This window comes from Acinetobacter zhairuonensis (assembly GCF_022601715.1).
GTDB lineage: Bacteria > Pseudomonadota > Gammaproteobacteria > Pseudomonadales > Moraxellaceae > Acinetobacter.
In genome coordinates, this window is sequence record NZ_JAKVIM010000002.1 from 1 (window position 1) to 115343 (window position 115343).

Below are 115343 nucleotides of genomic sequence, written 5' to 3' on the forward strand. Positions count from 1 at the left end.
CCATCGATCAGTTCAGCAGGCTGTCCTGCTGTGCCAAAACCACCAATCATGATGGTTGAGCCGTCGGTGATTTGGGAGAGCACTTCCTCGAGGGATGCCGCACTTTTATCTATCATTAGATAACTCCATTGTGCATCAAGCAAATTTGAAAAGGCGCGGAAATCTCACTTATACTGGAAGATGATTGAGCTAAAACAACATTCCCTAGTCTTTTAGTTTGATTTCCTTATGTGTTCATTTTTTATCATTTATGGGGTTTAAGCTAGATGGTCAGACCGGTTATTGTTCGATCATCGAACTTTTTTACCTACTATCGAACAAAACCTGATTTTTTCAGTCTGATTTCACGCTATAGTAAAAAAAGCGAATACTTAAAAATTTAGGGAAACCAGTCATGGATTCGGATTTAAATAAAACTGAAAAGCTGCTGCAAAATAAAGACAATAAAAAAATTATTCGCCATGAAGACTTTGTGGCAGGAATCAGTAAAGGCATGGCTATTCTGGATTGTTTTGGTGCCGACCGTCATCGCTTGAATATTTCCATGGCTGCCGAACGTACAGGAATGACCCGAGCAGCTGCACGGCGTCATTTACTCACGCTTGAATATTTAGGCTATTTAGAATCGGATGGTCATTATTTTTATCTGACTCCTAAAATTCTAAAGTTTTCAGGTGCTTATCTGAGTGGCGCACAACTTCCGAAAATCTCTCAACCCCTGCTAAATCTACTCACCAATCAAACATCACTGATTTTTTCCGTGATGGTGCTGGATGGTTATGAAGCCATTACCATTGCCCGTAGTGCAGCACATCAGCAAACAGACCGCGTCAATCCTTATGGTTTACATTTGGGTAACCGCTTGCCTGCACATGCCACCTCTGCAGGTAAAATTTTACTGGCACATTTAGAGCCTAATGAACAGAGCGAATGGCTAGAGAAATATCCACTGCAACGTTTAACCAAATATACCCATACAGACAACGCAACTTTTTTAAACTTACTGCATGAGATTAAAGAACAGGATTGGTGCTATTCCAGTGAAGAACATGAATTAGGGGTACATGCACTGGCTGTACCCATTTATGCGCAATCATCCAAAGTCATTGCTGCACTGAATATTGTGTCTCCAACGACCCGCACCACCAAAGAATACCTGATCCAACATATTCTGCCTTTGTTACAGGAAACGGCGCGGGAATTACGCAATATTTTATAAAAAAGCAGAAGTACACCTTGTGATAGTTAAATGTGCTTGCTTTTTCCATAACCATCTAAAATAAAAAGACCGCTTTAATGAAGCGGTCTTTTATATTTAGAGACTCACTCTAATGCCACTTTTTTATAGCTTAATCGGCTATAGAAAAAGATCAGTAAGCCCAATAAATACAAGCATCCTGATAACAAAAGCAATGAAACCCCTGCTGCATAAAGCAACCAAGCCGCATAAATCACTGCGACTGCTGCAATCCAAATATGTTTGCTGCGTTTATTCCTGACCGATTCTTTTAAATAGAATGCTGAAACCAAGAAATATGGCAAAAGAATCATTACAGATGAAATCAGCAATAATTGCGTGTAGTTCTTGTCAAAGAAGCACACGGCGATGAGGGAAACCTGTACCACAATTGAAGTTAACCATAGCGATGCAATTGGCACACCGTTTTGATTAGTCTTTAAAAACACAGCAGGAAATGCTTTGTTTTTAGCCGCCAAAAATGGAATTTCTGTGGCGAACAAAGTCCAACTTAAATAAGAAGAACTCACCGAAATAATCAAACCAAGGGTAATAATAATGGTCCCAGGCAGTCCAATCAGTTGCTCCAAAATGGTTGCCATAGAGGGGTTAGGCATATTGGCAATTTCAGCACGCCCCGTTACCCCATAAGCCAGCACAGTGACCATCACATAAAAACTGAGTGCTAACAACACACCCAACACGGTAGCACGACCAATATCACTTCGTTTCTTGGCACGGGAGGATAACACCACTGCCCCTTCAATCCCTGTAAAAACCCATAGGGTAATGAGCATCAGATTACGGACTTGATCCCAAACCGGCACTTGCAAAGTAAAATCGCTAAAATTCAGTTTAAATAGATCCAGTTTAAACGCGACAAAACTACAAGCAATAAAGATCACCAAAGGCACAATCTTGGCAATGGTTGCAATTAAGTTGACCAATGCTGCTTCTTTAATGCCCTGACTCACCAACCAATGTACAATCCAGACAAAAATGGATGAACCAATCAGCGCATATATCGTATTGCCTTCACCGAAATACACATGTTCAGGACTATCGGTAAATAAACCCACACCTGCAAAGGCAATCACAACATATCCGACAATCCCAATGGTGGTACATAACCAATAGCCCCAAGCAGAACAGAAGCCAATCAGTTCACCAAAGCCCTCTCGGGCATAGTTATAAATACCACCATCAAGGTCAGGGCGTTGTCGGGTTAAAAAAAGCAGTGCAAAGGCTAGGAAAAGAATGCCGACTCCAGTAATGAGCCAAGCAAGCAGTAATGCCTGACCATTTGCCACTGCAGCCATATTTTGTGGCAGGCTAAATACTCCCGAACCCACCATAGAACTAAACACTAAGGCGGTGAGGGAAAGTAAGCCAATTTTAGCTGTAGACATAGGAAAGTATTACTGTTTAAAAAATTGAGAAAGTTCTGCAATATGTTCAGGACCAATACCACAGCAGCCCCCAATTAAAGTTGCACCTGCGGCTTGCCATTGTCGTGCAAAGTTCAAATACAACTCAGGATTCAGATCGGCACGGATTTCATCCAAACCATCATTTGCAGTGGCTTCGCTGTTCTGTGGAGGAAAGGCATTGGCATAAGCCCCAATTTGCACTGTCTCAGGCAAGAGTGTCTTAATTTCTCGAATGGCTTGTAATACCACTTCTGGCTGACAACAATTAAACAATACAGCATTCACATTCAAACGTGTAATCAGCTCAGCAGCTTGTTCTAGGCTTTCACCCGAACGCAACAAAGGATGTTCAAGTCGAATTTCATCTTGCAAGGTAAACGAGACCCAAAATTCACGGTCATCTTGCGGTAATAACGCATGTACTGTTTCAACTTCTTTAAGACAAGATTGTGTCTCTGCCAGCCAAAAATCTACATCTGGCGAAAGCGCTGCAATAATTGGCTTTGCTAAAGTTTGAGCTTCAGCTTCTTTGAATAAGTCAGCACGGTAAGAACCAAATAACGGCGGCAGACAACCCGCGATGCGAACATCTTTACCACTCTCTGCCACAGCATTTTTCGCCTGCGTTACCGCAACTTTCACCAAGCTCGTCACTTCATTTGCAAAGCGTTGCTCACCAATATGAAATGGAACCACCGCATAATTATTGGTGGTGATGACTTCTGCACCCGCTTTAATAAAGTCTAAATGAACCTGTTTAACAATTTCTGGCGCTTCCGTTAAAGCCAAAGCCGACCATTCAGGTTGTCTAAAAGGTGCGCCTCTACGCGCAAGCTCACGACCGAAACCACCATCTAATATTTTCATAAAGTTAAGTTATATTAAAGAAAGATGCTGATTATAGAGAATTTCTGAAAAGTATTAATGCTTGAATCCTCCAAACAATATCTTTATTTCAGCTAATCAAAATTCATTTTTCTAATAATTAAAGTCCATAATCTACATGCTAAATGCATCAGCTTCATTCAAAATCATGGTAATTAGGAAACATAAAAATCACGAATGTATCATTCAACAAATGATTTTCTTCATTGTGAAAGAATCTTCCAGCAAAATGCTAGATCAACAAAAACCCATGCTGAATCAAGCTAAAATAAATTAATCCAGTACCAATAATGCTGTATGACCTCTCAGGCAAGCCCATGAATCAACCTCCTCTACCACCCTCCGAAAGTTCAGATGTCCAGACTATTCCTTTTTGGAACGCCCTAAAATTTTGGTGGAAATTGGGTTGGATCAGTTTCGGTGGTCCAGCGGGGCAAATTGCATTAATGCATCAGGAGCTGGTGGAAAACAAAAAATGGATTTCTGAAAAACGTTTTTTACATGCACTCAATTACTGCATGTTGTTACCTGGTCCAGAAGCACAACAATTGGCGACCTATATTGGCTGGTTAATGCATAAAACCATGGGGGCGCTTGTGGCTGGGCTGCTGTTTATTTTGCCTTCATTGTTTTTAATCATCGGGCTTTCTTGGATTTACATTCAGTTTGGTGATGTTCCCTTCATTGCGGGCTTATTTTATGGCATTAAGCCTGCGGTCACGGCGATTGTGTTTCACGCCACCTATCGTATTGCCAAACGTTCATTAAAAAATAGAATTTTATGGATAATTGCCGCTATGGCTTTTATCTCAATTTTTATCCTCAAGCTGCCCTTCCCGTTAATTATTTTAGCGGCTGCCCTTCTAGGCTTTATTTTGGGTCAATATTTCCCGCAATATTTAAGTGACACTTCACAACACGCCACACCAACTCAAGATTATGGTCCAGCCTATATTGATGATCATACTCCTACGCCAGCACATGCCATGTTCAAATGGTCACGGCTGTTCAAAGTCGTGCTATTTGGTGCAATCTTATGGTGTCTACCCATGTTGAGCTTAAGTCTCAGTTTGGGATGGGAGCATCCTTATACGCAAATGGCTTGGTTTTTTACCAAAGCCGCTTTACTGACCTTTGGCGGTGCTTATGCGGTCTTGCCTTATGTGTATCAGGGTGCTGTGCATCATTATGGCTGGCTCAGTGCCAGTCAAATGATCGATGGTCTGGCTTTAGGTGAAAGCACCCCGGGGCCTTTAATTATGATTGTTGCCTATGTCGGGTTTTTAGGCGGATTTAGTCAAGCTGTACTCGGCAATGAGCATGTGTTTTTGGCAGGTGTCATCGGGGCTTGTATCGCGACTTGGTTTACCTTTTTATTTTCATTTATTTTTATTTTAGCTGGTGCACCCCTAATTGAATCTACACAGCATCAAATCAAGTTAACCGCACCCTTAACCGCCATTACCGCAGCGGTGGTGGGTGTGATTCTGAATCTGGCATTATTTTTTGCCTATCATGTGTTGTGGCCGCAAGGCTTTTCGGCAGAGCTCGACTGGATTGCCCTACTCTTAACTCTAATGGCAACTGCCTTACTGTTCTATTTTGAATGGAATGTAATGAAAGTGCTGTTCATCTCTGCGGTTTTGGGCTTGCTGGTTTATCTCTTTTAGGGGAATGATTCAGTCTGAAAATGGATTTGATCCAATATCATCTCGCATGATTATTTCCATCGGACTTAATACAGAAAATTTAAACCTGCTCACTTGAGTTGTTGGTTTTTAAGGCATTGGCATCCATTTTGCTTAAAAGTATTACGCTTTTAAAAATTCGTAATACTAGGTGGGCAAGCACTATGGGCTATGTTGCAACTGAACTTAACCACAAAAACAAGCTGATTCTGGGCTTTTGCTCGTTTCTCATTCCAATCTTAATCTGGTGTGCGGTTAGCTATTTACCCTTTATTTGGCATCCACAAGTTCAAATTACCGATTCTGGCAGTGTGTCTTACTTCCAAGTCGACAGTCGGGTCGATAAAACTCTGTTCTATAATGAAGCACAAAGTGCAGTCAATCAGGGTGATGCGCCACCTCAAGGCAAACTGGTCAATCCCATTTATCTGCCTGCACCCGATGAAGTTGCAACCGCATTATTTACCGCTTTTACCACCCCACCTGTGCAAGCGGATGCGCCTTGGTTTCATCAAAGTCTCTGGCATAGTATCAAGCTGGTGTTTACCGCTTTTTTCTTATCTTCTTTAGTCGGTATTCCTTTAGGCATTTTGTGTGGTTTCTCATTCAAAATTTCAACACTGACCGAACCTTTTGTCGAGTTCTTCCGTTACCTTCCGGCACCTGCTTTTGGCGCACTGGCGGTTGCCATTCTTGGCATTAATGATGCACCTAAAGTCGCAATTATTGTAATTGGCACGCTGTTCCAACAAATCCTGATTATTGCCAATACTACACGCATGGTCGATCGCGGTTTGATTGAAGCAGGCTATACCCTTGGCACCAATAAAATGAAAAGCCTATTCCATGTGGTGATTCCTGCTGCAATGCCCGATATATACCGTGATTTACGCGTATTACTGGGTTGGGCATGGACCTATTTAATTGTGTCTGAATTGATTGGCACCACCTCGGGGATCACTTGGTTTATTACCCAACAAGCGCGCTACCAAAATTTTGACAATGTCTATGCCGCCATCCTGATTATTGGTGTGATTGGACTGGTCTGTGACGTAATTTTAATGAAACTGGGCGAACGCATGTTCACATGGAAAGCAGGAGCAAAATAATGACGACCCACTCAAATTTTGATGCGAAACAACATTTTGAACAGATTTATCAACGCCCTGTGATTTTAGAAGCCAAACAACTCACGCAAGTATTTCAGCATGGCAAGACCCAACGGACTATCTTGAATCAACTGGATCTTAAAATTCATAAGCGCGAGTTTATCTGTGTCATTGGTCCTTCAGGTTGTGGTAAATCGACTTTTAGCCGTGTGGTGGCGGGACTCGACCCCTATCACAGCGGTGAATTATTGGTGGATGGTTTGCCTATTACTGGACCAAGTCCTGAACGTGGCATGGTGTTTCAGGGTTATACCCTGTTTCCGTGGAAAACCGTAAAAGAAAACGTGATGTTCGGTCCACTAATGAAAGGTGCCAGTCATGCCTCCGCAGAAGCACATGCGCGGGAATGGATTAATATTATCGGCTTAGAAAAATATGAAAATCAGTACCCGCACCAACTTTCAGGCGGGATGAAACAACGGGTTGCGATTGCCCGCGCACTGGTCAATCAACCGAAAATATTGCTCATGGATGAACCTTTTGGTGCACTCGACCCGCATACCCGACAAAAAATGCAAAGGCATTTAATGGATTTATGGCAGAACATCGACATCACCATTATTTTTGTTACCCATGATATGGACGAAGCCATTTTACTGGCAGATCGAATTGTCGCACTAAAAGCCAATCCAGGGGAAATTAAAGAAATTATTGAGGTGGATTTACCGCGACCACGCAATGCAGAACTGATGCTTACGCCCGAATTTAAACGCTTACGCGAACGTGTCGATGCCTTGGTCCATGCACAGGAAGATGAACTCGATCCCGCACTTGAAGAACTGCCTAAAATTCCACGTATGACACAAGTCAGTACACACAAATAAGACACTTATAAATAATCATAACCTTTGGGACGACCCAAAGTGTTGAACAATACGTTGGACGACCAACTTTTGGTGATGATCATGCAATCGGATTATGTATTACCACTGGTAGAAATTTCAAAACTCAACAGCCCCAATCTTGAAGATCGTTCATCTGTTGCACAGGCACTCGATCAAGCCTGTAAAGAAGTCGGATTTTTATATTTAAAAGGTGAGCAATTCCAACCCGAACTCTTTGAGAATTTATGTCGGATTAGTGCGCAATATTTTGCCCGTGAAGAGCACATTAAAATGCAGCACTACATTGGTTTTTCCGAAAATCATAGTGGCTATGTTCCGATTGGAGAGGAACAATTTGTCAAAAATGTCTATGACCTTAAAGAATCTTATGATGTGAATTATGACTATTTGGGCACAGAACAACGGCGCCCTTTAGTGGGACCGACCCAGTGGCCCGAAGATGCAGAATTTAAACAGCATGTATCGGAGTATTATCAACATCTAAAAGATATTGGTCAGCAATTGTTCCAGTGTTTTGCTCTAGCCCTAGGTTTAAAGGAAACCTATTTTGATGCACATATTGCCCATGCGCCAAGTCAACTGCGACTGATTCACTATCCGTTCAATCCACAGGCACAAGACCAAGAAGGTATGGGAGCACATACCGATTATGAATGTTTTACCTTACTCCTTCCGACAGCGCCTGGTCTACAAGTTCTGAATAAACAAGGGGAATGGATCGATATTCCCTTACTTGAAAACACATTAGTGATGAACATTGGTGACATGATGGAAATTCTGTCCAATGGACGTTACTTAGCCACCAAACATCGTGTGAAAAAAGTGCAACAAGAGCGTTATTCCTTCCCGTTATTCTTCTCGTGTGATTACGACTATGTGATTCAACCTGTGATCGATACCGATCAACCTCTTTATGCCCCTTTGAAAGGCGGTGAACACCTATTCAATCAAACTGCACAGACCTTTCATTATTTAAAGCAAAAAGTCGCATCGGGGGAAATCGTGCTGCAAAATGCACGTCCGTTGTATTCCTTTGGTCTCAATGAACAAAAGGAATTGTCATGAATCTCATCGAATTATCTGCTGAACTGCCCCCAACGGATCTTGCCACATTACAACTTCCAACTGCTTTACTGGGTACATTCCGACGCAAAAGCATCAGCTTTTGTAATGGTGCGACGGATGAGAAAACCATCGTCTACTGGTTTCAATCCAAATCTTTTACCATAGATTTACGGCTTAAAGATGTCACTCAAACCCCAATACTGCAACGACAAGGCTGGCTTGGACAAACCCATTGGGACAGTCAACAGCAACTGCTGTCTTGGCAGGTTGAGCCACATGCCAACTATCAAAACCACATTCAATGGCCTGAACCTGCAACACTGCATTGCATTGGCAACTGTATTTTGGAGTTTTCACCCAGTAATGCCTATGTAGAAGATTGGCGTCAGCAAGCCAGTCAAGGCATGTACTTAGGCTTACGTTTAGAAAAAGCCATTCATCTCAAATCAAATACCCTCATTCAGCTCGATGCTGGTCTGATTATTTGTGGTGATTGGGTGGCTTATGCGCAGTCTCGACTACCACAAAATCAGCAAGCCTTAGAATCCTTTAGCGATCTAGCAGAGGCACATGCTGCTGGGGTTAGTTTAGAACAGATCAATCAATTTGAAGTTTCAGTCGGCACCCTGTCACAAGGCGTTCAATTCAGTACTCAGAATCATCGTTTACATCAGCCCGTTCAACTAGAGAGTTTTGAACGCGTCAGTGAAAATAAATTAAGACAGGTGAAAGAGATTGAAGGTGAAGCTTATGCCTTATATTTCAACGTAGACATGTATCAGCCACACCACACTTTTCAAACTCAAACGACCACTTCGGATGCAAGTCAAACTTGGCTCGCTCAAGAAGCTGAGCATCTGTTACACCATGCTCAAGCCACATTATAAATAGGTGATTTCTTGATAGCATTCATTTATTTAGGTATTGCAATTATTGCTGAAGTGATTGCCACTTCAGCCTTAAAAGCCTCACAAGGCTTTAGTGTCCTGATTCCATCTGCGATAACAGTATTGGGTTATGCCATAGCCTTGTATTTTCTATCTTTAACCTTAAAAACCATCCCAATGGGCATTGCTTACGCCATTTGGTCAGGTGCAGGGATTATCCTCATTTCGCTGGTGGGCTGGTTTGGCTTTAAACAACAACTCGATTTTCCTGCCTTAATTGGTTTAGCTTTAATGATTTCAGGCATTTTGGTGATTAATATTTTTTCTCAAAGTACCCACCTTTAATTTTTATTTAGTTCATCCAACAAAAAGCCCAGATCAATTCTGGGCTTTTCGTATTCTGACTTTACTTATTGCGCTGCTTGCACCAACTCTGGATAAATTAAGCCATCCACGTCCAATTTAGTTTTATAAATCCCGTTGGTCACATTAAATTCATTCACATGATAAGTTGAACCATAAAGCGATTCAAAGCCAGAGCTTTTGGTAAATACTTTCTTGTTTGCAGCCAAATCTAATAAATTCGTACCGCCAATAAACTGTTCATACTGCTGCGGATCAACCCCAACGCGATTCGACATGATTTTTACAGCATCGGCATGAGTTGCTGGGTCATTAATATATTTTACCGTTTTATCCCAGACTTGAATCAGCTTCGCCCACTGTTCTTTATTGGCAGCCAAATGACTCATATTCACAGTCAAGGTGTCATAAATCAGACCCGGTTTATCTTTAGAGGTATAAATAATTTTCGAACCCGCCACCGATTTTAATGCCTGATTCGCCACAGGTTGCCATACCGCAATTGCATCAATATCTTTGCTTGCAAATACTTGTGGTAATTCATTGGTCATTGAATTAACCAGCTTCACATCTGCAAATGGAATTTTGGCATCAGTTAATGCAGTTGAAAGTAACAGGTGATCCACCAAGCCTTTTTCAGTCGCAATCGATTTCCCTTTTAAATCTGCAATGCTGTTAATGCCTTCTTTGGCAATAATCACATCATTCCCCGCAGAATAGTCGGTTGCCATAATCATGATGCCTTTGGTTCCGCCCGATGCCGTCACCAAATTATCACCATTGGTGACCAAAACCGCATCTAACTGGTTCGCTGCAAATGCCGACAATGAAGCCGAATAATCAAACCATTTAAATTCGACAATTAAGCCTGCATCTTTTAACCAGCCTTTTTCAATGGCAACTTGCCAAGCCACAAAACCAGGCCAGTCACTATAGCCAATGGTCATTGCCTGAGTCGCTGCTGCTGTTTCAGTCTTCTTTTCAGCTTCAGGTACTTTGGCGGTATTGTCACAACCTGAGAGTAAAATACCCGCAACTACTGACATTGATAACACTGCTTTTTTCATCATTTTCAGGTTCCCCTAAGATTATTCGACATTTTGTGGGATTGGTGGCATCACCGCATCCATCAGTTCAAGGTGTCCGTTAATGACCCCTTTCAAGGCAATAAATTGCTGGCTCATTAATTTTAATTCTGCACTTTTGCCCTGCATGAGCATGACTTCCATAATTTTTTGCTCATCCAATTGGATATGCAGCGAGCTAATCACTTGTTCTAAATATTGCTGTTGCAAATCCATCAACTGCACCCGTAATGGCATGGAACTGGCGTCATACAGCAAGGTTAGCGTTCCCACCATGACCGCATTTTGTTGTTCTTCTACCGCAATTAAGTGTTTGTGAATCATGTCGACAATGGCTTGCGAACGGCTTTCATAGCCTTGATCGACAATTTTCTGATCCAGCGCACTTAAGGTACTTTCTGGCACCGTGACACTGATTCGGGCAAGTTTAGGTTTAGGCACAGTTCACTTCCGCAATGATTCAGGGTGATGAGGGTCTTGCTTGATATAAAAGCCAGCTCTCACACTCAACAACTCCAGTAAAAACTGTTTAAAGAACTGTGATGTCTTCTTGGCTTGATTCTGCGGCTTTTGCATCTGTGGCTCCTCTTTGGTATTACCAAATTCGAATTTTGTATTACTCGAATAAATGCAGAAAGCGTGCCAGTTTGATGGAGGATATTTACGGTTTTATGGACTGAAAAAGCTTATTATTTGTGCAGAAAATTTAGTCTTGTGCTAATACGGGGCATGACAATTAATTAGACATAATTTGAGATTTTCTTGATTAGATTCAACTTTCTATTTTTATGTAATATCATGTGTTTATAAAAAACTTACGTATATTTAAAGATGAACAACAAACTCTATTATTGGGCTGAAAATTTAGAAGACTATAGTGCTTACAATGAAGAAGACTATGATCAGGTGATAGAAATAAAACGATTGAACTTTTTTATTGGTAAAAATAATGCTGGTAAGAGTCGGTTTTTAAGAAAATTATTTCAAGCAAAGAAAACTTTTAAAGAATTTCAAAAATATGATCTTCAAATTGAAATAGATAATCTAATTTATTTTTTAGAAAAAAATAAGTTTCATAGACCTACGCAACATGGCACAGATAACTCGTGGAGGTCAGATGGGTTTTCACCTCTACCTCACACAGAAAAAGTAAAAATAATAGAAGATTTAAGATATTTAGACTCTTTGAAATTTAAGTTTGAAGTATTGAAAAACTGGTTTTCACAAATTTTAACTACACTTAATCGTTATCAATTAGATTCTCATACATCTAATTCGGATTTTAGAAATCTTTTAACAAAGATCGAAAATAACATACTTCAAATTGAATCACGGAACTGTTTCTCAGATGACAAGCTATATTTACCAATACTACGTGGAATGCGTCCCGTTACAGAAATAGAAAATAAGCTACCCTACATCGAACGTGCACAGAAAGACTATTTTCAGGATCGAGAAAAATACAATTCATCAAATATTATTACAGGTGAATGCCTTTATCATGAGCTAAAAATCCATCTACTTGGTGAGCCTGAACAACGTGACTTGATTAAAAGTTATGAAGAAAAGCTCAGTCAGTATTTTTTTGATAATGACCCTGTTTCACTCATTCCTAAACATGACCAAGATGTAGTCAATATTAAAATTGGTAAAGACAAACAATTCCCAATTTCACAACTTGGGGATGGATTACAACAAGCAATTATCTTGACCTATGAGACTTTTATAAAAAGACAAGATTTAGAAGGCAATGAACAAGTTCACGCATTTTTTATTGAAGAGCCTGAATTACACATGCATGCAGGCATGGTTCGTCAATTGATGAATTTCTACCTAAACGAAACCAAACACTATTATTTCTTTACGACTCATTCCAATCATCTATTAGATATGGCTGATGAATCCGATCAAGTGATCATCCAAAAGTTTGTCAAAGAGCTAAATCAATCTGATTCATCTAAGTTTGATTTTAAAATTTATCGCTGTGACCGTGATCGAGACTTACTTGCTTCTTTAGGGGTTAAACCCTCTTCTGTGTACTTAGCCAATTGCACAATTTGGGTCGAGGGCATTACAGATCGTCTCTATATTACTAAGTATATGGAGAAGTATCTAAGTGAACTAAAAAAATCCAACGAAGTGTTATATAAGAAATATCTCCGCTTTATGCCAAATTATCACTATACCTTTGTGGAGTATGCAGGTAGTAACTTAGTGCATTGGGACTTTAGTGATGAATTTACAGAACATCTTAATAATCAAGGTATGAATGCCCTACTTACCACAAGTAGTGTTCTTTTGATTGCAGATGGTGATATTCAATCTAAAGGCAACCGTGTAGAACAACTGAATCAAACACTAGGTAAACGATTTGTATTATTACAATGTAAAGAAACTGAAAATACACTACCAACAAATTTAATTAATATGGCTTGTCATATTAAATTCTCTGGTTTGAATAAAGCTCTAGAGAGTGATGAAAATCTAAAAACAAGACTAAATAATTTCCTTTCAATAGAAGGAATGCAGACTGTCACTAAAGATGGATTTAATATTAATTTATTACTAGAGGACACAAATTATTTTCATAAATCAAATGGTATTGGAAAAACCATTGATACAAAAATTAAGGTTGGAGACCCCAGAACTGCTGATGATAAACCCAAAAAATGCTTTTCTGATGCATCTGGAACAATTAAAGAGAAACTAAAATTTTGCCGTTTAGTCTTAACCTTAATGGATCATGTTGAATGGGAATTAACTGACTCTGCAAGAGATCTTTGCGAACGAATCTTTACTCATATTGAATCTAGCAACCAATAGAACCAAATAGAAAACCACTTCTAAAATAAAATTATTTCTATTCTAGAAGTGGAACAAAAACAATCTAAGCCACCGGCGCCAATGTAAACAACACTTGCCCTGTTTTCACAGTTTGCCCTTTTTCAATGGTAATGGCTTCAACTTTCATACGTTCAGGTGCCAAAATTGGAATCTCAATTTTCATGGCTTCTATCACTGCCAAAGTTGCACCTTCTTCCACCACATCCCCCGCCTGACATTCAATTTTCCAAATTGAACCTGGCATATGCGACTCTACCGCACAGCCACCGTCTGGAATCAGTACTGCTTCGCCATCATCCACCGCATCTAGACTTTCCGAGACATATTCTGACAAACCAGCTTCATGCCAGCGACGGCGTTCGGCTTCAAAGTTACTTTGTTGCGTGTGCTTAAAAGCTTGAATGGTATCAGCATTTTCCTGCAAGAACTGATTGTATTCTTTCAGGTTCAACACGCCTTCTTCAACGCGAAGGTTTAAACGTCCTGCTTTAAAATCTTCACGCATCTGCATCAATTCAACTTCAGACACTTCATAGAATTTAATCTGGTCAAAGAAGCGCAGTAACCACGGTTTACCATCCTCAAAATTGGCATTTTTACGGTAGCGACTCCACATTTGCGTGGTACGACCTACAAACTGATAACCGCCCGGACCTTCCATGCCGTACACGCACATATAAGCACCGCCAATGCCGACGGCATTTTCAGGTGTCCAAGTTCGTGCAGGGTTATATTTGGTGGTCACTAATCGTTGACGCGGGTCTAAAGGCGTTGCCACAGGCGCGCCCAAATACACATCGCCCAGTCCCATCACCAAATAACTGGCGTTATAGACCACATCTTTCACCGCCTGTTTGGAGTCCAAACCATTAATACGGCGAATAAACTCGATGTTATCAGGACACCACGGTGCATCGGCACGCACAATTTGGCTATAGCGTTCAGTTGCCAATTGAGTTTGCGAATCTTCCCACGCCAAAGGCAAATACACGGTCCGCGATGGCACCTGCATTTCAGCAATATCTGGGAGTTGTTCTTCCGCGACTTCCAGCAATCGCAGTAAATCGGTTTGATCCAGCACCAAACAGTCATAATGAATTTGCAGTGAACGAATACCCGGAGTCAAATCAATAATGCCCTTGATATTTTGCGCTTTCATCCACTGCATTAATGCATGAATACGGAAGCGCAGATTCAAATCCAGCACTAGCTCACCATATTCCACCAACAGGTAATGGTTCCCCGCAGGACGATAAACCACGTCTGGGCGTACTCCATTCCCCTTACAAGTATCCAGAATTACATGATTTAAAGTGATCGGTTCGGCTTGCACCGCTTGCGCATAGTGAATGTTTTCAGGTGATGCAGCATCCAGCATGGCTTGATAGTCTTGATTGAGCTGCTTGGCTTGGTGATAACTGACAGGTACAAATTTGACTTTGTCTCCCGCTTTTAATTGTCCTAATTTCCATAATTCAGAATGAATCACCACCGCAGGACAGACGAAACCACCCAAACTCGGACCATCAGGACCCAAGATAATCGGCATATCACCAGTAAAGTCGATTGCGCCAATGGCATAAGCATTATCGTGAATATTGGATGGGTGTAAGCCCGCCTCGCCACCATCTTCACGCGCCCATTCAGGTTTTGGTCCAATCAGACGAATACCTGTACGGCTTGAGTTGAAGTGAATTTCAAATTCATGTTCAAAAAAGGTTTCAATATCTTGCTTGGTGAAAAAGTCAGGTGCACCATGCGGACCATACATCACCGCAATTTCCCAATGCGAATTGAATATAGGGATTTGCTCCTGATTTAAAGCATGTATAGGCTGATCGCTAAAAGATCTGATCGGCAACATATCCCCGACTAGCAAATTACGACCTGCGTGACCACCAAACTGACCTAAGGTAAATGTCGCTTGCGAGCCTAAATACTCAGGAACTTTAAAGCCACCTTTGATCCCGATATAACTGCGACAACCTGAGCTAATTTTGCCACATTTCAGGATTTGCCCTTTCTTCACATTGATGGTTTGCCACATTGGAATGCTGACACCATCCAGTGTGCTTGGCATCTCGCCACCCGTGAGGACAATTTGACTATCGCAATGAAATTTCAGGCTTGGACCTTGCAGAGTACATTCCAAACCCGCAGTATTTTTCTCATTTCCCAACAGTTGATTGGCAACATTCAAAGAAAAGGGATCAATCGCACCTGATGGTGGTACACCTACATCCCAATATCCTAAGCGCCCTGTAACATCCTGAATCGAAGTTTGAATACCCGCCTGTAACACCTCAATCTTTTGAGTTTTCCAAGTAAAGCTATTTAAGAAACGTGTAGTCTGCGTGCCTGCTTGAAACACCTCACCGGCAACAATATTTTGTAAATACTCTAGATTGGTTTCAATTCCTGCTACTTGCGTATTTGCCAACCCCGCGCTCATGGCTTGAATCGCGGTATTACGATCTGCTGCTGTCACAATAATTTTGGCAATCATTGGGTCATAATAGGAAGAGACATTCGAGCCTGTTTCCACCCAAGTTTCAACGCGACAATCTGGATCAAATTCTACTTCAGTGAGTACTCCTGCACTCGGTTGGAAGTTTTTAATCGGGTCTTCCGCATATAAGCGCACTTGAATGGAATGCCCTTGAGACTGTAATGCTGCCGTTGGAGCAATCCAATCACCACTGGCTAAAGTCACCATCCATTCCACCAAGTCCACGGCATAAACCTGCTCGGTCACACCATGTTCGACTTGTAAGCGGGTATTCACTTCCAAGAAGTAGAACTCTTGGGTATCGGTATCCATCACAAATTCAACCGTACCCGCAGAACGGTAGTGCACCGATTGCATCAGTTGAATTGCCACCTGTTGCAGATAATCACGCTGTTCGTCTGACAAATGTGGTGCAGGCGTTTCTTCAATCACTTTCTGGTTACGGCGTTGTACCGAACAATCACGCTCACCTAGTGCCAAGACCTGACCTTGACCATCCCCAAAGATTTGCACTTCAATGTGACGGGCGTTTTGCACAAATTTTTCTAAATACAAGCCCGCATCTTTAAAGTTGGCTTGTGCCAAATAGGAAACAGTTTGATAGGCATCTTTCAGTTCTTCTGCATTCCAGACCAAACGCATGCCAATTCCGCCACCACCCGCGGTACTTTTTAGCATCACGGGGTAGCCAATCAGTTCAGCTTGTGCCAAAGCCTCAGCTTCATCAGCCAACAAGCCACTCCCCGGTAAAAGCGGGACTCGGTTCTGAATCGCCAATTCACGTGCGGTATGTTTTAACCCAAAATCTCGCATTTGTGCAGAAGTTGGACCAATAAAGGCAATTCCTACGGCTTCACATAAATCAGAAAACTCGGCATTTTCCGATAAAAAACCATAACCAGGATGAATCGCTTCTGCGCCTGTTTGCTTGGCTACTTCGAGGATTTTTTCAATATTTAAATAACTTTGGCTGGCGGGTGCAGCACCAATACAGATGGCTTCATCTGCCATGGTTACATGCAAAGAATCTTGATCCGCTTCTGAATAAACCGCTACAGATTGAATCCCCAATTTTTGGAGGGTTCTGATAATACGGCAGGCAATTGCACCACGGTTCGCAATGAGGACTTTATTAAACATAGGTCTTACTCCGCAGCTTCACGCACAATCAGTTGGATGGGCGTTGGGTTATAGGCATTACACGGATTATTCAGTTGTGGGCAATTTGAAATCAGCACAATCAAATCCATCTGTGCTTGAATTTCCACATATTTCCCTGCGGCTGAAATGCCATCATCAAATTTCAAATGACCATCTGCGGTAACAGGTACATTCATAAAGAAATTAATGTTCGGACCAATATGGCGCACATTTAAACCATGCTTTAATGCAACAGGATGCTTGGCTAAGGCATACATAAAATTATTGCGGCAGCTATGCATTGGGTAGGTGTCATGCGCATAACGAACCGTATTGCTTTCACATGAACATGCACCACCGAGTGTGTCATGCCGACCACAGTTGTCATCGTGAATCACGGCCATTGGACGTGCCAAATTACTGTATAACGTGGTGCCTTTTTCTAAATAAATCTGACGGTTCATCGCCAAGGTATCGGTTGCGCTATAGCGCTCTTCTGGGTTTTCAGCACTGATAAACAATGTATCGACGGCCTGATTTCCTTCTAAATCGATAATGCGGAAATATTGCCCTTGTTTAACCTCGCACATCCATGCTTCGCCCGCAGAACACACTTCACTTAATACTGTTTTTTCAAAATTTTGTAATACTGTCATGACTGTTCTCCCGTGTGATTAGCAAGCATCAGATAATGCGAAATAACGTGCATTGTTTTGAAATGCGCGCTGGTTTTGGGCACATGAATCACGACAAATATCATGCTCACTCAAAGGATTGGCTTTAAACAGAGACAGCTGAATGTCCGCAGGTTGATAGCGAGGATTTTGATCTAACGCATGCGGTGCAGCAGACAAGAACAGCAAACAGTCCATTTCAAAGCGCAGCTCAATCACCTGATCGGTATTGTCAGCAGTCACATAAGAGAGTTCGCCTGCATCGTTCGGCGCAACTTTGGAAAATAAATTCAAGGTGGCACTTAAGTCAGTTTGTCCTAAAGAACTCTTCACCATTTCCACCAATAAGCCATCCACCCCACTTTGATACATGGCATTGCGTGCAGATTGAAAGTTTTGCTGACCATATTGTGCTGCAATCTGTTCAGCACGGCTTGCACCACATAGCACGTCATTCCAGCCATGCTCATCCGTGACGATAGAAGCCATGACACGTCCAAGGTCTGAATACAGTACATGACCAACAGTTAAATACGCGGTATGTTGTCCCTTCAAACTGTCTGGCATGTTAAAGCGCTCCAGTTTATCGGCAGCATTAACACAGAACAGCGAAACATTGGCATGTTTCGAGCGTGCTTTAAAACGAAGAACCGCACCTTTTTGAATACGTCCCGACCAGTGATGCCCGCCCGGCAAAACCTCAGTCCAGAGAGTTTGATTATTATGATATTGCTGTAAGCCCATTGCTGTTACCTCTTCGGTGGATTCGCATGACCTCCCGGGCTTTTATCCCGCCGTGTAGTTCTCTCGAACCGTGAACTCTCGGTCTCGGACATACGCGCACGTATCGGAACCCTAGATCACTTTTTTTCATAGTCATGATTAAGCAAAGGCTGTGCCAATTTAGTATTACGATTTTTATCATCCGTAATACTGTTTTGAACAAAGATGAGGCAAAAGAAAGAAATTGGTACTTTTATGCACCACAAAAACAGCAATTTTAAAATTAATGATGAAAGGAAAGGATGATCTCTATTAACTCATTTCACAAATGTATTGCACACCATCACGTCCTTGGCGTTTTACTTCATATAAAGCCTGATCTGCCATCTTGAGCCAGTCGGTCGTCGAACCCGCTGCTGCCGCAGAAGAAATTCCAATACTGATACTCATGCGAAAATCTGGATTACTGGGTAATCGAAAATGGCGTACTTTGTCCAAAATGGTTTGAGACAATTGCATAATTTCCTGCGAGCTACTATCCAGTACAATTACCGCCAATTCATCGCCTCCAAATCGGGCTGGAATATCCTTAGTTTGAATCGATTCTCTTAGAATATTAGACAGCTCAATCAGTACATAATCCCCCATTTCATGACCATAGGTATCATTAATGTCCTTAAAATGATCCACATCTATCAACATTAAAAATGCCGTATGATTGCCGCGTTGAGTTTGTACAAAGGTACTGGCTAGACGCTGCTCGAACAAGCGGCGGTTGGGAATATGTAAGCGCGGATCCATCAAGGCAATCCGTTCAAATTGACGATTTTTCTGGCTTAAATTGGTTGATAATTTTCGAGACAAAATACTCAGTGCAATTAAATATAAAGTGGCTAATGGAATGGTCAGCCAAACGGTATGTGGACTAAAGGTGAGCGTCAAAGGCATGCCAACCAATAACCAAATGCCAAACAATGAAATAGTAAAGCCTAGAATTGAAGGCGCTAACAGTTTCCATCCGCCTGCGGCATAACGGTCTGCAATAAACACCGCCAGAATGATAAAAGATGGCATAGGACTTAAACCCATCACGCCAATCCATGCTCCACCAAACATGGTGTCTAAAATCAAACTGGTTTGTTCTGTTTTAACAGGATCACTTGAATTTTTACTAATTAGATAAGCCAAACTCGGCCAGATAAATGCATTCACCGCCAACAAAGTTAAATAGGTATTGCCATAATGCATGTCATGCAATACAGACAGAATAGGAAAAAAACACAAAATCGTTCCAAGCTGACGCATAACAAAAATTCGCTTGAGGAATTTTTTCGTTCGCGTTTGTAATAATTCTTCATCTGGAACGATGTAAGACATATTTAACCTAATGCTAAATGAGAATAATTTTCTATAATGTAGCAAATTTTACTCACTAATCTATCCCTCTAATTTAAAAAAAGTTGATATTTATCACTTTTTGAGAGTGCAACTCATTCTTATAATTTTATAAATACAATACCTTAAGTTTTAAGTTACAGTCTTATGAGCAAAGTCAATAAAAAAAGCACAAGTGCAAATCATCACACCTGTGCTTTTATTTTTTTCACAGTTAACGTTTTATCACACGCTTTCATTCTGCTCTTGTTTGGCTTTAAAGCGTGATAACGAAGTGACGGCAATGGCTGAAAGCACAATCCCCGGTGCACTTGCCATCAAGATACCTGTGGTTCCTAATCCTAATGCCAGAATCTTACCTGTCAGCAATGGTCCTGTCATTGCCCCTAACCGACCTAAAGAAATGGCGCTACCCACCCCAGTCACTTTGCCTGAGCCTGAGTAAAAGATTGGAGAAATACCGTAAAGGATCGATTGACCGCCCGTAGAGAAAATGCCGCCCAATACCCCTGCTATAACTAATACCGTAACCACTTTACTGGTAAACAGTAAACACAGTGCAATGAATAACCCTAAGTAAATAATCATAGCCATTTGCCATAATTTTAGACGGTCTAGCAAATAACCAAAACCCAAAGTCCCAATGACTGCACCAACTTGAAACACCAGCATGACTAAAAATGCTTGTTGCTTTTCTAAGCCTTGTTCCATCAGTAAGTTCGGTAACCAGCTAATTAAAATATAGTTCACCATTAAGGTAAAAAAGAAGCTGACCCAGAGCGGTAAAGTCTGTTTAAATTTTTGCTGTTGAAATAACACTTCTGTCATTGCAGGCACAGATGCTGTGTCTGTTTGCTCTGAAAGTACTGCTGGCTTCGGTTTATCTTTTAAAATAAATGCCATGAAGGGAATCAGGACCAATGGCGTTATTCCACCAATCAGGAACAGGGTTTGCCATGGAATATCTTTAAAATAAATCGCTAATCCTGCTACAAAGATTGCCCCAACAGGCAAACCACAATACATCAAACTGTTTAATTTTCCTCGGTTGGCTTCAGTCGCTTCATCACCCACCACTGAAATCATAGTCGGCATAGCGGCACCTAAACCCAGCCCCGTGAAAAAGCGCGCAAGATATAAAATTTCAATATTGGGTGCAACCGCACTAATGCTAAAAAATACCCCAAAAATCGCAATCGAGAGCATGAGTACTTTCTTTTGCCCTAAATAATCTGCAGCGCGTCCACCAAAGAATGCGCCAAACAGCATGCCAAATACACCAAGGCTAAACACATACCCCATTTGTACTTGGTCTAATCCAAAGGTTGCTGCGATTCCTTTTGCTACAATACCAGGTGCTTGTAGGTCAAAGCCTTCAAAAAATGCCACCCAGAAACACAAAAATACGGTTAGAAATTTCTGCATTTTTCCCGTGTTTGTTTGAGCCATAATTGATCTCCATTCAATAGTTTGCAAGTTGGCTAAAACTTGTGGGGCTATTTTGAAAGGTATCACTGGCGAGAAATAGCACGACAATGGTCGGGATTGCTTCAAGGTATACAACATCAAACCTATTAAATAAGAGTCTAACTCTATAATTAAATGGAAAAAGTAGACTTCACTAAATTTTATTATTATAAATTTCAATAATTTAAAATTAAGCTAGTTTTAGGCTATTGAACCATTAGAACTGACTATACTTATCAATTTTTATCTAAAATCATTAATACATTGCATCTCTTTATTTGCACTCTACTTTTATTATTCAAATTCATCGTATAATCGAATAAGTCATCAATTTTAATAACTTAAAGATAATGAGTTTTAACGTACAAGAAGTCGCACAGCTTTTAAAACAAGCAAAAGAAAATGAAAAACCTTATGTATTCTTTACTGGTGCTGGTTGCTCCGTGAAAGCAGATGTTCCAACTGCAACTGCACTCATTCAAGAGATTTGCAAAAAATTCCCAATCCAAGTCAAAAATATTGACCCTGAAAAAGACAAATATAATTACGGCAAGTATATGTCTGCTCTAGATAAAGACGAGCGAAGAAGACTACTTAAACCACATATCATCGACAATAAGAAAATTAATTGGTCGCATATTGCCCTCGCGTGTCTTATGCAAGGCGGATATATTCAACGTGTTCTCACCTTTAATTTTGACAGCATACTGTCACGTGCTTGTAATCTTCTTGGCTTACATCCTTCTATTTATGATTTTGCAACTGCTAACCCACATCTTTATCATTTGATTAACGATCCCTCTATTGTTCACCTACATGGACAAGGAACTGGTTTCGTCCAACTAAACACAGGCGAAGAAACAGAAAAACATACTGCCAAATTAGGAGAATTTATTGCAGCAACTTTAAACTCAAATCCGAGTTTATTTATTGGTTACAGTGGAAATGCAGATGCATTTTTTCCATTACTAGAAGAAAAATATTCAGAACAGCATCGCCTTATTTGGACAGGCACTAGGGAAACTTGTGATGATCTCGAAGCTGAAAGTGTTAAAACCTTTTTGAAGAAAAATAAAAATATTACGCATTATATTGGAAAAGTTTTTGCAGATGATTTTTTAATTCAGTTAGCAAAAGAACTTGAATGTTTTCCTCCAGAACTTTTTTCAAATCCGTATAGGTTCCTAGACCAACAACTTGAAAATATTCAATCCTACCCATTAGGGGATGGATTAGATATCCTTGCCAATCTAACTGGTTATCTTAAAGAACAAGCTGAAAAACCCGTAAATAAAAGCTTATATACCGCAGTCATCCATAAATATCCAAACAAAGAATCTACTGAAGGACTTGCTGAAAAAGCCATTGATGACATTATGTGGGCATATAATCAACAGGCTCAGTTATTAAATAATAACCATGAATATGAAAAAAGCTCTGACCTCTATATACAAGCTTTAAATATTAAATATGATCATCTTGGTTGTAATGCCAATTATAGCAATACTCTATTAGCCTTTGCTAAACAAGAAAAAAATGAACTTATCTTTCAAAGAGCTAATCAGCAATATGAGAATACATTAAAAATCCAATCAAATAACATCGATATTCTTGGTAATTATGGTATTTCACTGCAAGAGCTAGGAATATTAAAGCAAGATGAAATTTCACTCAAAAATAGTTGCAAACAATTTGAAAAAATTTTAGATATAGAGCCGAATCATGTATTGACTCTTAGATACTATGCAATTTCTTTATCACAACTTGCTCAATTAAAACAAGACGTAAGTTTTTTTGAAGCTGCTTGTATACAATATGAGAAATTACTAATAATTCAACCTGATCATGTTAATATTCTTAGTAACTATGCGATAACACTGTTGAAATATTCAATATTAAATTCAGATACTAGCTTAAATTCCCAAGCGAGTTCTTTTCTAGAAAAATCTTTATTATTAAATCCAAATGAAACTTATTATAATGCATCTTGTTATTATGCCCTATCCAATAATACTGAATCAGCTAAAAAATACTTACTTGAAGCTGAAAAAAATTCCACACTCCCTAGAAGTTCATTTAAACATTTATCAGATGATAAAGATCTAAATAATGTTCGATATGAACAATGGTTTATAGACCTTCTCAAGCGCCTAAAAGAAGAAGAAATAGCTGAAACTGCCTAAATAAAAAACCCGCTCTAAAGCGGGTTTTTTTCAAATCAAATTAGCTTAAGCCGATTTCTTGGTTTGTGCATTCTTACGAATCGTGATCATCACCAACTGTACTGCTGCTGGTGTCACACCAGGAATACGGCTAGCTTGTGCCAACGTATCTGGACGTACATCTTTCAGCTTTAAAGTAATTTCACGTGAAAGACCTGAAACCACATCATAGTTAAAGTCTGCTGGAATTTTGGTTTCTTCCAGACGCTTCATTTGTGCCACATCTTCATGCTGACGGTTAATATAACCTTCGTACTTCACCGCAATTTCAATTTGGTCACCTACTTGTGGTGACACTTCGGAACCAGTCAATTCTGCAATTTGAGCAAATGAAATATTTGGACGTTTTAACAGGTCAATCGCGCTACATTCTTTAGACAAGTCAGCACCTGTCATTTCAACAAACTTTTTACCCATTGGGTTGTTTGGTGCCGCCCAAAGATGCTGTAAACGACCTGTTTCTTTTTCAACAGCTTCCATTTTTTCACAGTAAGCCGCCCAACGAACATCATCCACCAAGCCCATTTCACGACCTACTGGCGTTAAACGTTGATCCGCATTGTCTTCACGCAACATCAAACGGTATTCCGCACGTGAAGTAAACATACGGTACGGTTCTTTTGTGCCCAATGTAATCAAGTCGTCAACCAAGACGCCCATGTACGCTTCATCACGTTTCGGCGTCCATTGTTCTTGATCCCACGCACGACGTGCAGCGTTTAGACCAGCCAATAGACCCTGTGCACCCGCTTCTTCATAACCTGTCGTACCATTAATCTGACCTGCGAAATACAGGTTGTTAATTGCCTTGGTTTCTAAAGTAAATTTAAGTGCTTGCGGGTTGAAATAGTCATATTCAATCGCATAACCAGGACGCAAAATATGCGCATTCTCCATACCACGAATTGAACGTACCAATTCAAATTGCACATCAAATGGTAAAGAGGTCGAAATACCATTTGGATAAAGCTCGTGTGTATCTAAACCTTCTGGCTCTAAGAATACTTGGTGCGAATCTTTATCTGAGAAACGGTGAATTTTATCTTCAATCGATGGACAGTAACGCGGACCAACACCTTCAATCACACCAGTGTACATTGGTGAACGGTCTAAACCGCCACGAATAATGTCATGAGTTTTTTCATTGGTATGAGTGATATAACAGTTCACTTGTTCAGGGTGCATAGAGGCGTCACCCATAAACGACATCACTGGAGATGGAAAATCACCTGGTTGTGGCGTCATCACAGAGAAGTCTACTGAACGTGCATCAATACGTGGTGGTGTACCTGTTTTTAAACGACCTACAGGAAGATTTAATTCACGTAAACGTGCTGCAAGCGCAATAGAAGGAGGATCACCTGCACGACCACCGCTCGATTTTTCCAAACCAACGTGAATCACGCCACCCAAGAATGTACCTGTAGTCAGTACAACCGTTTTCGCATCAAAGCGAATACCCATTTGCGTTACCACACCTTTAACGGTATCGCCTTCTACAATCAGGTCATCAGCCGCTTGCTGGAAAATATCCAAATTGGCTTGGTTTTCTAAAGTCTCGCGAATTGCAGCTTTATAACGCACACGGTCAGCCTGCGCACGTGTTGCACGTACTGCTGCACCTTTACGCGAGTTCAGAATACGGAACTGAATACCACCTTTATCGGCAGCCAATGCCATTGCACCGCCTAAGGCATCAATTTCACGAACGAGATGTGATTTACCAATACCACCAATGGCTGGGTTACAGCTCATCTGCCCTAAAGTCTCAATGTTATGAGTCAAGAGTAAAGTCTGTCGACCCATACGCGCTGCAGCAAGCGCTGCTTCCGTACCTGCGTGACCGCCACCGATAACAATGACATCGTAAACTTTAGGATAATGCATAGTGGTATAGAGAGAAGTAAAAAGAATGACAGAACATTATATCAAATTTTGCTGGATAAGTTGACTAAGCGAGTCAATTTTATTTTTAAACCTTCCAACTTCTATGTTGCATATCACTACATAAACACTATTGATTCGTCTAACAATTAAGCAATTAAACACAAATTCTCAGCACTTTTTACCTGATTTACACTGTTTTATTTTGGTTATTTTTTATGCTATTAACTAGTAGCATTCAAATAAAGGAACAAGGTATACATCATGAATAAGAATATTCTACTCTCTGCTGTTCTCTGCGGCTTATGTCTCGCGCCATTTGCAACCCAAGCAAATGATAAAGTTGAAACCACCTACAACGCACAAAAATACATGCAACTTTGTAAAGGTAAGTCTCAAGGCACTTGGGTGAGTTTTGCCTACCGCGGAATTATTTGGAATGGTACCTGCGAACCACAGTTTTTTAGCATGAATAAAGCCGTCAAAGGCAATGAAACCGAATTAATGACTGCATGTCAAATGGATATGGCAACCAAATCTGTCATGATCAATGGTATGGAAGTCAAAGGTAAATGCGCACTTGGCTTTACCGCACCATATCCTAAATAAATACTGCTCTCTCCAGAGTTACTCTCCACAAAGTGGTCATCGGTTTTTCACCTATGACCGCTTAATTTTATATTCATTGTACTATTTAAAATTAAATCACTTTAAAGATGATTAGTATGCAGGGACAGTGAGATGAGATTTCTCTCATCTCCCCAAAATCTTCATATATAGTTAATAAAATTGATATAGTTAGCAGCTCATACCTCTTTGAAATGATGCTGGGCTGAGTGACAGTGATATGAAGAATTCTAGTTTTTTTAAAAGGATTTTGTAGCGTAGTCTATGGATGTACAACAGCATCATGGAATATTCATTATTTTTCGATAAAATTCTCAATCTTTTCCCTTTACCCCTATTTGTAGTTAGCTATTTTAAATGTCCGGCTTCCTCCCTAACTCACTATCCTCCTCAATAAAGATAATGATCAAATCAATTCAAGAACCATACAGTCACGATTTACCGTCATTTTGAGCACAATTTGCACTTGCTAAATCTATAAATATCTAATTTTGAAGATAATATGCATTACTAAGCGACCACTCTTAAAATCTGTATAAATTTAAATACTGTCCATTAATCATTTAAAAATAATTACTTATAGAAATGACATAAGTCTCAATAAAAATGAGTATTGAATAAAGCGTGTCTTTCATCACATTAACCAGCAAAAATCGCAAAATGGATATCCACTCTCTATCCAGCATAGCACTGCGCATAAATGTCATTTGCAATTGATTTGAATTGATTATGATCAAAGGAATTGTGTATCGCTGAGAGCGAAAGACTCTCACAACAACACCTCACACAATCTCAATCATAAAAACTCAGGATCGGGTTTGACTGATTTTAAAAATTATATTGATTTAACAATAGGAATAAAGAATGGATGCTGGATTGATTACCGTTGTTTTACCATTGGCACTAGGAATAGTCATGATGGGTTTAGGGTTAGAACTCACTCCCAAAGATTTCGCACGTGTCACACAACAACCTAAAGCTGTACTAATTTCACTGTTTAGCCAACTTTTCTTGCTGGTCGGTGTTGCCTTCCTGCTCTGTAAACTCTTTGCTCTACCACCACTTCTTGCAGTAGGCTTAATGTTACTCGCTGCATCACCTGGTGGTAGTACGGCTAACTTATTCAGCTATTTATTCAAAGGCGATGTCGCCTTAAATATTACCCTCACCGCTATTAACTCTGTTTTGGCCGCAGTAACCTTGCCATTAATAGTCAATTTCTCGATCAATCATTTTATGAGTGACGGGCAACAAGTAAGCTTACAGTTTAGTAAAATTATTCAGGTTTTTAGCATTATTATCGTGCCTGTTTGCATCGGCATGCTCATTCGTCATTTTGCGCCGAATTTCACCCATAAAATGAACAAGCCTGTTCGTATCTTTGCTGTCGTATTCTTGATTCTGATTATTATCGCTGCCTTTATTAAAGAACGCTCAAACATCATGGAATACTTTACCCAAATTGGTGCAGTAACCATTCTTTTCTGTATCATCAGTTTATCTATCGGCTACTTTGTACCACGTTTGATGGGCGTGCATACCACTCAGGCGCGTGCCTGTGCCTTTGAAATTGGCATCCATAACGGCACCTTAGCCATAACCATTGCACTAACAGTTTTAGACAATACCACTATATCTATTCCAGCAGCCGTATATTCATTATTTATGTATTTCATCGCCGCTGGTTTTGGCATGTTATTGAATAAATTTGATCGTACCGCAGCACCTGTCAGTAACTCACTCAAACTTGAATCTTAATTGCAAATGAGAGGATGCTTCGGCATCCTTTTTTACAGTTGCATGAAAGTGTAGCTGTCTGGACTGCACTCCGCTACAATGGGCGTTTTAGAAAAGCAAAGTTTGGGTTCTCTCCGTGAAGTGGTTACAAATTCATATTACTGTTGATCAAGCACAAGTCGATTTTACAGAAACATTATTAAGTTCTTTGGGCGCAGTAAGCGTGACTTTGGACGATGCTGAAAATCAAGACTTACTTGAGCCACTTCCAGGCGAAACACCGCTTTGGAATAAAGTCATTGTGACAGGCATCTATGCCCAAGAAGAAAACGAAGAAATTGATGTCGCGGCATTAGAAACCTTCATTCGCACCCAAATGCCCGATGCACCGATGCGTAGCGAATTCTTGGAAGATCAAGTTTGGGAAAGATCTTGGATGGACTACTACGAGCCAATTCAAATTGGTGAAAAATTCTGGATCGTGCCTGAATGGTTAGAACCACCTGAAGCGGATGCAGTCAACATTAAACTCGACCCAGGTTTGGCTTTTGGTACAGGTAATCACGCAAGTACTTTCTTATGCTTACAATGGCTTGGCAAAACTGACCTGAAAGATAAAATCGTCATCGACTACGGTTGTGGTTCAGGCATCCTTGGGGTTGCAGCCTTACTTTTAGGCGCGAAAAAAGTTTATGCAACAGATATTGATCCACAAGCTATTTTGGCAACCCAACAAAATGCTGATTTAAATGGTGTACTCGACAAGATTTTTGTGGGCTTACCAGATGAATTCAATGAAACTTTCGGCAGCCAAAAAGCAGATGTTTTGGTTGCAAATATTTTAGCAGGTCCACTGATGGCACTTGCACCAGAGTTTGCAACTTTAACCAAATTTGATGCGGAGTTTGCACTTGCAGGCGTAATCGAAGAGCAAGTTTCTGATGTTTCTAGTATTTACTCAGAATTTTTTGATATATTAGACGTCGAGAAACGTGAAGAAAACTGGTGCCGTATTTCAGGCAAACGCCATAAAGTCTAACTATCTAAATTAAAAAACTATGAGTGAAAAGCAAACCAGCTGTCCTGAGTGCCTAACAATATATCGAGTCTCTGTGGCTCAACTCACTGTTGCTCAGGGCATGGTTTGTTGCCCAAAGTGTTCCACGACCTTTAATGCTTTAACGTATTTGGTCAATCAGCCCTTCGGTCAGCTCGCAACTTCCCCTTCTTCAGACGATCATTTCGATACACATTCTCAGAACGAAGATTATCGTCCGCAAATGACCAGTATTGCTTTTGATCACTCTTTATCAAATCGTCAGCAGCTCCTCGAAATTTTTGACCGGAAAATTGAACACTCCAACATTGATTTAAAGACCTACTTAAACAACCTTAATTATTTTAGTACCGACCCGATTGGTAACTTCCCTGCACTTAACTTGGCAGACAAAGATGTTGAGCGCAAACCACGTAGTCCTGCCTACTATGTAATGTGGGGTATGATTAATGTTGCTTTAATTCTTTTATTGTTATTCCAATTCTTTTGGTTTAATCCACATTACTTAAGAAGCAGTCCAGCTTTGGCAGCCAGTTTTAACCAAGTTTGTGCATTATTTAAATGCGAATTCTTGCAAGAAAACTATAGCCAGCTTGCCATCAACAAAGTTAAAGTCAAACGGATTGGTAAAAAAGAGACCCTATTTACAGGTGAATTGGTCAATTCACATGACAAAAGCCTACCTTTACCTATTATTAAAGTTATTTTAAAAGATCAAGGTGTAGAAACAGGCAGCTATAGCCTACATCCAAATGAATATTTGGCGGACAGCTTAGTCGGTATTCAACGTATTCCACAAAAAAGACCATTTAAAATCCATTTTGAGCTTCCTGTCGACCGAAAAAGCTTTGATGACTATCGTTTAGAAATCATTGGACCTTAAAAAAAGTAAAAACTACAAAAAAAGTAAAAAAAAAGTAAAAAAAAAGTAAAAAAAATGCAGTTTTCTTGCTCACTTTTTCTAAGACAATGGTATCATACGCGCCACGAAAGCTTTGTGCTGCAAACTCCTCGCTAAATTTCACAACAACTACTAGTTTTGCCAATGCGCTTTATTCCAGATAATGCGTAGGGTATCTATTTTTTGTTTTGATTTGATCTGTAACAAATATTAAATTATTGTTACGTATGTTTTTTGATCAATCTAGCTAAGTTGTGGCAAGCTAAATGTACGAGTTTTAGAACTCCTCGTTTTAGGATCTAAAACGGAGTTCATTTATTTTTATAGACAACATTAATATACCGCTTTACCCAAGTGGTATCTGATTTTTCGGATTAATTCGCATGAATAGCAAATCTCCTATTTTTACTGCACAATCTGATGTTGCTCTACGTATTCACGTAGATCGCGCAGTTCGCCATTACTTTGCTCAATTGCAAGGCGAGCAACCTTCTCAGGTATATGACATGGTGCTAGCAGAAATGGAGAAACCTCTTTTATCTGTAGTTCTTGAGTATACACGTGGTAACCAAACGCGTGCTGCTGAGATCCTAGGACTGAACCGTGGTACTTTACGTAAAAAGTTGAAAGCTCACGGTTTAATGAGTGAATAAATGATAAAATGCTTGCGGCTTCCGCGGGCATTTTTTTTACCTGCTATTTTAGCTTTTTTGTTTTAATTCTTGATAACTGTGACGAAGATCATGACCATTAAACGCGCGTTAATCTCTGTTTCCGATAAAACTGGCATTGTTGAGTTCGCTCAAAACCTTTCTGCTCTAGGGGTAGAAATTTTATCAACAGGCGGTACATATAAGTTGCTTAAAGACAACAATATCGCAGTTGTTGAAGTTTCAGAGCACACTGGTTTCCCAGAAATGATGGATGGTCGTGTAAAAACTTTACATCCGAAAATTCATGGCGGTATCTTGGCTCGTCGTGGTCTAGATGAAGCTGTAATGACTGAACACAACATCGACGCGATTGACTTGGTAGTTGTGAACCTTTATCCATTTGCTGCAACAGTAGCAAAACCAAACTGTTCACTTGCAGATGCAATTGAGAACATCGATATCGGTGGTCCAACGATGGTTCGCGCTGCTGCGAAAAACCATGCTTCTGTCGGTATTGTGGTAAATGCTTATGACTATGACACAGTTGTAGCCGAGCTTAAAGCAAATGGCGCGTTGTCTTATGAAACTCGTTTTGATTTAGCAGTAAAAGCTTTCGAACACACTGCTCAGTACGACGGTATGATCGCTTCTTACCTTGGTGCCCGCGTAGGTAAAGCTGAAGGTAAAGCGGATAAATTTGCTCGCACTTTCAATACACAATTGAATAAAGCACAAGATTTACGTTACGGTGAAAACCCACACCAAGCTGCAGCGTTCTATGTCGATCCTGCTGCAACTGAAGCCTCTGTTTCAACTGCAAAGCAGCTTCAAGGTAAAGAACTCTCTTATAACAACATCGCGGATACTGATGCTGCTCTAGAATGCGTAAAATCATTCGCCAAACCAGCCTGCGTCATTGTGAAACATGCCAACCCATGTGGCGTTGCAGTTTCATTAGATGGCATTCAAGCAGCTTATGATCTTGCGTATGCAACTGACCCTGAATCTGCTTTCGGTGGCATTATTGCATTCAACCGTGAACTTGATGTTGCAACTGCACAAGCAATTGTTGACCGTCAATTCGTTGAAGTGATCATTGCACCAAGTATTGCTGAAGGCGTACTTGAAGTGACTGGCGCGAAGAAAAATGTTCGTGTTCTAGTATGTGGTGAATTCCCTGCAATTGATGAACGTGCTGCACAACTCGACTACAAACGTGTAAACGGTGGTTTATTGGTTCAAGATCAAGACTTGGGCATGATCACGAAAGATGATCTAAAAGTTGTGACGAAGCGTGCACCGACTGAACAAGAAATTGACGACCTAATTTTTGCTTGGAAAGTTGCAAAATATGTGAAATCAAATGCGATTGTTTATGCGAAAAACCGTCAGACGATTGGTGTGGGCGCAGGTCAAATGAGCCGCGTAAACTCAGCTCGTATTGCAGCCATTAAAGCTGAACATGCTGGTTTAGTGGTTGAAGGTGCAGTAATGGCATCTGACGCATTCTTCCCATTCCGTGATGGTATTGATAATGCTGCGAAAGCGGGCATTAAATGCATTATCCAACCAGGTGGTTCAATGCGTGATGAAGAAACAATTGCTGCTGCTGATGAAGCAGGTATTGCAATGGTCTTCACTGGTATGCGTCATTTCCGTCATTAATTTCGGATTTTGACTGCAATGACTTTGTCATTCGTATCAATTCAAACAGATTTCTAAATCTTGCATAAAGTCTTCGGCATTTCAGCGGAAGACTTTATGTCATTTCGATTCATGGAGTATGAACCGATGAATATTTTAGTTTTGGGTAGCGGCGGTCGTGAACATGCATTGTCATGGAAAATCGCTCAAGATGAAAAAGTTGCCAAAGTATTCGTTGCCCCAGGTAACGCAGGTACAGCAACTGAAAATAAATGCGAAAACGTTGCTTTAGATATTCAAAACAATCCTGCAATTATTGAATTTGCTAAAAATAATGCGGTGGATTTAATTATTGTTGGCCCAGAAGCGCCATTAGTAAACGGTGTTGTTGATGCTTGCCGTGAAGCAGGATTAAAAATTTGGGGTCCAACTCAATTTGCTGCACAGTTAGAAGGCTCAAAGGCATTCGCTAAGCACTTCTTAAAGCGCCACAACATTCCAACTGCATTTTACGATGTATTCACTGAAGTTGATGCTGCAAAAGCTTATGTTGCAGAACATGGTGCACCAATTGTGATTAAGGCAGACGGTCTGGCCGCGGGCAAAGGTGTGATCGTTGCAATGAGCAATGAAGAAGCATTTGCTGCGATTGATGACATGCTGGCAGGTAACAAGTTTGGTGATGCTGGTTCACGTGTTGTAATCGAGCAATTCCTTGCAGGTGAAGAAGCTTCTTTCATTTGTATGATCGATGGCGACAACATCTTGCCAATGGCGACTTCACAAGATCACAAACGTATCTTTGAAGGTGACCAAGGTCCAAACACAGGTGGTATGGGTGCTTACTCTCCTGCTCCTGTTGTTACCAGCGAAGTATTTGAGCGCGTTATGACTGAAGTCATGCGCCCAACTGTTGAAGGCATGAAAAAAGATGGTCATGTCTACACAGGCTTCTTGTATGCTGGTTTAATGATTGATGAACAAGGTCAACCACGTGTGATCGAGTTCAACTGTCGTTTTGGTGATCCTGAAACTCAACCTATTATGATGCGTTTAAAATCTTCATTGGTTGATTTAGTTGAAGCTGGTATTGTGGGCAATCTTCCAGCAGAAGCCGAGTGGGATCAGCGTAAAACTGTAGGTATCGTACTTGCATCTAAAGGCTACCCTGAAACTTCAAGCAAAGATGATGTGATTTCTGGTTTAGATACTGAAATGACTGATGCAAAAGTATTCCACGCGGGTACAGCAACCAATGCCAATGGCGAAATTGTGACTGCGGGTGGTCGTGTACTTTGCGTAACTGCATTGGGTAACACCATTGGTGAAGCACAAGCCAAAGCCTTAGAACTTTGTGAAAAAGTGACGTTTGATGGTGTTCAATATCGTAAAGATATTGGTTACCGTGCCATTGCGCGTGAAAATGCATAATACGCATTAAAACGACCCAAAAAACCCGCAAAATCTTGCGGGTTTTTTTAATTTTATCATTCATTTAAAACTATGGAACTTGTAACAAAGCCATCATGATTCATTCGGAAAGCTAATCGCTTTTTCACTCACGAGTTTTATTGGCTGTGAACTTTCAACTTTAATTTTGAGCTCTCTTGGTGACATACCAAACCATTTTTTACACGCCCGACTTAAAGTAGATTGTTCAGAAAAACCGAGTGCTGAGGTAATTTGAGTCATTGTCGCCTTAGAATCGACCAAATACTGCAAAAAAAGCTGTTGTCTTAACTGATCTTTAATTTCATCAAAACTGGTTCCAGATTCACTTAACTTCCGCTGTAAACTTCTCGGATGCATTGCCAACAACTTTGCGACATCAATTTTATTGGCTTTAGGGCTAGATAAATTAATCCGAATGGCATGCTGTACACGCTCGACAATAGAACCTTGTTGACTGCGAAAACTCTGCTCCAGATAACTATCTACAATTTCACGTAACCCACGATCAGCACTATTAAATTGAATATTTAACATGCTTTTATGAAGATACAATGCAGCACGACTCTGCCCTACAACTACATCCGCATTAAAAAACCGCTTATAGGTATTTAGTGATGCAATTGGATGATGGGGTAAAGCCACCTTTAGTAATTGATACTGCTCACCACTTAAATATTTTAATACGCGATGACATACGGCCAATCCTAGATCGAGTGATTGACGTTTACTAAAAATATTCACGGACTGAGTGGGTTGTATATCAAAACTGATTTCAATAACCTCATGATTTTGATCCAACAAATCAGCCACTTGTTCATTCATATGCAATTGAAGCGCTGGACCATGTAAAAATAAAAGGTCCGTTGAAAATTTAATCATCTCACGAAATGTAGTCGCACTCTGCATGATCACACCAAGTACACCTAAAATCCTGATATCTTGATGTGCTGAAATACGCAGACCTAGATCAGGACAATTCGCTCGTTGTGAGCTTTCTTCTAGCAGCTGGATTAAAGATGTGTGCTTAATCCAGCTATTTTCATCCTGTAAATCCGCCAGTGAAATCTCATGCTTATCGAATAAAGGCATGGGGTCAGTACCAAGCTGCTGCATGACATCCACATAACCACGCAATGCAGAGCTGTGCACCATATCTCGATGTGCTTTTTTATTCTGTGCAAAATCTATTGAATCTACAAAAACCATTCAAACAATCCTTGTCTCAATATGTCAAAAAATAGGCTCTTTATGTCAAGTTAGCATAAATTCGTGAAGGCACAATAGCCAAAATGGACATTCAACCAAGCCGACTGAGCTCATTAATTGATGCAGTATCGGTGAGGATTAAGGAAAAGCATGCTCCATTTTCCAACAAGGATAAAACAAGGACAATGAAATGAATTTTAAGAATGTAACTGTTGCAGGCAGTGGTGTACTCGGATATCAAATTGCGTTTCAAACCGCTTTTCATGGTTTTAAAGTTTCAGTATATGACATCAATGATGAAGTTCTTGGCAAAGCTAAAGCGAAGTTTTCTGAATTAAGCGAATGCTATAAACGTGATTTGAATGCCACTCAAGAACAACTAGACAATACATTTAATAATCTTAGCTATCATTCTAATCTAGCTGAAGCAGTTCAAGATGCAGATTTAGTAATTGAAGCTGTGCCTGAAGACGTCGCAATTAAAACTGAATTTTATAAGCAGCTTAGTCAAGTGGCTCCAGCCAAAACTGTTTTTGCAACTAATACCTCAACTTTATTGCCTAGCCAATTCCGTGACTTGACTGGTCGCCCCGAGAAATTTCTGGCACTGCATTTTGCCAATTTAATTTGGGTGAACAACATGGCTGAAATCATGGGTCATGACACCACTGATAAGCAAGTATTTGATGATTTAGTTGAATTTGCCAAAGCAATTGGCATGGTAGCCTTACCCATTTATAAAGAGCAACCTGGTCACATTCTAAATTCAATGCTCGTTCCTTACTGTGTTTCGGCCTTAGAACTTTGGGTAAAAGAAGTATCTGACCCTCATACCATCGATAAAACATGGATGAAGTCATTTGGCTCACCGAAAGGACCATTTGCAATTTTAGATATTATTGGTATTACTACTGTTTACAATGTCGCAAAATTACATGCAGACGCGAGCCCAATGATGGCACGCATTATGGAAAGATTGGAACAGGAATATATCAGTCAAAATAAATTAGGTCTTCCTACAGGACAAGGTTTTTATAGCTATCCTAATCCTGCTTATGAAGCTGATAACTTCTTAAAATAATCGCCTTCGAAGTACTGCCGTACAGGTAGAACGAGACTAAGCTAAAGCTGGTAACTTTTTAAGTATCGCTTTAGCTTTTGCAACTGAAACAATGATTTACTTTATTGATATAGGCTTAGCTTCATACACTCAAATTAGACTTTAGTCTCTAATATGAAAAAGCCCCTCATGTAGATCAATCACTTGCATAATCAAAATAGACACAAAGGAGATTAAATATTTCATAGATTCATATATTTATAAGATTACAATACATTCAATTTTCATCAATTATTCATTTTTCATATGTCTATTTGATAAAATCTTATAAAGCATAATTTTTCAGCACAATTAACAAATTCAACAGATTAAGTTAAAACAATATATTGTTTTTTATTGTTATTTTATTTAAAACTCGTATTTTCTTTTGCGCCTAAACAGATAAACATTGCATTCTTATTCACTATATTGAATATAGTTTTATTGTTATCATAGCGTAACTTTTTAAGATGTCAAAAGCTGCCTTTACAGTAATACGATTTGATTTCAATATCATAACGTGAAAATTTTGAACTTCTTAATACGAAATTATTTTGGTCTTGTTGGGATGAAGCGAATGTCTAGCTCTATATAAGGCTAGAAGTCGCAAAGTACCGAATTTTTAATCAGACAATTTCATTCATCGTCATCATCGCACATTTATTTAGCATGTCTTTATAATGCATATACGATGAAGTTATGTCTGCACTAGGAAATATTCATGAAAAAGCTATTTAGCGTTTTATTGAGTGCATCTGTATTAACACTCAGTGCTTGCAGCAAACAGGAAGCTCCTGCTACTGAAGCAAAAACCGATACAACAACAACGACAGAGCAAACTGTTGTTATGGCATCAACAGGTTCTGATGCTGATATCTGGCGTTATATTGCAACCCTACCTGAAACTAAACAGGCGGGTATTAAGCTTGAAGTTAAAAACTTTACCGACTACGTTGCAATGAACACTGCTGTAGCCAACAAAGAAATTGACATCAATGCCTTCCAGTCTTATGCCTACCTTGTAGCATTCAATGCCAACAACAAAGACAAGATTGCGCCAGTTTCGACCACTTACCTTGAGCCAATGGGTATTTACTCAAGCAAAGTAAAAAAATTGGATGAGTTCCAGAATGGTGCAACTATTGCCATTCCTAATGATGGTGCGAACGAATCACGCGCATTGTTATTACTTCAATCTGCTGGCTTAGTAAAATTAAAAGCTGGTTTTGATGATGTAAAAGGCACACCTGCTGACATCACTGAAAATAGCAAGCAACTTGTGATCAAACCAATTCAAATGGCAACTGCAGTTCGCGTGAAAGATGAAGTTGATGCAATTGTATTGGGCAACACTTTAGCAATGGAAGGTGGTTTAAACGTATTGAAAGATGCAGTTTTCTACGAACCAGTAGACCAAACTACGAAAATGAATGTTAACGTTTTAGCGGTAGCAGAATCACGTAAAGATGACCCGATCTTGAAAAAAGTGGGTGAGCTTTACCACACTAAAGCTGTAGAACAATATGTTCAACAACATTTTGGTGGCACTAAAATTGATGTAAACAAACCTGTTAGCTATCTTACCGAAAGCAAATAGTAATATAATGCTGCAAACAAAACAGGCAAAGTGACTTTGCCTGTTTTTTCATTTTGTACAGTTTTTGACGCTATGATTGAATTTAAAGACATTTCAAAACACTACGAGCTCAAGGGTCAAACCATACGTGCTCTGGATAACATTAACCTGACTATTCCAGATGGCAGTATTTTTGGCATTATTGGCTATAGTGGTGCAGGTAAAAGTACCTTAATCCGTCTGATTAATTTGCTTGAACGTCCGACGCAAGGTCAGGTCATTATTCGTGACACCGACTTCACTGCTTTGGATGCACGCTCATTACGTCAAGAACGTGCAAATATAGGCATGATTTTCCAGCACTTCAACTTGCTACAAACCAAAACGGTTGCGGCAAATATTGAAATGCCACTGAAGCTGTTGGGCTTTTCCAAAGCTGAACGCGAAAAGCGCCTGAATGAACTGCTTGATTTCATCGACCTGAAGCATAAAAAAGATGCCTTCCCAGATGAACTTTCAGGTGGTCAAAAACAGCGTGTGGGTATTGCACGTGCCTTGGCGAATCATCCTAAAATTTTACTCTGTGATGAAGCGACATCTGCTCTTGATCCGCAAACCACCAAATCAGTTTTAGCCCTGCTCAAAAAGATCAATCAAGAACAAGGCATTACCATTGTCATGGTGACCCATGAAATGGATGTGATTGAGTCGGTCTGTGATTATGTAGCGGTGATGGAACAAGGCAAGGTGATTGAAACGGGTCCTACCCTTGATATTTTCAGTCAACCTCAGCATCCGACCACCAAAAACTTCATTCAAACTGTTTTACAGCAGCAATTGCCGATTAATATTCTGAAAAATTTAGAAAATCAAAATCAGCACAGTATTTATAGTCTGCAATTCTTAGGGACTTCTGCACAAGAAACTGTGGTGCAAGCTGCGATTAAACAATTTGATATCAGTTTGAATATCTTGTTCGCCAACATGACTGAAATTAATGGTTCAGTGATTGGACAAATGTTTATTCAATTATTGGGTGATCCAAACATCATTCAAGACGCGATTGCTTTCTTTGAACAGCACGGCGTGAAAGTTGAACAATCTGGAGTCTGCGAATGAGAGATTTAATCGTACAATGGCTTACAGATCTTACAGCGCCTTTCTGGCATAGCTCGCTCAGCATTGACCAATTTGTTACAGCCATGCAAGAAACCTTTCACATGGTGTTTTTTGCGATGTTGTTTGGTTCGATTTGGGGCTTTATTCAAGCTATTACCTTATTAGTAACACGCCCAGATGGTATTTTGCCAAATAAATTGGTTTACCATGTGCTCAATCCGATTGTGAATGCCCTGCGCTCACTGCCTTTTATTATTTTACTGATTGCCGTTATTCCACTGACCAAATTTATTGTGGGAACCTCAATTGGGACTTGGGCAGCGATTGTTCCTCTTACTATTTACGTGGGTCCATATATTGGTCGTCTGATTGAAACTTCGTTACTTGAAGTGAATGAAGGAATTATTGAATCTGCACAAGCGATGGGTGCAAGTCCTTGGCAAATCATTTTCAAGTTTATTGTGCCTGAAGCACGTAGCTCACTGATTCTGAATCTAACCACTGCAACCATTAGCCTGATTGGTGCAACTGCAATGGCGGGTGCTGTCGGTGCAGGCGGTATTGGTGACCTAGCAATTTCTTATGGTTACCAACGTTTTGACACCAGTGTCGTTATCCTGACTGTGATTGTACTGTTGATTTTAGTACAGTTAGTCCAAAGCCTAGGTGACTGGTTGTCCCGCTTAAGATAAGCAGAATTTTTAAAAGCTCCCTGAATGGGGGCTTTTTTTATGTCTAAATTTTATATACTGAACATCACAACAAAGCTGAACAATAGACTTTCATGAAAATAAACACGATATTAATAAGCCTCTGCTCTGTTTCATTTTTAGGCTACGCACATGCTGCGGAATACGACTATGTCACCAGTGTTAAGGTGAATCAGATCGAGCTGAATGCTGCGGTATCGGCAGATCAAGTCAGTCAATTGATGAAAACTGAGAATAGCAAGACCCTTAAAGTCTATTCAGAATGTACGGGAAATTATGAATACAGCCAAAATCCCACACCCAATAGAACCTTAACATTTGAAATTTTTGCTGAAGATAATCCTCAAATCAAAAATGAACAATTTTATCAAAATAAATCCACTTTCAAGCAATTGGGGCAAACTCAAGGTCGTGTCTGGCTGAGTTGGAACAATACCAAAGACATGAGTGAGAAAATTGTTGCTAACAATATTCAAATCACACAGCACTATACATTGCAGCAATTTAAACAAGATTTTAAACACAGTGCACAAACCATAAGTCCTTCAGGAGAAGCACAAGTTCTTATTTTAGAAAAAGATCAAGCCAAAGAATTCCAGAAGCATCCACAAGATTTTAGCCCACCCTATACCGCATATCTCAATTTCGGTTTTAAAAATGGGAAACTAACACAATTTGCCATTCAACAAGCACTTGCTTGTTAAAAGCCCATCAACTCGTCCGCCCTTTTTTCAATCAATGTAGAAATGGCGGGCTAGTTTGGATAAGTCAAAATAAAATCAACTTACAGAAGCCTTTAGGCTATTAAAACTTAACCAATTCATTTCAATTAAACTCAGAATAAGCGCAGAGCATGCTAAACTATTGAGTGGTTTTCGCTGGGACTCATTTATGCACTTTGTTCATCTTGGTATTCATACCGAATTTTCAATTACTGAATCTATCGTTCGGATACCTGATCTAATTAAAGCTGCGATAAATGATGAAATGCCAGCTTTAGCTTTGACTGACTTGTCAAACCTGCACGCAGCTGTCAAATTTTACGGTTCCTGCCAGTCGAAAGGCATTAAACCGATTTTAGGTTCAGTCATACGACTTAATGATGCCGAACATCGCGTGACCTTATTGGCGATGACCAATAAGGGTTGGCGTGGGCTGACGGAAATTGTTTCCCGCGGCTTTATTGAAGGTCAGCAACTGGATATCCCTTGCGTACAAAAAGACTGGGTGCTCGAACAGCATGATGACATTATTGCCTTATTGGGCATGCAAAGTGATGTCGGTAAAATGCTCTGCTCATCTAATCCGCAAAAAGCGGAACCTCTACTCGAGCAGTGGATCGAAAAATTTGGGAATCGTGTTTACCTGTCATTAACCCGAACTGATCGCCCATTTGAAGAAGATTACATTGTAGAAGCGGTCAAACTCGCTAAAAAATATAATATTGGTGTTGTGGCACACAATGATGTGCACTTTATTACCCGTGAAGATTTTGATGCGCATGAGGCACGCGTCTGTATTGCCGATGGATACGTTTTGGGAGATAGCCGTCGTCCAAAACCTTATAGCCCAGAGCAATATTTCAAAACCGCTGAGGAAATGACTGAACTGTTTTCAGACCTTCCGACTGCTATTGAAAACAGCTACCACATTGCACGACGTTGTAATGTCACCCTGCAACTTGGGAAATACTTCCTTCCCGACTATCCAATTCCTGAAGGTCATACCATTGATACCTTCTTTGAGCATTTATCCAAAGAAGGTCTGGAAGAACGCCTGAACCACTTATACCCAGTAGAACAACGTGGCGATGACTGGGCTGAAATCCGCAAACCTTATGATGACCGTATTACTTACGAAATTAACATCATTAACTCGATGGGGTTCCCTGGTTACTTTCTCATCGTCATGGACTTCATTCAATGGTCGAAAAATAACGGCGTACCAGTCGGACCTGGACGTGGTTCAGGTGCAGGCTCATTGGTCGCGTACAGTTTAAAAATTACCGACCTAGACCCACTCCGTTATGACCTGCTGTTTGAACGTTTCTTGAACCCAGAACGTGTTTCCATGCCCGACTTTGACGTCGACTTCTGTATTGCAGGGCGCGATAAAGTTATTGATTATGTGGCACGCAACTATGGACGTGATGCGGTTTCCCAGATTGCGACTTTCGGAACCATGGCAGCAAAAGGTGCTATTCGTGACGTTGCTCGTGTCTTGGGTAAATCTTATGGCTTAGCCGACCGTATTTCTAAAATGATTCCGACCAAACCTTTAGGTTTGTCGTTAGAAGAATCGATTGAAGCTGAACCACAGCTCAAAGACATTGTCACCAACCCATCCAACCCAGACAATGATGATGCCTCAGAAATTTGGGAAATGGCACTCAAGTTAGAAGGGATTACTCGTAATACAGGTAAACATGCGGGTGGTGTGGTGATTGCACCAACCAAAATTACCGACTTCTCTGCGGTCATTTGCGATGCCGATGGTACAGGTCGTGTGGCGCAATACGATAAAGACGATGTCGAAGCCGCAGGACTGGTCAAATTCGACTTCTTGGGTCTACGTAACTTAACCGTGATTGAAGATGCGGTTCAGAACATCAATAAGCATTATCCATCTGAGATACCACTGGATATTGTCAACATCCCATTGGATGATAAAGACGCTTACTTGGTTTTCGCAAATGCCAATACCACTGCGGTCTTCCAGTTTGAATCCGTCGGCATGAAAAAAATGCTCAAAGAAGCTCGTCCGAGCAAATTTGAGGAAATTATTGCCTTCGTATCTTTATATCGTCCTGGTCCAATGGATCTGATTCCTGACTTTATTCACCGTATGCATGGCGGCGAATTTGAGTACTTGCATCCTTTACTTGAAGGTGTACTCGAACCCACCTACGGTATTATGGTTTATCAAGAACAGGTGATGCAGGCTGCACAGTATTGTGCGGGTTATACCCTCGGTGGTGCGGACTTACTGCGTCGTGCCATGGGTAAAAAGAAACCTGAAGAAATGGTAAAACAGCGCCAGATCTTTATTGAAGGTGCTGCGAAAAAAGACATTGATGAAGCCACTGCCAACCATATCTTCGACTATATGGAAAAGTTTGCAGGTTATGGTTTTAACAAATCGCATGCAGCAGCCTATGCACTGGTTGCTTATCAAACCGCATGGTTAAAAGCCCACTATCCTGCAGAATTCTTATCGGCAGTAATGTCTTCGGAAATGCAGAACACCGACAACGTGGTGTTCCTGATCGATGACTGCCGTAATAATAACTTAGATGTGTTACCACCATCCGTGAATATGTCGCTGTATCAATTCCATGCGACAGATGAAAAAACCATTGTCTATGGTTTAGGTGCCATTAAAGGCGTAGGCGAACAAGCAATGCAGTCGGTGATTGACTCACGCCTGCAAGATGGTCCGTATAAAGACTTGTTTGATTTCTGCCATCGTATTGATTTAAAGAAAATCAACAAGCGCACCCTTGAAGCCTTGATTCGTGCAGGTGCGTTAGATTGTCTAGGCATTGAACGTTCAAGCTTGATGGCGCAGTTGCCTGAAGCAGTGCAAGCAGCCGAACAAGCACGCAGCAACCGTGAAACCGGCATCATGGATTTATTTGGTGAGGTTGAGGAAGTACAACGTAAGCCAGCTAAACCCGTAAAACCATGGTCAGATGAAGTGCGCTTGAAGGGTGAGAAAGACACCTTAGGCTTGTATTTAACAGGTCACCCGATTGATGTGTATCGTCCAGAATTAAAGTCGTTTATTCCTGCAAAAATTAGTGAATTGACGCCAACCCGTCGTGGTGTAACCACCGTTTTTGCTGGATTGGTGGTCGATGTAGCCAACTTCCCGAATCGTGTGATGATTACGTTGGATGATGGGACAGCACGAATTGAAGTCTCTGCCAATCACGAACGTTTTCAACGCTTTAAAGACATCATTGTGAATGAGCACGTGGTGGTGATTGAAGGTGAAATTTACGAGCGCGAGGGTTTTGACCGTCCAATGGGACGCTTAACCAAAGCCTTTACCTTAAATGAAATCCGCCAAAAACGTGCCAACAGTATCCAGATCAAGTTGCAAGCTGAACATTTAAATAAAACCTTAAGTCAGGATCTGCAAAAGATCTTGCTGCCATATTGTAATGTCGATTTATGCAATCACATCCCTATGTTGTTGCAACTGGATTATGCCTACGCCACTGCCGATTTACATTTAGGCATGCAATGGAAAGTTGCACCTTTGGATGAACTACTGTGTAAATTACGTGATTATTTTGGTAAAGAAGCCATTTATATTGAATATCAGGTCAAGTCGAAAGCAGCTAAAGCAGTCAGTTACGAACAAGCTAAACCTGCACAAATACCCCCTCCACCTGCCGACTTGAGCATGGATGAGGCAATGGATTTATATCAAGCTGAAGCAAACCAATACTCTTAAAGATTAAGGTCTCTCAGCGATTTAACAAAATTGGAAATGCGATGAATCAATTTGATAATACTGCCGTTGCAGCACATCTTTCCCATGTACGTATTGTCATGGTAAATACCACCCTGCCTGCCAATATTGGTAGTGCACTGCGAGCCATGAAAACCATGGGACTCAGCCAATTGGTGCTGGTCGCACCAAAAACATATCCGCATCCTGATATTGATGCACTCGCGGCTGGTGCAATAGACCTGATTCCACAGATTAAAATTGTGGATACGCTAGAACAAGCCATCCAAGACTGTCATATTGTGTTTGGTACCAGTGCACGTAGCCGTACCATACCTTGGCCGTTACTCGATGCACGACCTGCGGCTGAAATGTCACTCAAAGCCGTGGTTACTCAGCAACAAAATATTGCCGTAGTTTTTGGTCGTGAAGACCGCGGGTTAACCAATGAAGAACTGGCTTTAGCAAACTACCATGTCACGATTCCAGTCAATACCGATTATGGCGTGTTAAATGTCGCGCAAGCCATTCAAGTGATTTGTTATGAAATGCGTATGGCTGCACTGGCACTTGTGGAAAAAACTGAAGATCCTGAAGCAACCATGCCAGTCACGGAAACAGCTCAAATGCATTGGGATGAACCATTGGTGACGCATGATCAGATGCAACAGTTTTATCCGCATTTAGAGAAAATGCTTGAAGATATTGATTTTTTAGATCCAAATAATCCAAGATTATTGCCTTTACGCTTGCGTCGCTTATTTGGGCGTATACAATTAGATAAAATGGAATACCATTTACTACGCGGCATTTTTAGCCGTGTACAAGCCTTGAATAAAGGGACATGGAAACCATCTACACCTAAGACCCAAGACAAAGAGGATCCGTCTGATGCTTAAACAGCTCAAAGAGGATATACAAGCTGTCTTCGCGCGCGATCCCGCTGCTCGAAACACTTTAGAAGTTTTAACGACCTACCCAGGCATTCATGCCTTAATCATGCACCGTATGGCACATGAGTTATGGAAGAAAGACTGTAAAGGTTCTGCGCGACTGCTTTCCTCATTTAGCCGTTTTGCAACAGGGATTGAAATTCACCCTGGTGCAAAAATCGGTCGCCGCTTTTTTATCGACCATGGCATGGGTGTGGTGATTGGTGAAACTGCTGAAATTGGTGATGATGTTACCCTCTATCATGGTGTTACGCTTGGTGGAACCACGTGGAATAAAGGCAAGCGCCACCCTACGCTTGAAGATGGCGTAATTGTCGGTGCAGGGGCGAAAATTTTAGGACCGTTTACTGTAGGTAAAGGTGCTAAAGTCGGCTCAAATGCCGTAGTGACCAAAGCGGTACCTGACGGCACCACTGCGGTTGGTAATCCTGCACGCTACATCAGCAAAGACCGTCCAAAAGATGAAGATGAAGCACGTCGTCGTGACTATGCAGAAAGTATCGGCTTTCAAGCCTATGCAGCTACACAAGATCAATCTGATCCAATGCTGGAAGGAATGCGTGTTTTACTAGATCGTATTCAGAATAATGAAAAACGTATGAACACGTTGTGCCAGCGTTTATCCTTACTCGATCCAACTTTTAAAAAGCAGCAATTGAAGGAACAGCCGTATAGCGAAGAAGAATTAAAAATTATTGAAGACGTACGCCGCGAATGCGAGGCACAAAGTAGTCAATCAAATCCATAACGACATAATTAAAAACCAACTGTAACACGCACTATATTGCATGTTCGTCCGAGTTTTCTTAGACTGACGAACATGCAATTTTTTATTACTTTTAAAAGAAAGAATGGATGAATACTATGACGTTAAAGCCTCTGGCAATTGCTCTAATTGCCGCATCATTTCTAACGGCTTGTAGCACAACACCAACCAAAGATAAGAACTCTAAAGAACCAATTATTTTCACAGAACCAGATCTTACACCACCATTTTATGCACTAAACCCATTTAATTATTCTGCACCGCCTTCTTTTGAATTAGAACTACAACAGGCCGCTGCGCAACCTGTGACAAAAATGGTGGTGACCAATTCTGAAAATCCAAATGAAAAGATCACTTTAGACACCAATCGTTTGATTATTCCAACGGTGAATAATAATCAACGCAGCATGAAATATGCGGTACTGGCAGGTGAAAACGAAATTGATATCACTGATATTGACGAATTTTTGCAAATGGTGGAAGGCAAAGCCCGTCATTACCCACCTCGTTTTATTGAGCGTAAGGAACGTAAAGGTTTTGAAGCAAAATTAAAACTTGTGACGCAACAGCTGGACACACTTGCTGTGCGTGAAGATGCTTCTTTTGATATTTTAGTTCGTGCATTTAAAGCCAGTGTCATGGCACGTAACCTTGACTTGGGTTCTGTTTACACCACCAAATCACTCACTTATGCACAACGCATTTTGAAAATTAATCAAGATGACCCAGAAGCCAACTTCTGGTTCGGTTTTGGCTTGTCTGAAGGTGGTGGTCAACGTGAAGCCATTCCATATTTAGACAAAGCCATGAAAGCTGGTGTGCAAGAGGCGTATTTATCTGCTGCCAATAACTATATTGCGATGGAACAAAAGAAAAGTGCAATTCAGATTTTGAAGAACTATAAGCTTAAGTATCCGCAAGAAGGAGCTGTCGCTGATCGTTTAATTAGTGAAATTGAAACACAAGGTCGCTGGAACGTATGGCAGGTTTTAAATCCACCTAAAGTGCCATAATTGATTAAATCCGATAAATAGACCGTCTTGTACGGTCTATTTTTTTAATGATTGAAAAAGCTGACAATTACCGTATGATTTAAAAAAATAGAAACAAAACATTATCTTTAGATCTCGCTATGCCAAAATACTTTAACCGTTTTGCCTTACTCGCTGTATTGTCCACGACTTTGCTTTCGGGCTGCCAAGTTGTAACTGTCAAAAATCAAGCGGTGAAAGTTACGATTACCAATGAGCGTGAAAGTATTCTGACGCGAGACAAGCTCAGTGAAGCAAGTTTAAATGTTTTATCCATGACAGGACGCGAAGCGAAAGTCTGCACTACTCAGCCCACCCAATGTGTGCAGGAGTTACAGCAAATCCCACAAATTCAGGATGAACAATTATATTCTGCTGCAAGTGAACTCTATCTGGCGCGAGCACTGGCATTAGAAGAATCTTCAAACTGTAAGATTGGATTACTAGCGAGCCATAAATCAGAAGAAAAGCAAAAAATTCAGCAAGAAAATTATCATCAATGTCTGGATCAGCAATTAGACATGCTGGATAAAAGTATCCGCTATAGCTATGCCTACATGTTTAAAACACAACGGGGACCTGAAGATCGGATTTTTGATAACCGCCAAGTGCAAATCCGAGATTTCTATAACCTCGCAATTGCCAAGCTTTCGAGTGCTTATAGTCTACGTCACCCGCAAAAAGAAGCTCACCATCAAATTAAGGTCGGTCAAAGTGTTTATCAACTGGATTTCAGCAATTATGCTTTATTGAAAGACCAGAAAATTGAGCAATTGATGTCGAGTTATAATCTGAATTTCTCGGGTCTACGCTCGATTAACCGTCGAGATGGCTTTGGTTCCGAATTTGTAGCAGTACTCCCAGACTCTAATGAGCAGCAAAAAGAATCCAATAAATATATTCTCGATCCTTTGCATTTTTCCTATGCAAGTGGAGTCAATCCCAATATTCATAAAGCTCGTTATTTAGCGGCAACATTTACCGCCGAGCCTAAATCAGCAACTTCGGTGAATGATATTTTGACCAAACCTGAGTTTGTAATTCGTGCTTATGATCCATATAAATATGAACGTATAGAGTTGGCTGGGCAGCAATATCCACTCGCTGCGAACTTCTCTACCCCTTATGGATTATGGCTAGCACAAAATAATTTGGGTAAATCGGCTTATCTCACCTTGATTGACCGAGATAACCATTTAACGATGCCGCATTTGTATATGTTAGAGCCTTACAATCCAAATAAAAAAGTGATTGTTTTGGTTCATGGTTTGGCTAGTAGTCCTGAAGCGTGGATTCGTCTAACCAACGATATTATGGGTGATAAAGTCTTAAGAGAAAATTACCAAGTCTGGCAAGTATTCTATTCAACCAATATGCCCATAATTGAAAGTCGTTTGCAAATTTATGCTTTGTTAAATCAAAGTTTTGCACAAGTTAAAGCAAATGCCTCAGCCAAAAATGATGCTGTACTGATTGGACATAGTATGGGAGGAATTATCACACGCCTACTGGTTAGTGATGCCGATGTCACCAAAAAAGCGCTGTCAATGATGAGCAACCGACAATTGAACAAATATAAAAATGTTCCAATTGTTGCGCAGCGTATGCAAATCCAAGATATTCCGAATTTTAGCCGTGCCATTTTTATTTCTGCACCACATCACGGCACACCCTATGCAGATTTGTGGTTCACTCGCGCTGCGCGTAAAGTCATCAAGCTTCCTGGCGCATTCTTGACTGCAGTAGGTGATACCCTGCAAAGCCAAGATCTTGATTTTTCAGACCTAGCCAAACAGATTGATCAAGGTTTAATTCAGAATGGACCCAGTGACTTAAGTTATAAATCTAAGTTTATGGCTATTACTTCAGATATCATGCCACGCAAGGGTTTACTGTTTCATTCAATTATGGGCAATGATACCGATAGTGATGATCCAAATGTAATTACCGATGGAATCGTTCCTTATAAAAGTGCTCATCTGGATGGTGCAGTGTCTGAGAAAATTATCAAAGGTGGTCATTCTATTCAGGAGACACCAGAAGCGGTTCTTGAATTAAGACGCATCCTGCGTTTACATCTGATGCAACTTGGACTTTATAAGCCATAATTCACCGATCAGCCCATGTTCTCATACTTAAACATGGGCTGACTTAGTTTACTCTTCAACTATTTTACCTACTCCCCATTCATTAGAATGGTTTTAAATTACTATTCTTTTCATTTGATTCTACAAGCGCTAATGTAAATCCCATCAGCTTAAACTGAACACAATTAAGGGATTGAAACATGGAAGCGTTCAACACAAAAATGTTTGAGAACAAAGTTGCTGTCGTAACAGGCGGAACTTCAGGGATTGGTCAAGCAGTCGCAATTGCTTTTGCTGAAAAGGGTGCAAAAGTTTGGGCACTCGGACTAAATTCACAGAAAGCTGTTTTCCCAGCAGGCTTAGATATCGAAGCCGTTGAAATGGATGTCACCGACAAAGCTGCGGTTGATGCTTTCTTTACCAAAGTTGATCGTATTGATACTTTATTTAATGGCGCAGGTATGGGCTCTGTTGCAGAACATGAGTTAGATACTTATAAAAAAGTCCTTGAAGTCAACTTAACTTCTGTTTTCTATATCAGTGAAGTTGCAGCGAAAGCCTTAGCGAAATCTGACAACCCATCAATTATTAACGTATCTTCTCTTTATGCTCAATTTGGTTCAGCACTTGCACCAGCTTATTCTTGCTCTAAAGGTGCGATTGACCAGTTAACATTCTCACATGCACTGAGCATGTCAGCAGCAAAAATTCGTGTGAATGCAGTTGCACCAGGTTGGATTGATACTCCACTCATTCAACCACTGAAAGATATGCCAGAAGTATTTGGTGGCATCATGGCACGTTCTCCAATGCAACGCCTAGGCAAGCCTGAAGAAATCGCTAATGTGGTGCTTTTCTTGGCTTCTGATGCAGCAAGCTTTGTAAATGGTGCAATTATCAAAGTTGATGGTGCATATTCTATTTTCTAAGTTGCAGGCATAAGCAAGCTTTGAAAGTAGATTCCAACCGTTTCTCAGTATGCTGGGAAACGGGATGAATTTTGAAGATGCAGATTATTTGCGCATGATCTTTATCTTCAAAGTTTAAACAGGCTTAGGGATTTAAATCTCCAAGTTCTACTTTTGCTAGATCTTCAAATAAAAAACAAAATTAAAATACTACCAGTTCCCTATCTTGCCCATGTCTTAGCGTTTAGACATGGGCATCTTTTTTTAATCTTTCTACTGGATTTTGGGTTATGGAATCAGACCTTGCTTTTTAGCTTCCGTCACCGCCTCGAGTCTTGAGCGCACACCAAGTTTGGTATAAATGTTACGTAGATGCCACTTCACTGTATTCACTGATAAAAACACTTTATCTGCCAACTCAATATCGGTACAACCTTCGCTCACCTTAAGTAAAATTTGCAATTCGCGCTTGGACAATAATTCTGCCTGAATTGCACTGGCAGCTTCATCTTCTTGCACAACTTCAGTATGTGGTATCGGACAAATTGAAGTGAGCACTTCAGCAAAAGCCAAAATTGAATGGTCTTTTTTCTGTTTCGATTTCAAAATAAATTTTACGTAGTCTGCTAACAGCTGAAACAGTAATGGATGTTCATCTAAAACTATTCGAACCGCTTTGGTTGGTTCTAACAGAACCAAGGCTTGTTCAAACCAGTTAAATGCCGCATCAATCTGATTCTGACGATAATCTGCCAATGCCAATAACAAAAGAATTCGAACACGACGTAACGGATAAGTCATAATACGAGCCAGTTCTTGCTCTAAAAATGCTTTGGCTTGCTGTTCATGCCCCATAAAAATCAATTGGCGATACAGTGCTAAATCATCTCCCGTGATTACATTAGAGATATTTAAGGTCTTCTCTAAATGCTTTTGGCATAACTGCTCTAAATCTTGTGCATCGGCATCCAGCAACTTATGCTTTTTATCAAACCATTGATATTGTTCGTAAATAGTCTGAATCGTGTGACTCAGTCTTGGCATCGCCCAATCATTGGTACAAATTTGAGATTGAGTGAGACATGCCTGCTCTGCCTGCACATTGCCTTGAATGTGTGCCAGACGTAATAACAACTCAAATCCGACAATCGCAAGGTCAGGAATAATCAGTTGTTCACCATTATTAAAATACTGCATGGTATTTTCAGCGAGTGAGATTTCATTCAGATCATAATAAAGACTGCCTTTAACACTACTGGTAATCATTTTGATGACTGGTCTGAGAAACTCATCTGAACTCAGTTTCAAATAATCATCACTTTTCCCGATATATTCAAGTTTGACTAAAGCTTTATCTAAATTGCCTTCTAAATAATCACACAAGGCTTCGATACAATCCGTGACACTCAGACCGAAAACATTCTGCCCCTGTATATATGCCGCACGTGTCTGAATGATAATTTTTCTAGCTTCAGTCATCTTCCCTAGACAAATGTGATACAAAGCCCCGATCCCAATTAAGGGCGCGCGAACAAAATAAGATGCATCTTCTAATTTTAAGACATTCTCGTGTGCTAATTCTGATGCTGTTTTAATGTCATCACTCATCAATGCAACCATAGGTGCCAGAGCTAACTGATCATCTCCGACAATACTTTCATTAGGATCAACCTTGAGCCAAAGTTGTAAATAATGATTTCCCAATAAGTGCTGATGGGTAATGGTTAATGACCAAATCACGTCATAGAGTAATGTTGTACGCTGAATCAAAAGCGAATCAGGTATTAACTTCACCAATTCAATCAAACTATAAAAGCGCCCTTCCAATACCAAATCACGACTCACTTCAGTGAGCAGATCCAAAACTAGCATCTGGTTCTCTGCATGTTGCGCATGATAAATCGCTTCCATGAGATAATTCTGCTGTTTATACCAATTTGCTGCACGAAGATGCGCTGCTTTATATTGTTCTAAATTTAAAATCTTAAAGCGATTTTCAAGGAATTCACGAAATAAGTGGTGAATTCGATACCAAGTTCGCTGCTCATCCAAGGCTTGAAAAAACAAGCCCTTCTGAACTGTAATCTCAAGAAGATTAGACGAAGCTGGATTCTGAGCCACTTCTAGAATATTCGATAAACTGATTTTTCTTAATACACTAATATTAAGAAGAAAATCCTGCATGTCTTCGGAAAGCTGAATAAAGACCTGTTCACTCAAATAATCGACAATTTGATTATGAGCACCACTTAAGCTTTCTATGACGGCACCCGCATCATGATAATTTTTTAGGTACAAATTCGTCAGCTGTATCCCCGTTAACCAGCCTTCCGTTTTTTCTATTAGTTGCGCTGCCAAAGCAGGCGTTAAAGTCACATGATCAAAATTCTGTTGCTTTAAAAAATCAATTAACTGTGCGCTGTCGGAAGGTTTAATACTCAGATGAGCTTCAGTCACCAGTTTTAAACGACCTAACAAGTACTCTTTAGTAAAACTCCAATTTGGCTTAACCCGTGATGAAATCACCAAATGACAATTTAACGGCAGATATTGATACAACCACCACAATATATTTAAGCACTCAGTATTCTCAATGACCTCAAATTCATCAATAAAGAACACTGTTTCAGCACTCATATCTGAAACTTTGTGGGTTAATTCAAGAATGTTTTGCTTGTGAACCTGACCATCAGGAATCGAACTGAGTTGTTCTAAACCTAAAAGCGCAACCCAAAGATATTGATAAAGTCGAATTGGATCATTGTCATCGTTATCGAGGGTTAGCCAGCTGACACGTTTGCCTTGGGCAATCAGTTCTTCACTCAACTGGTACATCAGCGTGGTTTTACCATAGCCCGCTGCTGCATGAATAAAGACGAGAGAAGATTGGCTATATTCCAGCATATGGCTTAACAACTCTGGGCGTTGCATGGCCTTATCGCTCATAATACTTGGACGGCTGAGTTTAGTTTTTAATACTTTCATTTCAAATCATCCAATCTTTCTTATCCAGTTCCGTCAGCAAATTTCTACTCCTTGAAATTTAACAGCTAATTTATATAATCATCAAAAAAGTATTACGCTAGTATAAAAGCGTCCGTAAATTAAAATAAGGTGAACAATCTCACGATGTGAAATTGCATCATCATAAGGATTGGAAATACCGTTTTCACACGAACCAATCGAACAATAATCAAACAATCTTAAATCCATTCTTTTGAATGGTTTGCTAATTCTGAAACATTGCTATGCTCAAGTACATGGAAATAGCAGATATTCGCTGCTCTAAGCGTTCTGATATCTCACTCTCAAATAAAGACATACATGGAGTTTGTCATGAGTATTGCACAATCAATTAAACATCAAGATCGTTTATTAACTATCAACATTAATGATGGCGAAATTCAAAACGCATTACCAGGCGTGCATGTTACCCCTTGCTTCTTAGATCCAGACAATGGTACTTGGGTAATCCGTGCTCGTTTTGATGCTGGTGTAGTTTTACCACGCCATTTCCACACTGGTGTTGTACATTTCTATACAACAGCGGGTTCATGGCATTATGTCGAATATCCAGAAGATGTTCAAACTGCTGGTAGCTATTTATTTGAACCAGCGGGTTCTATCCATACGCTATCAACTCCTGAAGGTGCTGAAGGCTTCATGGTTATCGAAGGTGCTAATGTTAACTTGAACGATGATGACACACTTATGTTCATCATGGATGCAGGTTGGATCGAACGTACCCTGCATGCAGTTGCGCAACAAACTGGTCAAAAAATGCCACGCTATATTAAGCCAGGCTCTGAAGTTGCATTTAACAACAATTAAGTTCATAAAAGACTTTTAGTGCCTGCTAAAAGTCTTTCTTTATTTTAATAAAAAACAGCTACCAAGGATGAATGAAATGTTTGGCAAAATGATGCATCAATCTTTGTTGATTAGTAATTTACTAGAGCACGCAGCAAAGTATCACTCCGACACCACCGTTATTTCACGTGAAGTGAATGGTCAAATTACTACGACTAACTGGTTACAAGTTCAACAGAACAGTAAACGTTTAGCGAATGCTTTTACCACATTTGGTCTTGAAGAAGGTGATCGTATTGCGACGATTGCTTGGAATAACCATCGTCATTTAGAAACTTGGTACGCAACCTCGGGCAGTGGTTATGTTTGTCATACCATTAACCCTCGTCTATTCCCTGAGCAACTGATCTTTATTATTAATGATGCTGAAGATAAAGCGATTTTCTTCGATTCAACGTTCTTACCTTTAATCCTTGCTGTGCAAGGTAAGGTTCCGTCTGTTGAACGTTTCATCTGCTATGGCTCACACGATGAAAAAATCGTTGAAGCATTACCAGACGTACTTTTCTATGATGAATTAATTCAACATCAATCTACAGAATATAACTGGCCACAGTTTAGCGAAGAAACGCCAAGCTCATTGTGCTATACCTCTGGTACTACTGGTAACCCGAAAGGCGTACTGTATAGCCACCGTTCTACGCTATTACACACGATGGCAATCTGCTTACCAGACTGTCTGAATTTATCTGCACGCGACATCGTGATGCCAGTGGTACCAATGTTCCATGTCAATGCTTGGGGTGTTCCTTATGCAGCAGCAATGGTTGGTAGCACAATTGTACTTCCTGGTCCAAATTTAGATGGTGACAGCCTCGTTAGCTTAATTGATGACTATAAAGTAACTGTCGCTTTAGGTGTTCCTACCATCTGGCAAGGTCTATTGGCGGCAGCGAAAAATCGTGGCACCAAATTAGAAAGTATGAACCGAAATGTAGTGGGTGGCGCAGCTTGCCCTCCATCTATTATTCGTGAGTTCAAAAACAATTACGATTGTGACACGATTCATGCTTGGGGTATGTCAGAGACTAGTCCTGTGGGTACAGTCAACCACCCCAAAGCCAAACACTCGGCTTTAAATGAAGCAGAGTTTGAAAACCTTCGTTTAACTCAAGGTCGTCCTCCTTTTGGTGTTGAATTACGCATTGTGGATGGCGATAGCCTCGCTGCATTACCAAATGATGGTCACACTCAAGGCAACCTACAAGTCCGTGGTCCTTGGATTGTCGAAACCTACTTCAACCAAGAGAAAAGCGCAACAACTGCAGACGGTTGGTTCGATACAGGTGACATCGCAACAATTGATGCTGATGGCTATATGACCATTTGTGACCGCGCGAAAGATTTAATTAAGTCTGGCGGTGAATGGATTTCTTCTGTTGAAATTGAAAATATTGCAGTTGGTCATCCAGAAATTCGCATGGCTGCGGCAATTGCAGCGCGTCATCCAAAATGGGATGAGCGCCCAATTTTAATTGCAGTGAAACAAGAAGACTCTACACTTTCTGAAGATGATGCGCGTGCATACTTTGAAAACAAGCTTGCTCGCTGGCAGATTCCTGATGTCGTGATTTTTGTGGATGCGCTTCCAATTAATGGTACAGGTAAAATTGTAAAAGCTGAGTTACGTAAACAATTTGCTGATGTCTTACTGAAAGACGAAGTGGTTTAACTCTTCGTTTCAAAACACTCACAAGGATATTGAGATGAAAAATAATGCGATGAAAACAGCTTGGGTTACTGGTGGCAGTAGCGGTATTGGTCTTGAACTGACCAAGCGTCTACTCAAAGATAAATTCCAAGTGTGCATTTTTGCTCACGCTGGTATTGAACAGGCTGTTGCCGAGCTGCAAAAACTCTCGCCTTCAGTGTGTGGTTTTGAAGTTGACGTACAAAATGAAAGTACGATGGAAGCAAAATTTGCTGAAGCGACAGCTGCATTTGGTGCACCAGACCTTCTTATTAACTCTGCTGGTATCAGTATTGCAAAGAACTTCGATGAGATGTCATCACAAGAGTTCGAAAGACAGATCAACATTAACCTGATCGGTAGTCGTAATGTTGCTCATGCTGCATTACCTCACTTAAAGCAGGCTGCACAACAAGGTAAACGTCCTAAGATTGTGTTTATTGCATCTGCAGCGGGTCTAGTAGGTTGCTATGGTTATACAGGCTATTGTGCATCTAAGTTTGGTGTGATTGGCTTAGCTGAAGTACTGCGTATGGAATTGCGTAGCCAAAACATTGATGTTGCTGTGGTTTGCCCACCAGAAGTGGACACACCACTTGTGACTGAAGAGCGTAAAACTGGCTCACAAGTTACAGCTGCGTTAAAGCAACTTGGTGGTGGTACGATGCCAGTGGATAAAGCCTGCAAAGAAATCTATGAAGGTATTTTCTCAAATGATTTCATGATTATTGTTGGTACCCAACTGCGCATTCTGACCAAAATTTCTCGTATCTTGCCTGATACTTATCGTGGTCAAATCGATAAGAAATTAGACCAGATTATGAAGAAATTTGCATCTTAATGACTACCTTGGTTCAGCTGCGACATGTAGCAGCTGAACCAAAACTTATAAAAGACAGAATCCTATTTTATACATTCGGTTTCTCTGTCAGTGCAAAACAGTCTATATGGATGTTCAAGTAAGAACACTAAGTTACATTGCAGTAAAACAAAAAATTATTCAGATTCAACAATGAAACAACCGCCTATTACTCCCAAATGAGTGATTGGAGAACTGATGCCTTAATTCCTTAGAAATCGGGAAATAAATATTCTATACGCTTGTTTCTATCTAATTGCTGATTCTGAATACACCTATTTATTACAACCCTCATAAGGATAATGAGATGCAAAATAATACGTCAAAAACAGCATGGGTTACGGGTGGTAGTAGCGGTATTGGTCTTGAACTGACTAAGCGCCTACTCCAAGACAACTATCAAGTCTGTATATTTGCCCACGCGGGTATTGAACAAGCTGTAAAAGAACTTCACAAATTGTCTCCTAAAGTTGCTGGCTTCGAAATTGATGTCCAAAATGAAAGCACCATGGACGAAAAATTTGCGGAAGCAGCAGCAGTATTCGGTACTCCAGATTTATTAATTAATTCAGCAGGTATTGTTATTGCGAAATCTTTTGAAGATATGACATCAGAAGAATATTCGCGTCAAATTAATATTAACCTGATCGGTAGTCGTAACGTGGCACGTTCTGCTCTACCATATTTACAAAAAACAGCTAAACAAGGTAAGCGACCTAAGCTTGTCTTGATCGCTTCTGCTGCGGGTCTGGTTGGTTGCTATGGTTATACAGGTTACTGCTCATCTAAATTTGGTGTGGTCGGATTAGCAGAAGTATTGCGTATGGAACTTCGTAGTCAAAAAATTGATGTGGCTGTGGTTTGTCCACCAGAAATTGAAACTGCTATGGTGCTTGATGAACGTAAAAATGGCTCCCCAATCACAGCTGCCTTAAAGCAAATTGGTGGTAGTATGCCTGTTGAAAAAGCATGTAAAGAAATTTACCAAGGCATTTTCTCTAAAAACTTCGTCATTATTCCTGGCACTCAAGCACGTATTCTGGCAAAACTTTCACGCGTATTACCAGATACTTACCGTAGTCAAATTGATAAAAAACTTGATCAAATTCTTGAAAGATTTGCATCTTAAGCAGTACTTTAAAATTAATAAAAAACCGAATGCGATGCATTCGGTTTTTTTAGTTTTTAAATAAATTACATCTCTGCAATCACACCTAAAATACCGGTAATAATCATATCAATTGCAATGGTACCAATCAGTAACGCAGATAATCGCCCTACTATATCGACATAACGGTCAATATATTTGGCATGCTTATATCTGAGATGATCATGAGAGTATTTCATCAAAATCATTAAGCTACAGGTTAGTGCCAAGGTGAGGAAAATCACCAGCGCTGCCCCACCTATCGGTAAAGACATGCCTGTGACCACAGCAGCACTAATGGTGCCTGGACCAATCATAAAAGGCATGGCAATAGTACCTGCTAAATGTTCGGGTGCGCCACGCATCTCACCAATGGTGTCTGCCCCTTGAAACACATAACGATAACCAATCACCAAGAAAATCAGTCCACCAAATATTTGAAATGCCTCAAACCGTACATTCAAATATTTGCTGAAAATGGTTTCGCCACCCCATGCAAACAACATAAATACCACATAAGCAATTAAACAACCTTGAATGAAGGCTTTATTAAACACTTTGGCTTCTGAATTACGAATCATGCCAATCATGTAAATGCTCATTAAAAATGGATTGAGCAATGAAAAGAACAACGCAAAAGCATGTAAGTATGATGTATACATGGTTTCCCCCGATTAGCCTTGTGGGTCTGGAAATAAAGGGCGATTTCCAGGACTGATTCGGTTTATATGCAAGAAGGTCATATGCCGTTCGTATCTGTCCAGAATATCATTAATGACTTGCTCTTTGGTGTAACCGACCAAATCATTGCCTTGAGAGCCTTCGTAAAGATAGGTTTCCAAACGGAAATAAAAACGCTTACCCAACTTACCGCGTTCACTAAATGTGGGTGCGATATAACGTACAGGCCAGATTTGATAAACAAAGTTCTGCTCTTCTTCCAAATGAATAATCAGGTCTAAATGATATAAAGTTGGATCTTGCTCTAAAGCACTTTCCTGAACGTCAATATTCACGCCCCTTTTTTGCATTTCTTCTGCGACAGCCATCACCGCAGGTCGGCAAATTTCATCCAGCATACGTTTGGTGTCGGTGGTTCCGGGGTGATGCATCACCCGTGATAAGCGTTTTTTCCAGTTTAGAATATCGACATTACCAGCCACAGGTGCTGCATTCAAACTGCTACTGGCTTGTCGATAATCTTCAAGTCTTAAAGATTTATACAAACCTGCCATCACTAAGAACATGACAAAACTAAAAGGTAATCCCATGATAATGGTGGCATTTTGCAATGCTGTAATCCCATTGGTCATTAACATTGCCAAGGTCAATAGCCCAATTGCAATTGCCCAAAATACACTGAGCCAGCGCGGTGCATCATGGTCGACATTGGTAAATTGCGTAGTGAAATTTCCCAAGACCAATGCGCCTGAATCGGCTGAAGTGACATAAAATAACAGCCCCGTAATGGTCGCCACCCCTGCAATAAAGGGGAACCATGGATATTGTGCGAGTAAGTCATAGAAACCGTGTGCTGGATTAGCAATGACGGTTTGAGCCAATGCCAGATTTCCATCAAAAATCACATTATGTAATGCACTATTTCCGAAAATTGACAGCCACGTTAAGGTGAAAAATAGCGGGATAATTAATGTGCCACTGACGAATTCACGGATGGTACGTCCACGTGAAATACGGGCAAGAAATAGCCCCACAAATGGTGACCAAGCCACCCACCAAGCCCAGAAAAACAACGTCCAACTGTTCATCCATTCCTTGGGTTGCTGAAATGCAAAACTTTCCAAGGTCATACTTGGGAACCGACTAATATAATCGCCAATATTTTGCACAAAGGTATTGAGCAAAAATTCTGTATTGCCGAGGAATAAAATAAACAGCATCAAACCCACGGAGACATAAATATTGACTTCCGAGAGTATGCGAAGACCTTTATTTACGCCCGAAGTCACCGAAATAATCGTCATGACCACGGCAACGCCAATTAAGGCTGCCTGCATCCAGAGATTTTCGGGTAAATCGAACAACACATGTAAACCATAATTCAGCTGTACCACGCCAATACCACAAGTGGTGGCAATACCGAAAATAGTACCGATGACAGCGGCAGTATCCACACTATGTCCAATCGGACCATGAATTTTTTGACCAAAAATCGGATAAAGCGCGGAACGGATGGTAAGTGGCAAATTATAGCGATAACTGAAATATCCCAGCGCCATGCCAATCAAGGCGTACATGCACCATCCAGTCAGACCATAATGAAATAAAGTCCAGACCATACTCTGGCGTGCAGCTTCAAAAGTTTGCCCCTCACCTACAGGTGGATGCATATAATGGGATAAAGGTTCAGCGACCGAGAAGAACATCAAGTCAATGCCGATCCCTGCTGAAAACAGCATGGCAGACCAACTGAGTAAACTAAATTCGGGTTTGGAATGCTTGGGTCCGAGCTTAATATCGCCATAGCGTGAACAGGCAATAAAAATCACAAACACCATATACAGTGTGGCAGCCAGTAAATAGTACCAACTGAATGTAGAACTGACCCAAGCCAAAACTGCATTTAAAGTTTGATTGGCAAAGTCATTAAATAAAATGGTGGTAATAGAAAAAATTAAAATAATGAGAGCTGAAATATAAAAGACCACACCATTTAAACGGTCTTTTGGCGCTAATGTTTGATCATCAACTGCTCTTGGATTATCTGTTGCCATACAATCCTCAAGGAAGTAAATATAAGTTGAATATCAATTTTTAAACTTCTCGCTGTCGAGAGCTTAAAAATCGACAGATGCTATACGACAGTACTTTTGTCTCCGACAAAAATGCTATCTTCGTGTAACCGAATGCTTAGCCAGAATAAAAAGAAGTGTGGCAGTGTAACAAATTCCCTGAATTTGCCCTGCTTATACAACCAATTCCAACATGAGAACGACATAAATAAACGGTTCTTCTCCTTAAACTCAATTTTTGTAGCTGCTTTTGGGTGCAATATCCGATGCTCAAAACAGGAACATAAAAAAATGCTCATGCTCTTAAACTGCTCCCTAAAAAGCCTACTACAAATCTATCCATCTAATAAATAAGCGGTAAAGCTTAAAAAATTGAACGCGAACTATGCAGTACTGCATTCAATTTAAACAACATGATACTTTTAATTGATTGAACGTTCAATCAATTAAAAGTATCATAAAAAAATGCTATGATGTTTTCCATGTCAATAATTGAATCTAACACCTTTAAATCTAAGGTAAATTTTCTGGATTATCATGAATAAACGTAGAGTAAAACCTGAGCATGAACGTCGTGAAGAAATCATTCGCGCAGCCTATGAAGTCATTTACGAGGTGGGATTATCCAATACCACCATTGCTCAGATTGCAAAAAAAGCTCAACTTTCGACAGGCATCGTGAGCCATTATTTTGGCGATAAACAGGGTCTGATAGAAAGTTGTATGCGCCAAATGCTCTTTGTGTTACGTGAAACGGCGGCAACGTATAAAGCCAAAGTTAGCCAGCCAACGCCAGAAAATTTACTTAAAGCAATTATTGATGCCAACTTTGACATCAGTCAGGTGAATCAAACAGCTATGCGTGTCTGGTTAGATTTCTGGTCTGCCAGCATGCACATGCCCGATTTAGGTCGCTTGCAGCGAATAAACGACCAGCGTCTTTATTCAAATTTGAAATTTCATTTACTGCAGATGATGCCCAAAGATCAAGCCAGCCATGTCGCTAAAGGGCTTGCTGCATTAATTGATGGTCTTTGGTTACGCGGCAGTTTAAGTGGTCATCAAGCATTTGATCGTGACTTGGCACGTTCTATTGCATATGACTATGTCGATATGCAACTTCGCTTAATACAACAGATACGGCAGGAACAGCAAAATGAATGATGCACAATTACATCAATTGTATATCCATGGACAGTATGTCAATGCCACCAGTGGTAAAACCTTCGACACAATTAATCCTGCAACAGGTCAAATTATTGCAAGTGTTCAGCAAGCCTCTAAAACCGATGTTGATGCTGCGGTAAAAAGCGCCCAACAAGGGCAACAAGTTTGGGCAGCCATGACGGCTGTTGAGCGAGCACGAATTCTGCGTCGTGCCGTTGATATTTTACGTGAACGTAATGATGAACTTGCCCGTCTAGAAACCATCGATACAGGTAAAGCCTACAGCGAAACTTCAAGCGTCGACATTGTAACGGGCGCGGATGTTCTCGAATATTATGCGGGTCTTGCAACCGCGATACAGGGTGAACAAGTGCCCCTTCGTGAAAGTAGTTTTTTCTATACCCGTCGTGAACCTTTGGGTGTTGTAGCAGGTATTGGGGCATGGAACTACCCGATTCAAATTGCACTGTGGAAGTCTGCACCTGCCTTAGCTGCGGGGAATGCCATGATTTTCAAACCCAGTGAAATTACCCCACTGACTGCCTTTAAGTTAGCTGAAATCTATACCGAAGCAGGTCTGCCTGCTGGGGTCTTTAACGTGGTTCAAGGGCTTGGACATGAAGTCGGTCAATGGCTGACTGAACATCCTGAAATTGCCAAAATTTCCTTTACCGGTGGTGTGGAAACAGGCAAAAAAGTCATGTCTAGTGCCGCAGCATCCAGTTTAAAAGACGTCACTATGGAACTCGGCGGTAAGTCTCCGCTGATTATTTGTGCTGATGCCAACCTCGACCGTGCTGCTGATATTGCAGTCATGGCAAATTTCTTTAGTTCGGGTCAGGTCTGTACCAATGGTACGCGCGTGTTTATTCCACGCAACATGAAAGCCGAGTTTGGACAGGCTGTAGTAGAACGTGTTAAACGCATCCGTGTGGGTGACCCAATGTTAGAAGATACCAATTTTGGTCCACTCACCAGTTTTCCGCATATGGAAAAAGTTTTGTCTTATATTGAATTGGGCAAACAGCAAGGTGCGACACTTTTAATTGGGGGTGAACGAGCGACGTCTGCTGAACTGGCTCAGGGCGCTTATGTCATGCCAACTGTTTTTACAGACTGTAAAGATGACATGCGGATTGTACAAGATGAAATCTTTGGACCTGTGATGAGCATTTTGGCTTATGACAGCATCGAAGAAGTCATTCAACGTGCGAACAATACCCTTTATGGTTTAGCGGCTGGAGTTGTCACACAAGATATCTCGCAAGCTCACCGCATTATCCACCAACTTGAAGCGGGTATCTGCTGGATTAACACTTGGGGGGAATCTCCTGCCGAAATGCCAGTTGGGGGTTATAAACAATCTGGTGTAGGGCGTGAAAATGGTATTTCCACACTTGAACATTACACTCGCATTAAATCCGTTCAAGTCGAATTGGGCGAGTATCACAGTATTTTCTGAGTTCTAAATACTAACCTTCATTCTAAATTTCTCTTTTTTACATCCTCAACTCAACATGTCGCCACGCTCTATTTGGGCGTGGTACTGCCATAGAACAAGGATCATTATGCATTCTCAACACTACGATTATATTATTATTGGCGCTGGTTCTGCGGGCAATGTCCTTGCCGCACGCTTAACCGAAGATGCCGATGTCTCTGTTTTATTATTAGAAGCAGGCGGACCTGACTATCGACTCGATTTTCGCACCCAAATGCCTGCTGCACTGGCTTATCCACTGCAAGGGCGACGTTATAACTGGGCGTACTTAACCGATCCAGAACCGCATATGAATAACCGCCGCATGGAATGTGGTCGCGGCAAAGGCTTGGGCGGATCTTCGCTGATTAACGGCATGTGTTATATCCGTGGCAATGCCATGGACTTAGAGCAATGGTCGACGTTTAAAGGTTTGGAAAACTGGAGCTATGCCGACTGTTTGCCTTATTACCGTAAAGCAGAAAGTCGTGACATTGGTGCCAATGATTACCATGGTGATGATGGACCCGTGAGTGTTGCAACACCTAAAGCCAATAATAATGAACTCTTTCACGCCATGGTAGAAGCTGGCGTGCAAGCAGGTTATCCGCGTACTGATGACTTGAATGGCTATCAGCAAGAAGGCTTTGGTCCCATGGATCGAACTGTCACGCCCAATGGTCGACGCGCCAGTACAGCGCGCGGATATCTGGATATGGCAAAACAGCGCCCTAATTTGACCATTATGACGCATGCCACCACCAATAAAATTCTGTTTAGTGGCAAACAAGCAATTGGGGTCGAATATCTTCAAGGCGCAAATCAGCAACAGTTACATCAGGTCTATGCCAATAAAGAGGTCTTGCTCTGTGCAGGTGCAATTGCGTCACCGCAAATTTTACAGCGCTCAGGCGTAGGTCAAAGTACCTTCTTAAAATCAATGGACATTGATGTGGTTCATGATTTACCTGGTGTCGGGGAAAATTTACAAGACCATCTGGAAATGTACCTGCAATATAAATGTACCCAGCCTGTCTCGCTCTACCCAGCCTTAAAATGGTATAACCAGCCTGCCATTGGTGCAGAATGGTTATTTAATGGGACTGGAGTGGGTGCCAGTAACCAATTTGAAGCGGGTGGTTTTATCCGTTCTTCCGATGAATTTGCTTGGCCGAATATTCAATACCATTTCTTACCTGTTGCCATTAACTACAATGGTAGCAATGCAGTCAAAGAACACGGCTTCCAAGCCCACGTGGGTTCAATGCGTTCGCCTTCACGTGGTCGTATCAAGCTGAAATCTAAAGATCCATTTGAACATCCAAGTATTCTGTTTAACTACATGTCCACAGAACAAGATTGGCGCGAATTCCGTGATGCCATTCGTATCACACGTGAAATTATGCAACAACCTGCATTAGATCCTTATCGCGGTGAAGAAATCAGTCCAGGCAAACATCTAAGCAGCGATGTAGAGCTAGATGACTTTGTCCGCAATCATGCTGAAACTGCCTATCACCCTTCTTGTAGTTGTAAAATGGGGGAAGATGAAATGGCAGTCGTCGATGGTCAAGGACGTGTGCATGGTCTACAAAGTTTACGTGTGGTCGACGCATCCATTATGCCGCTAATTATTACTGGGAATTTAAATGCAACCACCATCATGATGGCAGAGAAAATTGCCGATCAAATTCGTGGACGAGCAGCCTTACCTCGTTCAACAGCAGCATTTTATCAAGCCATTTAAACGGCATAACTTTTATTGAACTAATATCATCCAGACCACATTATTTGGCACGAATAATGTGGTTTTTATTATATCCCTATACTTATTAAGTATTACTTCATGATATTTTTTGAATATCGTTTCATTATTTTAAGCTTAGAGCAAGATTACTATTAACATTGAGTAAATATTATACTGTGAATTATATAAAATACTGTGCTGGACAGGAATAAATGGACATTTCATCCATTTCAACCAAAAACAACATAACATCAAGACATTGAAATATAATAAAAATTAATAAAACATCACTGAAATTTATACATTTTATATCCACATTTATTATAAAAATTACTTAGTCAATCCTTATTTCGTCTAAAATAGCAACCGATCGGAAATGTGTGGTTAAACTAAAAGGTACATTTTTTCTTATTCTTAAGGATTCATGTATTTCACTCCCTCTCTTCTGAACTTTTAGTTTGCCACCATTTCCATCACCCTCTTTTTATATTTTTTTGTTGCTCTCTATTCGCTTTAAAGCGATACAAAACACCTGCTCCCAAGGTCAAAATCGCATGAAAACTTTTTTAAAATACCTCACGGTATTTGTCGTACTGCTTTTGCTTGCAGTATTGATTTTTTTATTCCGAACAACTGCGTCTAAAAAAATTCAAACCTCAAATAATGAACCTGTTGTCGATGCCGTTTTAGTTGGTGGTGGCATTATGAGTGCAACCTTAGGCACTTATCTGACCGAACTAGAACCGAACTGGCAAATCCGCATGTATGAACGCCTAGATCAAGTTGCTCAAGAAAGCTCGAATGGCTTTAACAATGCAGGAACAGGTCACTCTGGCTTTATGGAAATGAACTATACCTCTGAGAAAGACGGTAAAATGGACATTACCAAAGCGGTAAAAGTGGCTGAACAGTTCGAAGTTGCAAAACAATTCTGGTCTTATCAAGTCAAACAAGGTGTTTTAGGCGAACCGCGTAGCTTTATTAACCCTGTTCCACATATTGCTTTTGTCTGGGGCGACAACGTTAAATTCCTAGAAAAACGTTATGCAGCAATGGTTCAAAACCCGATGTTCTACGGCATGAAATTTTCAGAAAATCCTGCTGAAATTAAACAATGGGCGCCATTGGTTATGAACGGGCGTGATGCTGCGCAAAAAGTTGCAGCAACTCGTATGGATGTTGGTTCAGACGTGAACTATGGTTCGATTACCACGCAATTGGTTAATCACCTGAACAAGCAATCTAACTTCAAATTAGAAACCTCAACTGAAGTCACTGGCATTAGCCAAAATGATGACAAAACTTGGACTGTTTCTTTTAAGAATTTGAAAACAGATGCAACCAGCCATGTGAAAACGCGCTTCGTGTTTATTGGTGCTGGTGGCGCTGCAATTAAATTATTGCAGATGACTGATCTTCCTGAATCTAAGCAATATGCAGGTTTCCCTGTGGGTGGCGTGTTCTTAATGACCGATAACCCTAAAGTGACTGCTGGTCATACTGCAAAAGTGTATGGTCGTGCTGAACTAGGTGCGCCGCCAATGTCTGTTCCTCATATTGATACACGTTATATTGACGGTAAAAAATATGTGTTGTTTGGACCATTTGCGACCTATTCAAACAAGTTCTTGAAACAAGGTTCTCAGCTTGATTTAATTAAATCGACCACCAAAAACAATGTGTTACCAATGACTGCTGTCGGTCTGGAAAATCTGGACTTGGTGAAATATTTGGTCAGTCAGGTCATGATGACGGATGAAGATCGTTTCAATGAACTGAAAAAATACTATCCTGATGCAAAGCCTGAAGATTGGCGTTTAAACCACGGCGGTCAACGTGTGCAAATCATCAAAAAAGAAGACGGCAAACCAGCCAAACTTCAATTTGGTACTGAAATCTTCGCTTCTAAAGATGGTGCTGTAACAGCCCTACTTGGTGCATCACCTGGTGCTTCTACTTCACCCTACATCATGCTGAGTTTGCTTGAAAAAGCCTTCCCGCAACAAGTACAAGGTGAATGGAATCCAAAATTACATGAAATTGTAAAATCGTACCAACAAGAGTTAAGCACAAATCCTGTGTTACTTGACCAAGTACGTCAATACACCAGCCAAACTTTAGGACTGAAATATACGCCTATGACGCAAGCAGCCAATGATTCAACAGCTGCTCTAAGCAAAGCGCAATAATTCCGTCTGTATCAAAAGGATGAACTACGGTTCATCCTTTTGTTTTTCATATTATTCCAATATTTTTTATGCCATTTATCCCCTCTGAAGCATTTATCGCTTTTCGTTGTCGTGATTTCTCTTTGCTCAGTCTCAATCAACTTTGTTTGGTAGTTGCTGTAGTCATGCAGGAAGTCGCAATTGGTTTTGCACTTTATCAAATGACCCAAGATCCGCTCAGTTTAGGCTTAATTGCCATCGTAGAACTGCTGCCTTTTATTGGCTTGTCATTTTTGGGTGGGCATTGGGCAGATCGATATAACCGTCAAAAGCTTCTGCAGTGGAGCTTTAGTTTAAGTAGCAGTATTCCGCTGTTATTGATTGTGGTTTTTTACGTTTTCCAGACCCAACAGATTGAACAAAACACTCTGCTCTGCTTGGTTTATTTTCTCATTTTTTGCTTAGGCATTTTGCGGGGAATATACAGCCCTGCGTTTAATTCAATACGCCCTTTTTTAATTGCTCGGCAAGCGGAAAACAATGCCGCCACTTGGACCACTTCGATCTGGCAATTTGGAGCCATTGCAGCTCCGCTATGTGCTGGATTATTGCTGAGCCATGTTGGACTTATTGCAACGCTATGTGTCGTCTTTCTGTTTAGTTGCGTAGGCAGCCTTGCTGTTTGGCGACTCAGTCCACGTAGTTTTCCGATCTCGACACACAGCCAAGTTTTGCAAAGTTTAAAACACGCTATCGAATTTATGCTGCAACAGCGCTTACTGTTCTGGAGCATGTTATTGGATCTATTTACGGCATTATTTTGTAGTGTCATCGTGCTGCTTCCGATCGTCGCTCACGATGTACTGCATTTAGGCGCTGAAGGCTTAAGCTTACTTAGAGCAGCACCAGCTATCGGCACGGCAATCATGATGTGCGTATTACTGCATTTTACGCCAAGCCAAAATGCTTGGCGCAATATGTTACTGGCCAGTATAGGAATCGCAATCGCAACACTTGTATTCGCCTTATCGACATCACTTTGGCTAAGTATCGCCCTGCTTATGCTCATTGGTGCTTTGGACAGCATCAGTATGGTGATTCGCCAGAACTTATTACAACAACTTCCTCCTCAAGATTTACATGGCCGTGTTGCTGCCCTCAACGGAATATTGGTCACAACGGGCAATCAGTTTGGTGCATTAAACAGCAGTATGACATCACGTTATTTTTCCATCACCCCAGCATTACTGATCGGAGGCAGTCTATGTTTAAGTCTGTGTCTTTTCAGCTTTTTTCGTACCCGAGATTTACTAAAAACACCATCAAGTTATGAGAAATATACAATACTTACAACAGAAAAATAGAAGCTTACACAGAATATGCCTATGCTTATTTCATGCGTAATGAGTTTAGATAAGGATTGATTTTTATGGCAAAAACAACCGAATTGACCCATCGACTTTATACGCTGATTTATTTTGTGATCATCTTTGTCATATTGGCGTATTGTGTGCTGAACGCCATGTATACAGTAATTATTGGGGGCACTACATTCTATCTCTTTGCCAGTTTTGTACTGGTACTACAGAGTATTTTTGCCTTGCGAACTTCGCTCGATAGTCGCATTTACGCCAGTCTAGGGCTGGTGCTGCTGATTATTGGATTGTTATATACGCATGGGCTCGATTTTTTAAGTCATCTAAAAGCTGTTGTTCTGATTCCAGCATTAATCCTAACTCTATTCGGTCTCGACAATTTATATAAACCGCCTACTCGATTGATGCTCCTAAAAATAGGACTGGTGATGGGTCTGCTACTGTTGGCTTATAGCCAATACTATGAGCTGGTTGAACTGCAAAATTACTATAACTCCCTGCACAATGGTGAAACTTGGCAGCAATTTGGGGCGTTATAAATGGTATAGCTTTATGACTCGATTGTTTTCATCTTGGACATTTTAAATATCTGAATAAGTACAACTAAACCTAGTCCTAGTTAATTTTTTATTGATTATGATAATTATTATCATTACAATTCATCAAAACATTCATATCCTTACACTCTCATAACATGGATGTTTGAAGTGGTTAAGATTACATATGGATTCAAAGACGCCCAGAAACTCGTGGTTCAGTGAGCAATTTCACTTACACCAATCTACCCTGTTATCTTGGTTTAAGCACAAACTACAACATCACCATCAGTCCGAAGATTTAAGTCAGGAAGTCTTCTATCGGGCTTTAAAAAGCCAATATCAATATGAAAAGATTAAAGAACCGCAAGCATGGTTTATGGGGATTGCGAAACATGTGATGATTGATTACTGGCGTCGGCTGCATATTGAACGTCTATATTTAGAAGCATTGGCTCAGCTTCCAGAACAAGTCCACCCTTCCGTAGAACACGAGATGTGTATCCGAGAGACTTTATTTCAATTACATGTCGTATTAGATCAATTACCAGCACGCACAGCACAAGTCTTCTTACTTTCTCAGCTCGATGGTCTAACCTATAAAGAAATCAGTCAAAAAATTAAAATTTCCGAAGCCACAGTAAAAAGGGACATGAAACACGCCTTTTTAGCCTGCCTAAGTCTCTCTTACCCATAAATAAGCGCAGAGCCATCATGCCCCCTTCATTGAAAATCTCAGATGAAATATTAAATACTGCGGCAGACTGGATGGTTCTACTGCACTCCGGAGATATTTCCAATCAAGAACTGCTTCAATTTGAACAATGGAAAGCCAACCGCTCTGAACATGCTTTAGCCATCCAACATCTGGAACAGTTCACACAAGGTTTGACCCAACTTCCAACACAGATACATCCTCAGACGTTAGTCCACTCAAATCAGAAATTTAAGACTACGGTGAAACGGAATCTGATGCTGAGTTTTTCAGGTCTGGTGCTGTTAGGTAGCACCTTGAGCCTATTGCCGTGGGAGAAGTGGCAATCCGATCTTCATACCCAAGTCGGGGAAATCAAAAATTTTAATTTAGATGATGGCTCTCAGCTGGTTTTAGCCAGTGATAGTTATGTCGATATTGAATATACCGCTCATACTCGACGGATCAAACTCATCAAAGGTGAAATATTTATCCGAACGGCGAAGGACGTTCAGCATCGCCCCTTTTTGGTAAAAACTCAATCTGGTTTGATTGAGGCACTCGGTACAGAATTTACTGTCCAGCAAGAGAAGCATAAATCTACCCGCGTCGAAGTGTATCAACATGCTGTGGCAATCCATCCAAATCAAAATGCCCATGCGAAAATTCTTAAACAAGGGCTATCCGCAAGTTTTAATGATCATGCGATTTCATCAGCCCAACCACTTAAGAATCAGCAACCCAATTGGACTCAGCACCTTTTAGTCGTAGAAAACTGGCCGCTAGACAAAGTCCTGAATGAGCTTTATCGCTATCAACATGGTATTTACCATCTGGAAAGTGATTTAAAGAAACTGCCTGTTTCGGGTGTATTTTCACTCAAAAATCCGCATAACAGTATTGAAACACTGGCTTATACCCATGCACTTGAGCTGGAAAATTACGGTCCATATTTACTCAATATCAAAAAAAATCAAAAAAAATGAGCTGTTTTTCTGAGTTATTCGACTAAGAGAGAAATAGATGCTCATAAGAGAAAAATACATGAAGGATAATCAGGTTAAAAATACCTTGGCGATTGCTATACGTGCAGTCTTATTGGGGATTCCACTGATGGCGAGTAGCTTCGCAAGCACCGCTGTTTATGCTGTGACGACCTATCCAGTGAATATTACGCAACTCCCTTTAGATGAAGCACTTAAACAACTTGCGATTCAAACGGGAACCACCATTAGTTATGACGCCAATACCCTATCAAATTTACAGAGTAAAGCCCTTAAAGGGCATTACGCAGTCGATCAGGCTTTGACAACACTATTACAGCCACATGCGCTGGTGGCAGTTCAAGTGACCAACGATGGCTATAGCATCCAAGCCAATCCTCAAGCACAAAAAGAAACCCACATTATAAAATTAGTGACCATACAAACCCAAGCTCGCCCTACCAATGGTTTGAGTCATGCTCAAATGTCTGACGATGCAAATACTGCCCATCTACCAACAATTGCATTGAAAGCTCAATCCAACACTCTTGCCACTGAAAATTCAGGCACTTATAAGGCTGAGGTAAGCACAGCAGCAACAGGTTTGACCTTAGCTTTAAAACAAACGCCTCAATTGGTCAGTGTCATTACTCGTCAACAAATGGACGATCAGCATCTGACACAATTGACCGATGTCGTGACACAGGCTGCGGGTTTAAGCATTAATCAAAGTGGCAATATTGGTAGTGACAACTCCCCGATTTATGCACGTGGACAAGCTGTAGACAGTTACTTACTAGATGGTGTCAAACTTCTTAGTTCCTATTCCAGTATTTTCCAAAGCCAAGATACCGCCCTGTTTGACCGTGTTGAAATTGTCCGCGGAGCAAATGGATTAATGACGGGTGCTGGAACAGCAAGTGCCAGTATTAATATGGTCCGCAAAAAACCACTTCAGGATTTCAAAGCATCCGTCAGTAGCAGTCTGGGTTCATGGGATACTTATCGAGCAGATGTCGATGTCTCTTCTCCACTAAATGAGGCAGGAACCGTGCGTGGTCGAGCGGTTCTGGCTTATCAGACGGGAGATTCCTATATTGATCGCTACAGTGAAGATCGTAAAATTGCCTATGGCGTCATAGAGGCTAACTTAAGCCCAAATACCAAAGCCAGCGTTGGTGCTAGTTACCAACAAATGGATATATCGGGCATCGCACGTGGTGGATTGCCCTCATTTTATAGTGATGGAAGCTTAATTGATTGGTCACGCTCAGATTCTGCTGCGGCAAGTTGGACCTATTCCGACCGAACCACAAAAGCCTATTTTGCTGATCTTGAACACCATTTGAATGAGCATTGGACCATTAAAGGCACGATTTCTCGAACCGAAACCGCTTCAGATGAAGTGGTTGGATATACCTATTCCCGCTCAGGCATAGATAAAGTTACGGGAGCTGGTGCAATGTTGTATGCAACACGCTGGGATTATAAACCCACTCAAGACTTGTTTAATCTCACCCTAAACGGAAGTTTTGATCTATTTGATCAAACCCATGACGTATTTTTGGGAACGACCTACACCAAAAGTGAAAATAAACGCCCAACCTATTCAGGATGGAATAATGCCTATACATGGGATGGGGATTTAGACAACATATTTACTTGGGATGGCACTACACCTAGTCGCCCTGAAACCATGATTGATGGCTGGTATAGCAATGATGAAACCAGCCAATCTGTATTCGGTGCAATTCGCCTTAAACTTGCTGATCCCCTCGCAATTATTTTAGGGACACGTGTCGAAAACTGGGAACGCATTGACGACGACTATTCCTCATCTGACCAAACGACTACTTATGAGAAACGTCAAGAAAATGGAGAAGTTATTCCCTACTTTGGCATTACCTATGATTTTACTGAGCACTGGACAGGATATGCGAGTTATACCAACATTTTCTCCCCTCAAGACAAGAAAACCAATTCTGGAGGATATATTGAGCCTTTAATCGGAAATAGCACCGAGCTTGGTATTAAGGCAGACTTTTTTGATCACCAATTGAATTTTGGAGCTGCCATTTATCAAACCCAAGAAGACAATAAAGCCATAGCAATTACCAATGTCTATGCACCTGATGGATCTCAAGCCTACCGCACAGAATCTGGTACTGAAAGCCGAGGATTTGAGTTAGAAACTACAGGTAAACTGAACGATAAGTGGTTAATATCCGCCAGTTTTACACGCAATTTATCGGAAGATAATCAGGGAAATAATCTCAACAGTACTATTCCCAACAATACTGCCAAATTATTTAGCACCTATACTCTGCCTTATCTAAATGAAGCCTTAACCATTGGTGGCGGTCTGCGATGGCAAAGCGATATTTACTCGGACAATGCTGGACCTGCAAAAGTGAAATTTACTCAGGATAGTTATGCTGTCGTGGACTTAATGGCGCGCTATAAAGTGAATGAAAATTTATTGCTGAACTTTAAACTAAATAATCTGTTTAATGAGAAATATCACTTATCCACCACCAATAGCTATTATGGCGCACCGACCAATTTGAATGTGGGCGTTCGATATCAATGGTAAGTATTCATCATTTTTAAATTAGATGACTGAATCAAAGTAAAATCAAATGCTCTATGGAATAAATTGAGTAAGTCCATTCTGTAGAGCTTTGTAGTATTAATCCGAGCTATTCACTATAACAACTAACCGTGTATTGTTGACCATTTCCTTATGTGTGAATACGCCTAAGTTACCCTTAACATTTGTGTAAGAATCTACTCAGTCACCACGTTATATGGATGCATAAGATTCGTACTTTTAAATCATTAGACTGTACGCCTTACCTATCACCATGTGCTACAACCATACGATCCTCCACTTCACTGGTGGATAGTGTTAGATGATCCAATTGAGCAAGGTTTTTTCTTAGGTATTTCAATACCACCAGCTTTGAGATGCTGATCGATTTTGTTTTTCGATATATTTTTACTTATCTAAGCGAGTATCTTCAGAGCTTTATCGAACATCATCTCGTTGTTGGCTGGATAGTGTTACTGAATCTGAAGTTGTTGCACCAGATGTTTGTGTTTTACGTGTAGTAGCCATAAAAAGCCCCATCGTTACGAATAGGGCTACTGTGCGGAGTATTCAATGCAAATTTGTTGGGTATAACCACTATGATTATGCAAGTTTATAGATTTCCTTGCATATTTTTTGCTGCTCCATGAATTTCTGATATGCCATTTTCACTATATTAGGCACCTTTAAGGTGAGGAATTCATTCGTCACAGGAATATCAACGCTAGGATTTACATATGTTAGATGTGGCTCAATCGTTTTAAATTTTTTAATGATCTCCAAATTATTGTCTATAGCATATTGAATATCCTCTTTCCTAAAGAAAGATGCTTTAAAGCTAAGATCTTCAATAGTAATAATATCTAAACCCCAATAATTAGCAGGGTTATTCTGAGCATCTCTAATTAAGGGGTGCTGAACAGCTAACGCCCATTGTGACAAACCTTTTAATTCATCTGGGTTCAAAAACATTAGTTCAGCATTTTCTAAATATTTATCACTATATGCGATAATTTTATCTGCAAGCGGATGATGACTCATTTTCATTAACTCCATTTAAATTATTAATTTTTTTTACATTTATTATCCAAATATGAGGTTAGGCCATACCAAATTAGCAAATATACAATCAAAGTTGCATCCCGATTTTTGGGTAAATTCTATTCAACTTATTACCAACAACCAGTTAAATCACCCACTAACAAGCCCAATCAGGCAGCCCCAAAACAAGGCAAATCACTCCCTGTAAATAATTTTCCAACCTCCTCCCAACTGCCCAACAACATCATCCGACTCATCCCAAAATAGATCTATCATCCTTATACGTTACTCGTCATCTTGCTCACCTTCACACGGGAAGTGTTCTACACCTGTCTCCATTCAACATAACTCAATGATTGCGCCCCGATTATCATAATTAGGAAAACCTGCATTGCTACAAGATTATGAAAATCACAACCACGGTTAAGCAGGTTGGACAGAACTTTATATACGCCTTCAAGTCGTCTTATAAACCTTTGTAGAATTGAAGAGAACTTATTAAATACTCAACCTGTCAGGCACTTACATATAAAAATTAGCATGGCTTAATTGTTTTAAACGCTATGACCCTGAATACACGCTCTGTTATGCCGATCCACCTTACTTTGATACAGCAGGCTATAGCGTTGATTTTGGTTACGAACAATATGAAAGCCTAGCTAGTGTTATGAGTAGTTCAAAAGGTAAAGTGATGGTTTCTTCAAATGATCATGAAGAAATGAGGAAGCTATTTAATGACTTTAGAATAGAGACTTTGGATATCCAATATTCATTAATATCGAAAATGCCTAATCAGATACTATGTCTGATTGGGCATTGTTCTTTATGCGTTAGAGTGCAGATTAAGCGCAAATAATTTAGTGCAAAAAAAATCGAAAACTTACAATAAGAATTATGATGAGTGCTTACAGAAATTCTAAAAACAAAAAACCACTTAGGATTAGTGCACCTAAGTGGTTGTTTTATTTGGTGGGCCCACCCAGACTCGAACTGGGGACCAACGGATTATGAGTCCGCTGCTCTAACCGACTGAGCTATAGGCCCAAATATTAGTTAATGAAATTAAATCAATAACTTGAAGACTGAGCAATACTAGCGATGTTTAATTAAATAAGCAAGTTTTTTGCGGCAGTTGTTTGAATATCTGCTATAGACTTATTTGATTATCGTGAAGTATTTACTACGTTAGCGATTCTAACGATGTCATAAAAAAGAGTAAAGCTAACATAGACATTTTTTGACCAACCGAATCAGAATCATCAACTTTTTTTATTTGATTGAATCACGCAACAAATATCCACTTTATCCCTATTAAGCATAATAAAAATGGATTTATATACCCAACCCTACTGCAAAAAATTTACTCAAATGCCAATTAAATGCAGCAGGGCTCAGAAAAGGTCTAGCGCATTACCAGCCTAACTGCTTGTTCAAAGTAGCAGAATCATAGTAATCACCTTGGTAAACGATTTTGTCATTTTTAACACGAACAAAACTGACGCCTTCAAAGTTAATTGGCTTGTTGGTTGCTGGAGTATCTTTACCCCATGCGCCAGTGTTATTCCCTGTGAATTTCCACTGGAAAGAAATACCATCTTTACTCTCAATTGGTTTACTGGTCATTTCCCACTTTAAGTCAGGCACAGCATTTATAAATACACTAATGACGTTATCTCGTGCTGCCACTTGCCCATTTTGAGGTGTTCCTACAGCAGCATCATAAAATACCGCATCATTCGCTAAATGAGATGCCGCTTTATTCGCGTTATGCTCATTCCATGCTTTCATATAAGATTCGACAACCTGCTTTGGTGGTACAGCTGCATGAACAACTGTTACGCTCGCCATGACTGGAACTAAAACAAGTGCTTGTAAAATATTTTTCATGTGTAATCCCTTTTAGAAAAAATATATGAGTTGATTAATAATTGAATTCTGGTGATGCGTACGAAGACTTAATCTTCGTATGCACTCATCACGTGTTTAATGCGCGTGTATTCTTCAAAGCCATAACCAGATAAGTCTTTGCCATAACCCGACTTTTTAAATCCGCCATGTGGCATTTCCGCAGTCAGTGGAATGTGCGCATTGACCCACACCGTACCAAAATCCAAATCACGGCTAAAACGCATGCTGCGACCATGGTCATTTGTCCAAACGCTGGAAGCCAGACCGAATTCAACATCATTGGCTTTGTCTAAGGCATCTTCCTCATCTTTGAAAGTTTGGATGGTCACAATCGGTCCAAAAATTTCATTTTGAATCGCTTCATCCTGTTGTTCTAAGCCGCAGATGATGGTCGGTTCAAAATAGTAGCCCGCGTATTGCGTCACTTGTTTTCCACCCGTCACAATTTTGGCGTGTGCGGGTAAGCGATCTAAGAAACCCTGAATATGGAACAGCTGTCTTTGATTGTTTAAAGCACCATATAAAGCGGTTTCATCATCAGGTAAACCACAGTGTATTTTTTTGGTCTTTTCCAGCATTTTTTCCATAAACGCTTCATAAATGCTTTCTTGTACTAAAACACGTGCAGCTGCAGTACAGTCTTGTCCTGCATTAAAGAAACCAGCTACAGAAATTGCATCGGTGGCTTTTTCAAGATCCGCATCTTCAAACACCAATACGGGTGCTTTACCGCCCAATTCCAAATGTGCTTTTGCCAAGTTGCTCGCAGCAGACGCTGCTACTTGTAACCCTGCACGGACTGAACCTGTAATCGACACCATTGAAGGAACAGGATGAGATACAACTTTTGAACCTGCATCTGCCAAACCTAGAATGACGTTAATCGCGCCTTTCGGGAAAAATGGCGCAGCAATTTCCGCTAAGAGCAAGGTACTATTCGGTGTTGTATCACTCGGTTTTAAGACCACCGTATTACCAGCGGCTAAAGCAGGCGCAATTTTCCACACCGCCATCATTAATGGATAATTCCACGGTGCAACTTGTCCCACCACACCAATCGGTTCGCGTCGAATGCTCGACGTGAAGCCTTCTAAATATTCACCCGTCGATTTCCCTTCCAGACAGCGCGCAGCACCTGCAAAAAAGCGAATATGGTCTGCAGAGGTTTTAATTTCTTCAGCAGCAATCATATGTTTAAGTTGACCCGTTTCTAAACTTTGAACATCAACCAACTGTTCAGCATGGTTTTCTAGGGCATCCGCAAAAGCCAATAATGCTTTTTGACGCATGGATGGGGTTGATCGCCTCCAGACTTTAAACGCAGCTTTTGCACAATCATACGCATAATCAACATCTTGTTGAGTCGCATTTGGAGATTGAGCATAAATCTGACCATTTACAGGGCTAATTAAATCAAAGAATTCAATCCCTGAGGTTTGAACAAATTCACCATTTATAAAATGTTTTAATTGTTTAACGTGCATTTGAACAGATCCGTTCGCCTGTCCTAAATTTTCACCGATATGAAGGTCTGTCATGCAATTTCCTTATTTCGCAATTCAATAAAATATCTTTTTTTTCACCACAACTGCTTATGTAGTATTTCTACTTTTTCTTGTCAAGGAAAAATATTTTCATATTTCTATTGTAATCCAATATATATTTCCATTATTATATGTACATATTTTAAATATTATCTTCAACAATTTGATAGTTGAAATAACAATAAAATATTGAAAAATATGTAAATAATTAAAATACACTCTAAAAATTACATCTATACAAATATGTAAAGTTATTTTTCTCAATTTACACAAAAAATGATTTTTTTTCCCAAATTGGCTCCTTATCAAATTGCCAAATTGGCTCTCGTTTGCCATTCCGAAAACCGACAAATTAAGCCCTGTAAATACCTTGCGGTTTGAAAAAAATTTTAGCTATACACGTAAATTTTGAATCAGACTCGCAAATAAGAAATATCTTTTAAAACCAAAAAATCAATCTAAGCAATTGATTAGGATAACTTTCTTAAGTTTATTTAATCGTCATAGAAACGTTTTACACACAGATGAATCGATACCCCAAACAGGATTGGGCGTATTCAAAAACACTGATGTATTGAACTTTATTGCAGAATAAGGAAATTGCATGACAGACCTTCGTATCGGTGAAAATTTAGGACAAGTGGAAAGTTCCGACACAGTCCAATCTTCACAATTTGAACGATCAATCGGATTAATCTCAAATTTCTCACTTGGTTTTACCTATTTATCACCATTAACGGCAGTGTATTCATTATTTGCACTCGCCATCACCCTTGCAGGTCCGCCATCCATCTGGTGGATTATGATTGCCGCTTTCGGACAACTCTTGGTTGCCATTGTGTTTGGTGAAACCGCTTCACAATACCCAATTACTGGTGGTCTATATCCTTGGGCACGTCGTCTATGGGGCAGAAAATATGCATGGATGGCCGCGTGGATTTACCTTTGGGCATTAGTCGTTACCGTCACTTCAATTGCAGAATACAGTGCTGGATTCGTGGCATCACTGTTCCATTTTGAAGCAACAGCAATGAATTGCTTAATCACCGCCATTGTTTTACTCATCTTATGTATGGTTGTGAATATGTCGGGCACCAAAAACCTGGCACGCGTTGCCCGTATTGGTTTCTGGTGTGAAATTGTCAGTGTAATTGCACTCGGTATCTACCTGTTAATTTTCCACCGTGCACAACCTTTCTCAATCGTATTCGATACGATGGGTGTTCTCGCACAAAACGGCTCTTATACAACTGCTTTCTTCTCTGCATCACTGCTTGGTTTATTCATGTTCTTCGGTTTCGAAGCTTGCGGTAACGTCGCAGAAGAAGTTAAAAATCCAAGTCGCCAAATTCCTGTTGCCATGATTTTAAGTATCGTATTTGGTTGCGTTTCTGCAATGGTTTCTGTTTTAGGCTATTTACTTGCATCACCAAACTTACAAGCGATTGTAAATGGTCAAGTGACTGATCCAATTCCATTTATTTTACGTGATGCCTTGGGTACCCATGGTGCGAATCTGTTTATTGTGATTGCGATTATTGCAATGTTGTCTTGTATCTTGTCTTTACAAGCTGCGCTTAGCCGCCTGCTGTTCTCTTTTGCTCGTGACCAAATGCTGCCTGGAAATCAATGGATTGCTAAATTATCGAAGCAAAATGTGCCTGATAACGCGATGATTTTAAGCTGCTTATTGCCATTAATTTTCTGTGTTGTGGTTTATTTCTCTCCAGACAACTTAGCGCGTATTACTGCCTTTGCTGTGATTGGTATTTATGTTTCTTTCCAAATGGTGGTCTTTGCAGCACTCAAAAATCGCTTAAAAGGCTGGAAACCTGCGGGCGAATGGAGTGTTGGTGCGTGGGGCTTACCAATCAATGCACTGGCATTGGCTTATGGTCTCGGTGCAATTTTCCTGCTCGCTCAACCAGCAGATGCAGCATCATTCTTTGACAGCTGGATTGTATTAATCGGCTTGGCTGTAGTGATTGGTAGCGGTTTGCTTTATATGTTCATTGCAAAACCGTATGGCAAATCGCAAGCACCTGAAAATGATGCGCTGTCTTATGCCGCTAAACTCCGTCAAAAACGCAATTCAGTCTAATCAACTCTGAACATTGGCTTAGCGATCAAGTTTCAACCGAATACTAGAATGTACCTTCTGCAAAAACAGTAAGTACATTCTAACGCTAAGCACAATGATCAAAATCAAGCGTGAAGTGGCTGAACTACAGCATATGGTCGTCATGTAGCTCGAATGATACATATGCCTGATTCAAAGCCATTTATGTCATGGATGACGAATCTGAAAAGATTCAAAAATTGCAGGTTATAAGAAATGGACAATCGAAACCTTAATGTTCGTAAACTCACCTTATGGCAAGTCATTATTGTCGGCATTGCCTATATGACCCCCATGACGGTGTTCGATACCTTTGGTATTGTATCGGATGTCACCAGTGGTCGTGTTCCCCTTGCCTATATTTTTGCACTGGTTGCCATGTTACTTACGGCATTTAGTTATGCCCGCCTAAGTCAACAGACTGATCGTCCTGGTTCAGCCTATACCTATACTGCGGAAAGCTGTGGTACTGCGGCAGGCTTCTTTGTCGGTTGGTGCTCATTACTCGATTACATTCTACTGCCTTTAATCAATGCCTTACTGGCGGGTATTTATCTGAATGCACTCATGCCAGCAGTGCCCTATGCGGTCTGGGTGTTGATTGCGGCTGGATTAGTCACATTAGTGAACTGTTTTAGAATTCATATTCTTGCCAATCTTTCTTTACTGTTTGTTTTTGTTCCTTTAATCATGCTAGTAATCTTTATTTATCTGGTGATTCATGGCATCAGCAGCAATGGATATGAACATGTCCTCACCTTAACGCCATTATTTAATGGTGATAACAGTATTCTTCCTTTGATTACAGGTGCCTCGATTCTTTGCTTCTCATTTTTAGGTTTTGATGCGGTCACCACTTTATCTCACGAAACTAAAAACCCGAGAAAAACCATCCCACGTGCAGTCATACTGACCACCTTAATTGGTGGCGTGATCTTCATTTCTGCCTCATGGTTTATTCAGCTCTACTTCCCAGACAATTCAAGATTTAAAGACCCAGAAGCGGCATTACCTGAAATTGCCTTATATGTTGGTGGTGCATTATTCCAAGCCGTTTTCCTTGTGGGGCAAATCATGAATACCGCTGCATCGGGCTTGGCTTCACATGCCAGTGCTGCTCGCCTCATTCATATCATGGGTCGTGATGGAATTTTTCATAAAGGTATTTTTGGTGCAATCAACCACAAATTAGGTACGCCTTTATATTCTGTCCTCACCATCGGTTTGATTTCGATGACTGCAATGTTTTTAGATCTATCGACTGTACTGAACCTGATTAGTTTCGGTGCCTTGATTGCCTTTACTGCGGTGAATTTCTCGGTCTTTATGAAATTTTATGTACAGGACAAGCAACGCACAGGACTCAAACATTTCGCCTTGAATCTGTGCTTACCTTTTTTATCCGTCTTATCCATTGTGGTGATGTGGGTCAATTTAGAATCCAGCGCCTTACATTTCGGTGGTGTTTGGCTAGCTTTAGGTATCGTGCTGTTTATTTATAAGAAACTGCGTAAACAAAGTATCGTCCTGAGCAATGCTTAAAAAGACGAATAAAATGAATAGAGAGTTAAATATGTCAATCAATGTCACAAAACCTAAATTACTCCAAGATGTTGCCTTTAAAGCCAGTCAATATCAACAAACGGGTAAAGAGTGGAACTGGATTGCCCCTACACGAGGACAATTTGATCATCCTGCCAACTATTATGAAAGCTCATTACCAGATTGGAACACATTCCCCGCGCTGAATAGCGATATTGAATGTGATGTCGTTGTCATTGGCGGTGGATTATTAGGATCCTCTGCTGCACTGCATTTGGCAGAACAAGGCATTGAAACGGTATTGGTTGAAAAAAACCGAATCGGCAGCGCGGCTTCAGGACGTAATGGTGGACAGCTCACCCCTGGATTGGCACGTTGGGAAGCCGAAACCATGGCAGAACACTTTAGCTTTAAGGATGCGAAAAAGTTATGGCACTTTACCTCGACTGAAGCCATGGCTTTAATTGACAGCATTAGCGAAAAATATAACCTAGATCTACAGCGTAAACGTGGGCATATTACGGCTGCAGTCCATTCTGGTCATTTAGATGCTTTACGTGACGGCATGCAAGCACGTGAATACTTGAAAGACAAAAATACCTCCATGCTGAGTCAGGATGAATTGCGTGAACACATTCAATCTACGAATTATTTTGGTGGCTTGCTAGATCACTTAGGTGGACATATTCATCCCTTAGCCCTCACTCGTGGTTTGGCGTATGGTTTTTGCCACAATGGCGGCAAAATCTATGAACAAACTGAAGTCATTTCTATTCAAGAACATGCCGATGGCGTTTATGTCAGCACTAGCAATGGTGTGATTAAGGCTCGTAAAAGCGTGGTGATGGCTGTGCATCATGCTTCGTTTAAGTTATTGGAACAACGTACCCAAACCACCATTCCTTTCTATACTTATGTGTGTACCACCGCACCATTAGAAGTGGATTTAAAAGAATTACTACCAACCGATATGCCTGTGTATGACACCCAGTTCCAGATTGATTATTACCGTGGCGTATCTCAAAATCGTTTACTGTTTGGTGGTGAAGGTACAGGTTCATGTTGGGGGGCTGAACAAACCCATGACTATTTACTTGGGCGAATTCAACATGTATTTCCACAACTGAAACAAGTCAAAATTGATTTTGTTTGGAGTGGTACCACCGATTTAACCGTGAATGGTGCGACAGACTGCCGTAAATTTGGAGATAAATACTCCATCTATTCGGTACAAGGCTGGAGTGGTCATGGTGTCGCGCAAACTGTCCGCATCGGTAAAGCAATTGCCGATGACTTCAGTAGTCATTCAGATGATTTTGAAATGCTCACCAAAATTCAGCATATGAATATTCCGATGGGTCGTGCTCTCGCCCCGATTGTAATCCCGATTGCCAAGAGCATGTATGGCATTGGCGCGATGATTAATCCTGGGAAAATGGTGTCGTTCTAAAGCATGCTTCCGCCCTCTTTATGGCTGCCCTTGTGCAGCCTTTTTTATTTTTATCTTCGATCTATTTTTTAGCTTTAAAACTTTCACTATTCATATGGATAAACGCAGCGCGTTAAAAAATGAAAACAGCTGCCTTCTCAAAAATAAATTTTAATGGATTGAATAATGAGAGATAGGTGAATGATGAGAAACAGAATGCGAAAATCGATTTTTCAAGATTATGGTTTCATGCTTTTTTTCTTACGAGAGTCTAAATAAAACTCAATTAATGACCATATCACAATCAGTAAAAATAAGAGCAATCCCAAAAGAGAAGCTGTAAAATACATCATACTGTTCAATCCTAAACTTACTGAGGAGAAACGATCACGATCCAATGAAACTCCATTTCATCTACGACAAAAGTCTAATATGGTTTAGTGACAATGAATAGTGATTTTTTTTAATTAACTCATACTTTTTTTTAATAAATTCAGCGCTAAAAGCGATTAATCTAGCGAATTCAATCTTTTTTGCACAAATTCATCACATAACTCAAAAAATAAAAAATATACATTCGTACTTTATTATTGGAATTACGACAATCCAGCCATTGACCTTATTTTAAAATAAGAAGAAATTAGCAGGCTTGATTAACCCCATCACATTAAGATTTGCTATGTTAAAAAAAATGATTGGTGAGTCCGCATTTAAACTTGCGGGTTGGCAATATCACGTGGAACCGAATACGCTAGAAAACAAACAGGTGATTGTTGGCTTTGAACACACCTCTATGATGGATGCAGTTTTATCTATAGCATTGTTTCAAATTTATGATATTAAAATCCATACACTTATCAAAAAAGAACTGTTCAAAGGACCGATGAAACCGCTGCTGGAAGCATTGGGTGGTATCGCAGTAGATCGCAAATCCAATCAGGACATCGTGGGACAAATGGTCGACCTGTTTGCTTCACATGAAAAGTTCAATCTGGTGATTGCACCTGAAGCCACGCGTGCCAAAAATGGTGAAACACGTAGACCCATTCGTACAGGCTTTTGGCATATTGCGAAAGCGGCAAATGTACCGATTGTGCTGATGTATGCCAACTCGCAAACCAAACAAGGCGGTATTTTTGGCAAAATTTATCCTACTGAACTACATCACGACCTCGCGCTCATGCAAAAGCTCTATAAAGAAAATGTAGGTCTCGACATCGTTATTCCAGAACTGAAATAGTTCAAGCCAATTGTATAAAAACTCAAAGCTAAGCCCTTTCTCAAAAAAAAGGGCTTATGGTAGAATCTGCACAATTTGATTTGGCATAAAGCCAATCTACAAGGAGCATATTTCGCATGGCGGGTCATTCCAAGTGGGCTAATACTAAGCATCGTAAAGCAAAACAAGATGCGAGCCGCGCTAAAGTATTCACAAAATTCATTCGTGAAATCGTTACAGCTGCACGTTTAGGTGGCGGTGATGTTGCATCTAACCCTCGTTTACGTGCTGTTGTTGAGAAAGCATTAGTCGCAAATATGACGCGTGATACGATCAACCGTGCAGTCCAGCGCGGTGTTGGTGGTGAAGAAAATGCTGATTTAAAAGAAGTCACTTACGAAGGTTATGGCGTTGGCGGCGTTGCTGTTATTGTTGAAACCATGACGGATAACTTAAACCGTACTGTGCCTGATGTTCGTCACTGTTTCTCTAAAACTGATGGTAACTTAGGGACTAACGGTTCAGTTGCATTCTTGTTCACTAAACGCGGTGAGATTACTTTTGAAGATGTTTCTTTAGAAGACAAGATCATGGACGTGGCTTTAGAAGCGGGTGCAGAAGACATTGAAGTGTCTGAAGATGAAATTTTGGTCATTACCACACCTGAATCTTTCGGTGATGTACAAGATGCTTTGACTGCGGCAGGTTTAAAATCTGACAATGCAGAAGTGGTGATGAACCCTTCAACTAAAGCATTGATTTCTGACATCGAACAAGCGAAAAAAATCGTAAAAATGATTGATATGTTTGAGGATTTGGATGACGTGCAAAACGTTTATACCAATGTTGAATTCACAGATGAAGTTTTAGCTCAACTTGACGCTTAAGCCCATCAATATAAAAAACGCGCATATTGCGCGTTTTTTATTGTCTAAAATAAAGAAACTTGTTCTACAATACAGACTAAAATCAAACTTTATTTAATAAACCACGACAGTTAAAGACGTCATATTCCTTAATCACAAAACTGGAATGCAGCGCCACCACATGCTCAATTTTACCAATCCGATTCAACAGAATCTGACTGTAGTTTTCCATATCGCGTGCAATCACTTCGACAATAAAATCTGCCGACTGCCCTGTCACTAAAAAAGCATTGATCACTTCTGGAATGCTTTCCAATTCTTCCAAAAACATGGAAAAGGTATCACTGTCATGTTTACTTAAGGACACTTGCAGTAAAACATGCAAACTAAAACCGAGTTTTTGATAATTGATATCACGACGGACATTGGTCATGACATTGGTATCAATCAAATGCTTAATGCGTCGGTGTACAGAGCTCACAGAAAGATTAATTCGCTCTGACAATTCATTCAGATTCACATCTTCATGGGTTAATATTTCCAGAATTTGTTTATCAAAGCGGTCTAATTCCATTACTGGCTCCAAAATAAAAAATTGAGTGCAGACAAGAACTCACGTATGAATTATTTGAGTTTTGCAAAATACGTGTTCGACATCTGAAAATGATTATTTCGTTTATTGCACTAAAAATAAAGTCATTGTGCTACTTATTTTTAGAAAATGAGTCATTTATAGAAATTTAATCACAAAAATACCCATTTTCATCAATAGGATTTCATTCTTAAAGCAGATCTACGAGTTTATTTTCATTTTCTTTATCAAGGTATCAATTACATTCCACGCCAGTCGACACGTGCATTACGTTCGGTTTGATAAATCCGCAGTACGTATTGTGCCAAAGGCATGTCTAAAAATTGCTGCTTAAAGTCATAAAACTCTTCAGAGCTTCCCGAGACATAATCATCTTCACGTTCCCAAGGCGTACCATCAATTTCCAAAAGCGGTGCCAGCATTGAACACACTGAAATATCAGCAAGTCCAAAGCGTTCGCCAACAAAATAGCGTCCACCATTTTCGAGTAATTTCTGATTGAGCAAGGCAATCAGTTGTTCCATTTGGTGCTTGGAATATTCTACTTTTTCAGTATCCAGCTGATAACTTTTTGAAACCAGTGTTCTTAAAATAGGTTTAGAAAACTTCTCGAATTGACGTAAATAGCCTTTTTCACCAATCATGATCTCTAGGGTTTCATCACTTTCCGATAAACTTTGCGCCAAACCCCAACGGCGCACATGCAATCCCAATTCAGAAGCCAAGGCATTCACTTCGAGAGCCATTTCTCTTAAATGCGGATCGGCTCTTAATAAAGCATGTTCAGGATAGGTCTGGTCTAAATACAGGGCAATCTGAGTGGAGTCAGCAATCCAATAATCGTTGTCTTTTAATATCGGAAGTTTATTCTGTCCTGTTTTGAGTTGGGCGAAAGCACGATGCACACCCGGAATTAAATTCTGCGCCACATAGTCCAATTGTTTATGATCGAGTAACCAGCGAGCTTTCTCACAATAATGAGATAAAGGGAACTGGTATAAAATTCGCATAAACACTCCAAAAGATACTGGGACATTGATTTACCAAGAAAACCAACGCTTTCAGTCTGTTACTTTAGTCAGTCAAGCCCAGAAAAACAATGTACTTTTATCCCAAAATAAACACCAGCGGTTCTTGCACCGTTATACATTTTTATGTCTTGAATATCTCTAAACTTGATAATCCACACTTTTTTGACATCACAGCAATCTCTAAAAAAATATATACCTTACAAATCAATCAATTAATTTATCTGATTTTATTCAAACTTTTCCATTTAAAGTTTTAAACATCGTTTTTCATAAGCACATAGAAATCAATCATTTAATTTTGTAAGGCACAGCACTTATGGTTTGGAGATTGCTTTAAAGGTGTCACCATGGCTTATCTCAATTCAAAAAATATACAGATCCTCGAAAATGATCAGGATGCAATAAATGCAGCTTATCAAGTCGCAGATTTTGCCCTCGAAGGTCGAAATCATCGCGATCAAACGCGAACTTTACCGTTTGCCGAAATAGAACAATTTAGCCAAAAAGGTTTGGGCGGTTTAAGAATTCCAAAACAATACGGCGGCGCTTATGTGTCCAACAAAACACTGGTACGTGTATTCCGTATTCTAAATCAAGCCGACTCCAGTGTCGGACAAATTCCGCAGAATCAAATTAGTCTGCTGTATTTAATTGACCTGATGGGCACAGAGGCACAAAAACAGTTTATCTTTCAGCAAATTTTAGAGGGTACCCGCTATTCAATTTTGTTTGTGGTGCGTGATGATTACCAGCAGCAACATCCTGAAAAAGCCGCGCAACTGGAAAAATTCATCAAAATTTATCAAACATCAGCCAAAGTTAAACAAACTCTGAATGATGAAATTGGCTCAAAACTTTGGTTCCCCGGTTGGAAGTGAGATTGAGCGATGACAAATTCAGTTTCTACTACTAAAAATCGTAAAACATGGCTGATTGGCTTGGCTGTGGTGATCTTGATTGGTGCTGTAGCGGTTTACCGCTATAGCCAAAGTCAGGTACAGCAAGATGTGTTAACCATTGGCATTAGCCCTCCCTATGCCGAGCTGTTACAAAGCGTCGCAGATGAAGTTCAGAAGCAAGGAATTCAGGTCAAACTGGTCGAGTTTTCTGACTGGCATGCCCCGAATGTCGCAGTACAAAATGGTGATATTGATGCCAATTTTTTTCAACAAAGTGTATTTCTACGCAATGCCATTCGTGAAACTCGATATGATTTACATGCCTTCGCAACAGGAACAGGCAGTCATGTTGGACTATATTAAAAAAAGTATAAGTCCTTAGATCAGCTCCCAAACAAAGCCCGCGTGGTGATTCCGAATGATCCTGTGAACTCAGCTCGTGCATTGATCCTAATGCACCGTGCAGGCTTGATTCAGTTGAAGGATCTCAATAATGAACTTTCGACCGTGCAGGACATCATCCAAAATCCGAAACAGCTGCAATTTATTGAAGTCGAAGGTCCACAAACTGCGCATGCTTATAACGATGCCGATTTGATCTTTGGTTTTCCGCATTATTTAAAAATGGCGAAAGTCACCGACCCGCATAGTGCGCTGTTCCTCGACCCTATCGATAAGAAATACGCCATTTTATTCGTAACCCGTAAAGACTATAGCGACCCCAATCAAAAACTTGCCATCTTTGTCAAAGCTTTCCAAAACTCTAAACATGTTCAAGAGATTTTAGACCGTGATTTTGGCAGCAAGATGTGGTTTGAAGGTTGGAAATAAGGAGAAAGACAATGGTGAGTTTTGGTTCTCATGTGGATTTTTCCCTTCCACATATCAAAATCCGAAATTTGAACAAGTATTATTCGGTACAAAATCAACAAGTCCATGCCCTGAAAAACATTGATCTAGATATCCCGAAAGGAAAGATTTTCGGCATTATCGGTAAAAGTGGTGCAGGTAAATCATCCCTGTTACGCACCCTGAATGGCTTGGAAAAAGTCAGTGAAGGTAGCATTCATATCCATCAAGACAATTTGGCAGAATTGAATCATGCAGAACTGATTCAAGTTCGTCAGCGCATTGGCATGATCTTTCAGCACTTCAATTTAATGTCGGCTAAAACCGTGTGGGAGAATGTCGCGCTACCGCTCAAAATCGCCAAGTACAGTGCCTCTGAAATTGAGCAACGGGTCAGTGAAGTACTGCAATTGGTCGGTTTAGCCAATAAGGCACAAAACTATCCAGCGCAACTCTCGGGCGGACAAAAGCAGCGTGTGGGCATTGCCCGTGCACTGGTTCATCATCCTGAAATATTGCTGTGCGATGAAGCGACTTCGGCGCTTGATCCTGAAAGCACTTCCGTGGTGTTATCGCTGCTTAAGGAAATCAATCAAACTCTGGGTATTACCATTGTCCTGATTACCCATGAAATGCAGGTGATTCGAGAAATTTGTGATCAAGTGGTGGTGATTGAGCACGGTGAAATCGTGGAGTCGGGACAAGTCTGGTCGGTGTTTTCCAATCCTCAGCAGCAAATCACCCAAGAATTACTGAGTTTAGAACAATTGATTGGAAAGTTCGTGGTCGCACTGCCGCAAGCCAATCTTGATCTCGTTCAATTAACACAACAATTACAACATCAGTTTGCTGATATCGAGGTATTGGGCTATGCACGACCAACTCATTGACTTATTACTCTCGGGCACGATTGATACCTTGATTATGGTAGGGGTATCGGCAATTCTGGCTTTTCTGATTGGTTTACCGATGGCAATTGTACTGGTGAATACCAGTGAACATGGCATTTATCCCTCTAAACCCATTAATCACGCTTTGGGCTGGGTGGTAAATATCACCCGTTCGGTGCCTTTCCTTATTTTAATGGTCGCCCTGATTCCCTTAACGCGTTTGATTGTCGGCACCAGTTACGGGGTTTGGGCAGCGGTTGTACCCTTGACCTTAGCGGCTACACCCTTCTTTGCACGCATTGCAGAAGTGAGTCTGCGTGAAGTCGATCAGGGCCTAATTGAAGCGGCGCAAGCGATTGGTTGTAACCGTAAACAGATCATTTGGCATGTATTACTGCCTGAAGCATTACCTGGAATTATAGCTGGATTTACCGTCACCATTGTCACCATGATTAACTCCTCTGCCATTGCAGGTGCCATTGGTGCAGGCGGATTAGGTGATATCGCCTATCGTTATGGCTATCAACGTTTCGATATGCAAATCATGCTGGCTGTGATTGTGGTGTTGGTGGTTCTGGTGATGTTGGTGCAAGCCACAGGTGACTCCCTCGCCCAACAACTGGACAAACGAAAAGTTTAACAATCATTCACTTAAAGCAGCCCTTAAGAAAGATACAAGCCATGACCTGACTTTGTCATGGCTTTCATGTAAAATCAGCGCCAATTTTTAAATAATACGTTGTGAGTCATTTCATGGGTTTTAATTGCGGTATTGTCGGCTTGCCGAACGTTGGTAAATCTACCCTTTTCAATGCGTTAACTAAAGCAGCAATTGCGGCAGAAAACTTCCCGTTCTGTACCATTGAACCAAACACAGGGATTGTTCCTGTTCCAGATCCACGTTTAGACAAATTAACTGCAATTGTAAAACCACAACGTGTAATTCCAACCACAATGGAATTTGTCGACATCGCAGGTTTGGTTGCGGGTGCATCTAAAGGTGAAGGTTTGGGTAACCAATTCCTTGCCAACATCCGTGAAACTGACGCCATCGCACACGTGGTTCGTTGTTTTGAAGATGAAAACGTGATTCACGTAAACGGCAAAATTGACCCGTTAGATGATATCGCAACAATCAACACAGAGCTTGCACTTGCGGACTTGGAAACTGTGACAAAAGCAGCGACTCGTCTAGCTAAATCAGCGAAAAGTGGCGACAAAGAAGCGATCGCAACTAAAGCTGTTTTAGACAAAATTCTACCTTTATTAGATGAAGGCAAACCTGCTCGTGCAGCTACGCTTGATGATGACGAGCGTAAATTAGTCCGTGGTTTTGGTTTAATGACTTTAAAACCAACCATGTACATTGCCAACGTGGCTGAGGATGGTTTTGAAAACAACCCGCATTTAGACGCGGTGAAAAAACTTGCTGCTGAAGAAAATGCGATTGTGGTTCCGCTTTGTAACCAAATCGAAGCGGAAATTTCTTTACTTGAAGATGAAGACCGTGCTGAATTCCTTGAAGCCATGGGTATGGAAGAGCCAGGTTTGAACGTGGTGATCCGTGCAGGTTACTCACTCCTTGGCTTACAAACATACTTTACTGCAGGTGTGCAAGAAGTTCGTGCTTGGACGGTAAAAGTGGGTGCAACTGCGCCACAAGCAGCAGGTGTTATTCACACTGACTTCGAGAAAGGTTTTATCCGTGCAGAATGTATTGCTTATGATGACTTCATTCAATACAACGGCGAAGCAGGTGCCAAAGAAGCGGGTAAATGGCGTTTAGAAGGTAAAACGTATGTCGTTCAAGACGGTGACGTTTTACATTTCCGTTTTAACGTTTAATATCCACAATTCGATTAATTAAAAGCCATATAAAGTACTATATGGCTTTTTAATATCCAACCTACCATGAATAACTATCATAAAAATGTCCAGATCCCATAAAAAGAAAAAAAAGTTTTTTAATTCAAAGCAAAAAAATCAAAATTTAAATCTGTCAGAAAACCCGAATTCGCAACTTTTACATAATGAAAAAAAAACAGTTCATCAGCAATTTACTTTACCACTTTATGCTGAAAAAGCTTATTTTTATGGTTTTTCAATAAAATATATATTCTTAAGCATTCTGATTATCTTATTGACTATCCCAATTTTACTCTTTTTTGAAAACTTTTTTATTGAAACCTTTAATTTAGATTCAGATCAAATAATAGCTCAGTATTGGTGGGGACTTCAAAGTTTACCCCTCATTATTCTAATATGTTTTATTCCTTTCACACATTATCAAACAAACTTAATTAAAAATTATGTTATAACCTCGAATGCTTTGCATATTATTTATACCAATCAAAATATAAAAGTAATTGAATACAAAGATATACTCGATGCATCGAGTGTTTATGCAGGTACAGGAATCCAGCAATTCAGAATTTCATATTATTGCCTGAAGACAAAAGAAATCATCTGTGACTACCCAATATTCGTAGAGAATATTAGTATATTCAATATCTATCCTATTAAAAATGAATATTTTCTTATTGCATCATTTCTTCAACAATTACACATTCACAATCCGAAAGCATCTATCAGTGCGGTATGTTTATATCATTACCAAATTGATTCAGAATCCTTACAGCTTGATGAGGAAAAATATTTCTTAGAAAAACGACTCTGGCTAGCCTATTTCCTTCTACCATTGATAGTGATTGGTATTCTTTACTTCACCACATAACAAATCATTTTTTTCATGACGTACCTAATACGCAAGTAAGGCTACATAAAATTCAAACGATATTGATTATCATTATATTTACATTAACCATAACTTATCCTACACTCTAGGTCAAAGATATAAAAATTGACTTAGGAATACTGTTTTATGGCTTACGTTCTCCCTCCTCTACCTTATGCCTATGATGCACTCGAACCGAATATTGATGCCAAAACTATGGAAATTCACCACAGCAAACATCACCAGACTTATATCAACAACATTAATGCTGCAATTGAAGGGACTGATTGGGAAAACTTGACTGTGGAGCAATTAGTGGCTCAAGTGAATAAAGTCCCTACGGAACTCAAAAACAATGTCATTAACAATGCAGGTGGGCACGCCAATCACAGCTTATTTTGGACCATTATGAGTCCTCAAGGCGGTCGGCAACCTGTAGGAAAAATTGCGGCAGCGATCGATGCTGAACTGGGTGGATTCTATGCCTTTAAAGAGGCCTTTACCAAAGCTGCACTGACCCGCTTCGGAAGTGGTTGGGCATGGCTTACGGTCACCCCTGATCATAAATTATTGGTGGAAAGCAGTGCCAATCAAGACTCCCCACTGATGCACGGTCATACTCCAGTTTTAGCACTCGATGTATGGGAACATGCCTATTACCTGAAATATCAGAACCGACGCCCTGAATATATTGCGGCGTTTTTTAATGTCGTAGACTGGCAGGAAGTGAACCGCCGTTATGAACACGCAATCCAGTAATATGGACGCAATATCTGAGTTGCCTATGTCATCCTTTCAGCGACTACGCTACATCTTGGGATTCATAATTCTATTGAGTGGTGCACTACTTAGTCTTTATAAGCTCGCGGCATTCTTACATGTCTTCTAAGTTTGAAAAATTCTGCCCAATGATCATCCATTCATTATTTTAAGCATTGGACATGCTTAAATTTAGGGTGTAGAAATCTGCACGGGTTCGGGTTTTTTATCCATCGCTGCACGTTGCTTTCGTGCCTGTTCCAATATGCGCTGCTGTAATTGCTTTCTAAACCCAAGCAAAAACACCGCTTCAGCCAATACAAATAATGGACCAATAATTAAACCCACCAAATCATCGACAAACGCGGGCTTTTTCTTTTCATAGAAATGTCCCACAAATTGGAACACCCAGCCCACCACAAAAATACCAATGCTCGACAGTAACCACCCGCTCATACTTAAAGCAGCCACCTTTAATGCCATCGGATAGACCGCAGAGAACAGCAATAACATGATGCAACCGAACCAGATGTCCAGTTTTAAATAATAAATTCCACCGATCAAAATTAACACCAAGGCTAGCGTGATTTGAAAGCCTGAAAAGAAAAAATCTGCTCGTGCAGTCAGACACAGAATAGAAAACACAATCAGCGGAATCCCCACAAAGTGGGTTAAGATATTTTTATGATTTAGATGATAAGCCGCATACTGGCTTAATAGCTGTTCTAATTTACTCATTCGAAACATCCTTGCAAAATCGATGCATCCACTATATAAAAAATTCAAATTTTCAGTTGTCAGCTTGCCGACAACTCCAAATAGCAGAATACCTATGACCCTTGAACTGGAAGATTTACAACAGCTTGCCAATAATCGCTGGTACTCCGAACTGCCGACTCCTTTTCAACAGTCAATCGTGCAGCATGCACGTGTGCAACACTATGAGAAAGATCAAGCCATTTTTTATTCGGGAGATCGCTTTGATGGTATCTATGCTGTGTTAGAAGGTGCTGTACGCTTAGGCTATGTTGATATTGAAGGCACGCAATCCATTGCTGCAATTGTTGAGCCTATCATGTGGTTTGGGGAGATTTCATTAATAGATCAGCAACCTCGCTCTCACGATGCCATTGCCATTCAAAAAACACGGATTCTGCATATTCCCGATGCTGCCATTCAAACATTACTCGCAGCACAGCCTCAGTTTTGGTTTCATATTGCACAATTGACCAGCCAAAAATTACGCATGGCTTTTTTAGAGTTAATCTCGATTCAAACCCAGACCATCCGCCAACGGCTGGCTTTAAGATTAATGCTGATTTTGCAAGGCTATGGCAATCATATCTTGATTGAAAAAAATGTGATTCAACTGAGTCAGGAACAACTGGCACAAATGCTGACCTGCTCACGACAAACAATCAATCAGGAGTTGCAGGCTTTGGAAAAACTCGGAGTGTTAAAACTTGCGTTTAAAAAAATTGAAATTATAGATCAGGAACAATTACATCATTTGGCCTATACCCAGCACAGCTAAAACCCAAACAAGACAGGTAATTTTATGGTGCAAAAGTTTTCACCATAAATGTGCACATTCAAATACATGCACCAAAAAGCACCTCAATTAAGAGTTTAATTGACAGACATTGACCTCATCAAAGCCATTGGTACATGGTGCAACTTCATGTGCCACAGCATGATGCAAAGCAATATGCTGTTTAGGCTGCACAACCTGAGCATTTACAGCGGAACTGAATAAACAGAAAAGACTAAAACCAAAGATCGACAATTTACGCATGGGACGATAACCTTATTGCTATTTAGTGTGAATTTTCACGTAAATTATATATCTTTTTATCACATCAGGATAATGCATTAAATTAATCAAGTCAGTCTTATTTTCTATTATCGTCGTTATGAATTAAAAAACAGCATAGTAATCTTCAAGACTACAATGCTGTTTTATATATTTAACTTTTAGGAACTAAAGGCTTTTTTCTTCGGGTCGGTATTGCCAAGTTCTGGATGCTCAAGAGCATCTTTACATTGTGCTTTGTCACGTTCGTAATCCGCTTTTGTCTGCGAGACGTTTGCAGAATTTTCCATGGTTTCACGTGCCCAAACATCTAAACTGGTCAGCGCCTTACGACACAAGGCGTATTTCCCTTCCGTTACCGAGTCTGTCATTTTCACGTTAATACGCCAGTCTGTACTGAGCTTGCGCGCAGGTTTCCGCACATTTTCTTCAATCAAATTACGTTGTTTACGATATACATAAGGGTCAGCCTCGTTCATGAATCGCCATGCTTCGTGCGCATAGCTCGTTGCATCATTGGTCAATTTAGGCGCAGCTTTAATTTCTGCTTTCTTTTCAGCATGATCAGAAGATTGACCACACGCTTGTAATAGCAAAGCGCTACACAACACTGAAACAACAAGAACAGAGGCTCTAAGTATTCGCATCTGGGGGCATCACCACAACAATCTATTAGGCACTATGCTAGTAAATTCAGATACAATACACAATCTTATTTGACCTATCGTTTAACTCTAACAAGGTGTGTCGTGTCACAACACAAATTAACACCCACGCAAACGGCTGGTTTTTGGCAAGGTGCCAAAGATAGCCAAGCGATTATATTTACTTATTTACCTGTTTCTTTTGCCTTTGGGGTTTCTGCTACGCAGTTTGGCTTTAGTGCTTGGGAAGCCTTATTTCTCTCTTGTACCATGTATGCTGGTGCCAGCCAGTTTCTGGTCGTTGCACTGCTAGGTAGTGGTACTTCCATCTGGATGACGGCGCTGACAGTGATTGCCTTGGATATTCGTCACTTGCTGTATGGACCAGCCTTACAGAATTTGATTCAAGACCAATTAAATCTGAAAAAGACCGCAATTTGGGCGTGGGGTTTGACCGATGAAGTCTTTGCTTCTGGCATGATTAAACTCTCGCAAAGACGCCAAGAATGGTCTGAGTCATGGATGTTGGGGCTGAGTTTATTCAGCTGGTTATCTTGGGCGACAGGCTCATTCTTGGGTGGATTATTTGCCGATCAAGTTAATAATCTGCCGCAGTTTCTTCAGGCTGCACTGGATTTCTTGTTACCCGCATTATTCCTCAGCTTCTTGCTGGCTGCCTTTGAGAAAAAGCATACCTTTGTGGTCAGTGTCACCATTTTAGTATCTGCCATCGCCTGCTATTTCATCGACCTCTCCGCCGCAATCTTTATTGGTATTTCTTCGGGTATTATTGCTGGCTTGTTTAAGCACTATGTCCTGAAACAACACGATCCCGAACATACAGGAGCATCACATGAATCTTGAGATTATTCTGGTCGGCATCGTAGTCGGGATTGCGAATTTTGCCTCCCGTTTTGGTCCTTTTTTTGTCATCCAAAAATTCCAACAAGGCTCACAAAAGCGCGGAGCATTGTGGTTGAAAATTGCCTTAGGCTCGATTGGGATTTCAGCCATTAGTTCCATGTTGGTGGTCGCGACACTACCACCACTGCTTGAAACGCCTAATAAAAGTTTGGCGATGCTGATTGGATTCTTAGTACTTACAGGACTATATTTCAAATTTAAGAAAATTGTCGCAGCAACCTTAACTGCTGCTTTGGTTTATGGCTTGGTATATACCTATTTACCTGTGAATTTTTAATTAATTTTGAACGGATGATTCACAACCAAGTGAATCACTTGAAAGCAATTTTCAGGTGATTCACTTCAAATAAGAAATAAACTTACTTTATGATAGTAAATAAGTTTTTATTCAAACCTCAAATCATCCTTTACAAGCAAACTGCAAAAAAATTGTTCGACAATCTTATTATTTTATGTGAATCCGACCTGAACACCGCCCTGAGTTCTGCTATGCTAAAACCCCATTTACGCAAGGATGAATCACATGAGCGTGACTATTGGTACTCCCCTTCAATCTTCTGCATTTAAAGTTCTACTATTAGGGTCTGGTGAACTAGGAAAAGAAGTGGTGATTTCACTGCAACGTTTGGGTGTCGAAGTACACGCAGCTGACCGATATGACCATGCTCCTGCCATGCAAGTTGCACATTATCAACATACTTTGAACATGGCAGATCCAGAAGAATTAAAACAACTGATTGCCAAAATTCAACCCAACCTGATTGTGCCTGAAATCGAAGCCATTGCAACTGAAGTGCTGGTTGAAATTGAAGCGAGCCAAACTACAACGATTATTCCTTCTGCAAAAGCCGTGAACCTCACCATGAATCGTGAAGGGATTCGTCGTTTGGCTGCTGAAGAATTGGGTTTACCAACTTCAGCATACCGTTTTGCGAATTCACTCGAATCTTTCCGTGCTGCTTGTGATGACATTGGTTATCCGAATTTTGTTAAACCAGTCATGTCATCTTCGGGTAAAGGGCAATCGCGCGTAAAAAGCTTTGCCGAAGTCGATGCAGCTTGGGAATATGCACAAACTGGCGGTCGTGTGAATCAAGGTACAGTGATTGTTGAATCGCAAATTGACTTTGATTTTGAAATTACCTTGCTCACCGTACGTGCAAAAAATGCAGAAACAGGTGAAATTGAAACCCAATACTGCGACCCGATTGGTCATTGTCAAGACTCTGGTGACTATGTCGAAAGCTGGCAACCACAAGCCATGACAGCCGTGGCTTTAGAAGAAGCAAAACGTATTTCACATAAAGTCACAGCTGCTTTAGGCGGTTGCGGTATTTTTGGCGTGGAATTGTTTGTCAAAGGTGACAAAGTATGGTTTAGTGAGGTTTCTCCTCGTCCACACGATACAGGTCTTGTGACTTTAGCATCTCAATATCAAAGCGAATTTGAATTACATGCACGCGCAATTTTAGGCTTGCCCGTGAACACAACACGCCACAGTGTTGCTGCGAGTGCCGTGATTTACGCGGGCGTGGATGATACCAACCTTTCCTTCTCTGGCTTAAATCTTGCTTTGACAAACCCAAATACTGATTTGCGCCTGTTCGGAAAACCTGAAGGCTTTAAACGCCGCCGTATGGGTGTTGCCACTGCTCGTGCTGAAACGACCGACCAAGCACGTGAGTTGGCTAAACACGCTGCGGATCAAGTCATTGTGAATCAGAACTAACTTATACACATTACGGACCACTGTTCATGATCAATACTTCACCCTTGTTGAATTACGTCAAAAGTAACCATGATATCCAAGCGATTAACCAATGGCGTACCGATGTAGAAAAGCAACTACAGGAAAGTTTTGAACATGGACAGCCTATTCGTGAAGTCATTTCAGCTCGCTCAAATTTAATTGATGAAGCTCTACAATTTTTGTGGCGCCATGCTGAGTTAGATCAAACCAAACTTGGGCTGTTTGCAGTCGGTGGCTATGGTCGCCGTGAAATGCTGCCGTATTCGGATGTCGACATTATGATTTTGTCGGAAGATGAAATCACGGCAGAGCAAGAACAGCTCATTTCCACCTTCATTTCTTCACTTTGGGATGTAGGCAATTTTAAACCCGGCATCAGTGTGCGTAGTATTCGTCAATGTGTCGAAGAAGCCACAAATGATCTCACGGTTGCTACTAGTCTAATTGAAGCACGACTAATTATCGGTTATGAACATCTGGCACGTTGGCCACGTCGTATCGTTTCGCAAACGTGGACGGATAAAACCTTCTATGATGCGAAGATGGAAGAACAACACCGTCGTTATGCACAGCACAACAATACTGAAAGCAACTTAGAGCCCGATATTAAAAATGCCCCAGGGGGTATTCGCGATATCAACCAGATTGGCTGGATTGCGAAGCGCCATTTCCGCGTGAATCGTATTTATGACTTGGTGCATTTGGGCTTTATTTCCGAATTTGAGCTCGGTGTGCTCGAAGAAGCTGAAAGTTTCTTATGGGAAATTCGCCATCATTTACACCGCTTAACCAAGCGTGATGAAAACCGCTTATTGTTTGACTATCAACGTGACATTGCAGCAATGTTTGGCTATGTACGTGAAGAAGACAAATCACCCAATTATCCAATTGAACAATTCATGAAGCAGTACTACCGTACCGCACAACAGGTCTCTACCCTGAATGAAATGTTATTGGCATATTTCAATGAATCGGTGATTACCCCTCGACTACCACAATACGAACGTCAAATTGTGGAAATAAATGACAACTTTAAATTGGTTGATGGCAAGTTAGCGGTTCAGCACCATAAAATTTTCGCAGAAAATCCAAGTGCCATTTTAGAATTATTCTATTTTCTCGCGAACCGTCCAGAAATTGAGGGCATTCGAGCGCGTACTCTACGCTTATTGATTTTAGCAGCAAAACGCATTGATCAGGCTTATCGAGATAATCCTGAACATCAAGCCTTATTCATGGCAATCATCCGCTCGCCGTACCGCTTATATGACACCATGGTTGCCATGAAACGATATGGTGTTTTGGGCAACTATATTCCAGCTTTCGGGCAAATTATGGGGTTGATGCAATATGACTTGTTCCATATCTACACCGTCGATGCACATACCCTCTTATTGTTGCGTAATTTAAACCGATTTAAAGAACCTGAATTTGCCAAAGATTTCCCTGTAGTCAGCTCAGTATTCCAACGTCTCGCTCGACGCGACATCGTATTTTTAGCTGCGCTGTTCCATGACATTGCCAAAGGGCGTGGTGGTGACCACAGTGAACTCGGTGCGGAAGATGCAATTGAGTTCTGCCGTATGCATGGCTTTACCGAACGTGAATGTAAAATGGTGGCTTGGTTAATTCAAAATCACCTGCTCATGTCACTAACGGCACAGAAAAAAGATATTTCCGATCCAGATGTGGTGAAAGATTTTGCCGAAAAACTGGGTGATATGGAGCATTTAGATTACCTCTATACCCTCACTGTAGCCGATATTAATGCCACCAATCCGAAACTCTGGAATTCTTGGCGTGCATCTCTAATGCGTCAGCTTTATACCCATGCTCGCGACATTATTCGTACTGGTCTAGGTCGACCAGTCGATTATCAAATGCTAATCGAAGACACTAAATTTGCAGCCAGTGAAATGCTGGTGAATGACTTCTCTTTGGCAGATGTGGAAAAAGTCTGGCAAGAACTGGGCGATGAATATTTCATTAAAGAATCTGCGGATGAAATTGCGTGGCATACCCGCGCCATTCTTGAACATGCAGATAACCCAGACCCATTAGTGCTGATGCGTGCCCATCGTAAATCCGCTCAAGATGCCGCAGTTGAAATCTTTATTTACACCCGAGATCAACCCAATTTATTTGCGACGACGGTTGCCATTTTAGATCGTATGAATCTGGATGTTCAGGATGCACGTATTATTACTGCAAACACCGCATTCAGCTTGGATACCTATGTAGTCCTAGATCGCTACAATACATTGCTTACCGATCCAGAGCGTGAAGCAACTGTGATTGATGCATTAACTACAGCATTGCGCCAATCGGACAAATATCCAGGCTTAATGCAACGCCGTATTCCACGTCAACTACGTCATTTTGATATTGAAAATACTGTGGATGTAACCCTGAACGAAGCCCTGCAACAAAATATGGTTGAAATTTCAACACTTGACCATCCAGGATTACTTGCCAAAATTGGTGGTCTGTTTATGATGCAGGGTTTAGACATTCACTCTGCTAAAATTGCCACCTTAGGTGAACGTGCCGAAGATATTTTCTTTGTCACCAAAAAAGATGGCTCTCCGATGACGGAAGAAGAGACTGTATTATTTGCCAATCAACTGAAGTTAGCTTTGGATGAAGCCTCTAATCAGGTCTGTGGTCAACATTAATTTTTAACGTTCGGGTATTCGTTTCATGAACTCTAGTTTGTCTTTATTACATCCTTATCCATTTGAAAAGTTAAACAAGCTTTTTCAGGATGTACAAACCGCAGATTTACCTTTGATCCCCCTTTCGATTGGTGAACCAAAGCATCCTGCACCAGAGTTTGTGAAACAAGCGATTATTGATAACTTCCAACATTTATCAACTTACCCGAACAGTAAAGGCTTACCTGAACTACGCTTGAGCATTGCCAACTGGTTAACACGTCGTTTTCATCTGAATCAAATTAACCCTGAACAGGAAATTTTACCGGTTTCAGGTACGCGTGAAGCGATTTTTTCATTCGTACAAGCCTTGATTAATCGTGAAGAAAAACCTTATGTGGTGATGCCGAATCCGTTCTACCAAATCTATGAAGGGGCGACTTTACTGGCAGGCGCAGAACCGTATTTCATCAATTGTACAGAAGAGAACAATTACCTCGGTGATTTTGATGCGGTTCCTGCTGAAGTTTGGGAAAAGACTGCCTTACTGTTTGTCTGCACACCAGGTAACCCAACAGGGGCTGTCCTCTCTAAAGAACAGTTTAACAAGCTGATTGCACTGTCTGACCAATATGGTTTTGTGATTGCATCGGATGAATGCTATTCAGAACTTTGGTTTGATGAAGCACCAACAGGGCTTTTAGAAGTCTGTGCCGAAATTGGACGTAATGATTACAAGAACTGTGTGGTGTTCCACTCATTATCAAAACGTTCAAACTTACCAGGCATGCGTTCAGGTTTTGTCGCAGGTGATGCAGCCCTACTCAAACCTTATTTGCAATATCGTACCTATCATGGTGCAGCGATGCCTGTACAACACCAGTTAGCATCTATTGCAGCTTGGGATGATGAAACACACGTTGAAGACAACCGCGTACAGTACCGTGCCAAATTTAATTTATTCCAGTCGGAATTAGGTCATTTACTGCCGTTGAAAAAACCAGATGCGGGTTTTTATTACTGGTTAAAAGTAGATAATGATGAAGTATTTGCCAAAATGCTGATGGAAAAAGCCCATATTAAGGTGCTTCCGGGACGTTATTTATCTCGTGAAACAGAGACTGGCAACCCTGGTGAAAATCATGTTCGCCTTGCACTGGTTGCAGATCTGGCTCAGTGTGAACAAGTCGTGAAACGCTTAAAAGCCATCCTCTAAGCACAAAGCACTTAACAAGGGCTATACTGTAGCCCTTGTTAAGCTTCAAATGGTTGTGCAAAAATAATGACGATTAAACACAGCACTGCGACAGCAAAAGAAAAAGCAAATTTCAACCAATGCCGTTGATATTGAACCACCATAGCACTGATACATTGTAGAAAATAATAAATTGCGAAGCCCTTGGACGCTAAATTAATAATTTCAAAAATATCAAAACTCCAGACCAAGACCAAACACATCACTGTAATCAATAAATATGCAATTTTGACTGGAATATGATGCCCTGACAGTTCATTGACCAAGCCACCATTGCCCGAAAAATCAGCCAACGCTGCACTCAACTGACTGGTAATCGCAGCAACAAGTAAAAATATCGGCGCCCCGACAAAAACATATTGAGCAATATCGATGACCGAAGTATCCGCAATTTGTCCACTTAATGGATGCAGTTCAAAAACCAGACTAAACAGCAAAATAAATAAAATATAAATAATGGTACTCAGCCATTGTGCATATTTCATACTTTTGACGCGGGTTGCAGCGGAATATTCTTTGCCCAAATAACGGCTGGTTTCAAAACCCTGCACCATAATTAATAACCCCAGCATCATGGGAATATGCTTGGGATCGAACTGGAAAGTTTCTGATACTGGCGCAACATGATCTAAATTAAAAACAAATAAAGCCAGTAGAAAGACGGTCACAATACTGAGTTTAATATGTACCGCCAGAACTTCTATTTTTTCAAGAAGGCGAAATCCTTTTAGATAGCCAAATAGCGCAATACACAATAAAACTGCCGTTGTTATAATTTGAGTCAGATAAGGATAATCAAAAGGTAAAACCCGATTTATAAATGAAGAAAATAAATACAAATAATAAGTGACTGAGAGTACATAGGCAAAAGTCAGTGCAATATCACTAAACCGCTCTACGGTTAATAAATGAATATTGTTCTTTTTGGACACCAAAGGTTCTACTGCCACAATATTCCAGCGAATGACTTGCCCGACAAGATAAGAAAAGACACACAATCCAATCATTACCCAAACCGCATAAGGTCCACTCAAATCATTGAGTAGCGGCGCTGCAATTAAGAAACCACTCCCGATAATCGAAGCCAAAGGCGTAACGGTCGCTCGCCATAATTCATGCTGACGAACCACGGGCAAGGTGAGCAAGGTAAAAATAATTAAGGCAATAACCATTAGAATAATTGTGAAAAGCGGCATCATTATTCTCGTCTAATACGTACAAACTACTCTTTAATAAGTCTAAAAACCGAATCCAATCACCTAAATTCTAGTTAAAGAGCGATCATCTAATCGCTCTGATATTCTTGATTTGGGAGACCAACGTTCAAGATGCACTTCTTAAAAAATCACGCCATAAAGATGAGCAACATCAAGGCAAAACCTGCAAAGCAACATCCAGAAACTCGATATAGCCCGACTGATTTTTTCTTTAAGTAGTTTAAACACCCTCTCCAATTCAGCATATGTAATAAAAATAAATTCCAGATCAGCACCACACTGACCAACCAAAGACTAAGTAAAACAAATACCTTGGCATTAAATCGATCATACACCAATATGACTAGACTGCTATAAAACATCAAATTTTTTGGATTTAATACACTGGACTGTAGACCTTGAAGAAAACACGTCATGCGTGAAGTTTTAAGCTGCTCTCGATCCCTCGGTGTTTCGTCTAAATACAGCTCATCATGCTGCTGAAAACACAGCCATGCTAAATAAAATAAATAGGCGACTCCTAAGTACTGTAATACATACAGTGACATCGGATGTATTTTCCCCAACCACCACAAAGAAGCAAAAATAACCAGAAAAATTAATGCATTGCCGCAAGCAATACCGAGCACTGTATAACGCGTCAAGTTGGACCCATATTTAATTAAATGCATTAAGATGAGAAAAAAGTCAGGTCCGGGAGAAAGCAGCGCGATAAAATGGGTCAATGCGATAAATAAAAATAATTCCATAACTTATCTCAATCAATTCGTGAGATAAGCCTAGTAGCTACTTAAATTTAATTATTGTATGAAATTGCGCGACGATGCTGCTTTTGATAAACCTTTGGTGTGATGCCTGTGAGCTGTTTAAATACACGCTGAAAATGACTTTGATCACTAAAACCCAATTGATAACTCAACGCTGCAATCTCCTGCCCCTGCCGCAATAGTTTACGGGCGGCATTAATTTTTAAGTTGAGCTGATAGGCATGCGGAGTTAAGCCCAAATTCGACTTAAATAAGCGAATAATGGCATAGCGACTTAAACCACTTTGCTCGGACAATTGCTGCAAAGAAAGAAATTCTTCTATTGCGCCAAGTCTAGACATGAGTAGTTGAAATTCCTGCTGTGCATAGCCATTTTCTTTCAATAATTCTAGGTTCAGGTTTGGAAACAATAACTCAGTTAAGGTCTGAATCAGCAACTGTTCTTTGTGCAAGTAAGAAATGGAATGATCAAATAAACTTTGATTTAAAACACAAAAATCTGAATACAATTGTTGAGATTGATAAAGCTGGGGTTTGTATTGCGGAATTGAATCACAGCGGAAATCTTGTTCAGCTTCCTGTAGCAACTGTTGTAACCAGAGCATATCCAGATGCATCATCTGGTAACTCCACGCCCGATCTGGCTCAGGATTACAGGAGTGTTCAACATGCGCAGGAATTAAAACCAATGTTCCTGACTCAATTTTCTGTGTGCCTACAAAGTGACTACAAAAAACACTTTGCCCAAGATCTACAGCACCAATCGAAAAAGTTGGATGACTATGTGCTCGATAGCAAGCGCGGCTATGACATGCCTTACGTGTTTCCACATAAGGCATATTCGGGTCACTCCAAAACTCCGTCTGAGCTTTGGAGGCATCATTGGAAAGCTGCAATCTATTCAACATCACGTTTATTGTTGCAATGCCTTTTCAATTTCTTCTTCCAAAGCTTCTGGCTTGGTGGTTGGTGCAAAACGGTTTAATACCGTTCCATCCTTACCAATTAAAAACTTGGTAAAGTTCCATTTAATTCCACTGCCCAAAATGCCTTTGCTGTTATTGGTGAGATAGCGAAAAATGGCGTGCGCTTCTGGACCTTTGACATCCACCTTGGAGAACATTGGAAACGTCACCCCATAATTTTTATGGCAGAACGCACCAATTTGGTCGTTTGAACCTGGATCCTGCCCCCCAAATTGATTACATGGAAAGCCAAGCACCTCTAATCCCTGTGGCTTATATTTCTCATATAATTTTTCTAAACCTGCAAATTGCGGGGTAAAGCCACACTTACTCGCTGTGTTTACGATTAATAAAACTTTCCCCTCATAATCGGCAAAAGATTTATTTCTTCCATCTAACAACTCAGCTTCAAACTGATATATGTTGGTCATGGATAGGTTTCCTCGTCATTTTTTTCTTGTGATTGTAATTCTAATGAAGCCGAATTCACGCAATAGCGCAATCCTGTCGGCTGCGGACCATCCTCAAAAACATGCCCCAAATGTGCGTCACAATGATGACAAACGATTTCTGTTCGCTCCATGCCATGTGAGCTATCTGGCATCTCATCAATTGCCCCTCCAGCAATTGGTTTAAAAAAGCTAGGCCAGCCGCAGCCACTGTCAAATTTCGTGGTAGACGAAAACAACGGTGTTCCGCAGCAACGGCAAACATAAGTTCCTTCTTGCTTGGTATTCCAGTATTTCCCCGTAAAAGCTGGTTCTGTTCCTTTTTGTCGAGTTATTCGAAATTCTTCTGGAGATAACTCTCTTTGCCATTCACGGTCTGTTTTATTGAGTTTTCCCATGATTACTTCCCTTTCTATCTTGCTGTTTAAAAATAGGATAATCTTATATTTACGTCATTCATTCTAAAATTTCTAGTCTTTACTTAACAATTTACAAAAGACTTATCATTTTCTTAAAAGCAAAAAGTAAGCAAAATAAAAATTATGGTGAGCATCTTTATTTAAGAAATGCTTTTTTGTGAGCAAAATAGGTGGTATTCTTGTGGTCATGCTGACTTAGGATTAAAAAATGTCGCAAAAAAAGAGCGTTATTTTTAAACATCTACTGCCTGTGATTAAACAATATCAACAGGCTGGGTATACGCATGAAAAAATTGTTGCTTTACTCAGAGACGAACATGATCTCGATTTGGTGACAACAGAAACATTTAAAAGTTATTTATACCGTTATGCAAAAGTGACCCCCACTCCTTCCGAGACTCTCAAAATGCCGAACACTAATCAAACCCCACGCGAAATAAAAAAATCGTCTAAGCTCGAGCATGTATGCTACGACATCCGTGGACCAGTGTTACGAGCGGCCATCGAGATGGAAGAAGCTGGTCATAAGATTATCAAGTTAAATATTGGTAACCCTGCGCCATTTGGCTTTGAAGCTCCACAAGAAATTATTAATGACGTCGCTTTAAACCTGCCAAATGCTGTGGGTTATACTGACTCAAAAGGAATTTTCCCTGCACGTAAAGCCATTTGCCAGTATTACCAGCAAAAAGGCATCTTCGATATGCATGTCAATGATGTCTATATCGGCAATGGTGTTTCTGAACTGATTGTAATGGCAATGCAAGGTCTATTGGATGATGGTGATGAAATGCTGGTGCCTATGCCTGACTATCCTCTCTGGACTGCGGCAGTCAACTTATCTGGCGGTACCGCGATTCATTACAAATGCGATGAAGAAAATTTCTGGTATCCAGACATTGCGGACATGGAAAGCAAAATCACGCCAAATACCCGCGGTATTGTGATTATTAACCCGAACAATCCAACAGGTGCAGTTTATCCTCGTCACGTCTTGGAGCAAATTGTTGCTTTAGCGAAAAAGTACGACCTGATTTTGTTTGCAGATGAAATTTACGACAAAATTGTTTATGACGGTATTGAACACGTTTCAGTTGCTGCTTTGGCGGGTGATCAACTCTGTATTTCATTTAATGGTCTATCGAAAGCATATCGTATTGCAGGCTATCGCTCAGGCTGGATGGCAATTACAGGCGATAAATCTCGCGCAATGGATTATATCGAAGGTTTGGATATGTTGGCGTCTATGCGCCTATGTGCCAATCACCAAGCGCAATATGCGATTCAAACGGCATTAGGCGGTTATCAATCGATTAATGATTTAATCCGTCCAGGTGGTCGTTTGTATGAACAGCGTAATATCGCATGGCAAATGCTGAATGACATTCCAGGTGTCTCTTGCGTGAAACCTGAAGGTGCGATGTACTGCTTCCCCAAACTTGATCCAGAAGTGTATCCGATTCAGGATGATGAGAAACTCATGCTTGACTTGCTGCGTGCGGAGAAAGTCCTCTTGGTTCAAGGCACTGGCTTTAACTGGCCAACACCGGATCATTTCCGTGTGGTGTTCTTACCAGCGGAAAATGAGCTGCGTGAAGCGATTACCCGTGTAGGTCGTTTCTTGGCGAAATTACGCTAATAAGATCCTGCTCAAAAAGCCGCATTTAATATGCGGCTTTTTTGTTTTTTCCTTTTGCTCCCATCTTAAATTAGCTTGCTGAAGTGCTACACTGCTAGACATGAAATAATGAGCGAATGACATGACTTATCAAGTACATATCATTGATGTAAAAAATCAATTACAGAACTACATTTGGTTACTCGAACATACAGACTCTCATGAAGTGATTGCAGTTGACCCAACGGAAGCACAATTGGTCGAAGATTATTGCCAAGAGCATCAGCTAAAGCTCAGCCAAATTTGGCTCACGCATTGGCATAAAGACCATATTGGCGGGGTTCCCGAGCTATTGGTCAATCGTAATATTCCTGTCTATGGTCCACGTGACGAGCTCAGCAAGATTGCGTTTATCACCCATCCACTCGGTGATGGTGAGCATTTCAACTTTCATGATGTTCGTATTGATGTGATTGCGGTGCCTGGACACACCCTAGGGCACATCGTTTATTTTAGTGATGCCTTAGATATAGTGTTTTGTGGCGATACTTTATTTGCCATGGGCTGTGGGCGTGTCTTTGAAGGAACCTTCGAGCAGATGTATCACTCGCTTAACCGTTTGGCAGCCTTACCACCAAGAACCCAAGTTTATTGTACCCATGAATATACGCTATCGAATGCAAAATTTGCCCTGCACGTAGAACCCGATAACCTAGAAATTCAACAACGCTTTGAACAAGTTGAAGCACTACGTATGCTGGGTCAACCGACCTTGCCGAGCACAATTGAAATTGAGCTGGAAACCAACCCATTTTTAAGGGCACAAAGTGTTGAAGAGTTTCAAAGATTACGTGAATTAAAAGATGACTTTTAAATTTTTAGCTTTACAAAAATCACTATTTCTGGGGATAGAGCGAAGTTAAAATTCACGGTTTAATAGTCTCATAAAAGCAATAAAATACAATCATAAACCGAAAGATTTTTGTTTATTTTCAATAAGAATAACAAGAACTGAAAATAAACATGACTCTCTAATTTTTTGCACTAACCACACGGGCAATGTGGGCAAAAAATTAGAGAGTCTTTCAATTAAAAATCCTTTATTTTGTACTACTGCTAGTCTGATTTTCTTCGATTCAAAAATAAAAAAAGCCCAGAGAAAGGTCACTCCAGGCATTGGAAACTTGCTGTATCTTTACACAAACAAGACACTTTTAAATAATCCGAAACTCATACTACATCAGAAGGTTGCAACATCCTAGCTGAATTTTAAAATATACGTGAAAAATACACTTTAATGATCAATTAAAATTCAAATATAACATGCATTTATAATCCATATTTACTATGAATATTGATAGACAAGTGTGCTTTATACTCAACTAGACTTAGCTTGGAATTTTATCCAATGAACGACACTTCAAACTTAAGTTGCCTCGCGCAATATCAGAGAGCATACGCCAGTCTGAAATAAAGCTATAAAGAGGCTGCTTGAAGGAAGCAGGTTTATTTTTCTCAAACATAAAATGTCCAACCCATGCACAGGCATAACCTGGAATCAAACCATACAACACATATTTCGGTTTGCGTTGACGGATTGCTTTGGCAATGAAATATCCTCCGATTGTGCTGCCTAACACATGCAAACGTCGACTAGTGATATTACGATGTTCAGTTAAATAAAATCGATAAAATTCGTTATAATTGCGGATCGGTAGTTGTGGTGATGGCACTGCTGTCACTTCATTTTTCGGCTCTACGATTGCATTCATGTCAGTATCTTCCTAATTGTTCTAAATTCTTGATTTGCATTTCGCCCACACATCATTGTGTTTCAAGCAAAATTGGTCAATTACATTTTTGCTCACCTTTGGGCATTAAAATTGGCAAAAGATAACTTCTCGCCTTAAGCTTTTTCTTGCATATTGCATGCTTCGATTTTAGTTCAAGAAGCAAGACACATCTGGCTCTTTTTTATGTGATGTAGGTACATGATTGCTTCTTTGCGATTAGACAGCTTGATTGCTGATAATTTCACACTTAACTACCGTACAGCATCGTTTTTTTCCGTTAGAATTTAATATTAACAAGTATGATCCCTTGTAAGCACTCAACTTAAAGTAGCTTCACTATTTTTCCAACTGATCTAAGGCAAATTTATGATTGAAGTTGAATTAAAATTTCAAATTCCTACAGCAAGAAGAACGGCACTCCTTAAAGCCTTAGATCCCAAAAAGTCGAATCTAATTCATCTCAAAGCCAAATACTTTGACACGCCAGATAAGCAACTTTCACAACATGGTGTTGCTCTACGTTTGCGCCTAGAAGGTGAGCATTGGGTTCAAACTTTAAAAGCAGCAGGCAAAAGCCATTTGCATCGTTTTGAGCATAACCATGATTTTGGTGTGTCTGAACACGCCCCTGCTTTAGATTTAACGATTTACCAACAAGAACCCGAGGCGCTTGCTATTTTGCAACAAGCATTGGGCGATCAGCTAGATGGATTAAAGTTACAATTCGAATCTGATATTCAGCGTACCTATCGTGTCATCCACTTTGAAGATGCAGAAATTGAGGTCAGTCTGGATATTGGTCGCTTAGCCACAGAAACTGAAGAACGCGAAGTGCATGAAGTTGAGTTTGAACTTAAACAAGGCACTATACAGTCTTTGCTTGCCTTTAGTTTTGAATGGGTTAAGAAATACCAATTGTGGTTAGATGTTCGCAGTAAGGCTGAAATGGGGCATTTACTTTCAATTCAGCAAGAAGTGAGCCCAGCCAAGCTAGAAAAAGCTTTCCAACTGGTCAAAAAAGACAGCGCTGACAGCAATGTTCGTTTACTCATTGTGCAACAGTTACAACACTTACTACCAAATATTGCGGCTATTTCTGCAGGTGTGGCGCAAAAAGAACATCTTGAACAAGCCTATTTGGCTTTAGATCATCTCTATTTAACTTCAGCTTTATTTAACACATGGAGTAAGGATGTTTCTGACAAATGGGCTTATCAGTTGGCAGCATTTAAACATCATTTCGAAAATTTACAGCAGCTTGAGCACATGCAAAGTACTTTGGGTGCATTACTGCAAAACCCGACGACGACAGCAAGTCTGACCAAAGATATTTTATATGCGCAAGAAAAACTGAATAATTTGGTTCGCTCAACCCTGAATGTGCATCACTTTTTAGAATTGTTGATGTTTAGCTTACAGCCCAGTACAGCTGTACAAGAGTTAGACTTAAAAGGTTTTGCGCAAAACACCTTGCAACAGCAATATAAACAGATTCATGAGCAGCTTTTAGATACAGACGTGACCAATTTTGAAAGTCTAGAACAGCTCTCAAAACGCATTCGTGAACTCAAATTCAGCTTCCCGATTCTCACCTCAATTTACGATGTGAAAAATCTGCAAAAATATAGCAAAGCATTAAACGAAGCGCATCAAGCGGCTGAGGAATACTTAACCCTTAGTTCTTCTGCTGCCTATATTCAACAGACTGAACTAGAAGCCAGTGATTGGTTTGTTTTGGGATGGTTAACTGCCAAACAAGAAGTCTATGCACAAGCGTTATTAGATGCGACCGAGCAATTTATGGTGAGCCGAAAATTCCTCAAATTCTAAGTTGCTTAAATCTCTAAGCCATTGGCATCCATAAGTTTGACTTGTGGATGTCCTTCATTTTTGTCTTTAAATAGACATGTTACATATTTACATTTTTACTGGACTTATTCATCCACTTTAGCCAAGATATAAATTTAGCGCCAATAAAATAATTTTAAGAACTCCAGCGAGAGGGCTAGAACATGTCAGAAATTGAACTCAAATTTCAGATTCCAGAACCATTTCAGGACATGATTTACCAAGACTTTTGTGCATCTAAAGTCTATAAACAACGCTTACTGGCGCATTATTACGATACTCCAGACTATCAGCTTGCCCAAAAATCTATTGCACTCCGATTGCGCTTAGAACAGGGGCACTGGATTCAAACCCTTAAATATAAAACTGAGCATCATATTGAACGCTTTGAGTTTGAATCTGACTTAGGTAAGAAAAAGCAACCTAAACTCAATTTAACTTTGTATCAGGATCATGTTGAGGAACTGCCTGCACTTTTCACTACTGAAAATGCCTCACAAAATTTCCAAGTCAAGTTTTCCACCGATGTCGAACGTATATCCAAGATTTTGCTGTTCAATCAGTCTGAAATTGAAGTCTGTCTGGACATTGGTTATTTGGTCTTTCAACAAGAAAAATTAAGAATATTTGAGATTGAGTTTGAACTGGTGCAAGGCTCGATTCATGACTTAATCCGCTGTATAGAACCGTGGATGAATAAATACCAGCTTTGGCTAGATACACGCAGCAAATCCCTGCGTGGAGATTTGCATGTGCAGCAACAGGATGTATTGCCGCCACAATATGCAGAGCCTATTGTTTTAGATCCAGCCATGACCGCAAATACGGCATTGCACGCCATCTTAAATAACACCTTTAAGCACCTCTTACCGAATACAACTGCCCTCGCCACTGGATTTTACAATAGTGAACATGTACATCAGGCACGCGTAGCCATACGCCGGATGCGTAGCGCACTGAGTTGTTATGCTAAGCTTACTCACGATATTCCGCCACACTGGGCGGCACAATTACGGATCATTTTCCAGTCCTTAGGCACGGCACGGGATACCGATGCCATACGTGAAACATTGCTGCCGCAATTACAAGAAGCGGGCTGTGCACATTTAGATATTCCACCTGCCGAGAGTTATCACAATCAAGTGATGTGGATTTTTCAGTCCACCGAAACCAATCAATTGATACTGGAACTGATGAATTATGTGACTTCAGAACCAAGTTCAAGAAATAAAAAGAAAAAATCCTTCCAGCACTATGCCGAGAAAAACCTAAAGAAAACCCATCAACGGATTGCACATGACATTGGACATTTTTCTCAATTAGAAGATGAAGAAAAGCACAAACTGCGTAAACGCTTCAAACATTTACGTTACAACATTGAATTTGTACGCAGCCTGTATAGTGATAAAGCTGTAAAACACTATTTAAAAGCCATTAAACCGATTCAGGAGCTTTTGGGGCAATACAACGACCTTTTGGTTGCCGAGCAATTCTTCCATGAACTGCCTGAAAATGAAGAAATTCATTGTGCAATGGACTGGCTCAATCAACAGGAAAAGCAACAGTTAAAACACATCGACAAGCAGCTCAAAGCCTTTAAGAAAATCAAACCGTTCTGGTCTTAACACCAACTTAACGGTATTTTCCAAAGACTTTCCAGACATCATTGTCTGCCAGTGGATCACTATAACTATCGCTGCGTTGCTTACGTGGCTTATCGCGTGCATCCACCAGCTTAAAATGCTCTTCGGTACTCAGCACAATACCGTTCACATAAAATCGGGTGCGAGTGTATTCACTTTGCCCATGCTGAAACACATAGGTTCTTAGATCAATAAATTCACGATGTGCCACCAGTGCAGCCTGCTCATCACTATTGAGCCACACTTGCATGGCAGTCACTTGTGCTGCTGGGAACTCTCCACACTTATCCAATAAACTGGCAATTCCTCTGAAAGTCTTTGACTCTTTGGCTCGGGTTTTATTAATCCGAATACGATCCACATGGAAATAAAACAACGGCAAATTCAGATGGCTTGGTAAATGAATCGCATCGACCACTTCATCGCTCAGAAATGGCTGACTCAGCAATTGTGCCCGTTCAATTAAGTCTTGCCATTGCTGATAATAATGCGCAACCTCTTCGGCTGAACCATAATAAATGGGCAAGCCTTCTACATTTGCTAAAGATTGTGGTGGCCAAATTTGTTGGCGTAATAAGGAAACATCATGTTTAAGGTTTTGAATTGCAATAGCATCTGACATACGGCGTTCCAATTTTATAATGCTTAGGCTATTTTTAGATTAAGTCAAAGGTTTTGTTTCTGCAAGGCTTTGCCTATAATGCAGAATGAAATTTTAGCTAGGAACAGTCATGGTTCAAAAGATTGACGCTACCGATGTTACCGAAGAAGAAGCTTTGAATGCTGCTTTTTTTGAACGTGCAGATGAATTTATTAAATATGCCAATGAATTTTGTCGCCCAGCCAAAGGACAACAAGTCAAACCAAATGAAATTCGTGGTCAAGTTAGCGCTTCGATGCTGTTTGCGACAGCACGTTTCAATACTTGGGTCGCAGCGAATAATTTTAAAGATGGCAATGAAATGCGTGATGCGAAAGAGCAAGTCATGTCTTATGTCTTACAGCAATTTCAAATGATGCTGGAAGATAACTATGACGAATACTGTGAACAGTTCGAGAACTATTTACGTTTCCGTCATAACGAAGAATTTCATGCAAACAAGCATGATCATGACCATTAATTCGATGGTGTAATAAAAAAGCCCTCAGCTTCGACTCAGGGCTTTTTTATTGCTTAAACTTTACGATCGCAAACAATCTTTTTAATCACATTATCAACAATGGTGACGGTGTAATAAGTATTCCCCAGCAAATAAACATAGTCCGATGCAGTAAACTGCTTTTCCCTTTCTTCCCACTGGTAATTCCGCACTGAGATTGGCGGTTGCTGCATATTTTGCACCAGTTGAATATAGCTATCGCCAAGCGACAGCAATTGCCCATTTTCAGCGCGAATGACGCGGGTTTCCGTAGCTGCCGTAGCGTAAGCTGTACCAATTGCAAATGCAAAAAGAATAAAACCAGAACTTTAAAGAATTTTGTGCATACATCAACTCAGTAAAATAATGTTTTCGTTATTCAAAAGTTATATAAAATTTTGTTTATTTCTTACCATCTGTTCAATTTAACTTCAAGTTATAAAATAAAAAACCACAAAACTGTGGTTTTTTATTGAAGTCATTAGGTTGATGAAAACTTTAAAAATTAGTGATCCGGCTGTCCATATTGATCCGCCATGACTTCTACCAATTGATCGAGATGGATGTATTTTTTAATGGCTTGATCGACATCTGCCTTGGTCAAGTTGGCAATCGCTTGGTCGCGCTTTTTACGGAACAATAAATCACGGTCTCGCTCCAACTGTGAGGTCAGCATTCGATGAATATTGCGCTCATCTTCCAAAGCCGTTACTCGGTTTTTCAAAATATCGGCTTTAGCCGCTTCGAGCTCTTGTTCAGTCACTCCACGATCCACTAGCTCTTGCAACACCTTATGTACCGACTGTGACACTTGCTCGGCTTTACCCGCGGTGTAATTGGCATCGATACTGAGTGCGCCTGAGTTGACCCAATCATCCAACTGAATTTCACTGCCAAAGCCATAAACCAAGGCATTCTTCTCGCGTAGTTCCTGTGCCAAACGTGAAGACAGCTGGGAATCACCAAGAATATAACTAAAGACCAACATGGCGGGTGCATCAGGATGATCCTCACCCAGCGGGAAAGTCAGTAAGCTCTGGTAACTACCAAACTCACGCTGCTCGGACAATACATGCTTCTTCTGTGCTTTATACGGCGTAAATTCAGAAGTCAGTTGCGCATACGCTTGTGTCCCTTTCCAATTGCCGAACTGCTTTTTCACCGTACGCAACATTTTCTTGGCATCAAACTCACCCGTTACCGCAATTTGCGCATTATTCATGGCAAAAAATTGTTGATAGAGTTGTTTCACTTGCTCGCTGGTTGAGGCTTGGTATTGCTTCTTGGCATATTCAGGTTCGAAGTGATAACGCAAATCTCCTTGCGGATAGATTTCGATTAAACGGGCAATGGTCAGTGCGGCTACAGTTTCAGGTTCGGTATAGGGGCGGTTTAAGCTGGACAGCGTTTGTGACTTGATTAAATCAAACTGCGACTGTTCAAACTTCGGATTCTTCATGACTTCGACAATATAATTAAAGAAGTCTTCAAACTTTTCCTTTTTCGCCACAATCTGAATGGTCATGCCGTTACCATTGGATGATGCGGTTGCAGAACCACCTGCATCAATGGATTTATCAGCAATATCTTGCAGGCTGTATTTATCGGAAGCACGCAGCAATAAATAAGAGGTGAAATCAATAATTTCACTTTTGTTCATTAAACTTTGGGCTGTACCAAACTCTACATTAATGGTGGCATAGGTTTTATTGTCACGGGTTGCAACAGGATAAAGCGCATATTTCATCCCATTCTTGAACTGACCTCGTTGAATATTCTTTTCGTTCTTTTCCAAATATTGCTGAGAGCTTGCAACATATTGCGCCACCTCTTGTTTATACACACTCACATCTTTCAGTGGCTCAGCTGCTTGGGGTTGCTGGTCTAAAGTCTGCTTCGGAGCCTTTGTTTGCTGCTGTTGCATGGCTTTCTTCTGATCTTCAGGGGTAGGCTCAATATCCCCAGAAATACGGTGCTCTTTGACCAAGAACTGGTTTAAAGTCTGATTGACCTCATTCAAACTTAGGTTTTGAATGTTTTTCAGATCGACATAGTACTGATCCCAACGTCCTTGACTCGCCACAAAATAATCTGCCAGACGTGAACCCAATGCCGCAGAATTACTTTGAATGCTGTCTGCCTGATTTTGAATCAGACTTTTCACCCGTTTCAGTTCCGTTTCATTAAAGGCTTGCGTCTTTTCTACCCCTTGATCGAGTGCTTGATCGACTTGTTCGGCATTATGATTCGGTGCATACATTGCGCCCATAAACACCAAATTAAAATCACGATCGAGCCATGTGGTTGCCTGCACCATGGTACTGGTGCCTGTTTCCACCATGCTTTGATACAAGTGCCCACTCGGCTGCATGGTATATAACAATGGAGACAAGGCTAAAGCAGGTTTGATCTTGTCATTTTTTCCATTCAGGTAAATATTGAATTTGGCCAGATCACTACCCTTTGC

General features: G+C 40.5%; 94 protein-coding genes, 1 tRNA gene, 2 pseudogenes and 1 riboswitch (1 of these 98 running past the window's edge). Of the genes and pseudogenes, 63 read left to right on the forward strand and 34 right to left on the reverse strand.

The window, feature by feature from the left end:
• Window positions 1-116, reverse strand: a 116-nt coding sequence (locus tag MKI85_RS01815; RefSeq protein WP_281070016.1) for a CoA-transferase, incomplete at its 3' end; no start/stop codon positions are given.
• Between the two features lie 278 nt (window positions 117-394).
• Here MKI85_RS01815 and pcaU point away from each other — a divergent pair.
• Window positions 395-1219, forward strand: a complete 825-nt coding sequence (gene pcaU / locus MKI85_RS01820) for an IclR family transcriptional regulator PcaU (RefSeq protein ID WP_241624447.1) — start codon at window positions 395-397, stop codon at window positions 1217-1219.
• A gap of 104 nt (window positions 1220-1323) precedes the next feature.
• On the opposite strand, the gene MKI85_RS01825 is transcribed toward pcaU, so the two are convergent.
• Complete coding sequence (locus MKI85_RS01825; RefSeq protein ID WP_241624449.1) at window positions 1324-2646, reverse strand: basic amino acid/polyamine antiporter; 1323 nt, start codon at window positions 2644-2646, stop codon at window positions 1324-1326.
• Window positions 2647-2655: 9 nt separating this feature from the next.
• The gene (locus MKI85_RS01830) at window positions 2656-3534 is read right to left on the reverse strand and encodes a homocysteine S-methyltransferase family protein (RefSeq protein ID WP_241624452.1); all 879 of its coding nucleotides are present in this window, start codon (window positions 3532-3534) and stop codon (window positions 2656-2658) included.
• A gap of 335 nt (window positions 3535-3869) precedes the next feature.
• On the opposite strand from MKI85_RS01830, the gene chrA reads away from it, so the two are divergent.
• The 6 genes from chrA (at window position 3870) to MKI85_RS01860 (ending at window position 9551) form a co-directional block, all read left to right on the forward strand.
• Window positions 3870-5222 (forward strand): chromate efflux transporter, encoded by a 1353-nt coding sequence (gene chrA, locus MKI85_RS01835; protein WP_241624454.1) that lies wholly within the window; start codon window positions 3870-3872, stop codon window positions 5220-5222.
• Window positions 5223-5404: 182 nt separating this feature from the next.
• On the forward strand, window positions 5405-6349 hold the full coding sequence (locus MKI85_RS01840; RefSeq protein WP_241624456.1) for an ABC transporter permease: 945 nt from the start codon (window positions 5405-5407) through the stop codon (window positions 6347-6349).
• Window positions 6349-7233 (forward strand): ABC transporter ATP-binding protein, encoded by an 885-nt coding sequence (locus MKI85_RS01845; protein WP_241624458.1) that lies wholly within the window; start codon window positions 6349-6351, stop codon window positions 7231-7233. Before MKI85_RS01840 ends, MKI85_RS01845 begins: the two co-directional genes overlap by 1 nt.
• An 81-nt stretch (window positions 7234-7314) precedes the next feature.
• Window positions 7315-8319 carry an isopenicillin N synthase family dioxygenase gene (locus tag MKI85_RS01850; protein WP_241624460.1) on the forward strand — a complete coding sequence of 335 codons (1005 nt, stop codon included), beginning with the start codon at window positions 7315-7317 and terminating at the stop codon, window positions 8317-8319.
• Complete coding sequence (locus MKI85_RS01855; protein ID WP_241624462.1) at window positions 8316-9206, forward strand: hypothetical protein; 891 nt, start codon at window positions 8316-8318, stop codon at window positions 9204-9206. The genes MKI85_RS01850 and MKI85_RS01855 overlap by 4 nt, the downstream gene beginning before the upstream one ends.
• Window positions 9207-9221: 15 nt before the next feature.
• Complete coding sequence (locus MKI85_RS01860) at window positions 9222-9551, forward strand: SMR family transporter (protein ID WP_241624853.1); 330 nt, start codon at window positions 9222-9224, stop codon at window positions 9549-9551.
• Window positions 9552-9616: 65 nt separating this feature from the next.
• Here MKI85_RS01860 and MKI85_RS01865 read toward each other — a convergent pair whose 3' ends face one another.
• From MKI85_RS01865 to MKI85_RS01875, 3 genes are read right to left on the reverse strand one after another with little or no spacing between them, the layout of a single operon-like run.
• On the reverse strand, window positions 9617-10639 hold the full coding sequence (locus MKI85_RS01865) for an ABC transporter substrate-binding protein (protein ID WP_241624464.1): 1023 nt from the start codon (window positions 10637-10639) through the stop codon (window positions 9617-9619).
• 18 nt (window positions 10640-10657) lie between these two features.
• Window positions 10658-11095 (reverse strand): CopG family ribbon-helix-helix protein, encoded by a 438-nt coding sequence (locus tag MKI85_RS01870; protein ID WP_241624466.1) that lies wholly within the window; start codon window positions 11093-11095, stop codon window positions 10658-10660.
• A 3-nt stretch (window positions 11096-11098) separates the two neighbouring features.
• Window positions 11099-11230, reverse strand: a complete 132-nt coding sequence (locus tag MKI85_RS01875; protein ID WP_413351067.1) for a hypothetical protein — start codon at window positions 11228-11230, stop codon at window positions 11099-11101.
• 255 nt (window positions 11231-11485) lie between these two features.
• Between MKI85_RS01875 and MKI85_RS01880 the strand changes: the two genes are divergently transcribed.
• Window positions 11486-13477, forward strand: coding sequence for an AAA family ATPase (locus MKI85_RS01880; protein ID WP_241624468.1), 1992 nt, complete (start codon window positions 11486-11488; stop codon window positions 13475-13477).
• Between the two features lie 64 nt (window positions 13478-13541).
• On the opposite strand, the gene uca is transcribed toward MKI85_RS01880, so the two are convergent.
• The 5 genes from uca to mhpT all read right to left on the reverse strand — a co-directional run bounded on the left by uca (window position 13542) and on the right by mhpT (window position 21388).
• On the reverse strand, window positions 13542-17147 hold the full coding sequence (gene uca / locus MKI85_RS01885) for an urea carboxylase (protein WP_241624470.1): 3606 nt from the start codon (window positions 17145-17147) through the stop codon (window positions 13542-13544).
• 5 nt (window positions 17148-17152) lie between these two features.
• Window positions 17153-17803, reverse strand: a complete 651-nt coding sequence (locus tag MKI85_RS01890; protein WP_241624472.1) for an urea amidolyase associated protein UAAP2 — start codon at window positions 17801-17803, stop codon at window positions 17153-17155.
• Between the two features lie 18 nt (window positions 17804-17821).
• On the reverse strand, window positions 17822-18565 hold the full coding sequence (locus MKI85_RS01895) for an urea amidolyase associated protein UAAP1 (RefSeq protein WP_241624474.1): 744 nt from the start codon (window positions 18563-18565) through the stop codon (window positions 17822-17824).
• Between the two features lie 29 nt (window positions 18566-18594).
• A riboswitch (guanidine-I (ykkC/yxkD leader) is annotated at window positions 18595-18691 on the reverse strand.
• 165 nt (window positions 18692-18856) lie between these two features.
• On the reverse strand, window positions 18857-19921 hold the full coding sequence (locus MKI85_RS01900; protein WP_241624476.1) for a diguanylate cyclase: 1065 nt from the start codon (window positions 19919-19921) through the stop codon (window positions 18857-18859).
• Window positions 19922-20164: 243 nt separating this feature from the next.
• The gene (mhpT, locus tag MKI85_RS01905; RefSeq protein WP_241624478.1) at window positions 20165-21388 is read right to left on the reverse strand and encodes a 3-(3-hydroxy-phenyl)propionate transporter MhpT; all 1224 of its coding nucleotides are present in this window, start codon (window positions 21386-21388) and stop codon (window positions 20165-20167) included.
• Between the two features lie 368 nt (window positions 21389-21756).
• Here mhpT and MKI85_RS01910 point away from each other — a divergent pair, with 368 nt between their 5' ends.
• Window positions 21757-23589: an SIR2 family protein gene (locus tag MKI85_RS01910; RefSeq protein WP_241624479.1), complete on the forward strand. Its 1833-nt coding sequence runs from the start codon at window positions 21757-21759 to the stop codon at window positions 23587-23589.
• Between the two features lie 45 nt (window positions 23590-23634).
• Here the strand turns inward: MKI85_RS01910 and mnmG are convergent, their stop codons facing one another.
• Entirely contained in the window at window positions 23635-25515 is a 1881-nt protein-coding gene (gene mnmG / locus MKI85_RS01915; protein ID WP_241624481.1) for a tRNA uridine-5-carboxymethylaminomethyl(34) synthesis enzyme MnmG, read from the reverse strand.
• Window positions 25516-25776: 261 nt separating this feature from the next.
• Here mnmG and MKI85_RS01920 point away from each other — a divergent pair, with 261 nt between their 5' ends.
• From MKI85_RS01920 to purD, 7 genes are all read left to right on the forward strand, one after another.
• Window positions 25777-26121: a hypothetical protein gene (locus MKI85_RS01920; RefSeq protein ID WP_241624483.1), complete on the forward strand. Its 345-nt coding sequence runs from the start codon at window positions 25777-25779 to the stop codon at window positions 26119-26121.
• A gap of 882 nt (window positions 26122-27003) precedes the next feature.
• Window positions 27004-27897: a bile acid:sodium symporter family protein gene (locus tag MKI85_RS01925; protein WP_241624485.1), complete on the forward strand. Its 894-nt coding sequence runs from the start codon at window positions 27004-27006 to the stop codon at window positions 27895-27897.
• A gap of 115 nt (window positions 27898-28012) precedes the next feature.
• A complete protein-coding gene (prmA, locus tag MKI85_RS01930) occupies window positions 28013-28915 on the forward strand; it encodes a 50S ribosomal protein L11 methyltransferase (protein WP_241624487.1) in 903 nt (300 codons plus the stop codon).
• Window positions 28916-28934: 19 nt separating this feature from the next.
• Window positions 28935-29816, forward strand: a complete 882-nt coding sequence (locus MKI85_RS01935) for a DUF3426 domain-containing protein (RefSeq protein ID WP_241624489.1) — start codon at window positions 28935-28937, stop codon at window positions 29814-29816.
• A 401-nt stretch (window positions 29817-30217) separates the two neighbouring features.
• Window positions 30218-30487, forward strand: coding sequence for a DNA-binding transcriptional regulator Fis (gene fis, locus MKI85_RS01940; protein ID WP_001086304.1), 270 nt, complete (start codon window positions 30218-30220; stop codon window positions 30485-30487).
• A gap of 90 nt (window positions 30488-30577) precedes the next feature.
• Window positions 30578-32152 (forward strand): bifunctional phosphoribosylaminoimidazolecarboxamide formyltransferase/IMP cyclohydrolase, encoded by a 1575-nt coding sequence (purH, locus tag MKI85_RS01945; protein WP_241624491.1) that lies wholly within the window; start codon window positions 30578-30580, stop codon window positions 32150-32152.
• Window positions 32153-32278: 126 nt separating this feature from the next.
• Window positions 32279-33562, forward strand: coding sequence for a phosphoribosylamine--glycine ligase (purD, locus tag MKI85_RS01950; protein WP_241624493.1), 1284 nt, complete (start codon window positions 32279-32281; stop codon window positions 33560-33562).
• Between the two features lie 93 nt (window positions 33563-33655).
• Here purD and MKI85_RS01955 read toward each other — a convergent pair whose 3' ends face one another.
• The gene (locus MKI85_RS01955; protein ID WP_241624495.1) at window positions 33656-34789 is read right to left on the reverse strand and encodes an AraC family transcriptional regulator; all 1134 of its coding nucleotides are present in this window, start codon (window positions 34787-34789) and stop codon (window positions 33656-33658) included.
• Window positions 34790-34979: 190 nt separating this feature from the next.
• Here MKI85_RS01955 and MKI85_RS01960 point away from each other — a divergent pair, with 190 nt between their 5' ends.
• The 11 genes from MKI85_RS01960 to MKI85_RS02010 all read left to right on the forward strand — a co-directional run bounded on the left by MKI85_RS01960 (window position 34980) and on the right by MKI85_RS02010 (window position 49517).
• Window positions 34980-35870 carry a 3-hydroxyacyl-CoA dehydrogenase gene (locus MKI85_RS01960; RefSeq protein WP_241624497.1) on the forward strand — a complete coding sequence of 297 codons (891 nt, stop codon included), beginning with the start codon at window positions 34980-34982 and terminating at the stop codon, window positions 35868-35870.
• A 739-nt stretch (window positions 35871-36609) separates the two neighbouring features.
• Complete coding sequence (locus MKI85_RS01965) at window positions 36610-37485, forward strand: MetQ/NlpA family ABC transporter substrate-binding protein (protein WP_241624500.1); 876 nt, start codon at window positions 36610-36612, stop codon at window positions 37483-37485.
• A gap of 72 nt (window positions 37486-37557) precedes the next feature.
• Window positions 37558-38583 carry a methionine ABC transporter ATP-binding protein gene (locus MKI85_RS01970; protein WP_241624502.1) on the forward strand — a complete coding sequence of 342 codons (1026 nt, stop codon included), beginning with the start codon at window positions 37558-37560 and terminating at the stop codon, window positions 38581-38583.
• Window positions 38580-39275: a methionine ABC transporter permease gene (locus MKI85_RS01975; protein ID WP_241624504.1), complete on the forward strand. Its 696-nt coding sequence runs from the start codon at window positions 38580-38582 to the stop codon at window positions 39273-39275. Before MKI85_RS01970 ends, MKI85_RS01975 begins: the two co-directional genes overlap by 4 nt.
• Window positions 39276-39367: 92 nt before the next feature.
• Window positions 39368-39997, forward strand: a complete 630-nt coding sequence (locus MKI85_RS01980; protein WP_241624506.1) for a hypothetical protein — start codon at window positions 39368-39370, stop codon at window positions 39995-39997.
• Window positions 39998-40184: 187 nt separating this feature from the next.
• On the forward strand, window positions 40185-43754 hold the full coding sequence (dnaE, locus tag MKI85_RS01985) for a DNA polymerase III subunit alpha (protein WP_241624508.1): 3570 nt from the start codon (window positions 40185-40187) through the stop codon (window positions 43752-43754).
• 41 nt (window positions 43755-43795) lie between these two features.
• On the forward strand, window positions 43796-44650 hold the full coding sequence (locus tag MKI85_RS01990; RefSeq protein WP_241624510.1) for an RNA methyltransferase: 855 nt from the start codon (window positions 43796-43798) through the stop codon (window positions 44648-44650).
• Window positions 44643-45452 carry a serine O-acetyltransferase gene (cysE, locus tag MKI85_RS01995; protein ID WP_241624512.1) on the forward strand — a complete coding sequence of 270 codons (810 nt, stop codon included), beginning with the start codon at window positions 44643-44645 and terminating at the stop codon, window positions 45450-45452. Before MKI85_RS01990 ends, cysE begins: the two co-directional genes overlap by 8 nt.
• A 116-nt stretch (window positions 45453-45568) precedes the next feature.
• Window positions 45569-46483 carry an ABUW_2363 family tetratricopeptide repeat lipoprotein gene (locus MKI85_RS02000; RefSeq protein WP_241624514.1) on the forward strand — a complete coding sequence of 305 codons (915 nt, stop codon included), beginning with the start codon at window positions 45569-45571 and terminating at the stop codon, window positions 46481-46483.
• Window positions 46484-46602: 119 nt separating this feature from the next.
• A complete protein-coding gene (locus MKI85_RS02005; RefSeq protein ID WP_241624516.1) occupies window positions 46603-48609 on the forward strand; it encodes an esterase/lipase family protein in 2007 nt (668 codons plus the stop codon).
• Window positions 48610-48788: 179 nt separating this feature from the next.
• Window positions 48789-49517, forward strand: coding sequence for an SDR family NAD(P)-dependent oxidoreductase (locus tag MKI85_RS02010; protein ID WP_241624518.1), 729 nt, complete (start codon window positions 48789-48791; stop codon window positions 49515-49517).
• A 267-nt stretch (window positions 49518-49784) separates the two neighbouring features.
• Here the strand turns inward: MKI85_RS02010 and MKI85_RS02015 are convergent, their stop codons facing one another.
• Window positions 49785-52481 carry a helix-turn-helix transcriptional regulator gene (locus MKI85_RS02015; RefSeq protein ID WP_241624520.1) on the reverse strand — a complete coding sequence of 899 codons (2697 nt, stop codon included), beginning with the start codon at window positions 52479-52481 and terminating at the stop codon, window positions 49785-49787.
• Between the two features lie 351 nt (window positions 52482-52832).
• Here MKI85_RS02015 and MKI85_RS02020 point away from each other — a divergent pair, with 351 nt between their 5' ends.
• The 4 genes from MKI85_RS02020 to MKI85_RS02035 all read left to right on the forward strand — a co-directional run bounded on the left by MKI85_RS02020 (window position 52833) and on the right by MKI85_RS02035 (window position 57044).
• A complete protein-coding gene (locus tag MKI85_RS02020) occupies window positions 52833-53327 on the forward strand; it encodes a 2,4'-dihydroxyacetophenone dioxygenase family protein (protein WP_241624522.1) in 495 nt (164 codons plus the stop codon).
• A 76-nt stretch (window positions 53328-53403) separates the two neighbouring features.
• The gene (locus MKI85_RS02025) at window positions 53404-55038 is read left to right on the forward strand and encodes a long-chain fatty acid--CoA ligase (protein ID WP_241624524.1); all 1635 of its coding nucleotides are present in this window, start codon (window positions 53404-53406) and stop codon (window positions 55036-55038) included.
• A gap of 34 nt (window positions 55039-55072) precedes the next feature.
• On the forward strand, window positions 55073-55897 hold the full coding sequence (locus tag MKI85_RS02030; RefSeq protein ID WP_241624526.1) for an SDR family NAD(P)-dependent oxidoreductase: 825 nt from the start codon (window positions 55073-55075) through the stop codon (window positions 55895-55897).
• Between the two features lie 325 nt (window positions 55898-56222).
• Window positions 56223-57044, forward strand: a complete 822-nt coding sequence (locus MKI85_RS02035) for an SDR family NAD(P)-dependent oxidoreductase (RefSeq protein ID WP_241624527.1) — start codon at window positions 56223-56225, stop codon at window positions 57042-57044.
• 65 nt (window positions 57045-57109) lie between these two features.
• On the opposite strand, the gene MKI85_RS02040 is transcribed toward MKI85_RS02035, so the two are convergent.
• Together MKI85_RS02040 and MKI85_RS02045 are read right to left on the reverse strand one after the other, a co-directional pair.
• Window positions 57110-57724 (reverse strand): MarC family protein, encoded by a 615-nt coding sequence (locus tag MKI85_RS02040; protein ID WP_241624529.1) that lies wholly within the window; start codon window positions 57722-57724, stop codon window positions 57110-57112.
• A gap of 12 nt (window positions 57725-57736) precedes the next feature.
• Window positions 57737-59797: a choline transporter gene (locus tag MKI85_RS02045; protein WP_241624530.1), complete on the reverse strand. Its 2061-nt coding sequence runs from the start codon at window positions 59795-59797 to the stop codon at window positions 57737-57739.
• Window positions 59798-60352: 555 nt separating this feature from the next.
• Here MKI85_RS02045 and betI point away from each other — a divergent pair.
• From betI to MKI85_RS02090, 9 genes are all read left to right on the forward strand, one after another.
• Window positions 60353-60979: a transcriptional regulator BetI gene (betI, locus tag MKI85_RS02050; RefSeq protein ID WP_100242666.1), complete on the forward strand. Its 627-nt coding sequence runs from the start codon at window positions 60353-60355 to the stop codon at window positions 60977-60979.
• A complete protein-coding gene (gene betB, locus MKI85_RS02055; protein WP_241624533.1) occupies window positions 60972-62444 on the forward strand; it encodes a betaine-aldehyde dehydrogenase in 1473 nt (490 codons plus the stop codon). Before betI ends, betB begins: the two co-directional genes overlap by 8 nt.
• Window positions 62445-62550: 106 nt before the next feature.
• On the forward strand, window positions 62551-64209 hold the full coding sequence (gene betA / locus MKI85_RS02060; RefSeq protein WP_241624535.1) for a choline dehydrogenase: 1659 nt from the start codon (window positions 62551-62553) through the stop codon (window positions 64207-64209).
• Between the two features lie 554 nt (window positions 64210-64763).
• Entirely contained in the window at window positions 64764-66398 is a 1635-nt protein-coding gene (mqo, locus tag MKI85_RS02065; protein WP_241624537.1) for a malate dehydrogenase (quinone), read from the forward strand.
• A 68-nt stretch (window positions 66399-66466) separates the two neighbouring features.
• A complete protein-coding gene (locus MKI85_RS02070) occupies window positions 66467-67741 on the forward strand; it encodes an MFS transporter (protein ID WP_241624539.1) in 1275 nt (424 codons plus the stop codon).
• A 65-nt stretch (window positions 67742-67806) separates the two neighbouring features.
• On the forward strand, window positions 67807-68292 hold the full coding sequence (locus MKI85_RS02075) for a hypothetical protein (protein WP_241624541.1): 486 nt from the start codon (window positions 67807-67809) through the stop codon (window positions 68290-68292).
• A 184-nt stretch (window positions 68293-68476) separates the two neighbouring features.
• Window positions 68477-68986: a sigma-70 family RNA polymerase sigma factor gene (locus MKI85_RS02080; RefSeq protein ID WP_241624542.1), complete on the forward strand. Its 510-nt coding sequence runs from the start codon at window positions 68477-68479 to the stop codon at window positions 68984-68986.
• Between the two features lie 17 nt (window positions 68987-69003).
• Complete coding sequence (locus MKI85_RS02085; protein ID WP_241624543.1) at window positions 69004-69969, forward strand: FecR domain-containing protein; 966 nt, start codon at window positions 69004-69006, stop codon at window positions 69967-69969.
• A 58-nt stretch (window positions 69970-70027) separates the two neighbouring features.
• On the forward strand, window positions 70028-72559 hold the full coding sequence (locus MKI85_RS02090) for a TonB-dependent siderophore receptor (RefSeq protein WP_241624545.1): 2532 nt from the start codon (window positions 70028-70030) through the stop codon (window positions 72557-72559).
• 600 nt (window positions 72560-73159) lie between these two features.
• On the opposite strand, the gene MKI85_RS02095 is transcribed toward MKI85_RS02090, so the two are convergent.
• The 4 genes from MKI85_RS02095 to MKI85_RS02110 all read right to left on the reverse strand — a co-directional run bounded on the left by MKI85_RS02095 (window position 73160) and on the right by MKI85_RS02110 (window position 76989).
• Window positions 73160-73597, reverse strand: coding sequence for a hypothetical protein (locus tag MKI85_RS02095; RefSeq protein WP_241624547.1), 438 nt, complete (start codon window positions 73595-73597; stop codon window positions 73160-73162).
• Between the two features lie 967 nt (window positions 73598-74564).
• Window positions 74565-74641 (reverse strand) — tRNA-Ile (locus tag MKI85_RS02100).
• 366 nt (window positions 74642-75007) lie between these two features.
• A complete protein-coding gene (locus tag MKI85_RS02105; protein ID WP_241624549.1) occupies window positions 75008-75484 on the reverse strand; it encodes an ester cyclase in 477 nt (158 codons plus the stop codon).
• A 68-nt stretch (window positions 75485-75552) separates the two neighbouring features.
• On the reverse strand, window positions 75553-76989 hold the full coding sequence (locus MKI85_RS02110; RefSeq protein ID WP_241624855.1) for a gamma-aminobutyraldehyde dehydrogenase: 1437 nt from the start codon (window positions 76987-76989) through the stop codon (window positions 75553-75555).
• A 664-nt stretch (window positions 76990-77653) separates the two neighbouring features.
• Here MKI85_RS02110 and MKI85_RS02115 point away from each other — a divergent pair.
• The 5 genes from MKI85_RS02115 to MKI85_RS02135 all read left to right on the forward strand — a co-directional run bounded on the left by MKI85_RS02115 (window position 77654) and on the right by MKI85_RS02135 (window position 84245).
• Window positions 77654-79150: an APC family permease gene (locus tag MKI85_RS02115; RefSeq protein ID WP_241624551.1), complete on the forward strand. Its 1497-nt coding sequence runs from the start codon at window positions 77654-77656 to the stop codon at window positions 79148-79150.
• Between the two features lie 234 nt (window positions 79151-79384).
• Window positions 79385-80710, forward strand: coding sequence for an APC family permease (locus tag MKI85_RS02120; RefSeq protein ID WP_241624553.1), 1326 nt, complete (start codon window positions 79385-79387; stop codon window positions 80708-80710).
• Window positions 80711-80741: 31 nt separating this feature from the next.
• Complete coding sequence (locus MKI85_RS02125) at window positions 80742-82160, forward strand: NAD(P)/FAD-dependent oxidoreductase (protein WP_241624555.1); 1419 nt, start codon at window positions 80742-80744, stop codon at window positions 82158-82160.
• Window positions 82161-82818: 658 nt separating this feature from the next.
• Window positions 82819-83379, forward strand: coding sequence for a 1-acyl-sn-glycerol-3-phosphate acyltransferase (locus MKI85_RS02130; protein WP_241624556.1), 561 nt, complete (start codon window positions 82819-82821; stop codon window positions 83377-83379).
• 116 nt (window positions 83380-83495) lie between these two features.
• Window positions 83496-84245 (forward strand): YebC/PmpR family DNA-binding transcriptional regulator, encoded by a 750-nt coding sequence (locus MKI85_RS02135; protein WP_241624557.1) that lies wholly within the window; start codon window positions 83496-83498, stop codon window positions 84243-84245.
• A gap of 82 nt (window positions 84246-84327) precedes the next feature.
• On the opposite strand, the gene MKI85_RS02140 is transcribed toward MKI85_RS02135, so the two are convergent.
• On the reverse strand, window positions 84328-84798 hold the full coding sequence (locus MKI85_RS02140; protein WP_241624558.1) for an Lrp/AsnC family transcriptional regulator: 471 nt from the start codon (window positions 84796-84798) through the stop codon (window positions 84328-84330).
• A gap of 257 nt (window positions 84799-85055) precedes the next feature.
• Window positions 85056-85826, reverse strand: a complete 771-nt coding sequence (locus tag MKI85_RS02145; RefSeq protein ID WP_241624559.1) for a glutathione S-transferase family protein — start codon at window positions 85824-85826, stop codon at window positions 85056-85058.
• Window positions 85827-86194: 368 nt separating this feature from the next.
• Between MKI85_RS02145 and MKI85_RS02150 the strand changes: the two are divergent.
• The 7 genes and pseudogenes from MKI85_RS02150 to MKI85_RS02180 all read left to right on the forward strand — a co-directional run.
• A pseudogene (locus MKI85_RS02150) lies at window positions 86195-86689 on the forward strand (acyl-CoA dehydrogenase family protein); the annotation flags it as partial.
• Window positions 86690-86734: 45 nt separating this feature from the next.
• Window positions 86735-87577 (forward strand): annotated as a pseudogene (locus tag MKI85_RS02155) (MetQ/NlpA family ABC transporter substrate-binding protein).
• 11 nt (window positions 87578-87588) lie between these two features.
• Entirely contained in the window at window positions 87589-88485 is an 897-nt protein-coding gene (locus tag MKI85_RS02160; RefSeq protein ID WP_241624560.1) for a methionine ABC transporter ATP-binding protein, read from the forward strand.
• Window positions 88466-89125, forward strand: coding sequence for a methionine ABC transporter permease (locus MKI85_RS02165; protein ID WP_241624561.1), 660 nt, complete (start codon window positions 88466-88468; stop codon window positions 89123-89125). Before MKI85_RS02160 ends, MKI85_RS02165 begins: the two co-directional genes overlap by 20 nt.
• Window positions 89126-89238: 113 nt before the next feature.
• Window positions 89239-90330, forward strand: a complete 1092-nt coding sequence (gene ychF, locus MKI85_RS02170; RefSeq protein WP_241624563.1) for a redox-regulated ATPase YchF — start codon at window positions 89239-89241, stop codon at window positions 90328-90330.
• A gap of 85 nt (window positions 90331-90415) precedes the next feature.
• A complete protein-coding gene (locus MKI85_RS02175) occupies window positions 90416-91219 on the forward strand; it encodes a hypothetical protein (RefSeq protein ID WP_241624566.1) in 804 nt (267 codons plus the stop codon).
• 147 nt (window positions 91220-91366) lie between these two features.
• Complete coding sequence (locus MKI85_RS02180; RefSeq protein WP_241624568.1) at window positions 91367-91978, forward strand: superoxide dismutase; 612 nt, start codon at window positions 91367-91369, stop codon at window positions 91976-91978.
• 192 nt (window positions 91979-92170) lie between these two features.
• Here MKI85_RS02180 and MKI85_RS02185 read toward each other — a convergent pair whose 3' ends face one another.
• On the reverse strand, window positions 92171-92716 hold the full coding sequence (locus tag MKI85_RS02185) for an Mpo1 family 2-hydroxy fatty acid dioxygenase (RefSeq protein ID WP_241624569.1): 546 nt from the start codon (window positions 92714-92716) through the stop codon (window positions 92171-92173).
• A 94-nt stretch (window positions 92717-92810) separates the two neighbouring features.
• Between MKI85_RS02185 and MKI85_RS02190 the strand changes: the two genes are divergently transcribed.
• The gene (locus MKI85_RS02190; protein WP_241624570.1) at window positions 92811-93512 is read left to right on the forward strand and encodes a Crp/Fnr family transcriptional regulator; all 702 of its coding nucleotides are present in this window, start codon (window positions 92811-92813) and stop codon (window positions 93510-93512) included.
• Between the two features lie 87 nt (window positions 93513-93599).
• On the opposite strand, the gene MKI85_RS02195 is transcribed toward MKI85_RS02190, so the two are convergent.
• Together MKI85_RS02195 and MKI85_RS02200 are read right to left on the reverse strand one after the other, a co-directional pair.
• Window positions 93600-93773, reverse strand: coding sequence for a hypothetical protein (locus MKI85_RS02195; RefSeq protein ID WP_241624571.1), 174 nt, complete (start codon window positions 93771-93773; stop codon window positions 93600-93602).
• Window positions 93774-93952: 179 nt separating this feature from the next.
• Window positions 93953-94438 (reverse strand): hypothetical protein, encoded by a 486-nt coding sequence (locus MKI85_RS02200; protein ID WP_241624572.1) that lies wholly within the window; start codon window positions 94436-94438, stop codon window positions 93953-93955.
• Between the two features lie 102 nt (window positions 94439-94540).
• Here MKI85_RS02200 and MKI85_RS02205 point away from each other — a divergent pair, with 102 nt between their 5' ends.
• The 5 genes from MKI85_RS02205 (at window position 94541) to dapC (ending at window position 100979) form a co-directional block, all read left to right on the forward strand.
• Complete coding sequence (locus tag MKI85_RS02205) at window positions 94541-95299, forward strand: AzlC family ABC transporter permease (RefSeq protein ID WP_241624574.1); 759 nt, start codon at window positions 94541-94543, stop codon at window positions 95297-95299.
• Window positions 95289-95636 carry an L-valine transporter subunit YgaH gene (gene ygaH, locus MKI85_RS02210; RefSeq protein WP_241624575.1) on the forward strand — a complete coding sequence of 116 codons (348 nt, stop codon included), beginning with the start codon at window positions 95289-95291 and terminating at the stop codon, window positions 95634-95636. Before MKI85_RS02205 ends, ygaH begins: the two co-directional genes overlap by 11 nt.
• Window positions 95637-95873: 237 nt before the next feature.
• On the forward strand, window positions 95874-97088 hold the full coding sequence (purT, locus tag MKI85_RS02215) for a formate-dependent phosphoribosylglycinamide formyltransferase (RefSeq protein ID WP_241624577.1): 1215 nt from the start codon (window positions 95874-95876) through the stop codon (window positions 97086-97088).
• Between the two features lie 26 nt (window positions 97089-97114).
• Window positions 97115-99784 (forward strand): [protein-PII] uridylyltransferase, encoded by a 2670-nt coding sequence (gene glnD, locus MKI85_RS02220; RefSeq protein ID WP_241624579.1) that lies wholly within the window; start codon window positions 97115-97117, stop codon window positions 99782-99784.
• 25 nt (window positions 99785-99809) lie between these two features.
• Complete coding sequence (gene dapC / locus MKI85_RS02225) at window positions 99810-100979, forward strand: succinyldiaminopimelate transaminase (RefSeq protein WP_241624581.1); 1170 nt, start codon at window positions 99810-99812, stop codon at window positions 100977-100979.
• A gap of 38 nt (window positions 100980-101017) precedes the next feature.
• On the opposite strand, the gene MKI85_RS02230 is transcribed toward dapC, so the two are convergent.
• From MKI85_RS02230 to msrB, 5 genes are all read right to left on the reverse strand, one after another.
• On the reverse strand, window positions 101018-102214 hold the full coding sequence (locus tag MKI85_RS02230) for an APC family permease (RefSeq protein WP_241624583.1): 1197 nt from the start codon (window positions 102212-102214) through the stop codon (window positions 101018-101020).
• Between the two features lie 149 nt (window positions 102215-102363).
• On the reverse strand, window positions 102364-102984 hold the full coding sequence (locus MKI85_RS02235) for a LysE family translocator (protein ID WP_241624585.1): 621 nt from the start codon (window positions 102982-102984) through the stop codon (window positions 102364-102366).
• Window positions 102985-103031: 47 nt separating this feature from the next.
• Entirely contained in the window at window positions 103032-103910 is an 879-nt protein-coding gene (locus tag MKI85_RS02240; RefSeq protein ID WP_241624587.1) for an AraC family transcriptional regulator, read from the reverse strand.
• 5 nt (window positions 103911-103915) lie between these two features.
• Complete coding sequence (locus MKI85_RS02245) at window positions 103916-104398, reverse strand: glutathione peroxidase (RefSeq protein ID WP_241624588.1); 483 nt, start codon at window positions 104396-104398, stop codon at window positions 103916-103918.
• Window positions 104395-104814: a peptide-methionine (R)-S-oxide reductase MsrB gene (gene msrB / locus MKI85_RS02250; protein WP_241624589.1), complete on the reverse strand. Its 420-nt coding sequence runs from the start codon at window positions 104812-104814 to the stop codon at window positions 104395-104397. The genes MKI85_RS02245 and msrB overlap by 4 nt, the downstream gene beginning before the upstream one ends.
• A gap of 229 nt (window positions 104815-105043) precedes the next feature.
• Between msrB and MKI85_RS02255 the strand changes: the two genes are divergently transcribed.
• Together MKI85_RS02255 and gloB are read left to right on the forward strand one after the other, a co-directional pair.
• Window positions 105044-106474 (forward strand): pyridoxal phosphate-dependent aminotransferase, encoded by a 1431-nt coding sequence (locus MKI85_RS02255; protein WP_241624591.1) that lies wholly within the window; start codon window positions 105044-105046, stop codon window positions 106472-106474.
• A gap of 121 nt (window positions 106475-106595) precedes the next feature.
• Window positions 106596-107327: a hydroxyacylglutathione hydrolase gene (gene gloB / locus MKI85_RS02260; RefSeq protein WP_241624593.1), complete on the forward strand. Its 732-nt coding sequence runs from the start codon at window positions 106596-106598 to the stop codon at window positions 107325-107327.
• 514 nt (window positions 107328-107841) lie between these two features.
• Here gloB and MKI85_RS02265 read toward each other — a convergent pair.
• Window positions 107842-108225 (reverse strand): DUF962 domain-containing protein, encoded by a 384-nt coding sequence (locus MKI85_RS02265; protein WP_241624594.1) that lies wholly within the window; start codon window positions 108223-108225, stop codon window positions 107842-107844.
• Between the two features lie 387 nt (window positions 108226-108612).
• Here MKI85_RS02265 and MKI85_RS02270 point away from each other — a divergent pair, with 387 nt between their 5' ends.
• Complete coding sequence (locus MKI85_RS02270; RefSeq protein ID WP_241624595.1) at window positions 108613-110076, forward strand: CYTH domain-containing protein; 1464 nt, start codon at window positions 108613-108615, stop codon at window positions 110074-110076.
• Window positions 110077-110258: 182 nt separating this feature from the next.
• A complete protein-coding gene (locus MKI85_RS02275; RefSeq protein WP_241624596.1) occupies window positions 110259-111719 on the forward strand; it encodes a CYTH and CHAD domain-containing protein in 1461 nt (486 codons plus the stop codon).
• Between the two features lie 7 nt (window positions 111720-111726).
• On the opposite strand, the gene MKI85_RS02280 is transcribed toward MKI85_RS02275, so the two are convergent.
• Window positions 111727-112359, reverse strand: a complete 633-nt coding sequence (locus MKI85_RS02280) for a hypothetical protein (protein ID WP_241624598.1) — start codon at window positions 112357-112359, stop codon at window positions 111727-111729.
• A gap of 109 nt (window positions 112360-112468) precedes the next feature.
• Here MKI85_RS02280 and MKI85_RS02285 point away from each other — a divergent pair, with 109 nt between their 5' ends.
• The gene (locus tag MKI85_RS02285; RefSeq protein WP_241624600.1) at window positions 112469-112858 is read left to right on the forward strand and encodes a DUF3144 domain-containing protein; all 390 of its coding nucleotides are present in this window, start codon (window positions 112469-112471) and stop codon (window positions 112856-112858) included.
• A 53-nt stretch (window positions 112859-112911) separates the two neighbouring features.
• Here the strand turns inward: MKI85_RS02285 and MKI85_RS02290 are convergent, their stop codons facing one another.
• On the reverse strand, window positions 112912-113070 hold the full coding sequence (locus MKI85_RS02290) for a hypothetical protein (protein ID WP_241624602.1): 159 nt from the start codon (window positions 113068-113070) through the stop codon (window positions 112912-112914).
• A gap of 311 nt (window positions 113071-113381) precedes the next feature.
• Window positions 113382-115343, reverse strand: the 3' portion of a protein-coding gene (locus tag MKI85_RS02295; protein ID WP_241624603.1) for a M16 family metallopeptidase. It continues 804 nt past the right edge of the window; the window shows 1962 of its 2766 coding nt (coding positions 805-2766); its start codon lies beyond the right edge, outside the window — the gene reads right to left on this strand; it ends in the stop codon at window positions 113382-113384.

Bases quoted from the DNA above. Each gene is read 5' to 3' on its own strand.
- pcaU (WP_241624447.1), top strand. From the start codon at position 395: ATGGATTCGGATTTAAATAAAACTGAAAAGCTGCTGCAAAATAAAGAC.
- MKI85_RS01825 (WP_241624449.1), bottom strand. From the start codon at position 2,646: ATGTCTACAGCTAAAATTGGCTTACTTTCCCTCACCGCCTTAGTGTTT.
- MKI85_RS01830 (WP_241624452.1), bottom strand. From the start codon at position 3,534: ATGAAAATATTAGATGGTGGTTTCGGTCGTGAGCTTGCGCGTAGAGGC.
- chrA (WP_241624454.1), top strand. From the start codon at position 3,870: ATGAATCAACCTCCTCTACCACCCTCCGAAAGTTCAGATGTCCAGACT.
- MKI85_RS01840 (WP_241624456.1), top strand. From the start codon at position 5,405: ATGGGCTATGTTGCAACTGAACTTAACCACAAAAACAAGCTGATTCTG.
- MKI85_RS01845 (WP_241624458.1), top strand. From the start codon at position 6,349: ATGACGACCCACTCAAATTTTGATGCGAAACAACATTTTGAACAGATT.
- MKI85_RS01850 (WP_241624460.1), top strand. From the start codon at position 7,315: ATGCAATCGGATTATGTATTACCACTGGTAGAAATTTCAAAACTCAAC.
- MKI85_RS01855 (WP_241624462.1), top strand. From the start codon at position 8,316: ATGAATCTCATCGAATTATCTGCTGAACTGCCCCCAACGGATCTTGCC.
- MKI85_RS01865 (WP_241624464.1), bottom strand. From the start codon at position 10,639: ATGATGAAAAAAGCAGTGTTATCAATGTCAGTAGTTGCGGGTATTTTA.
- MKI85_RS01875 (WP_413351067.1), bottom strand. From the start codon at position 11,230: ATGCAAAAGCCGCAGAATCAAGCCAAGAAGACATCACAGTTCTTTAAA.
- MKI85_RS01880 (WP_241624468.1), top strand. From the start codon at position 11,486: ATGAACAACAAACTCTATTATTGGGCTGAAAATTTAGAAGACTATAGT.
- uca (WP_241624470.1), bottom strand. From the start codon at position 17,147: ATGTTTAATAAAGTCCTCATTGCGAACCGTGGTGCAATTGCCTGCCGT.
- MKI85_RS01890 (WP_241624472.1), bottom strand. From the start codon at position 17,803: ATGACAGTATTACAAAATTTTGAAAAAACAGTATTAAGTGAAGTGTGT.
- MKI85_RS01895 (WP_241624474.1), bottom strand. From the start codon at position 18,565: ATGGGCTTACAGCAATATCATAATAATCAAACTCTCTGGACTGAGGTT.
- MKI85_RS01900 (WP_241624476.1), bottom strand. From the start codon at position 19,921: ATGTCTTACATCGTTCCAGATGAAGAATTATTACAAACGCGAACGAAA.
- mhpT (WP_241624478.1), bottom strand. From the start codon at position 21,388: ATGGCTCAAACAAACACGGGAAAAATGCAGAAATTTCTAACCGTATTT.
- MKI85_RS01910 (WP_241624479.1), top strand. From the start codon at position 21,757: ATGAGTTTTAACGTACAAGAAGTCGCACAGCTTTTAAAACAAGCAAAA.
- mnmG (WP_241624481.1), bottom strand. From the start codon at position 25,515: ATGCATTATCCTAAAGTTTACGATGTCATTGTTATCGGTGGCGGTCAC.
- MKI85_RS01920 (WP_241624483.1), top strand. From the start codon at position 25,777: ATGAATAAGAATATTCTACTCTCTGCTGTTCTCTGCGGCTTATGTCTC.
- MKI85_RS01925 (WP_241624485.1), top strand. From the start codon at position 27,004: ATGGATGCTGGATTGATTACCGTTGTTTTACCATTGGCACTAGGAATA.
- MKI85_RS01935 (WP_241624489.1), top strand. From the start codon at position 28,935: ATGAGTGAAAAGCAAACCAGCTGTCCTGAGTGCCTAACAATATATCGA.
- fis (WP_001086304.1), top strand. From the start codon at position 30,218: ATGAATAGCAAATCTCCTATTTTTACTGCACAATCTGATGTTGCTCTA.
- purH (WP_241624491.1), top strand. From the start codon at position 30,578: ATGACCATTAAACGCGCGTTAATCTCTGTTTCCGATAAAACTGGCATT.
- purD (WP_241624493.1), top strand. From the start codon at position 32,279: ATGAATATTTTAGTTTTGGGTAGCGGCGGTCGTGAACATGCATTGTCA.
- MKI85_RS01955 (WP_241624495.1), bottom strand. From the start codon at position 34,789: ATGGTTTTTGTAGATTCAATAGATTTTGCACAGAATAAAAAAGCACAT.
- MKI85_RS01960 (WP_241624497.1), top strand. From the start codon at position 34,980: ATGAATTTTAAGAATGTAACTGTTGCAGGCAGTGGTGTACTCGGATAT.
- MKI85_RS01965 (WP_241624500.1), top strand. From the start codon at position 36,610: ATGAAAAAGCTATTTAGCGTTTTATTGAGTGCATCTGTATTAACACTC.
- MKI85_RS01970 (WP_241624502.1), top strand. From the start codon at position 37,558: ATGATTGAATTTAAAGACATTTCAAAACACTACGAGCTCAAGGGTCAA.
- MKI85_RS01975 (WP_241624504.1), top strand. From the start codon at position 38,580: ATGAGAGATTTAATCGTACAATGGCTTACAGATCTTACAGCGCCTTTC.
- MKI85_RS01980 (WP_241624506.1), top strand. From the start codon at position 39,368: ATGAAAATAAACACGATATTAATAAGCCTCTGCTCTGTTTCATTTTTA.
- dnaE (WP_241624508.1), top strand. From the start codon at position 40,185: ATGCACTTTGTTCATCTTGGTATTCATACCGAATTTTCAATTACTGAA.
- MKI85_RS01990 (WP_241624510.1), top strand. From the start codon at position 43,796: ATGAATCAATTTGATAATACTGCCGTTGCAGCACATCTTTCCCATGTA.
- cysE (WP_241624512.1), top strand. From the start codon at position 44,643: ATGCTTAAACAGCTCAAAGAGGATATACAAGCTGTCTTCGCGCGCGAT.
- MKI85_RS02000 (WP_241624514.1), top strand. From the start codon at position 45,569: ATGACGTTAAAGCCTCTGGCAATTGCTCTAATTGCCGCATCATTTCTA.
- MKI85_RS02005 (WP_241624516.1), top strand. From the start codon at position 46,603: ATGCCAAAATACTTTAACCGTTTTGCCTTACTCGCTGTATTGTCCACG.
- MKI85_RS02010 (WP_241624518.1), top strand. From the start codon at position 48,789: ATGGAAGCGTTCAACACAAAAATGTTTGAGAACAAAGTTGCTGTCGTA.
- MKI85_RS02015 (WP_241624520.1), bottom strand. From the start codon at position 52,481: ATGAAAGTATTAAAAACTAAACTCAGCCGTCCAAGTATTATGAGCGAT.
- MKI85_RS02020 (WP_241624522.1), top strand. From the start codon at position 52,833: ATGAGTATTGCACAATCAATTAAACATCAAGATCGTTTATTAACTATC.
- MKI85_RS02025 (WP_241624524.1), top strand. From the start codon at position 53,404: ATGTTTGGCAAAATGATGCATCAATCTTTGTTGATTAGTAATTTACTA.
- MKI85_RS02030 (WP_241624526.1), top strand. From the start codon at position 55,073: ATGAAAAATAATGCGATGAAAACAGCTTGGGTTACTGGTGGCAGTAGC.
- MKI85_RS02035 (WP_241624527.1), top strand. From the start codon at position 56,223: ATGCAAAATAATACGTCAAAAACAGCATGGGTTACGGGTGGTAGTAGC.
- MKI85_RS02040 (WP_241624529.1), bottom strand. From the start codon at position 57,724: ATGTATACATCATACTTACATGCTTTTGCGTTGTTCTTTTCATTGCTC.
- MKI85_RS02045 (WP_241624530.1), bottom strand. From the start codon at position 59,797: ATGGCAACAGATAATCCAAGAGCAGTTGATGATCAAACATTAGCGCCA.
- betI (WP_100242666.1), top strand. From the start codon at position 60,353: ATGAATAAACGTAGAGTAAAACCTGAGCATGAACGTCGTGAAGAAATC.
- betB (WP_241624533.1), top strand. From the start codon at position 60,972: ATGAATGATGCACAATTACATCAATTGTATATCCATGGACAGTATGTC.
- betA (WP_241624535.1), top strand. From the start codon at position 62,551: ATGCATTCTCAACACTACGATTATATTATTATTGGCGCTGGTTCTGCG.
- mqo (WP_241624537.1), top strand. From the start codon at position 64,764: ATGAAAACTTTTTTAAAATACCTCACGGTATTTGTCGTACTGCTTTTG.
- MKI85_RS02070 (WP_241624539.1), top strand. From the start codon at position 66,467: ATGCCATTTATCCCCTCTGAAGCATTTATCGCTTTTCGTTGTCGTGAT.
- MKI85_RS02075 (WP_241624541.1), top strand. From the start codon at position 67,807: ATGGCAAAAACAACCGAATTGACCCATCGACTTTATACGCTGATTTAT.
- MKI85_RS02080 (WP_241624542.1), top strand. From the start codon at position 68,477: ATGGATTCAAAGACGCCCAGAAACTCGTGGTTCAGTGAGCAATTTCAC.
- MKI85_RS02085 (WP_241624543.1), top strand. From the start codon at position 69,004: ATGCCCCCTTCATTGAAAATCTCAGATGAAATATTAAATACTGCGGCA.
- MKI85_RS02090 (WP_241624545.1), top strand. From the start codon at position 70,028: ATGAAGGATAATCAGGTTAAAAATACCTTGGCGATTGCTATACGTGCA.
- MKI85_RS02095 (WP_241624547.1), bottom strand. From the start codon at position 73,597: ATGAGTCATCATCCGCTTGCAGATAAAATTATCGCATATAGTGATAAA.
- MKI85_RS02105 (WP_241624549.1), bottom strand. From the start codon at position 75,484: ATGAAAAATATTTTACAAGCACTTGTTTTAGTTCCAGTCATGGCGAGC.
- MKI85_RS02110 (WP_241624855.1), bottom strand. From the start codon at position 76,989: ATGCACGTTAAACAATTAAAACATTTTATAAATGGTGAATTTGTTCAA.
- MKI85_RS02115 (WP_241624551.1), top strand. From the start codon at position 77,654: ATGACAGACCTTCGTATCGGTGAAAATTTAGGACAAGTGGAAAGTTCC.
- MKI85_RS02120 (WP_241624553.1), top strand. From the start codon at position 79,385: ATGGACAATCGAAACCTTAATGTTCGTAAACTCACCTTATGGCAAGTC.
- MKI85_RS02125 (WP_241624555.1), top strand. From the start codon at position 80,742: ATGTCAATCAATGTCACAAAACCTAAATTACTCCAAGATGTTGCCTTT.
- MKI85_RS02130 (WP_241624556.1), top strand. From the start codon at position 82,819: ATGTTAAAAAAAATGATTGGTGAGTCCGCATTTAAACTTGCGGGTTGG.
- MKI85_RS02135 (WP_241624557.1), top strand. From the start codon at position 83,496: ATGGCGGGTCATTCCAAGTGGGCTAATACTAAGCATCGTAAAGCAAAA.
- MKI85_RS02140 (WP_241624558.1), bottom strand. From the start codon at position 84,798: ATGGAATTAGACCGCTTTGATAAACAAATTCTGGAAATATTAACCCAT.
- MKI85_RS02145 (WP_241624559.1), bottom strand. From the start codon at position 85,826: ATGCGAATTTTATACCAGTTCCCTTTATCTCATTATTGTGAGAAAGCT.
- MKI85_RS02160 (WP_241624560.1), top strand. From the start codon at position 87,589: ATGGTGAGTTTTGGTTCTCATGTGGATTTTTCCCTTCCACATATCAAA.
- MKI85_RS02165 (WP_241624561.1), top strand. From the start codon at position 88,466: ATGCACGACCAACTCATTGACTTATTACTCTCGGGCACGATTGATACC.
- ychF (WP_241624563.1), top strand. From the start codon at position 89,239: ATGGGTTTTAATTGCGGTATTGTCGGCTTGCCGAACGTTGGTAAATCT.
- MKI85_RS02175 (WP_241624566.1), top strand. From the start codon at position 90,416: ATGTCCAGATCCCATAAAAAGAAAAAAAAGTTTTTTAATTCAAAGCAA.
- MKI85_RS02180 (WP_241624568.1), top strand. From the start codon at position 91,367: ATGGCTTACGTTCTCCCTCCTCTACCTTATGCCTATGATGCACTCGAA.
- MKI85_RS02185 (WP_241624569.1), bottom strand. From the start codon at position 92,716: ATGAGTAAATTAGAACAGCTATTAAGCCAGTATGCGGCTTATCATCTA.
- MKI85_RS02190 (WP_241624570.1), top strand. From the start codon at position 92,811: ATGACCCTTGAACTGGAAGATTTACAACAGCTTGCCAATAATCGCTGG.
- MKI85_RS02195 (WP_241624571.1), bottom strand. From the start codon at position 93,773: ATGCGTAAATTGTCGATCTTTGGTTTTAGTCTTTTCTGTTTATTCAGT.
- MKI85_RS02200 (WP_241624572.1), bottom strand. From the start codon at position 94,438: ATGCGAATACTTAGAGCCTCTGTTCTTGTTGTTTCAGTGTTGTGTAGC.
- ygaH (WP_241624575.1), top strand. From the start codon at position 95,289: ATGAATCTTGAGATTATTCTGGTCGGCATCGTAGTCGGGATTGCGAAT.
- purT (WP_241624577.1), top strand. From the start codon at position 95,874: ATGAATCACATGAGCGTGACTATTGGTACTCCCCTTCAATCTTCTGCA.
- glnD (WP_241624579.1), top strand. From the start codon at position 97,115: ATGATCAATACTTCACCCTTGTTGAATTACGTCAAAAGTAACCATGAT.
- dapC (WP_241624581.1), top strand. From the start codon at position 99,810: ATGAACTCTAGTTTGTCTTTATTACATCCTTATCCATTTGAAAAGTTA.
- MKI85_RS02230 (WP_241624583.1), bottom strand. From the start codon at position 102,214: ATGCCGCTTTTCACAATTATTCTAATGGTTATTGCCTTAATTATTTTT.
- MKI85_RS02235 (WP_241624585.1), bottom strand. From the start codon at position 102,984: ATGGAATTATTTTTATTTATCGCATTGACCCATTTTATCGCGCTGCTT.
- MKI85_RS02240 (WP_241624587.1), bottom strand. From the start codon at position 103,910: ATGTTGAATAGATTGCAGCTTTCCAATGATGCCTCCAAAGCTCAGACG.
- MKI85_RS02245 (WP_241624588.1), bottom strand. From the start codon at position 104,398: ATGACCAACATATATCAGTTTGAAGCTGAGTTGTTAGATGGAAGAAAT.
- msrB (WP_241624589.1), bottom strand. From the start codon at position 104,814: ATGGGAAAACTCAATAAAACAGACCGTGAATGGCAAAGAGAGTTATCT.
- MKI85_RS02255 (WP_241624591.1), top strand. From the start codon at position 105,044: ATGTCGCAAAAAAAGAGCGTTATTTTTAAACATCTACTGCCTGTGATT.
- gloB (WP_241624593.1), top strand. From the start codon at position 106,596: ATGACTTATCAAGTACATATCATTGATGTAAAAAATCAATTACAGAAC.
- MKI85_RS02265 (WP_241624594.1), bottom strand. From the start codon at position 108,225: ATGAATGCAATCGTAGAGCCGAAAAATGAAGTGACAGCAGTGCCATCA.
- MKI85_RS02270 (WP_241624595.1), top strand. From the start codon at position 108,613: ATGATTGAAGTTGAATTAAAATTTCAAATTCCTACAGCAAGAAGAACG.
- MKI85_RS02275 (WP_241624596.1), top strand. From the start codon at position 110,259: ATGTCAGAAATTGAACTCAAATTTCAGATTCCAGAACCATTTCAGGAC.
- MKI85_RS02280 (WP_241624598.1), bottom strand. From the start codon at position 112,359: ATGTCAGATGCTATTGCAATTCAAAACCTTAAACATGATGTTTCCTTA.
- MKI85_RS02285 (WP_241624600.1), top strand. From the start codon at position 112,469: ATGGTTCAAAAGATTGACGCTACCGATGTTACCGAAGAAGAAGCTTTG.
- MKI85_RS02290 (WP_241624602.1), bottom strand. From the start codon at position 113,070: ATGCAGCAACCGCCAATCTCAGTGCGGAATTACCAGTGGGAAGAAAGG.